General features: G+C 69.0%; 90 protein-coding genes, 1 tRNA gene, 1 rRNA gene and 13 pseudogenes (2 of these 105 cut by a window edge). 76 read left to right on the top strand and 29 right to left on the bottom strand.

The features are described from left to right. The 5 genes from tssM to tssI form a co-directional block, all read right to left on the bottom strand. Positions 1–3,440, bottom strand: the 5' portion of a protein-coding gene (gene tssM / locus QEG98_RS25605; protein WP_316563149.1) for a type VI secretion system membrane subunit TssM. The gene continues 253 nt to the left of window position 1, outside the view; only the first 3,440 of its 3,693 coding nucleotides appear in the window; it begins with the start codon at positions 3,438–3,440; its stop codon lies beyond the left edge, outside the window. After that, on the bottom strand, positions 3,440–4,156 hold the full coding sequence (locus QEG98_RS25600) for a DotU family type IV/VI secretion system protein (protein ID WP_316563148.1): 717 nt from the start codon (positions 4,154–4,156) through the stop codon (positions 3,440–3,442). Before QEG98_RS25600 ends, tssM begins: the two co-directional genes overlap by 1 nt. Before the next feature lie 15 nt (positions 4,157–4,171). Beyond that, a complete protein-coding gene (gene tssK / locus QEG98_RS25595) occupies positions 4,172–5,497 on the bottom strand; it encodes a type VI secretion system baseplate subunit TssK (protein ID WP_244172085.1) in 1,326 nt (441 codons plus the stop codon). Between the two features lie 38 nt (positions 5,498–5,535). Continuing rightward, the gene (tssJ, locus tag QEG98_RS25590; protein ID WP_231405645.1) at positions 5,536–6,075 is read right to left on the bottom strand and encodes a type VI secretion system lipoprotein TssJ; all 540 of its coding nucleotides are present in this window, start codon (positions 6,073–6,075) and stop codon (positions 5,536–5,538) included. 225 nt (positions 6,076–6,300) lie between these two features. Next, entirely contained in the window at positions 6,301–8,547 is a 2,247-nt protein-coding gene (gene tssI / locus QEG98_RS25585) for a type VI secretion system tip protein TssI/VgrG (RefSeq protein ID WP_316563147.1), read from the bottom strand. Between the two features lie 248 nt (positions 8,548–8,795). Here tssI and QEG98_RS25580 point away from each other — a divergent pair, with 248 nt between their 5' ends. The 5 genes from QEG98_RS25580 (at position 8,796) to QEG98_RS25560 (ending at position 18,548) form a co-directional block, all read left to right on the top strand. Beyond that, complete coding sequence (locus QEG98_RS25580) at positions 8,796–10,643, top strand: OmpA family protein (RefSeq protein WP_316563146.1); 1,848 nt, start codon at positions 8,796–8,798, stop codon at positions 10,641–10,643. A gap of 27 nt (positions 10,644–10,670) precedes the next feature. Further along, on the top strand, positions 10,671–11,609 hold the full coding sequence (agmC, locus tag QEG98_RS25575) for an adventurous gliding motility protein AgmC (protein WP_316563145.1): 939 nt from the start codon (positions 10,671–10,673) through the stop codon (positions 11,607–11,609). A 493-nt stretch (positions 11,610–12,102) separates the two neighbouring features. Then, positions 12,103–16,458, top strand: a complete 4,356-nt coding sequence (locus QEG98_RS25570) for an Ig-like domain-containing protein (RefSeq protein WP_316563144.1) — start codon at positions 12,103–12,105, stop codon at positions 16,456–16,458. Positions 16,459–16,581: 123 nt separating this feature from the next. Then, positions 16,582–16,655, top strand: a tRNA-Arg gene (locus QEG98_RS25565). A gap of 666 nt (positions 16,656–17,321) precedes the next feature. Further along, positions 17,322–18,548, top strand: coding sequence for a fibronectin type III domain-containing protein (locus tag QEG98_RS25560; RefSeq protein ID WP_316567965.1), 1,227 nt, complete (start codon positions 17,322–17,324; stop codon positions 18,546–18,548). A gap of 61 nt (positions 18,549–18,609) precedes the next feature. On the opposite strand, the gene QEG98_RS25555 is transcribed toward QEG98_RS25560, so the two are convergent. The 9 genes and pseudogenes from QEG98_RS25555 to QEG98_RS25515 all read right to left on the bottom strand — a co-directional run bounded on the left by QEG98_RS25555 (position 18,610) and on the right by QEG98_RS25515 (position 26,915). Beyond that, a complete protein-coding gene (locus QEG98_RS25555; RefSeq protein WP_316563143.1) occupies positions 18,610–19,893 on the bottom strand; it encodes a hemolysin family protein in 1,284 nt (427 codons plus the stop codon). Positions 19,894–19,971: 78 nt separating this feature from the next. After that, positions 19,972–20,313 carry a response regulator gene (locus QEG98_RS25550; protein ID WP_370527156.1) on the bottom strand — a complete coding sequence of 114 codons (342 nt, stop codon included), beginning with the start codon at positions 20,311–20,313 and terminating at the stop codon, positions 19,972–19,974. A 157-nt stretch (positions 20,314–20,470) separates the two neighbouring features. Continuing rightward, positions 20,471–21,676, bottom strand: a pseudogene (locus QEG98_RS25545) (ceramide glucosyltransferase). 143 nt (positions 21,677–21,819) lie between these two features. Then, positions 21,820–22,506 (bottom strand): phosphate signaling complex protein PhoU, encoded by a 687-nt coding sequence (phoU, locus tag QEG98_RS25540; RefSeq protein ID WP_090495544.1) that lies wholly within the window; start codon positions 22,504–22,506, stop codon positions 21,820–21,822. Positions 22,507–22,531: 25 nt separating this feature from the next. Continuing rightward, positions 22,532–23,275, bottom strand: a complete 744-nt coding sequence (gene pstB, locus QEG98_RS25535; protein WP_222595301.1) for a phosphate ABC transporter ATP-binding protein PstB — start codon at positions 23,273–23,275, stop codon at positions 22,532–22,534. Between the two features lie 46 nt (positions 23,276–23,321). Continuing rightward, the gene (gene pstA, locus QEG98_RS25530; protein WP_316563141.1) at positions 23,322–24,233 is read right to left on the bottom strand and encodes a phosphate ABC transporter permease PstA; all 912 of its coding nucleotides are present in this window, start codon (positions 24,231–24,233) and stop codon (positions 23,322–23,324) included. After that, positions 24,230–25,210, bottom strand: a complete 981-nt coding sequence (pstC, locus tag QEG98_RS25525; protein WP_244172302.1) for a phosphate ABC transporter permease subunit PstC — start codon at positions 25,208–25,210, stop codon at positions 24,230–24,232. The genes pstA and pstC overlap by 4 nt, the downstream gene beginning before the upstream one ends. Before the next feature lie 61 nt (positions 25,211–25,271). After that, a complete protein-coding gene (locus tag QEG98_RS25520) occupies positions 25,272–26,093 on the bottom strand; it encodes a phosphate ABC transporter substrate-binding protein (protein WP_201421307.1) in 822 nt (273 codons plus the stop codon). 132 nt (positions 26,094–26,225) lie between these two features. Beyond that, positions 26,226–26,915 (bottom strand): response regulator, encoded by a 690-nt coding sequence (locus QEG98_RS25515; RefSeq protein WP_316563140.1) that lies wholly within the window; start codon positions 26,913–26,915, stop codon positions 26,226–26,228. A gap of 324 nt (positions 26,916–27,239) precedes the next feature. Here QEG98_RS25515 and QEG98_RS25510 point away from each other — a divergent pair, with 324 nt between their 5' ends. From QEG98_RS25510 to QEG98_RS25480, 7 genes are all read left to right on the top strand, one after another. After that, entirely contained in the window at positions 27,240–27,755 is a 516-nt protein-coding gene (locus QEG98_RS25510) for a hypothetical protein (protein WP_316563139.1), read from the top strand. Further along, positions 27,659–28,759: a sensor histidine kinase gene (locus QEG98_RS25505; protein ID WP_316563138.1), complete on the top strand. Its 1,101-nt coding sequence runs from the start codon at positions 27,659–27,661 to the stop codon at positions 28,757–28,759. The genes QEG98_RS25510 and QEG98_RS25505 overlap by 97 nt, the downstream gene beginning before the upstream one ends. Next, the gene (locus QEG98_RS25500; RefSeq protein WP_316563137.1) at positions 28,756–30,099 is read left to right on the top strand and encodes a sigma-54 dependent transcriptional regulator; all 1,344 of its coding nucleotides are present in this window, start codon (positions 28,756–28,758) and stop codon (positions 30,097–30,099) included. The genes QEG98_RS25505 and QEG98_RS25500 overlap by 4 nt, the downstream gene beginning before the upstream one ends. Positions 30,100–30,304: 205 nt before the next feature. Beyond that, positions 30,305–31,852, top strand: coding sequence for a SulP family inorganic anion transporter (locus tag QEG98_RS25495; protein WP_316563136.1), 1,548 nt, complete (start codon positions 30,305–30,307; stop codon positions 31,850–31,852). Further along, positions 31,849–32,589 carry a carbonic anhydrase gene (locus QEG98_RS25490; RefSeq protein ID WP_316563135.1) on the top strand — a complete coding sequence of 247 codons (741 nt, stop codon included), beginning with the start codon at positions 31,849–31,851 and terminating at the stop codon, positions 32,587–32,589. Before QEG98_RS25495 ends, QEG98_RS25490 begins: the two co-directional genes overlap by 4 nt. Before the next feature lie 96 nt (positions 32,590–32,685). Then, positions 32,686–33,528 carry a sulfite exporter TauE/SafE family protein gene (locus QEG98_RS25485; protein WP_090495534.1) on the top strand — a complete coding sequence of 281 codons (843 nt, stop codon included), beginning with the start codon at positions 32,686–32,688 and terminating at the stop codon, positions 33,526–33,528. After that, on the top strand, positions 33,525–33,977 hold the full coding sequence (locus QEG98_RS25480; protein ID WP_186817933.1) for a DUF1634 domain-containing protein: 453 nt from the start codon (positions 33,525–33,527) through the stop codon (positions 33,975–33,977). Before QEG98_RS25485 ends, QEG98_RS25480 begins: the two co-directional genes overlap by 4 nt. Positions 33,978–33,983: 6 nt before the next feature. On the opposite strand, the gene QEG98_RS25475 is transcribed toward QEG98_RS25480, so the two are convergent. From QEG98_RS25475 to QEG98_RS25450, 6 genes and pseudogenes are all read right to left on the bottom strand, one after another. Continuing rightward, positions 33,984–34,478, bottom strand: a complete 495-nt coding sequence (locus QEG98_RS25475) for a SixA phosphatase family protein (protein ID WP_011554767.1) — start codon at positions 34,476–34,478, stop codon at positions 33,984–33,986. A 59-nt stretch (positions 34,479–34,537) separates the two neighbouring features. Beyond that, on the bottom strand, positions 34,538–35,482 hold the full coding sequence (locus tag QEG98_RS25470) for a metallophosphoesterase family protein (protein WP_140793614.1): 945 nt from the start codon (positions 35,480–35,482) through the stop codon (positions 34,538–34,540). Between the two features lie 12 nt (positions 35,483–35,494). After that, positions 35,495–36,854: pseudogene (locus QEG98_RS25465) on the bottom strand (sensor histidine kinase). Between the two features lie 13 nt (positions 36,855–36,867). Continuing rightward, on the bottom strand, positions 36,868–37,548 hold the full coding sequence (locus QEG98_RS25460; protein ID WP_090495530.1) for a response regulator: 681 nt from the start codon (positions 37,546–37,548) through the stop codon (positions 36,868–36,870). 25 nt (positions 37,549–37,573) lie between these two features. Then, the gene (locus QEG98_RS25455; protein ID WP_011554763.1) at positions 37,574–38,077 is read right to left on the bottom strand and encodes a hypothetical protein; all 504 of its coding nucleotides are present in this window, start codon (positions 38,075–38,077) and stop codon (positions 37,574–37,576) included. Beyond that, positions 38,019–38,450, bottom strand: a complete 432-nt coding sequence (locus tag QEG98_RS25450; RefSeq protein WP_316563133.1) for a hypothetical protein — start codon at positions 38,448–38,450, stop codon at positions 38,019–38,021. The genes QEG98_RS25455 and QEG98_RS25450 overlap by 59 nt, the downstream gene beginning before the upstream one ends. A 720-nt stretch (positions 38,451–39,170) precedes the next feature. Between QEG98_RS25450 and QEG98_RS25445 the strand changes: the two genes are divergently transcribed. Continuing rightward, entirely contained in the window at positions 39,171–39,773 is a 603-nt protein-coding gene (locus QEG98_RS25445) for a YceD family protein (RefSeq protein ID WP_090495527.1), read from the top strand. A gap of 132 nt (positions 39,774–39,905) precedes the next feature. Here QEG98_RS25445 and rpmF read toward each other — a convergent pair whose 3' ends face one another. Beyond that, positions 39,906–40,094 carry a 50S ribosomal protein L32 gene (rpmF, locus tag QEG98_RS25440; RefSeq protein ID WP_090495526.1) on the bottom strand — a complete coding sequence of 63 codons (189 nt, stop codon included), beginning with the start codon at positions 40,092–40,094 and terminating at the stop codon, positions 39,906–39,908. Between the two features lie 440 nt (positions 40,095–40,534). Between rpmF and plsX the strand changes: the two are divergent. The 26 genes and pseudogenes from plsX to QEG98_RS25300 all read left to right on the top strand — a co-directional run bounded on the left by plsX (position 40,535) and on the right by QEG98_RS25300 (position 63,081). Further along, positions 40,535–41,594 (top strand): annotated as a pseudogene (plsX, locus tag QEG98_RS25435) (phosphate acyltransferase PlsX). A 138-nt stretch (positions 41,595–41,732) separates the two neighbouring features. Next, positions 41,733–42,674 (top strand): ACP S-malonyltransferase, encoded by a 942-nt coding sequence (gene fabD / locus QEG98_RS25430; protein WP_090495524.1) that lies wholly within the window; start codon positions 41,733–41,735, stop codon positions 42,672–42,674. Beyond that, positions 42,671–43,420, top strand: coding sequence for a 3-oxoacyl-[acyl-carrier-protein] reductase (gene fabG, locus QEG98_RS25425; RefSeq protein ID WP_011554757.1), 750 nt, complete (start codon positions 42,671–42,673; stop codon positions 43,418–43,420). The genes fabD and fabG overlap by 4 nt, the downstream gene beginning before the upstream one ends. Before the next feature lie 104 nt (positions 43,421–43,524). Continuing rightward, positions 43,525–43,767 carry an acyl carrier protein gene (gene acpP, locus QEG98_RS25420; protein WP_090495523.1) on the top strand — a complete coding sequence of 81 codons (243 nt, stop codon included), beginning with the start codon at positions 43,525–43,527 and terminating at the stop codon, positions 43,765–43,767. An 84-nt stretch (positions 43,768–43,851) separates the two neighbouring features. Next, entirely contained in the window at positions 43,852–45,105 is a 1,254-nt protein-coding gene (gene fabF, locus QEG98_RS25415) for a beta-ketoacyl-ACP synthase II (RefSeq protein WP_316563132.1), read from the top strand. A 20-nt stretch (positions 45,106–45,125) separates the two neighbouring features. Then, on the top strand, positions 45,126–45,569 hold the full coding sequence (gene rpiB / locus QEG98_RS25410) for a ribose 5-phosphate isomerase B (RefSeq protein WP_090495521.1): 444 nt from the start codon (positions 45,126–45,128) through the stop codon (positions 45,567–45,569). A gap of 36 nt (positions 45,570–45,605) precedes the next feature. Next, a pseudogene (gene glyA / locus QEG98_RS25405) lies at positions 45,606–46,861 on the top strand (serine hydroxymethyltransferase). A 21-nt stretch (positions 46,862–46,882) separates the two neighbouring features. Beyond that, a complete protein-coding gene (nrdR, locus tag QEG98_RS25400; RefSeq protein WP_011554752.1) occupies positions 46,883–47,389 on the top strand; it encodes a transcriptional regulator NrdR in 507 nt (168 codons plus the stop codon). Between the two features lie 9 nt (positions 47,390–47,398). After that, positions 47,399–48,561: pseudogene (ribD, locus tag QEG98_RS25395) on the top strand (bifunctional diaminohydroxyphosphoribosylaminopyrimidine deaminase/5-amino-6-(5-phosphoribosylamino)uracil reductase RibD). A 51-nt stretch (positions 48,562–48,612) separates the two neighbouring features. Continuing rightward, complete coding sequence (locus QEG98_RS25390; RefSeq protein WP_316563131.1) at positions 48,613–49,275, top strand: riboflavin synthase; 663 nt, start codon at positions 48,613–48,615, stop codon at positions 49,273–49,275. A gap of 40 nt (positions 49,276–49,315) precedes the next feature. Continuing rightward, positions 49,316–49,819: a 6,7-dimethyl-8-ribityllumazine synthase gene (gene ribH / locus QEG98_RS25385; RefSeq protein WP_020478482.1), complete on the top strand. Its 504-nt coding sequence runs from the start codon at positions 49,316–49,318 to the stop codon at positions 49,817–49,819. Between the two features lie 3 nt (positions 49,820–49,822). Next, positions 49,823–50,245 (top strand): transcription antitermination factor NusB, encoded by a 423-nt coding sequence (gene nusB, locus QEG98_RS25380; protein ID WP_011554748.1) that lies wholly within the window; start codon positions 49,823–49,825, stop codon positions 50,243–50,245. A 30-nt stretch (positions 50,246–50,275) separates the two neighbouring features. Then, the gene (locus QEG98_RS25375) at positions 50,276–50,767 is read left to right on the top strand and encodes a M17 family peptidase N-terminal domain-containing protein (protein WP_090495516.1); all 492 of its coding nucleotides are present in this window, start codon (positions 50,276–50,278) and stop codon (positions 50,765–50,767) included. A 55-nt stretch (positions 50,768–50,822) separates the two neighbouring features. Further along, entirely contained in the window at positions 50,823–51,197 is a 375-nt protein-coding gene (locus QEG98_RS25370) for a response regulator (protein ID WP_011554746.1), read from the top strand. Further along, positions 51,194–53,765 (top strand): annotated as a pseudogene (locus QEG98_RS25365) (chemotaxis protein CheW). Before QEG98_RS25370 ends, QEG98_RS25365 begins: the two are co-directional and overlap by 4 nt. A gap of 43 nt (positions 53,766–53,808) precedes the next feature. Then, positions 53,809–54,375 carry a chemotaxis protein CheW gene (locus tag QEG98_RS25360; RefSeq protein ID WP_090495514.1) on the top strand — a complete coding sequence of 189 codons (567 nt, stop codon included), beginning with the start codon at positions 53,809–53,811 and terminating at the stop codon, positions 54,373–54,375. Continuing rightward, entirely contained in the window at positions 54,372–54,896 is a 525-nt protein-coding gene (locus QEG98_RS25355; RefSeq protein ID WP_090495513.1) for a chemotaxis protein CheW, read from the top strand. Before QEG98_RS25360 ends, QEG98_RS25355 begins: the two co-directional genes overlap by 4 nt. Positions 54,897–54,917: 21 nt before the next feature. Then, positions 54,918–55,295 (top strand): hypothetical protein, encoded by a 378-nt coding sequence (locus tag QEG98_RS25350; RefSeq protein WP_316563130.1) that lies wholly within the window; start codon positions 54,918–54,920, stop codon positions 55,293–55,295. Then, a pseudogene (locus QEG98_RS25340) lies at positions 55,292–57,270 on the top strand (HEAT repeat domain-containing protein). Before QEG98_RS25350 ends, QEG98_RS25340 begins: the two are co-directional and overlap by 4 nt. Before the next feature lie 9 nt (positions 57,271–57,279). Continuing rightward, positions 57,280–58,152, top strand: a complete 873-nt coding sequence (locus QEG98_RS25335; RefSeq protein ID WP_171440873.1) for a CheR family methyltransferase — start codon at positions 57,280–57,282, stop codon at positions 58,150–58,152. Next, positions 58,149–59,183: a chemotaxis response regulator protein-glutamate methylesterase gene (locus QEG98_RS25330; RefSeq protein WP_316563128.1), complete on the top strand. Its 1,035-nt coding sequence runs from the start codon at positions 58,149–58,151 to the stop codon at positions 59,181–59,183. The genes QEG98_RS25335 and QEG98_RS25330 overlap by 4 nt, the downstream gene beginning before the upstream one ends. Before the next feature lie 41 nt (positions 59,184–59,224). Continuing rightward, positions 59,225–59,605 carry a response regulator gene (locus tag QEG98_RS25325; protein ID WP_011554738.1) on the top strand — a complete coding sequence of 127 codons (381 nt, stop codon included), beginning with the start codon at positions 59,225–59,227 and terminating at the stop codon, positions 59,603–59,605. A 16-nt stretch (positions 59,606–59,621) separates the two neighbouring features. After that, the gene (locus tag QEG98_RS25320) at positions 59,622–60,371 is read left to right on the top strand and encodes an ABC transporter ATP-binding protein (RefSeq protein WP_316563127.1); all 750 of its coding nucleotides are present in this window, start codon (positions 59,622–59,624) and stop codon (positions 60,369–60,371) included. Next, entirely contained in the window at positions 60,368–62,098 is a 1,731-nt protein-coding gene (locus QEG98_RS25315) for a putative ABC exporter domain-containing protein (RefSeq protein WP_316563126.1), read from the top strand. The genes QEG98_RS25320 and QEG98_RS25315 overlap by 4 nt, the downstream gene beginning before the upstream one ends. Before the next feature lie 93 nt (positions 62,099–62,191). Beyond that, positions 62,192–62,610, top strand: a pseudogene (locus QEG98_RS42175) (NAD(P)-dependent oxidoreductase); the annotation flags it as partial. 120 nt (positions 62,611–62,730) lie between these two features. After that, a complete protein-coding gene (locus QEG98_RS25300; RefSeq protein ID WP_316567963.1) occupies positions 62,731–63,081 on the top strand; it encodes an NAD-binding protein in 351 nt (116 codons plus the stop codon). A gap of 66 nt (positions 63,082–63,147) precedes the next feature. Here the strand turns inward: QEG98_RS25300 and QEG98_RS25295 are convergent, their stop codons facing one another. Next, positions 63,148–64,491: a RagB/SusD family nutrient uptake outer membrane protein gene (locus QEG98_RS25295; RefSeq protein ID WP_316563124.1), complete on the bottom strand. Its 1,344-nt coding sequence runs from the start codon at positions 64,489–64,491 to the stop codon at positions 63,148–63,150. Positions 64,492–64,494: 3 nt separating this feature from the next. After that, a complete protein-coding gene (locus QEG98_RS25290; RefSeq protein ID WP_316567962.1) occupies positions 64,495–67,365 on the bottom strand; it encodes a SusC/RagA family TonB-linked outer membrane protein in 2,871 nt (956 codons plus the stop codon). Positions 67,366–67,869: 504 nt separating this feature from the next. On the opposite strand from QEG98_RS25290, the gene leuS reads away from it, so the two are divergent. Beyond that, complete coding sequence (gene leuS, locus QEG98_RS25285) at positions 67,870–70,371, top strand: leucine--tRNA ligase (protein ID WP_316567961.1); 2,502 nt, start codon at positions 67,870–67,872, stop codon at positions 70,369–70,371. 224 nt (positions 70,372–70,595) lie between these two features. Beyond that, a complete protein-coding gene (gene lptE, locus QEG98_RS25280) occupies positions 70,596–71,540 on the top strand; it encodes an LPS assembly lipoprotein LptE (protein ID WP_316563123.1) in 945 nt (314 codons plus the stop codon). 72 nt (positions 71,541–71,612) lie between these two features. Here the strand turns inward: lptE and rpsT are convergent, their stop codons facing one another. Together rpsT and mazG are read right to left on the bottom strand one after the other, a co-directional pair. Next, the gene (rpsT, locus tag QEG98_RS25275) at positions 71,613–71,888 is read right to left on the bottom strand and encodes a 30S ribosomal protein S20 (protein WP_090495501.1); all 276 of its coding nucleotides are present in this window, start codon (positions 71,886–71,888) and stop codon (positions 71,613–71,615) included. 140 nt (positions 71,889–72,028) lie between these two features. After that, complete coding sequence (gene mazG, locus QEG98_RS25270) at positions 72,029–73,216, bottom strand: nucleoside triphosphate pyrophosphohydrolase (RefSeq protein ID WP_316563122.1); 1,188 nt, start codon at positions 73,214–73,216, stop codon at positions 72,029–72,031. Positions 73,217–73,392: 176 nt separating this feature from the next. Here mazG and QEG98_RS25265 point away from each other — a divergent pair, with 176 nt between their 5' ends. From QEG98_RS25265 to QEG98_RS25160, 22 genes and pseudogenes are all read left to right on the top strand, one after another. Next, positions 73,393–74,148, top strand: coding sequence for a hypothetical protein (locus QEG98_RS25265; protein WP_316563121.1), 756 nt, complete (start codon positions 73,393–73,395; stop codon positions 74,146–74,148). Beyond that, entirely contained in the window at positions 74,148–75,119 is a 972-nt protein-coding gene (locus tag QEG98_RS25260; protein WP_316563120.1) for a hypothetical protein, read from the top strand. Before QEG98_RS25265 ends, QEG98_RS25260 begins: the two co-directional genes overlap by 1 nt. Beyond that, positions 75,097–75,534: a hypothetical protein gene (locus QEG98_RS25255; RefSeq protein ID WP_316563119.1), complete on the top strand. Its 438-nt coding sequence runs from the start codon at positions 75,097–75,099 to the stop codon at positions 75,532–75,534. The genes QEG98_RS25260 and QEG98_RS25255 overlap by 23 nt, the downstream gene beginning before the upstream one ends. Positions 75,535–75,540: 6 nt before the next feature. Further along, on the top strand, positions 75,541–76,656 hold the full coding sequence (locus QEG98_RS25250; RefSeq protein ID WP_316563118.1) for a DUF4388 domain-containing protein: 1,116 nt from the start codon (positions 75,541–75,543) through the stop codon (positions 76,654–76,656). Positions 76,657–76,743: 87 nt separating this feature from the next. Beyond that, on the top strand, positions 76,744–77,829 hold the full coding sequence (locus QEG98_RS25245; RefSeq protein WP_090495497.1) for a PhoH family protein: 1,086 nt from the start codon (positions 76,744–76,746) through the stop codon (positions 77,827–77,829). A 133-nt stretch (positions 77,830–77,962) separates the two neighbouring features. Further along, positions 77,963–80,520: pseudogene (locus QEG98_RS25240) on the top strand (HD family phosphohydrolase). Then, a pseudogene (gene ybeY / locus QEG98_RS25235) lies at positions 80,459–81,341 on the top strand (rRNA maturation RNase YbeY). Before QEG98_RS25240 ends, ybeY begins: the two co-directional pseudogenes overlap by 62 nt. A 99-nt stretch (positions 81,342–81,440) precedes the next feature. Beyond that, positions 81,441–82,763 carry a DUF4105 domain-containing protein gene (locus tag QEG98_RS25230; RefSeq protein WP_316563117.1) on the top strand — a complete coding sequence of 441 codons (1,323 nt, stop codon included), beginning with the start codon at positions 81,441–81,443 and terminating at the stop codon, positions 82,761–82,763. Between the two features lie 18 nt (positions 82,764–82,781). After that, positions 82,782–83,904, top strand: a protein-coding gene (gene prfB, locus QEG98_RS25225; RefSeq protein ID WP_228558019.1) for a peptide chain release factor 2 whose coding sequence is annotated in 2 segments (ribosomal slippage) — positions 82,782–82,850 and positions 82,852–83,904 — 1,122 coding nt in all. Because the reading frame shifts where the segments join, the coding sequence is not laid out codon by codon here. Between the two features lie 140 nt (positions 83,905–84,044). Further along, positions 84,045–84,671 (top strand): RNA polymerase sigma factor, encoded by a 627-nt coding sequence (locus QEG98_RS25220; protein WP_090495493.1) that lies wholly within the window; start codon positions 84,045–84,047, stop codon positions 84,669–84,671. Positions 84,672–84,709: 38 nt separating this feature from the next. Next, positions 84,710–85,051, top strand: coding sequence for an anti-sigma factor family protein (locus QEG98_RS25215; protein WP_090495551.1), 342 nt, complete (start codon positions 84,710–84,712; stop codon positions 85,049–85,051). A 74-nt stretch (positions 85,052–85,125) separates the two neighbouring features. Beyond that, positions 85,126–86,679, top strand: a complete 1,554-nt coding sequence (gene lysS, locus QEG98_RS25210; RefSeq protein ID WP_316563116.1) for a lysine--tRNA ligase — start codon at positions 85,126–85,128, stop codon at positions 86,677–86,679. Between the two features lie 12 nt (positions 86,680–86,691). Next, positions 86,692–89,061, top strand: a complete 2,370-nt coding sequence (locus tag QEG98_RS25205; protein WP_316563115.1) for an ABC transporter permease — start codon at positions 86,692–86,694, stop codon at positions 89,059–89,061. Positions 89,062–89,063: 2 nt separating this feature from the next. Further along, positions 89,064–89,738, top strand: coding sequence for an ABC transporter ATP-binding protein (locus QEG98_RS25200; protein ID WP_316563114.1), 675 nt, complete (start codon positions 89,064–89,066; stop codon positions 89,736–89,738). A gap of 130 nt (positions 89,739–89,868) precedes the next feature. After that, complete coding sequence (bamA, locus tag QEG98_RS25195; RefSeq protein WP_316567960.1) at positions 89,869–92,271, top strand: outer membrane protein assembly factor BamA; 2,403 nt, start codon at positions 89,869–89,871, stop codon at positions 92,269–92,271. A 107-nt stretch (positions 92,272–92,378) separates the two neighbouring features. Beyond that, positions 92,379–92,933 (top strand): OmpH family outer membrane protein, encoded by a 555-nt coding sequence (locus QEG98_RS25190; protein ID WP_141590916.1) that lies wholly within the window; start codon positions 92,379–92,381, stop codon positions 92,931–92,933. Between the two features lie 31 nt (positions 92,934–92,964). Then, positions 92,965–94,013, top strand: a pseudogene (gene lpxD, locus QEG98_RS25185) (UDP-3-O-(3-hydroxymyristoyl)glucosamine N-acyltransferase). Next, positions 94,013–94,474, top strand: coding sequence for a 3-hydroxyacyl-ACP dehydratase FabZ (gene fabZ / locus QEG98_RS25180; protein ID WP_141619106.1), 462 nt, complete (start codon positions 94,013–94,015; stop codon positions 94,472–94,474). Before lpxD ends, fabZ begins: the two are co-directional and overlap by 1 nt. Positions 94,475–94,503: 29 nt before the next feature. Then, positions 94,504–95,280: an acyl-ACP--UDP-N-acetylglucosamine O-acyltransferase gene (gene lpxA, locus QEG98_RS25175; RefSeq protein WP_316563113.1), complete on the top strand. Its 777-nt coding sequence runs from the start codon at positions 94,504–94,506 to the stop codon at positions 95,278–95,280. Between the two features lie 28 nt (positions 95,281–95,308). Next, positions 95,309–96,115 (top strand): LpxI family protein, encoded by an 807-nt coding sequence (locus QEG98_RS25170; RefSeq protein ID WP_316567959.1) that lies wholly within the window; start codon positions 95,309–95,311, stop codon positions 96,113–96,115. A 245-nt stretch (positions 96,116–96,360) separates the two neighbouring features. Further along, complete coding sequence (locus QEG98_RS25165) at positions 96,361–97,383, top strand: OmpA family protein (protein ID WP_316563112.1); 1,023 nt, start codon at positions 96,361–96,363, stop codon at positions 97,381–97,383. A 29-nt stretch (positions 97,384–97,412) separates the two neighbouring features. Next, positions 97,413–97,880, top strand: coding sequence for a hypothetical protein (locus QEG98_RS25160; protein WP_316563111.1), 468 nt, complete (start codon positions 97,413–97,415; stop codon positions 97,878–97,880). Here the strand turns inward: QEG98_RS25160 and QEG98_RS25155 are convergent. The 3 genes from QEG98_RS25155 to lpxB are packed head-to-tail and all read right to left on the bottom strand — an operon-like array spanning position 97,873 to position 100,385. Then, on the bottom strand, positions 97,873–98,499 hold the full coding sequence (locus QEG98_RS25155) for a MarC family protein (RefSeq protein WP_011554707.1): 627 nt from the start codon (positions 98,497–98,499) through the stop codon (positions 97,873–97,875). The genes QEG98_RS25160 and QEG98_RS25155 overlap by 8 nt on opposite strands. A 12-nt stretch (positions 98,500–98,511) precedes the next feature. Then, on the bottom strand, positions 98,512–99,216 hold the full coding sequence (locus tag QEG98_RS25150; RefSeq protein WP_316563110.1) for a polyprenol monophosphomannose synthase: 705 nt from the start codon (positions 99,214–99,216) through the stop codon (positions 98,512–98,514). Between the two features lie 17 nt (positions 99,217–99,233). Then, positions 99,234–100,385, bottom strand: a complete 1,152-nt coding sequence (gene lpxB, locus QEG98_RS25145) for a lipid-A-disaccharide synthase (RefSeq protein WP_316563109.1) — start codon at positions 100,383–100,385, stop codon at positions 99,234–99,236. 50 nt (positions 100,386–100,435) lie between these two features. Here lpxB and QEG98_RS25140 point away from each other — a divergent pair, with 50 nt between their 5' ends. The 10 genes and pseudogenes from QEG98_RS25140 (at position 100,436) to QEG98_RS42170 (ending at position 111,529) form a co-directional block, all read left to right on the top strand. After that, on the top strand, positions 100,436–102,325 hold the full coding sequence (locus tag QEG98_RS25140; protein WP_316563108.1) for a DUF4388 domain-containing protein: 1,890 nt from the start codon (positions 100,436–100,438) through the stop codon (positions 102,323–102,325). A gap of 2 nt (positions 102,326–102,327) precedes the next feature. Continuing rightward, positions 102,328–104,111 (top strand): annotated as a pseudogene (locus tag QEG98_RS25135) (ABC transporter ATP-binding protein). A 17-nt stretch (positions 104,112–104,128) separates the two neighbouring features. After that, complete coding sequence (locus tag QEG98_RS25130; protein ID WP_316563107.1) at positions 104,129–105,151, top strand: CehA/McbA family metallohydrolase; 1,023 nt, start codon at positions 104,129–104,131, stop codon at positions 105,149–105,151. A gap of 147 nt (positions 105,152–105,298) precedes the next feature. After that, positions 105,299–106,582, top strand: a complete 1,284-nt coding sequence (locus QEG98_RS25125) for a 3-deoxy-D-manno-octulosonic acid transferase (protein ID WP_316563106.1) — start codon at positions 105,299–105,301, stop codon at positions 106,580–106,582. Further along, on the top strand, positions 106,579–107,586 hold the full coding sequence (locus tag QEG98_RS25120; protein WP_316563105.1) for a glycosyltransferase family 4 protein: 1,008 nt from the start codon (positions 106,579–106,581) through the stop codon (positions 107,584–107,586). The genes QEG98_RS25125 and QEG98_RS25120 overlap by 4 nt, the downstream gene beginning before the upstream one ends. Before the next feature lie 4 nt (positions 107,587–107,590). Continuing rightward, positions 107,591–108,617: pseudogene (locus tag QEG98_RS25115) on the top strand (glycosyltransferase). After that, positions 108,614–109,807: a tetraacyldisaccharide 4'-kinase gene (gene lpxK, locus QEG98_RS25110; RefSeq protein ID WP_316563104.1), complete on the top strand. Its 1,194-nt coding sequence runs from the start codon at positions 108,614–108,616 to the stop codon at positions 109,805–109,807. Before QEG98_RS25115 ends, lpxK begins: the two are co-directional and overlap by 4 nt. Before the next feature lie 31 nt (positions 109,808–109,838). After that, positions 109,839–110,852 (top strand): bifunctional ADP-heptose synthase, encoded by a 1,014-nt coding sequence (locus tag QEG98_RS25105; protein ID WP_316563103.1) that lies wholly within the window; start codon positions 109,839–109,841, stop codon positions 110,850–110,852. Next, the gene (locus QEG98_RS25100; protein ID WP_140864353.1) at positions 110,849–111,337 is read left to right on the top strand and encodes an adenylyltransferase/cytidyltransferase family protein; all 489 of its coding nucleotides are present in this window, start codon (positions 110,849–110,851) and stop codon (positions 111,335–111,337) included. The genes QEG98_RS25105 and QEG98_RS25100 overlap by 4 nt, the downstream gene beginning before the upstream one ends. 3 nt (positions 111,338–111,340) lie before the next feature. Then, positions 111,341–111,529 (top strand): Trm112 family protein, encoded by a 189-nt coding sequence (locus QEG98_RS42170; RefSeq protein ID WP_081436799.1) that lies wholly within the window; start codon positions 111,341–111,343, stop codon positions 111,527–111,529. 4 nt (positions 111,530–111,533) lie between these two features. Here QEG98_RS42170 and QEG98_RS25095 read toward each other — a convergent pair whose 3' ends face one another. Further along, positions 111,534–112,628 (bottom strand): glycosyltransferase family 9 protein, encoded by a 1,095-nt coding sequence (locus QEG98_RS25095; protein ID WP_316563102.1) that lies wholly within the window; start codon positions 112,626–112,628, stop codon positions 111,534–111,536. A gap of 84 nt (positions 112,629–112,712) precedes the next feature. Between QEG98_RS25095 and QEG98_RS25090 the strand changes: the two genes are divergently transcribed. The 3 genes from QEG98_RS25090 to QEG98_RS25080 all read left to right on the top strand — a co-directional run. Then, positions 112,713–113,591: a YicC/YloC family endoribonuclease gene (locus tag QEG98_RS25090; protein WP_011554693.1), complete on the top strand. Its 879-nt coding sequence runs from the start codon at positions 112,713–112,715 to the stop codon at positions 113,589–113,591. Next, positions 113,588–114,217, top strand: a complete 630-nt coding sequence (gene gmk / locus QEG98_RS25085) for a guanylate kinase (protein ID WP_011554692.1) — start codon at positions 113,588–113,590, stop codon at positions 114,215–114,217. Before QEG98_RS25090 ends, gmk begins: the two co-directional genes overlap by 4 nt. 878 nt (positions 114,218–115,095) lie before the next feature. Then, a 16S ribosomal RNA gene (locus QEG98_RS25080) occupies positions 115,096–115,343 on the top strand; it runs 1,290 nt beyond the window's last position.

Here is a 115,343-nt window from a genome sequence, read left to right as displayed (position 1 = left end):
TCCAGCAGGCGGAACAGGCCCCAGTCACCCTCGGCCTCCAGCGTCGTCTCCGTGGAGCCGTCCGCGCTCTGCACGGTGATGCGTGCGCCGAGCTTGCCTGCCTGACCGGGCCAGATCATCGGCTTCCACACCGTGTCCGGGCCGTTGCGGTACGTCTCGTCCGTACCGTCGAGCGTCAGGGTGATGGATGAAATCTGCGACGCCATGCCGTCCGCGGAGACGCCCGGGCGCAGGCGCACCTGGAAGCGGACCAGCGGGTCCACCGTGTCGCCGCCGGGGAAGAGCGTGGTGGAGAGCGCGCCCGTCTTCTCGAGGAAGCCGAGCAGGTCAGGCCGGTACATGACGCCGCCCGACGAGGTGAACTCCCACCGGCGTCCGGTGGCCACCACGTCCTCCAGGAGCTGCTCCTTGACGAACTTGCGCACCAGTCCGCCTTCGGGGCGCAGGAACTCCGCGACCTCGGGCAGCGGCGCGTCCGCCTGCGACGCGCGGTCGAACGGGTACTTGCCCTTGAAGGCGCTGCTCCACGCCGTCACCACCTGGTCCTGCCACAGCCTGCTCTTGTTGCAGGCCACGCCCACGAACACCACCGAGCGCATCTCCTGGAACGGCGGCAGCAGCAGCCGCTCGAAGATGGCGACGTTGTCCGTCTGCTTGCGGACCATCATCTCCACGTTGTTGCGGGTGGACTCAATCTTGTCCAGCAGCAGGCCGGACTCGGCCGGCTTGTCCTTCACCGCCAGCAGCGTCGTCTGGACGGTGGCCAGCTGGTCTTCATACGAATCCAGCGCCGTCAGGGACTCCTCGCCGTCCTCCGTCTTGGAGGTCTCCGTGGCGAAGCGGATGAGCGAGGCGAACTCGCGCTCCAGGTCGCGGGCCGTGACTTCCTGGGCGCCGGAAGGTGAGTTGGCGTTCAGCAGCTCGCGCTTCTGCGGCACGTCCTTCCCGGGCTCCGAGCCGAACAACTTTCCCGCCTTGGCCAGGAAGCCCGTGTCGGCCTCCGCCGCCTTGGCGTCGCGCTTGTCGAGCACCACGTTGTACGTGAGCGCGCGGAACAGCCGCCCGTAGGGCTTGGGCTTGCCGCGCGTCAGGTTCGTCAGCAGGCTCTCCATCTGCGTCAGGTTCTCCGGTGCCTGCACGCGGATGGAGCCGAGGAAGTCCTTCCACTCCTGGGTGTAGGCCTCGAAGTAGCGGGTGCGCAGCTCGCGCCGCGAGCTCACCGTGTCCACCTTCTCATCGCGGTCCAGCACCCACGACTGCTGGTCCTGGAAGGCCAGGTCCAGCCGCTCGCGGATGACGTCGTCGTAGGCCTTGCGCGTGAAGGCGCCCCGCACGCGCGAGGTGGCGCTCATCTGCGGCACCGAGCCCACGAGCTGCTCCAGCGTCACGTCCGGGTACGCGCCGCTCATGTTGGCCACCAGCTGCGCCAGCTCCAGCCGCACCAGGGGCACGTTGTTGAGCGAGCGGCGCGCCGACTGCACCACGCCGGTGACGCGGCTGAAGGCGATGCGCTGCTCGCGCGCCGGCTTCTGCTCCTCGGGGAGCATCTGTTCGTTGGCGAGCATCAGCAGGAACGTCTCCGCGTGGTTCGCCACCGCCCGCTCGTCCACCGCGTCGCCCCGCACGCGCTTCCAGTGCTTGACGATTTCGTCCTGGAGCCACTTGCGCTGCAGCTCGTCCAGCTCCGGCTCGCGCGGGTCGCGGGGCGTGGTCACCAGCAGGTACATCTTCAAGTCGTCGAAGTACTGGCGGTACGCGTCGAAGTGCTTGCTGTAGTCCTCGTCGCTGCGCACCGTCAGCAGGTCCGGGTTCCTCCCGAAGCTGTCCAGGCGCTGTTGGATGAGCTCGAACTGCTTGCCGAGCAGCACCCGGCGCAGCGCCGCGTTGTAGAACTGGCGCGCCTGCGGCAGCAGCTTCTGGCCCTGGTAGAGGCCGAAGCGCATGAACACGGGCGCGCTGCCTTCCTCGTACTCCGTCAGCTCCTGGAGCCGGTTGCGCAGCGGAATCAGGTCCTCGACGCGGCGGATGTCGTCACGCGGGTCCAGATTCACACTGGTGATGGCCTCGGTGACGGCCTCCGCCATGTTGCGGTTCTTGAAGAAGGACACCGTGGGCAGCGACAGCAGCAGCACCGTGGCGGCGGAGGCCGCGCTGGCCAACATCATCCGCTGGCGGCGCACCCTCGCTTCCTCCAGCGAGCTGCGCACCGCCACCTGCTGGTCCTGGAACATCACCTTGGTGAAGACGTCCCAGAGGAAGTAGCTGCGGCCGTCCGTGGCGCCATCCGTCTGCGCCCGGCCGTTGGTGCTGCCGAAAATCTCCGCCGCGGACGGGGACACCTTGTCCACCGGGCGCAGCTCCTGCGTGCCACTGTTGAAGTACAGGCCGCGGAAGACGGGCGTGTCCTGGAACACGTTCTCCAGGAAGAGCGGCTGGAGGAACTCCGCCAGGTTCTTCCGGAGCGCGTCGAACTTCTGCGGGAAGCCGTAGATCTTCTCGCGCGTCTCCAGCCGGCGCTCCTGGCCCAGCCGGCGCAGCGAGCGCTGCTCCAGCACGGAGAGCATCTGGTCGAAGCGCTCGCGGAACAGGTCCGTGCTCGCCTCGCGCTGCTGCTCCAGCGGCACGGTGAAGCCCCAGATCTGCCCGCGCTCCACGCGCGACAGGTCGGAGAACATCTCCACGAAGCCGGGCAGCAGGTCGCACTTGGTGATCATCACGTACACCGGCACCAGCATCTTCAGCCGGGTCGTGATTTCATCCAGGCGCTCGCGGATGGTCTGCCCCATCTCCCCCACGGCCTGCGGGTCCGCGTTCAGCAGCTCGCTGACGCTGATGGCCACGATGAGGCCGTTGATGGGACGGCTGGGGCGGTGCTTCGCCACCGTGTCCAGGAAGGCCAGCCACTCCGGCCGGTCCTCCTCGGCGCTGGTGTAGCGGCCGGCCGTGTCCAGCAGCACGGCCTCATTGGTCAGCCACCAGTCGCAGTTGCGCGTGCCGCCCACGCCGCGCACGCCGCCGCGCGCGGAGAGGTAGGGGAACTTCAGCCCGGAGTTGCGCAGCGCGGTGCTCTTGCCTGCGCCCGGAGGACCGACGATGAGGTACCAGGGCAGCACCGCCAGCGCGTCCTTGCCGCCGCGCGCCAGCTTGGAGGCCTTGAGCGCCTCCACCGCCTTGGTGAACTCCGACTGCATGGCCTTGATTTCAGGCTGCAGGTCCGGCCGTACGGTGGTGGCCTGCTCATCCGCCTGCGCCGCCAGCGCGCCCTCCAGCTTCTTGGCGGCGGCGCGCGCGCGGATGCGCTTGACCAGCCACACCACGCCGGCGGCCAGCATGCCCGCGAGCGCGGCGACGATGGCCGCCTGCTGCATGGAGAGCCCCAGGTAGGTCATCAGGGCGAACATCGGCGCGCCGATGCCCAACAGCGGTAACAGGTACGCCATCACTGCGCCCCTCCCGCTGCCTGCGTCTGGCTGGCGCTCGTCGCCGTGTTGCGGGCCGCGTGGACCTCGATGCGGCTTCTCAGCTCACCGACCTTGTCGTTGAGGAAGAACTGCAGCACGCCGTAGAACAGGACGGCCACCGCGAGCGCCCCGGCGGAGATGCTCACCATTGACGCCTTCTTGCGCTTGGAGAGCAGCGATTCGGTGGGCCGGTCCCCGTGCGGCGACAGCACGTCGAAGTCGAAGGGCCGCGCGCGCTCCAGGTCCTTCTGCACCGTGTCGATGAGCGTCATCAGCTCCAGCTCGCCGCCGCGGATGCGGTAGCGGCCCTGGAAGCCGAAGAGCATGCACAGGTAGTAGACCTGCAACACCTCGTGCCGGTGCGGGTCCTTTCGCACGGTGTTGAGGCGCGCGAAGAAGCCGTCGCCGGCGACGTTCTCATTGAAGTAGTGGAGCTGGAGGGGCATCCAGAGCTGTCGGTACTCCTCCGGGCGGCCCAGGACGACCTCGTCGATGAGCGCCACCAGCGCGTAGGCCATGTCCTGGGCATCCTGATGGCTGAAGCCCAGCACGGCGGCGCGGCGCAGCGTCTCGTCCACCACGCCGCGAAGGCGGTGGTGCAGCGTCTCGGGCGGGGGCACCGCCGAGGCTTCGGAGCCGCGCAGCTGGATGGCGGCGTCGAAACAGTCCTTCGTGGCTTCGGTGACTCGGTCCATGGGCGGCTCGGGGCGTCAGCGATTGGCGGTGGGAACCGCGAGCAGTTCCACGGTCGTTCGGCTCGCGTCGAACGGCTGCGGGAGGTAGATGGCGAGGTTGCGGTCCCGCATCACGTTCCTCCAGTAGCCGTCATTCATGGAGAGGCTGAAGTAGACGGTGCCCGGCTGCACGGGGACCTCGGGCGGCGGCCGGTACGTCACCGCCAGCGGCACACCGGGCGCGGCGGCCTGCACCAGCGCGCGGATGTCCTCCCAGGCGGCCACCTTCGACAGCTTGGGGAGCTGCTCGGCCACCACGCGTTCCGGCAGCTCGCTGCGCACCGCGAGGATGAAGTGGCCGCAGCGCTCCAGCCGGTCGTCCTCCAGCCGGCCGCGGAACATGCCGTCTGCGCCCGCCGTCAGGTCCACCGACAGGCACTGCTCCAGCGCCACCGCGCGCATCAGCTCGGAGAGGCGGCGGAACAGCTCCTCGAAGGTGGCGCGCAGGTTGGTGAACTGGAAGGTGGGCAGCGTGGACGGGTCCGCGCTGACGGAGAAGGTGCACAATTGCCCCGCGCACTGCGCCAGCGCCAGGTACAAGTCCCTGGGCCGCAGGTTGCCTGCGTCCAGCGCGTGCTGGAGGAAGGGGATGGTGCCGTTGAGCGCGTTGAGCTCCAGGAAGAGCGTCACGTCGCCCGCGGTGAACTCCAGCGCCGAGGCGTCCCGGTGCCGCCGCCGCGAGGAGAGCTGCCGCTGCTTGGACACCATCAGCCGCAACATCGTCCGCAGCTCGTTCATGACGAACGGGGACGCGTCGATGCGCAGGCACGGCGGGATGAAGGACTCCACCAGCGTCAGGTTGCCGGAGCGGTCGCGGGACAGCTCGCACAGCTTGATGGACTCGAAGTCGTCGCGCGGCTCGGTGCCGAACAGCAGCCGCACGTTGCGCTGACCGAAGGCCACCTGGGAGATGGAGGTGGAGGCCGTCAAATCACTGACGGGGCGGGAGGTGGGCGTGTAGCGCGGGCTGCTGCCCAGCCGCTCCCCGCTGCCGAAGCTCTCCACGCCGCTGCGCTCGCGCGGCACGCCCAGGTACACGTCCAGGGTGCGCTGGGCGGGCGGGAAGTAGCCATCCGCGGGCCGCGCGGGCGGCGCCTCCGCGTCTCCGGACTCGAAGGAGACCGGCAGCCCGTCGGGGAGGATGCCGGTGAAGTGGGTCAGCTGCACCTGGCCGGCGCGCAGCGCCTCCATGTCGAACTCCAGGGCCACCACGCCCCAGGGATACGGTTCGAGCGAGGCCAACCGCTGATCCAGCAGTTGCTCGTGGTAGAGGTCCTGCTGCTGGAGGTGGTGGGGGCTCATGAACATGCCCTCCGACCAAACGACTCGCTGCACGGACTTCATACACCTCTCCGCGGCGACACGCCGTCGCCTGCTTGGGGTTGGAGTCGAGGCTCCGGCGCCTGCGTCATGGGCCGGAACATCAGGTCAATCTGATAGCCTTGCAGCCGGTAGCGGAAGACCTCGTCCCCCGGCTTCGGGTCGCCCTGGTCACCCGCGGGGCGCTCCACGCAGCGCGCTTCCTCCACCACGGGGAGCGCCGCCACCGTCCGCCACGAATAGCCCAGCGGTTGCCGGAAGTGCCCCATGGCCAGGACGAAGCGGGCCTTCGGATCACGCTGCACCCAGCGCTTCACCTGGCGGCCGGGCGGAATCACCAGCTCGGCCACCTGGAGCAGGTCCTCCTTGAGGAACTCCTCCGGCTTGCCCCATAGGTCCTTGAAGCCCGCGCGCTCCAGCCGGACGCTGTCCTTGAGCTGGACGATCTGCACCACGGTGGGCAGCGAGCGTCCGCGCGCGTCGGGATTGAGCTGCTCCGACGCATCCACCACCACCTGGAACGGCGGCGGCGTCTCACACGCCTGGGGCACACGCTTCACGCAGCCCGCGCTCCCGCTCAAGGCGGCCGCGAGCGCGATGACCACACCCCACCGGAGGTTCCGGCCGGCATTCCACACCCGACCGGCGCCTGTGTGTCCTAGCGCCAAGATTCGTATTCCTTGAAAGAACGCACGGGTCCTTACAACTTCCGTGCGAAGCGTAAACTGCCAGACAGGACGGACAGGATTCAAGCCACCCCCCAGATGGCGGTTCTCTGTCTGCTCCTAGTTCTCGGAAATCTTGGAGCCCTTGATGACGACGTCGCCCGTCGCGGTGACCTCGATCTTGGCGCCCTTGATGACCACGTCCCCGTTCTTCTTCACCTGGAGCGTGGCGGAGCCGACCTTGAGGGTGAACTGCTCCTGGGCAACCAGTGAGATTTCCTTGGCGGACAGGGTGTAGGCGTCCTTGGCGGCGTGGTTCACCTTGCCGGCCACGCTGACCAGCATGTCCTTGTCCACCTTGAGCGTGCGGGACTTACCCACCTCTTCGGAGAGGTCCCCGCCCACCTGGAGCGTGCGGGCGCCCTTGACCGTCTCTGACTTCTTGGCGCCGACGACCTCTACCTTGGCGCCGCCCACCTGTTCGGACTTGAGGCCGCCCACCAGCTCGTTGAAGGCCGCGCCCACGGTGACGGCGAGCGCGCCGCCCACGTTGAGCATCTTTCCCAGGGCCACCGTCTCCGCGGAGGCCATGGCCACCGTGAGGGCCTGGTTGCCGCTGACGCTGATGGACTGGTCCCCGGCCACCGCTTCGGTGTGGTTGCCACCCACGGTGGTGGAGCGGTTCTGCGTGACGGCCAGCGTCTGGTTGCCGGTGACGGTGCTGTCGTCGTTCTTCTTCACCAGCAGGGCCTGGTTGCCCTCGATGACGCGGGAGCGGTCCTTGCGCACCAGCAACGTCTCGTTGCCGCGGACCTCCTGCGTCTTGTCGTTCTCCACGACGATGTTGAAGTCCTTCTGCGCGTGCAGATAGACGAGCTCGCTGCCGGCCGCGTCCTCGAAGCGCAGCTCGTTGGAGCCCGCGCCGCCGGGGCTGGAGCTGGAGCGCAGCGTGCTCTGCGTCTTGTTGCCGGGCAGGTCGATGGGCGTCGGATTCGCCCCGTTGTAGACGCTGCCGGTGACGATGGGCCGGTCCGGGTCGCCCTCGAGGAACTCGACGACAACCTCATGGCCGATGCGTGGCAGGTACAGGGCGCCCCAGCCCGGGCCCGCCCAGGCCTGGCTGACGCGGATCCAGCAGGAGCTCTTGTCGTTGTTCTTGCCCTCGCGGTCCCAGTGGAACTGGACCTTGATGCGGCCGTGCTCGTCGGTGTGGATCTCCTCACCGCTGGGGCCCACCACGATGGCCGTCTGCGCGCCCGGAATCACCGGCCGGGGCGTCACGCGCGGTGGGCGGAAGGGCACCTCCGCGGGCTGGCAGAGGAATTCGTTGCGGTAGTCCTCCCGGCTGCGCAGCGAGCCCTGCTCGATGCTCAGCGCTTCCGACTGGTGGCCCAGGTGCCGCACGGAGACGGGCAGGTACTTGCGGTTGGCGGCCTCGTCCGGGTGCTCCGCCAGCTCAAAGGAGTGGCCCACGCAGATTCGGCGGCTGTAGCTGGCGCCCGTCACCGTCTCCGCCCGAGCGCGCAGCTCCTCCAGGCGCACCTTCGCCAGGCTGCGGCCGGGCGCGGGCTCCTCATAGCGGCCGGGGTAGTCGTAGATTTCGAGCGCGGCCTCGCCGTCCTCCGCCTCGGAGCTGGCACCCAGGTCCTGGGCGGGACGCAGGAAGTTGTAGTCGCGCAGGGCCACCGCGCCGGGCTGCACCTCCATGCGGGAGACCAGTTCGTGGACGTACTCCTGCGAGGCGACCATCTGGCTGCGCTCGCGGAAGACAAGCTTGGATTCGCCCTGCATCTCGGGATTGGCGGAGGCGCCGTCGCCAATCACCATCATGTGGGCGTCCTCGCCGTGCTCGAAGAAGTAGAAGATGCCTTCTTCCTCCAGGAGGCGGGACACGAAGTCGAGGTCGGACTCGCGGTACTGCACGCAGTAGTCGCGCTTGGGGTACGTACCGGTGAGCGCAAGCCGGTGTTCCACCTTGGCCTCGTCCAGCACCTTGTGGACGATGTCCGGGACGGTCATCTCCTGGTAGATGCGGCTCTTGCGGCGGTGGCGGAGCGTCCACAGCCGCGGCACCACGGTGGCGCGGTAGCGGCGGCGCTCCGGGCCGTTGCCTTCATCCCACCGTGACATCCGTGACACGATGCCGTGGAAGAAGCGCGCGGTGCCGTCTCCGAGCATGATGGTGAGCCGGGCATCCTGACCCAGCAGCGCCTTCTCATCCACGTCCACGTCCGGCCGGGCGGCGAGCGCCACCTCCACCGCGTAAGGCTGGGACAGCGTCTCCTCGGCTTCAAATCCAAGGACGGCCAGCTCTCCGGCGGTGAAGGAACCTGCCTGGAACTCGAACTCAGCCTGGTTGGCTTTCAAGGCGGCGTTCGCGATCATCCACAGTCCCCCAGCGCAGGGCCTCGTCCATGGGATTTGGCCCGATTGTGGTGCGGCAGCATGCCACGAATTGGCGTACCAGGGGGGCCTGACACGAAATTTTCATTGCGGACGTGCGCTGGCGCTGGGGCCACCCCATTCCAGGTCGGACTTCGGTGTAGAGTGGAAAAGGGGGGCTGGCTTGAAACTGCGGGTCTTCCCGGGGTACCCAGACGGCTTCGGGGAGAACCATGAGAAGAAAAGAGCTCCTGCACCGCGGGCTCGCGCTGGCACTCGCGCTGACGTCGCTGTCCGCGGGGGCGCAGGAAGCACCCGTGTTGCGAGGCTTCGACCTGGAGCGCCTGGAGCTGAATCCCGGCGCGGAGGGTTCGCTCCTCGTCGGCATGGGCGAACTGCTTCCCGTAGGGGCGTTCCGCGCGACGGTGATGATGCACTACGCGCATCAGCCGCTCGTCTACATGGACAACCTCATTCGCGAGCAGCCCGAGGTGGCCATCGTCTCTGGACGCACCACGGCGCATCTGGCCGCCGCGTATGCCCCGTTGGACTGGCTTCAGGTGGGCTTGCAGGTTCCCATGGTGGCTTTCCAGGGCGGTGATGACGTTGGCATGGCGCGTTATGGGATTGCCGTGCCCGCCAGTCAGGCGCTGTCCACGCCGGTGGTGAGCGCGCGCTTCGGCTTGCTGAGGCAGACGGAAGCGGGTGGGGTGGACCTGGCCTTGGATCTGGCGGCGGGGCTGCCGCTGGGCAGCGAGGGGGCCTTTGCCCGCGATGATGGCGGGCTCCGCTTGTCGCCGCGGGTGATGGTGGGACGGCACTTCGGCTTCATCCGCGCGGGCCTGGAGGTTGGCTATCTGCAGCGCCCTCGCGTGCTGCTGACGGACCGCACGGGCGAAACCGAGGATGAGGTGGGCCAGGAACTGCGCCTGGGCGTGGCGTTGGCCACGACGGGAAAGCGGTTGCGCTGGGAGCTCAACGTGCGGGGCATGGTGCCGCTGACGGATCAGCCGACCTCCCTGGAAGTGCTGCCCGGTGCGCGCTACCTGGTGGGCTCGTCGCTGGAGATGTTCGCGCTGGCGGGTGTCGGTGTGGGCGCCGCGCCGGGGACACCGCTGTTCCGGCTGATGGTGGGCGGGGCCTTTGGCAACGTGACGCCGCCGCGTGGCCCGGGCGAGTCTTCCGTCCGCTGTGAGATGGGGCTTCCGCCCGATGCGAAGATTCACGAGTGCCCGGACATGGACGAGGACGGCGATGGCGTGCGCAACGCCGACGACAAGTGCCCGCTCGTTCCAGGAGACGTGGCGCGCCAGGGCTGCTCGGCGCAGGACACGGATGGCGACGGAATCGAAGACATGTTGGACGGCTGCCCGTTGGAGCACGGTCCCGCCGCGCGCCAGGGCTGCCCCATTCCGGACCAGGACGGTGACGAGGTCCCCGACGAAATCGACAGTTGCCCGTCGGACCCGGGGCCCGCGGACAACCGGGGCTGCCCGGTGCGGGACACGGACGGTGACGGCATCGACAACGACAAGGACGAGTGCCCGAACGAGGCCGGTCCCATCGAGCGCAATGGCTGCCCGGAGTCGGACTCGGACAAGGATGGCGTGCCCAACCGCGCGGACAGCTGTGTGAATGAGCCGGGGGACGCCAAGAACCTGGGCTGCCCGCTGCACATCCTGCCGCTGGTGGAGATTCGCCCGGACCGCCTGGTGGTGATGGGCAAGGTCTTCTTCGAGCCGACGCAGGCACGCATCCAGAAGCGCTCCTATGAATTGCTGGATTGGGTGGCGCGCGTCATCCGGGAGCACCCGGAGATTCCGCTCGTCGTGGTGGGCGCGCACACGGACGACCGGGGCTTCCCGGACGACAACCGCCGCCTGTCGCAGGGGCGTGCGGAGGCCGTGCGCCAGTACCTCATCGGCCGGGACATCGCGCCCGAGCGGCTGAAGGCCCTGGGCTACGGCCAGGAGCGCCCCATCGACAGCAACGCGACGTCGAACGGCCGTGAGAACAACCGCCGCGTGGAGTTCCTGCTGGCGGACCCTCAGCAAGACAAGTCCGAGCGCGGTCAGCGCTGACGTGCGCCTCCGCGGAGAACCATCTCGATGAGAACGAATGCTCTGACGAAGGTGCTGATGGTGGCCGTGGGGCTCTGGGCCCTGCCGGCCCTGCCGGGTCCGGATACCTATCTGGTGGGGAATGGCCAGGATGGCGCCCGGAATATCAGCGGCGGGCCGGGTGGCACGGTCATCAACAACTACGCCCAGGTCCTGGCGCCGGTGGCACCGGGTGACATGACCATCAAGACGGCACTGGGGACCGGCACATCCGAGACACCCCCCATCCTCGACTTCAGTGGGCCGAGGGGGGGCACCGACACCGAGGGTGACCTGGTGTTGATCATCCAGACCACTGGGGTGGTGCCAGTGACGGTGCCGGGCAACTCCGGGCCCATCTACCTCGAAGGAGGAGCCGTGGGCCGGTGGGAGCTGGCACGTCTGACAAACGTCATCACGGACGTGGAAGAGGAGGAACTCACCCTGACGCTGGACCGGCCGCTGAAGCACTCCTACGCGGCGGAAGTCACGCAGGTGGTCCGGGTGCCGGAGTTCACGACGCTGACCGTGAGCGCCAACGCGAAGGTGCGCGCCAAGGCCTGGGACCCTGAGCGCCGGACCGGTGGCATCCTGGCTTTCGTGGCGAATGGGGCCGTGACCCTGAACAGTGGCAGTGAACTCAGCGCGGAGGGGGCGGGGTTCCGGGGGGGCAAGTACGAAGCCGACACGGCGCTCAACGGGCAGACCCCGTATGTCGGATGCCCTGTGGGTTCAGATCCCATCGAGACGAAAGCGAGGTCAGGCGAGGGCATCGACGTGACGCACCCCAATGCGCGGGGCGTTGAAAACGTCGCCAATGGCGGCGGTGGTGGCGTCTGTGTCCGAGCAGGTGGCGGCGGCGGCGGGAACGCGGGGGCTGGCGGTTGGGGAGGGAACGCGTCCGACGGAGGACGGCAAGTGGCGAGGGGGCTGGCGGCGCGGCCCTGAGCTTCTCACCGCTGACGCATCTGCTCATGGGCGGAGGAGGCGGGGCGGGGCATGGCCGGAGCGGGTCGGCGGCATCGGACGGAGGTCATGGCGGCGGCATCATCTTTGTTCGCGCCCGCTCCGTGGGGGAACGGGTGGCGCGTTCAACGCATCGGGGCACGTGGGTGGGCGTAACGTAGCGGAAGGCGCGGGTGGGGGCGGGGCGGGTGGCACCATCTATGTCCGGACGGTCGCGCAAGTCGCATGCGGAGCGGCCAACTACCTCAACGCCGGCGGTGGCGCTGGCGGCGACACGAACGACGCCGATTCAGCTTTGCGCGGCCCTGGTGGCGGTGGTGGTGGCGGCAGAGTTCTGGTTCAGGCAACGAGTGCGAATGCGTGCGCGGTGTCGGTCAACGTGGCGAACGGCGTCGCGGGCAGCGCGGTCGATGGTAGCCGCTTTGATGCCACACCCTCGAACAATGCGTTTCCCCATACGGGCATTGCCACGCTCATGCATTCAGCACTGGCTGCACCGGACGAGCCAGAGATTGTTCCCGCCACGAATGTGACGACGAACAATCCTTTGCCCACGCTGACGGGAACGGGCGTGCCAGGGACCGAAGTGGTGATCTACGAGTGGGTTGCTGGGCGAGTGACAGGCCCGGAATATGGCCGTGCCGCCGTCGGTACGACGGCAGGTGCTGCATCGTTCGCTGTGACGCTCAACCGGGCGTTGCGAACCGGCAACACGACGCTGGTGGCCGTCACGGAAGCCCAGGGGATTCAAGGGGAGGAGAGCAACCCGGTCATCTACACTGTTGATACCACCGCGCCTGACACGCATTTCACGCCGAACGGTACTCCCGCGTCTCCATCCCGTTTCTCGACAGTGACGTTCCAGTTCGCGTCGAATGAGACCTCGGGCGTGACCTTCCAGTGCATCCTCCAGGAAGGCACTGTGACCGCACCACCCGCGGTGACTTCACCGGAGTGGCAGGATGGTTCGTGCTCTGCGGCGGGGAGCCATACGACGACCTCCTTGGCGGATGGCGAGTCCTACACGTTCTGGGTTCGGGCAAAGGATGCGGCGCAGAACGTCGATACGACGCCCGCTCGGCATGTCTGGCGGGTCGACCTGTCTCGGCCCAATACGCGGTTTGCTATGGGGGGGACGCCTCGCTCGGACTTCAACGAGGCGGTCGCGCTGTTCCGGTTCGAATCGGACGAGTCCCCCGTCACGTATGAGTGCATCCTGGCTTCACCACAAGAGTTGGAGCGCCCCGCTGAGAGCGACAGCCGGTGGGCACCGTGCAGCAATCCATACTTCACGTCCGCGCGGGGCGATGGCAGCACCAATTCGCTGTGGGTTCGCGCCAAGGACGAAGCGGGCAATGTCGACGACGCGCCTCCGGGACATCCCTGGACGGTGGACCTGACGCGGCCGGACACGCGGCTGACAGGGACGCTGCCGGCGGCGGTGAACAACGCGGACTCGGTGGTCTTCACGTTCCAGTCGGAGCCGGTGGGTGACGCGAGTGACTTCGAGTGCAGCCTGAACGGGGTGGACTTCGATGGTTGTGAGAGCGGGGACTCCTTCCCGACGCCAGGCGACGACGCGGCATTCACATTCCTGGTGCGAGCCCGTGACGCGGCGGGCAACGTGGACCCGACGCCCGCCACTCATTCGTGGTGGAAGGACAAGATTCGCCCCACCACGACGTTGACTGCTTCCGTGGGCACGTTGAGCAACGAGCCTCGAGCGGGCTTCGAGTTCGACTCGAACGAGAATCCTGTGACGTTCCAGTGCGTCCTGGATGAATCGGCGACGACCCAGGCGCCCGCGGAGGGCAGCTCGCAGTGGCAGGACTGCGCGGCGTCCTACCTGACGCGCGTGCTGACCGACGGTACCTATACGCTATGGGCGAGGGCCAAGGATGTGGCGGGGAACGTGGACAACAATCCTCGCCACCACACCTGGACGGTGGACCTGACGCGGCCGGATACGCGGCTGACAGGGACGCTGCCGGCGGCGGTGAACAACGCGGACTCGGTGGTCTTCACGTTCCAGTCGGAGCCGGTGGGTGACGCGAGTGACTTCGAGTGCAGCCTGAACGGGGCGGACTTCGATGGTTGTGAGAGCGGGGACTCCTTCCCGACGCCAGGCGACGACGCGGCATACACGTTCCTGGTGCGGGCCCGTGACGCAGCGGGCAACGTGGACCCGACACCCGCCACTCATTCGTGGTGGAAGGACAAGATTCGCCCCACCACGACGTTGACTGCTTCCGTGGGCACGTTGAGCAACGAGCCTCGAGCGGGCTTCGAGTTCGACTCGAACGAGAGTCCTGTGACGTTCCAGTGCGTCCTGGATGAATCGGCGACGACCCAGGCGCCCGCGGAGGGCAGCTCGCAGTGGCAGGACTGCACGGCGTCCTACCTGACGCGCGTGCTGACCGACGGTACCTATACGCTATGGGCGAGGGCCAAGGATGTGGCGGGCAACGTGGACAACAATCCTCGCCACCACACCTGGACGGTGGACCTGACGCAGCCGGATACGCGGCTGACAGGGACGCTGCCAGCGGCGGTGAACAACGCGGACTCGGTGGTCTTCACGTTCCAGTCGGAGCCGGTGGGTGACGCGAGTGACTTCGAGTGCAGCCTGAACGGGGTGGACTTCGATGGTTGTGAGAGCGGGGACTCCTTCCCGACGCCAGGCGACGACGCGGCATTCACATTCCTGGTGCGAGCCCGTGACGCGGCGGGCAACGTGGACCCGACGCCCGCCACTCATTCGTGGCGGAAGGACAAGATCCGCCCCGATACGATCTTGAACACCACGGTAGGCACGTTGAGCAACGCCCACCAGGCGCTCTTCACCTTCTCTTCTGCTGCGGACGACGTGGTGGGCTACCAGTGTGTCCTGGATTCGTCACCACCCCCTGTTCCCGAGGCGCCTGCGGAGGTGAGCCCACTTTGGGTGGATTGTGCGTACTCCTACCTGACGCCGCCGTTGCAAGACGGTGACTACAGGTTGTGGGTACGTGCGAGAGACGCCGCGGGGAACGTGGACAACGATCCTCGCCACCACGATTGGACGGTGGACCGGACGCCGCCGGAGACGCAGATTGACTCAAAGCCTGCCATCTTGACGAACAAGCTGGTCGCGACGTTCGAGTTCTCTTCGGTGGAGCCCGGCGTCCAATTTGAATGCAGTTATGATGGGAGCGACTACTTCTCGTGTGTCAGTCCTTATGGATTGCCCAATGACCAATACCCGCTCATCAGCGAGGGGGAACATCAGTTTCTCGTCCGGGCCATTGATGCGGCGGGAAATCGTGACTTGATTCCGGCTGCGCACTCGTGGTCCGTCGCGGTGGGGGAAGTCATGACGTTCATCAAGGCTGTCATGTTGGGCGAGTTCACCCAGGAAACGATTGCGCGGTTCCAGTTTTCCTCGAACCTGTCCAACGTCGTCTACACATGTGAGTTGGACGGAGCAGTTGATCAGAATTGCGCTACTTCGGCGAACCCCGAGAGGATGTTTGATAACCTGTCGGAGGGAACGCACACCTTGAGTGTCTTTGCGGCGGAGGGGGAGTTCCGGGACCTGTCGCCCGACTTGTTCACTTGGACCGTCGATTTGACCCCGCCTGTGGTGCCGAACATCACGAGCCCTGCCGCAGATGGCATGTTCATCAAGGAACGCTCTCCCTTCTTCCAGGGATTGGTTCCAAATGATGACTCCCTCAAGGCGGGCACCGTCGACGTTTATCGTGGCACGCAGCTCGTGCACTCGGTGGTCATTGAGGGCGCCGGCTCGGTCTGGAGCTTCACTCACCCGGTGGCCCTGCCTGACGGCGAGCACACGTTGCTTTTCTCTTTCAAGGACCGGGCAGGAAACGTTGGCCCCACGACGAGCCGGTTCTTCATTATCGATGCGATCAAACCGGTGACGACGCTTACCGTGAAGCCCAATGGCTTGACGAATCAGACCCAGGCGACGTTCGAGTTCGCGTCCAATGAGGAGGGGTCGACTTTCGCGTGCAGCCTGAATGGCTCGGACTTCAGTGCCTGCACCTCGCCGTACTCTGTTTCGGTAGGGGATGCGACGCATCTGTTCTCCGTTCGTGCCATCGACCGGGCTGGTAATGTGGCGGACGAGGCCGGCACCCATACCTGGCGCGTGGACACTGTGGAGCCGAGCACCAGCATCGTCGAGAAGCCGGTGGTCGACACCAATGCCCCGCAAGCCGACTTCCGCTTCGAGTCCAACGAAGCGCCCATCTGGTTCGAGTGCAGCCTGGATGGTGCCCCCTTCGCGGACTGCTCCTCGCCGTATCCGGTGAACGAGCTGGCCGAAGGTGAGCACCGCTTGGCGGTCCGGGCCCGCGATGAAGCGACCAACGTGGACACCACACCGGAAGTCTATGTCTGGAGGGTGGACATGACGCCTCCGTTGGCGCCGGAAATCACCGCGCCGGCCCCTGAGGGGGTCGTGGGTTCTCTGACGCCGACCTTCCAGGGCAGCGCAGAGCCGGGGAGTCAGGTGGTGCTCTTCATTGACGGCGTCGAGCGCGGTGTCGCGCCCGTGGAGCCATCCGGGCAGTGGCGTCTGACCCTCACCACGGCCATCAGCGAAGGGCCTCACACGGTCAGCGCGCTGGCGCGCGATGCGGCCCAGAACATGGGCCCCGAGTCGCAGGCGTCCTCGTTCACGGTGGATCCGTCCATCAACATCATCCGTCGGGTGAGCTCGCGAGGCGGCGGATTGAGCTGTGCCGCGGGTGGCGAAGGGCATGTCCCCTTGATGCTCATGGGCTGGGCAGGATGGGGCCTGATGGCCGCCAGGCGGCGGCGCGTGTGAGCAGGCGGGCTTCATCCCACCCCGCTGGGATGAGACGTCTTCTGGCGTCCGTTGTGGGATTGCGTGCTTGCTTCGGCGGTGGACTTCGGCTACTTGTGGCCCCGCTTCAGCCGAAAGGCGGTTGCGCGATTAGCTCAGCTGGATAGAGCGTTGGCCTCCGGAGCCAAAGGCCGCAGGTTCGAATCCTGCATCGCGCACTGGTAGAAGGGCCTGGAATCATTGGGGAATTTCCCCGCTGATTCCGGGCCCTTCGCTTTTCTGGCGGGTGTTCGCCGTAGAGGCGCTCCGCGTCACCTTCTGGACCTGGCTCGACGTGGCATCCGGCTGGGGCAGCCCGTATCGGGGCGCTACCCGAGGCCGAGGCTGGCCACCTCCGAGTGGGGCCCACTTGACGTCAGGCGTGGGCCGCAGGGCGCCCGAACGAGCGATGCTCAGTGGCGACGCCGTGCAGCCCGATGGTGATGGGCGCGGCCAGCAGTCTGTCGGCGCGCCAGTTGCTGCCCGGTACTCTGGAGCCTGGAGAAGAGCATGCGAGCCAACTGCACGGATTCGAGCGTGCTTGGCAGGAGGCGCTGAAGCAATGCCGCCCCTCTTCGTGAGCGGGGCTCTACTCTGACAAGACGGGCTCCATGCCCTCGCTCATGGCTGCAATTGCGCAGGTGCGATGGGCAAAGGCCTCGCTTCAGGACTCTCGTAACGCATGGTCCGAAGAACGGGCAGCGCAGTTCAGGTGGGCGGTTGTCCTGCGCCAGGGCTGTGCGAGCACTTCCTCCTGAAGGGCAGGGTCCATGCAGCCTCTCTTCCCGGAGGCGGGCGTGATGCTGTAGGCCTGCGTTTCCCAGGGATGGGGGAGGACTGTCGTGATGAACGGACGAATCCGGTTTTTGGCCGCGGTGCTGCTGGGGCTGTTTGGCGGGATGGGATGTGGCGGTTCGGATGACCCGCCTCCCCAGGGACCGCAGGTGACAGTCCCTCAGGCGCCGACCCAGGTGGCGGCAGTGGCGGGGGACTCACAGGTCACGGTGACGTGGGCGGCGCCCGCGAACGACGGTGGCAGCGCGATTCTCGAATATGCGGTGCAGGTCTTCTCCGGGGAGACCGAGGTCCGGGTCGTGACCTTGCCGGCGTCCGCGACCCAGGCACTCATCCCTGACCTGACCAACGGCACGGCCTACACGTTCAGCGTGCTCGCGGTGAACGACCGGGGCCGTGGTGCTGCGTCCACGCGCACGGCCCTCGTCACGCCGCACGTGACGCCCGGCGCGGTGAGCAACCTGGTGGCCGTGCCTGGGAACCAGGAGGTCGTGCTGACGTGGGAGGCCGCCGATAGCAAGGGCATGGCCCTGACCGGCTACGTCATCACCGTGCGGGCCGAGGATGCGGGGGCTGAGGCCGAGCCGGTGACCGTCACCGTCACGGAGACGCAGGCCACGTTGGCCTCGTTGTCGAATGGGACGGCGTACACGTTCACTGTCGTCGCCAACAACGGACATGCGAAGGGGGCTGGGATTTCCGTCTCCTCCACACCCTTCACGACGCCAGGGGCTCCCACGCTGACGGCCAATCCGTACACGGAGCGCGTGTTCTTGCGCTGGACCGCCGAGGACACGGGAGGCCGTCCCATCACCGGCTATCTGGTGACGGTGTACCTGAACGACGAGGTCCTGCGGACCGTGGAGACGACCGAATTGACGTTGAACGTGACGGGGTTGCTCAACGCGACGACCTATCACTTCACGGTCGTCGCCCAGAACGAGGCGGGGTGGGGTACCGTCTCAGAGCGCATCGTGAGCATGCCATCCCGACGTCCGTCAGCGCCGCGCAATGTCACCTGCGATACCTCGGACGGGAACATCACCTTCGCCTGGACGCCGCCCGAGTTCGACTATGGGCACCCGGTGGTGGACTACCGTATCGAGACGTTGCTCGGCGGCAATTACACCGCGTGGTTCACCACCGAGCTGCGCTACGTCCTCCCGGAGATTCCTCGCGAAGGGAACCCCATGCGGTTCTATCTCGTCGCCCGGAGTGCGTTTGGGGCTGGAGATTCCGTGGAACTCTACTGCTACTTTGACTCGCTGCGCCCCTGAGGCCGCGCCGTACCTCCCGACGCCTTTGGCCTCCGGAGCCAAAGGCCGGGGGTTCCAGGCTTCACGCCTCCGCCGGCTCCTCGCGCTGCGGCAGGTGGAAGCGCACGGTGTCCACGCGGCGGGGAGAGGACTCCACCACCTCCAGGATGAGTCCTCCCTCCGTCTGGACCTTGGTGCCCGGCTCGGGGATGGCGCCGCCGGACAGGGCGATGCACAGGCCGGCCACCGTGGCGTAGTCCTGGTCCTCGTCCAGGTCCAGGGACAGCTCCCGGTTGACGTCGCGGATGCTCGCGGTGCCGAGCACCAGGGCGGTGTTCGGCCCCTCGCGCTTGACGTACTCCTCCGGCACCTCGGACTCGCTGAGGATGTCGCCCACCAGCTCCTCCACGAGGTCCTCCACGGTGACGAGCCCCACCACACCGCCGCGCTCGTCCACCACCACCGCCAGCTGCATGCGTCGCCGCTGAAGCTCCTTGAGTGCGTCCATCGCCCGCATCGTCTCCACGACGAAGAAGGGCGGACGCATCACGTCCTCCAGGATGATGAGGTTGCCCTCCCAGGCCACCCCCAGCAGGTCCTTGGCGATGACGTAGCCGACGATGTTGTCCAGCGTGCCCTCGTACACCGGCATGCGCGAGTGGCCGCCCTCCAGCAGGACGCGGCGAATCTCCTCCGGACTGGAGTGCCGCCGCAGGGCCACCATCTCGTCCCGGGCCACCGACAGCTCGCCCACCGTCACGTCGCCCATCTCGAAGGCGCGTGATGCAATTTCGCCGGCGTGCGGATCCAACGTGCCCTGCTTCGCCGCCTCCTCCACCAGCTGCTGGAGCTCCTCCGCGGACAGGCGGCCTTCGGTGAAGTTCGTCCGGTCGCCGAACAGGCGCAGCACCACGTTGGAGCTGGCGGTGAGGAACCACACCACCGGCTGCATCAGCCACGCCAGGCCGCGCAGAGGCCGGCCGATGAGCAGCGCATAGCGCTCGCCGGCACGCAGCGCGAGCGACTTGGGCACCAGCTCGCCCAGCACCAGCGAGAGGTAGGAAACGAAGGCCACCACGCCCGCCAGGGCGACTTCGTCCGCTTGCTGCTCGGGCACTCCCAGTCTCGTGAGGAAGTCACCCAGACGCGTGGCGATGCTCGCGCCACCGAACGCGGCCGCCGTGGCGCCGATGACGGTGATGCCAATCTGCACCGTGGCCAGGAAGCGCTCAGGGTTGCCGCGCAGGGCCTCCACTGCTTTCGCGGAGGTGCTGCCTTCTTCAATCAGTTCCCGCAGCCGCGTCCGGCGGACAGAGATGATGGCCAGCTCCGCACCGGCGAAGATGCCGTTGGCCAGGACCAGCAACAGGATGATGAGAAGCTCGGTGACGATAATGGCCCTCCTCTCAGGGGCCCTCTACCCTATACGCCGGAGGCGGGCTGCTCACTCACCAAGTGACTGCAAGAGGAGCGACAATTGGTCGCGGCTCGCACCTTTTGGAAGGTAGTAGTGTGGCCCCGAGAGCAGGGCACTGCCTACATCCTGCGCCGCCGCGGACGTCAGGAAGACGATGCGGGGATGCGGCCCGCGTGGCAGATGCTCCACGACCTCCAGCCCGGACATGCCCGGCATGTTGAGGTCCAGCAGCATCACCCCGTAGCGTCCGCCGCGCCTCAGCGTCTCCAGGGCCTCCTGCCCATCCGAGGCCTCGGTCGTCTCGTAGCCAAGGTCCTCCAGGCTGAGCCGGAGGAACTCCCTCCAGTCCGCGTCGTCATCGACGACCAAGACCCTTCTTGCGCCGTTATCCGTTGCCAGTCGCGCCAATCGTCCTCCCCCGACCTGAGATGAACGCTGCTGAAGGGCGCCATCATTCTCCGCGAGCGGCGACATGGTGCTCGCCGCAGCATGCGGGCAGGCAGGCCCTGGAAGGGCGCGTCGCCGGTCAGCCCGCGAGGATGCGGTCACCCTGGGGCAGCGCGGGCTCGGACGTCAGGCCTGCCGTGCGCACCGGCATCAGCCGGGTGCCCCGGCCCACGCGCAGCCGGGTGCCGCGCCAGTTCACGGTGCGGGAGAAGAGCGCGTAGCTCCAGGCCGCGAAGAGCAGGGTGTCCTTGGCGAAGACGGCGGGCACCGCGTCCCACGACAGGGCCTGCGGCCGCAGGGCGCGCACGGTGGAGAGGTCCACCGCGACCTTGCCCAGGGCCACCCCCAGGCAGAGCGCCGCGGTGTCCGAGGAGGGGCCAGCATCGCGCCCAGCAGGGCCAGCGGCGTGGGGTTCAGCAGGGCCTGGGCGGTACGTGCCCGGAGACACCGCGGTCCGGTGAATCACGCTCCAGCGCAGATAGCGCTGGAAGAAGGACAGGACGCTCTTGCGCAGCGACACGTTGAACACGGGCGTGTGCGCCATCACCACGCGCCGGCCCAGCTTCCGCGTCACCCACTGGCCGATGACGTAGTCCTCCGCCAGCACATCCTTCACGGAGAAGAAGCCCCCCAGCGCGTCCACATCCTCGCGGCGCAGCGCCATGGACTTGCCCACCACGATGTCCCGGCCCGCCAGCCGCTTGGCGGCAATCATCCCCGCCGCCGCGCTGGCACCCAGGTGCAGGTTGTCCAGGAGCGAGCCGAAGGTGCGCTCGCCCATGCCCGCCACTGGGTGGGTGACACAGCCCACCTCCGGGTCCTCGAAGGCCTGGGCAATCTCCTCCAGGTAGCCCGGCGCCACCCGCGTGTTGCTGTCGCTGATGACCAGCACGTCGTAGCGCGCCCGGTCCGCCAGGGTGATGAGCTGGTTCACCTTCGGGTTGCGGCCCGGCTCGCCCTCCTGGACCTCCAGGCGCATGACGTGGGGCCAGCGGGCGACCGCCGCTCGGGCCACGGCGAAGGCCGGGTCCCTGGCGTCCTTGACGCCGAGCACCACCTCGTACGCGCCCGGGTAGTCCAGCCCCGCGAACTGCGCCAGGTTGGCTTCCAGGTCGTCATCCACGCCGCACAGCGGCTTGAGGATGGAGATGCCCGGGCGGGGCGTGCCCGGTTGCGCGGTGGGGGACGGCCCACGCCGGTGGCGCAGCACGAGCGCGAACTGGACGGTGAGGACGAACAATCCGAGGCAGGCGGCAAGCAGCAGGACGGTGGAGGCGAGCAACATTCGCGGGCAATCCCCGGGGCCGGTGCGCCGTCATGGCGCGACCACGGTTGCCACGCTAGAGGCCTTCCACGTCAGCCCCGCGAAGCGCCCGGGGCGGGCCGGGCAATTCGCGGTGACAGGGCGGTGAAGCCCTCGCCCGCGGCTTACTCCGCCAGGTTGCGGCTCTGCGGGTGGCGGATGTCCTTGCCGCGCACCATGTAGACGACCATCTCCGCCACGTTCATCGCGTGGTCGCCGATGCGCTCCAGGTGCTTCGCGATGAACATCAGCGCCGTGGCGCGGCGGATGTTGCGCGAATCCTCCATCATGTAGGCGAGGAGCTCGTTGAAGATTTTGAGGAAGAGGGCATCGAGCAAATCGTCGCCACGGAGCACCTCCTCCGCCTTGGCGACGTCGCTGGAGACGAAGGCGTCCAGCGACATGCGGACCTGCCGCTGGGCCAGCTCCGCCAGCCGTGGCGTGTCCACGTAGGGCGCCAGCGGGGGGGCCTGATTCAGGTCCATGGAGCGCTCGGCGATGTTCACCGCCAGGTCGCCGATGCGCTCCAGGTCGGTGACGATCTTCAGCGCCGTGGTGATGAGGCGCAAGTCGCTGGCGGCGGGCTGGCGCAGCGCCAGAATCTTCCGGCACAGCTCGTCGATGTCCACCTCCAGCCGGTTGACGTCCTTGTCGGCGGCGACGACCTTCTCGGCCAGGGTGCTGTCGCGGTCGGTGAGCGCCTTCATGCTCTGGACGATGAGGTTCTCCACCTTCGCGCCCATCGCGAGCAGCTTCTCCCGCAAATCCCTGAGGTCCGCCTCGAAGGCCTTGTCCGTATGCGTCGACGGCATGTGTCCGGTCCCCTTTTTCTTCCGCTCACCCGAACTTGCCGGTGACGTAGTCCTCGGTGCGCTTCTCTCGCGGGTTGGTGAAGATCTGCTCGGTGGGGCCGCATTCCACCAGCTCGCCCATGTAGAAGAAAGCGGTGCGGTCGCTGACGCGCGCGGCCTGCTGCATGTTGTGGGTGACGATGGCGATGGTGTACGTCGACTTGAGCTCGTGGATGAGCTCCTCGATTTTCGCGGTGGCGATGGGGTCCAGCGCGCTGGCGGGCTCGTCCATCAGCAGCACCTCCGGCTCCACCGCCATCGCCCGGGCGATGCACAGACGCTGCTGCTGGCCGCCGGACAGGCCCAGGGCGCTTTCGTCCAGCCGGTCCTTCACCTCGTCCCAGAGCGCGGCGCCGCGCAGTGACTTCTCCACGCGCGTGGCCAGCTCCGCCTTGTCCTTCATCCCACCCACGCGCAGGCCGTAGGCCACGTTTTCGAAGATGCTCTTGGGGAAGGGGTTGGACTTCTGGAAGACCATGCCCACGCGCCGGCGCAGGTCCACCACGTCCACGCCGCGGTCATGGATGTCCATGCCGTCCAGCAGGATGGTGCCCGAATGCGTGGTCCCGGAGATGAGGTCGTTCATCCGGTTGAGCGAGCGCAGGAAGGTGGACTTCCCGCAGCCGGAGGGGCCGATGAGCGCCGTCACCCGCCGGTCGAGGATGGCCAGGGACACCTTGTGGATGGCCGTCTTGGGGCCGTAGCGCAGGGTGAGCTCCCGCGCTTCCATCTTCGCTCGGGGATTCTGGGGTTGGAGGGACATGGCAGGCGTACCGTCAGTGGGCGCTGGCGGCCTTGCGGCGCGTGCGCGTCCGGATGATGACCGCGACGAGGTTGAGGGCGAAGGTGAGCGCCAGCAGCACCAGCACCGTCGCATACAGCGGACCACTGGCCTCCGTCACGTTCGGTGACTGGGTGGCCATGACATACGTGTGGTAGCCCAGGTGCATGAACTGGGAGTCCAGGTGCGTGGGCAGGTCCGGCAGGAAGTAGGCGGCGCCGGTGAAGAGGATGGGGGCGACTTCGCCCGCGCCGCGAGAGATGGCCAGCACCGCGCCGGTGAGGATGCCGGGCAGGGCGCCGGGCAGCACCACCCGCGCCAGCGTCTGTGACTGGGTGGCGCCCAGGGCCAGGCTGGCGGTGCGCTGCTCCAGCGGCACCGCGCGCAGCGCCTCCTCCGTGGAGACGATGACCACCGGCAGCGTCAGCACCGCCAGCGTCAGCGAGGCCCAGAGGATGCCCGGCTGGGCCCAGTGCATCTCCTCGTAGCCCAGCATCCGGTCCAGGTTGCCGCCGACGAAGAGGATGAAGAAGCCGAGCCCGAAGAGGCCGAAGACGATGGAGGGCACGCCCGCGAGGTTGACCACCGCCACGCGCACCCAGCGGGCGAAGCGTGACTCTGGCGGCGCGTACTCGTGGAGGTACACGGCGGTGAGCACACCCACCGGCATCACCGCCACCGTCATCAGGAGCGTGAGCGCGGCGGTGCCGAAGATGGCGGGGAAGATGCCGCCGCCCATCATGCCGTCGCTGGGGGGCTGGGTGAGGAAGGTCCAGGAGAGGTGACGGGCGCCGTTGCGCGCGACGTCCAGCAGGATGAGGGCCAGCATGCCCACGATGGAGAAGGCCGCGAGGGCCGTCAGTCCGGTGAGGCCCAGCCCCACCGCCCGGCGCGTGGTGTACTTCACGAGGCGCTCCCGGTCAGCCGCTGGAGGACCTTCTTCGTCCACGTGGAGGCGACCATGTTGAGGACGAAGGTGAAGATGAACAGCTCCACGCCGATGAAGAAGAGCAGGGAGTAGTGCGGGCTGCCCACCACCACTTCACCCATCTCCGCCGCGATGGTGGCCGACAGCGAGCGCGCCGAGTCCCCCAGGTTCCAGGACACGATGTCCGCGTTGCCTGATGCCATGAGGACAATCATCGTCTCGCCGATGGCCCGGCCGAAGCCCAGCACGCACGCGGCGAGGATGCCGGGGGCCGCCGCGGGCAGCACCACCTTCCACGCCGTCTCCCAGAGCGTGGCGCCCAGCGCCAGCGAGGCCTCGCGGTAGCTGCGGGGCACCGCGGTGAGCGCGTCCTCGGACACGGTGAAGATGACCGGGACGATGGCCAGCGCCAGCGCCAGCCCCGCAAGCGTGCCGTTGAGCGGCCGGTCCAGGTGGAACAGGTCCTTCACCACGGGGGACAGCACCATCAGCGCGAAGAAGCCCAGCACCACCGAGGGGATGCCGGCCAGCAGTTCGATGATGGGCTTGAGCAGCTCGCGCAGGCGGCGCGGGGCGAACTCCGCGACGAAGAGCGCGCTGAAGACGCCCATGGGCACCGCCACCAGCATGGAGACCAGGGTGATTTTCAGCGTGCCCACGAACAGCGGAATCATGCTGACCTTGGGCGTGTCCGACACGGGCTGCCACCGGAACGGGTAGCGGCCCTCCTGCGGCAGGAACATCTTGGCGAGGCTGGCTTCGTGGCGGGCGTCCGCGTCGGTGAAGAGCGTCAGCGCCTCCTTGGCCACGAAGACGATGATGAGGATGAGCGCGGCGATGCCCGTGAACGCCATCAGGGTGATGAAGCCCGCGACGGCCTTCTCCCGCAGTTGACGCCTCCGCGCCGCCGCGGACAGGCGCGGCGCGGCCACGACCCGCGTGAGACCTTGCTCCATGGTCGCCTGTCTATCCATAGGGATTCAGCGCCTCTTGTGACATTCGTGTGACGCTCCGTGGCTACTTCACGGGGAAGTAGCCGACCTGGGTGACGATGGCCTGACCTTCGGGGGAGAGCGCGAAGTCGATGAAGGCCTTGATGTCGCCGGTCGGCTCGGCGCGCAGGTAGAAGAAGAGGTCGCGCGCCAGCGGGTACTTGCCGCTCTTGATGTTGTCCGCGCTGGGGGCGATCTCCTCGTTGCCCTTCTTCACCTTCAGCTCCTTGATGCCCTCTGCGTATGCGGCGCCGCCGTAGCCCAGGCTGTTCTTCTCCTTGGAGACGGCGTTCACCACCGCGGCGGTGCCGGGCAGTGTCTGGATGGCGGGCGCGAAGTCCTCGCCGTCCAGCACCATGTCCTTCACGAAGACGTAGGTGCCGGAGGAGTTCTCCCGGGAGTACGCGACGATGGGCGCGTCCGCGCCACCCACCTGCTTCCAGGAGGTGATGTCGCCCACGTAGATCTTCATCAGCTGCTCGGTGGTGAGCGCGCTCACGGGGTTGCCCTGGTGGACGTAGAAGGTGACGCCGTCCTTGGCCACCGAGCGCTGCGCGGGCGGCGCCTTGTAGCGCGCGCGGAGCTTGTCGGCCTCCGCCTTCTTCATCTCCCGGCTGGACATGGCGATGTCCGTGGTGCCGTTCTGGAGCGCCGCCAGCCCCACGCCGGAGCCGCCGCCGGTGACCTGGACCTTGATGTTGGGGTTCTTCTTCATGAACGCCTCGGCCCAGCGCTGGCCGAGGATGACCATGGTGTCGGAGCCCTTGATGGTGACGGTGCCCGCCTGGGCAGCGGCGGGGAGCGCCAGGAGGAACACCGCGAGCAGGGGCTTGAGGAGCGATTTCATGGGGGACTTCTCGTGGCTGGAGGATGTGAATTGGAATCTGGACGCGGTGTGAGGCTTGCGCGAAGACGCCGCGCTTCTACGTGACGTGGGTGTCCGTTTCGCGTCCGCCACGTGACATCACCGTCACGTCGCTCAGCCCGCGGCTGGGTCCAGCATCCGGTAGCCGACACCGCGGACCGTCTCCAGCAGCGCGCGCGCCGGGCCCAGCTTGTCGCGCAGGCGCATGACGTGGGTGTCGATGGTGCGCGTCTCCAGGGAGGATGACAGGCCCCACACCTCTTCCAGCAACTGTTCACGTGTCTGCACCCGGCCCAGGCGGGCGAGCAGGTGCTCCAGGAGCCGGAACTCCAGCGCGGTGAGGGCCACCTCGCGCTCCTCCACGAAGAAGCGGTGGGACGCCACGTCCAGGCGAAGGGGCCCCAGCGCCAGCGGCGCCGTGCTCCCAGCCGAGGGCGCGCCGCGGCGGAGGATGGCCTTCAGCCGCAGCACCAGCTCCCGCACGCTGAAGGGCTTCACCACGTAGTCGTCCGCGCCCACCTCGAAGCCGCGGATGCGGTCGGACTCCTCGCCCTTGGCGGTGAGCATGACGATGAGGACGCCCCGGGACTGGGGGCTGGCCCGCAGCTGCCGGCAGACATCGATGCCGGACATGTCCGGTAGCATCAGGTCCAGCAGCACGAGGTCGGGGTTCTGCTCGCGCGCGGCCACCAGCGCTTCTTCGCCAGTATGGGACACGTGCGTGGTGAGGCCGGAACCCCGCAGGTTGAAATCAATGAGCTCCGCGAGGTCGCGTTCGTCGTCGATGATGAGGACATGGGGCATGGCGGGCCACCACTCTGCGCGCCCCCTTTTCCGAACGTGTGACGCATGTGCAACAACTTCGTCATGGGGGGGAACACGCGCGGGAGCGGGCGCCCCGGGGCGATGGCCGGCCCTCCAGCGGGCGGGCCCCCAGCCCGGTGGCCTGATTGCGCGTGAAGGTGCTTCCGCGCCGGGGTAAACCCCAGGGAGCTCTGTCATGACTTCCGCCCACCTGCCGCCGACGCCACCTCCACTCCCGACGCTGACCCCCACGCCGGGCGAGCTGGCCCACGCGCAGCGGCGCGGGGGCGCTCCGCGCTCGTCGGTCTGGGGCTGGTGGGGCTGGTGGCGCTGACGAGCCCCGTGCTGGGCTACGTGGAGGACGTGCGCAACGCGCGCGAGGAGCTGCTGAGCCGGCTGCTCAACCAGGCGCAGGTGCAGTCGGAGGCGCTGGGCGTCCACCTGGGGCTGTTGGAGGCGGAGCTGGCTCGCGTGGCCGGGCACCCCGCGCTGTCTCCCGAGGACGGCGCCTCCCCGGCGGAGCTGGCCCTGCTGGAGAGTGCCTTCTACCATTCGTCCCTCTTCTCGGAGGGCGTGGCCCTGCTGACGCCCGGGGGCGAGCGCGTCTGGAGCGACCCTCCGGACATGCCGCTGGGGCGCTCGCCGCTGACGCAGCGGCCCTGGTTCCGCCGGATGGTGGAGGGCCGCCAGCCGGAAATCGACCTGCTGGAAGGGGAGGGGGGCCCATCGTGGTCGCCGTCCCCATGTTCCAGGACGGCCGCTTCAAGGGCGTGCTGCTGGGAGAGCTCCGCGCCAGCGCGCTGCCCACGCGGCCCACCGCGCAGACGTCACTGGTGCTGATGGATGACCACGGTCAGGTCCTGATGCCGGTGGGGTTCAAGCTGGGCGCCGGGGACATCACGGGGCGGCTGCGCGCGCTGGCGAACATGCCGGGGCCGCTGACGCTGGATGACAAGCACATGATGGGTGCGGGCGCATGGGTGGGGAAGAGCGACCTGCTGTTGGTCGTCCTGGAGGAGGAGACGGCCACCGCGGGCCTCCGGGCGCGCTTCCTGCGGCAACTGGCGTTCCACATCGCCCTGCTGAGCAGCACGCTCATCATCTTCATCCTCCTGCTGCGGCACTCCTACCGGTCGCTGCTGGCGGCCGAGGAGCGGCTGCGACGCCAGGAGACCATGGCCGCGCTGGGGACCGCGGCCTCGCTCATCGCGCATGAGGTGAAGAACGCCCTCAACGGCATCCAGGCCGCGCTGTCCGTGCTCCGGCATACCCCCGCAGGCAGCGAGCTGCCCGTGGGCGCGCTGCGCTCGCAGGTGGAGCGCCTGAGCCATCTGGCGCGCTCGCTGCTGTCCTTCGGGGCGCCTCGTGCCGCGCTGCGCCGCCGCTGCGAGGTGCACCTGCTGGTGAAGGACGCGCTCCAGGGCGTGAAGCTGCTGCCCGAGTCAGAGGCCGTGGCACTGACCACGTCCCTGGAGGAGTCCCTGTGGGTCCAGGGGGATGCCGCGCTGCTGGTGTCCGCCATCGACAACGTGTTGCGCAACGCGGTGGAGGCAGGCGCGGTGGCGAAGGACACAGGGATGCAGTTGGCGCCGTGGGTGAGCGTGCGTCTGACGCGGGAGGAACATGACGCCGTGCTCGTGGTGGAGGACAATGCGGGCGGCGTGGATCCGCGTCTTGAGCCCAGGTTGTGGGAACCTTTCGCCACCGGGCGGGCCAAGGGCGTGGGGCTGGGGCTGCCCATGGCGCGTGCCTCCGTGGAGGCCCATGGTGGCAGTCTGAACTATGTCCGGAGTCCGCTGGGAAGCCGCTTCACACTGCGCCTTCCGTTGGAGGTGGCCCGATGAGCACCTATCTGTTGCTGGTCGATGACGACCGGACCTTCGCCTCGCTGGCGGCCTCCGTGCTGCGACACGAGGGCTTCCGCGTCACGCTGGCGCATTCCCTCCATGACGCGCGTGGGGCCATGTCCCGCGAGGCGCCGGACCTGGTGGTGTTGGACCGGCGCCTGCCGGACGGGGACGGCATCGACTTCCTGCCGGAGCTGCGCGCCCAGCTTCCGGACACGCCCGTGTTGATGGTGACGGCGCACGGCGACATCGCCAGCGCGGTGGAGGCCATCCAGGCGGGCGCGCGCGACTACCTGTCCAAGCCGGTGGAGCTGGATGACCTGGTGCTGCGCGCCCGCCGCGCCGTCGCGGACCTGCAGCTCCAGGAGCGGTTGCGTCTGGCGGAGAGCGAGCTGGGTGGACGGCGGCGCCTGTCGCGTCCGCACTCGCCGAAGATGCTCGCCGCGCTGCAGATGCTGGAGCGCATCGCCAAGGCGCCGCGCAGCCCGGTGTTGCTGCTGGGCGAGACGGGCGTGGGCAAGGAGGTGATTGCGCGCCACCTGCACGCGCTGCAAGGCGGGCAAGGCTCGTTCGTCCACGTCAACTGCGCCGCGCTGCCCGCCACCATGGTGGAAAGCGAACTCTTCGGCCACGAGCGCGGCGCCTTCACCGACGCGCGAACCGCCCGCCGCGGCCTGGTGGAGGTGGCCGCGGGCGGTGTGCTCTTCCTGGACGAGGTGGGCGAGTTGCCGCTGCAGCTCCAGGCGAAGCTGCTCACCTTCCTGGACAAGGGCGCCTTCCGCCGCCTGGGTGGCACCGCCGAGCTGAGCAGCAGCGCGCGCGTGGTGACGGCCACCAACCGCGACCTGACCAAGGAGGTGGCCGAGGGCCGCTTCCGCGAGGACCTCTACTTCCGCCTGAGCGTCTTCCGGGTGGACATTCCGCCGCTGCGCGAGCGCCGCGAGGACCTGTTGCCTTTGGCACAGTCCCTGGTGGCGGAGCTGGGCGCCGAGCTGGGGCGCCGGACCGTGAGCTTCTCCAGCGCCGCGCTCGCCCGGCTGGAGCGCTACCCGTTCCCCGGCAACGTCCGTGAACTGCGCAACGTGCTCGAACGGGCCCTGGTGCTGGAGGCCGGACCCGAACTGGAGCTCGCCTCCCTGGAGCCGCAGGGCACCAGCGGCCCGCCCGATGTGGACCCCGACGCGTTCGTCGTCTCCGGGGCTCCGCGCCCCTTACAGGACGTGGAGCGGTTGTACGTCCGGCACGTCCTCGCCCGCTTGGATGGGCGCCGGATGGAGGCCGCCCGGGTGCTGGGACTCTCCTATCCCACCTTCCTCCGCCGGCTCGAGGAGGAGTAGGCGAGGGCGCTTCAAGATTCTTGAGGCCGGCGGCCTCAAGGATTTTTAAGTCTGGATTCGGGACTTAAAATCGTTTTCATATTCCCGACCGCAATCACCTTGCGTTCCCTCTGAGCCTGTCGAAAGGCGGACGGCACGCTCTTTGCGGAGGGCCTCCACGTGAACCAGCGCACGCGGCAGTCGCGGCGACTTGTGTGGAGGTGTGATGTCGACTTCGAAGAGTCCTGAGGGCGTTGCTTCCCCCTGGAAGGCGCTGGCCACGGACCTGCCTGCTTCCTTGGTGGTGTTCCTGGTGGCGTTGCCGTTGTGTATGGGAATCGCGCTGGCTTCAGGCGCGCCCATCGTCAGCGGGCTCATCGCGGGTGTGATTGGCGGCATCGTGGTGGGGCTCTTTGGCGGCGTGCCCCTCCAGGTGAGCGGTCCCGCGGCCGGCCTCGCGGTCATGGTGTTTGGCTTCATCCAGCAGATGGGCCTGGCGATGACGTGCGCAGCGGTGGCCGTCGCGGGCGTGGTGCAGATGATTCTCGGTGGGTTGAAGGTGGCGCGCGGCGCGCTCGCCATCTCTCCCGCCGTCATCCACGGGATGATGGCCGGCATCGGCATCCTCATCGTCCTGGGGCAGGTCCACATCGTGATGGGTGGCGCGCCGCAGTCGAGCGCGTGGCAGAACGTGAAGGAGCTGCCGGGGCAGATTGCGGACCTTCATGGCGCCGCGACGCTGCTGGGCCTGCTGACCATCGGCTTGATGGTGGCGTGGCAGTTCGTTCCCGGAAAGTTGAAGAAGGTCCCCGGTCCGCTCGTGGCCGTGGTGAGCGCCACCGCGGCGGCGACCTTCATGGGCGCCGACGTGGTCCGGGTGGACCTGCCGGAGAACATCTTCTCCAGCATCCAGCTGCCCACCTTCCCCAAGGGCGACTGGGTCACCTTCGGCACGGCGGTGCTGTCGCTGGCGCTGGTCGCGAGCGCGGAGTCGCTCTTGAGCGCGGTGGCCACGGACAAGATGCACACGGGCCCCCGTGCGAACCTGGACCGCGAGCTCTTCGGCCAGGGCCTGGCGAACACGATTTCGGGTCTGGCGGGCGGCCTGCCCATCACCGGCGTCATCGTCCGCAGCGCCACCAACATCACCGCCGGCGCGAAGACGCGCCTGTCGGGAACGCTGCACGGCGTGTGGCTGCTCCTGTTCATCACGTTGCTCGGCTCGGTGGCGGGGCTCGTTCCCCTCACCGTGCTGGCGGGTCTGCTCGTCTTCGTCGGCGCCAAGCTGGTGAACGTGCACCACATCCGTGAGCTCCAGAAGCGCGGGGAGCTGGCCGTGTACCTGGTGACGGTGGCCGGCGTGGTGGGCGTCAACCTGCTGGCCGGTATCGGCATGGGCCTGGCGTTCGCGGTGCTGCGCCTGCTGTGGCACCTGGGCAGCGTCAAGGTGGACGTGCACCAGCAGGCGCATGCGTCCTATCTGGTTCGAATCTCGGGCGCGCTGACGTTCGTCGGCGTCCCCAAGCTGTCCACCGCGCTGGCGCAGGTTCCGTCGGGCTCCAAGGTGGAGCTGGACCTGGCGGTGCAGACGCTGGACCACTCCGGGCACGAAGCCCTGGAGAGCTGGTGTGACACGCATCGCAAGACGGGTGGCTCGGTGTTCGCCGAGTCGCTCGAAGACGTCTGGAGCCGCAAGGGCACGGTGAAGCCGAGCAGCCCCGTGGCCGTTGGCGGTCCCAATCACAACTCGCTTGTCTCTGGAGGTGCGCAGTGAGGAAGCTCATTCGCGGTCTGTTGGACTTTCAGCTCAACGCCCGTTCTAGCTACCGGGAGAAGTTCGCGTTGCTGGCGCAGGAGCAGAAGCCGGATTGCCTCTTCATCGCCTGCGCGGACAGCCGCGTGGTTCCCAACCTGCTCGTGTCCACGGACCCGGGCGACCTGTTCGTGGTCCGCAACGTCGGCAACATGGTGGCGCCGTCGGATTCGAAGGGGCAGTCCACGGGCGACCAGTCCGAGGCGGCCGCGCTGGAGTTCTCGCTCCGCAACCTGCCGGTGGAGGACATCGTCGTGTGCGGCCACTCGAATTGCGGCGCGATGAAGGCCATCCTCGCTGGCGGCGTGGGTCCTGAGAACCCGAACCTCAAGGGCTGGCTGGAGCACGGCAAGGACGCGCTCCAGCGGATGGATGCGAACCCGACGCTGGGGGAGGGCCGGTCGGATTACGATCGCCTGTCCCAGAACAACGTGCTGGTGCAGATGGAGCACATCTCCACCTATCCGTGGGTGAAGGAGCGTCTCGACGCGGGCACCCTGCGGCTGCACGGCTGGTGGTTCGACATCGCCACCGCGCAGGTCCACGCCTGGCGCCCGTTGCTGGGCCGCTTCATCCCCATGGACGAACTGGTGGGCGAAGCCCTGCTGCGCGAGCTGGGCGCGGACACCCACGCCCCCGGCGCGCTCGCCAACGGCAACGGTGCTCAGCGCATAGCGGTGGTGGCCAGCGCGCAGTAGCCCGGTGGAAGCAGGCAACCAGGGGAGCGGCTCGAATCGAGTCATTCTCCTGGTGGCCAAAGGCCGGTGAGGGGGAGAGGATGGGGCGCAGCTTCGATGACTCCCTTCCTCTTCATGCTCGTCGTCCTGGGGTTTTCCGTGGGTGCGGGACTGCTGGGCTCGCTGCTGGGTATCGGCGGCGGGCTCATCCTGATTCCCGTGCTCACGTTGCTCCTGAAAGTGGACATCCAGTACGCGGTGGGGGCGTCCATCGTCTCCGTCATCGCCACGTCCAGCGGCGCGGCGGCGGCCTACGTGCGCGACCGGATGGCCAACACCCGCGTGGCCATGTTCCTGGAGCTGGCGACCACCGCGGGCGCGCTCAGCGGCGCGTACATGTCCGGGCTGGTGGGTGGGCGCGGCGTGTACCTCGTCTTTGGCGGCGTCATGGCGTGGTCGGCGCTGGTGATGCTGCGGCGGATGCGGGCGAGCGCCGAGGCGCCGGTGCCCGCGAACGCGCTGGCGGACCGGCTGGCCCTGCACGGCAGCTACTGGGATGAGTCGCAGGGCCGTGAGGTGTCCTACCGCGTCACGCGGCCACTGACGGGATTGGGGCTGATGTACGTGGCGGGCACGGTGAGCGGCATGCTGGGCATCGGCTCGGGCGCGCTCAAGGTGCCGGCCATGGACCTGGCCATGCGGCTGCCGCTGAAGGTGTCCACGGCCACCAGCAACTTCATGATTGGCGTGACGGCGGCGGCCAGCGCGGGCGTCTACTTCGCGCGCGGCAACATCGACCCGTTCATCGCGGGGCCGGTGTGCGTGGGCGTCACGCTGGGCGCGTGGCTGGGCTCGCGCCACCTGATGGCCCGGGTGAACAGCACGTGGCTGCGCGCGCTCTTCGTCGGCGTGCTGCTGTGGGTGGCCTTCGAGATGCTGCGCAAGGGGTGGGCGTCATGAGCGAGGCACCGAAGCCGGCGCCGCGAAGCCCTGAGGCCGCCACCGCGGCGGTGCAGGACGGCGAGGACGCTTCGCTGCTCCATCCGGAGCAGCTCATCAGTGACTTGCTGCGGTACGGCGTGGCCGCCAGCCTGGCGTTGGTGACGCTGGGCACCGTGGTGACCTTCTTCCGCCACCCGGACTACCTCGTCTCGTCCGAGGCGTTGCTGCGCCTCACCTCGCCGCACCCGGTGCCGCACACCCTGAGGGACGTCGTGGCGGGGGCGCTGGCTGCCCGGGGCCAGGCGTTCGTCATGGCGGGACTGCTGGTGATGATGGCCGTGCCGGTGATGCGGGTGGCCCTGTCGCTGCTCATCTTCCGCCAGCAGAAGGACCGGCTCTACGTGGGAATCACCGCCACGGTGCTGGCCATGCTCGTCTTGTCCTTCCTGCTGGGCGCGGCGCACTGAGGCGCGTCAGCGCAGGTCGCCGGGGCGCTTCACGGGCTTGCCCGGCGTGGCCCACCACGCGAGCGTGAAGCCGCCGTTCTTCAGGGGATGGAGCGCCAGCGCCGCGCCCTTGCGCAGCTTGTCCGGCAGCTCATGCTCCAGGGCGCGAATGGCCGCGCGCTCCAGCGAGGGGTTGTGGCCCACCAGGGCCCAGCCCGCGCCGCGCTCGCGGCCCAGGTCGACGATGCGCTTGTGCGCGCCGCGCTGGGGCAGCAGGGCGGGGTGGACCTCCACGCCGGACACGCCGAAGGCCTCGGCGAGCAGCTCCGCCGTCTGGACGGCGCGCACCAGCGGACTGGTGATGATGCCGCGCAGTGGCGTGAGGCGTGCCAGCTTGCGTGCGTGGTGGCGGAAGGCCGCGCGGCCTTCCGGGGTGAGGGCGCGCGCCTCATCGCCCAGGACGTGAGAGTCCTCCGCGACGGCGTGGCGGATGAACAGCAGCGGCAGCTCGCGTGCAGACATGGTGAGCGCCGTGAATCACTCCGGGCGTCCCCACGCAAGCAACGGACTGGCGACAACGTCTACCCTTCGAAATCGTTGAGCGCGTCCAGGGGCAGCGGCGCCGCGCCCGTCACGGTTCCGTCCAGGTCCGTGGGCAACGAGGCGGGGTCGACCTCCGGGGAGGGACGACTGTCCATGGGCGTGGCCGCGGCGCGCGAGGCGGCTCCTGGCGGCGGGCGGAGCACCGGGCCCGGCGGTGGCAGGCCGGAGTGGCGCCGCGCGGCCTCCATCAGCGCGTTGTGGTGGCGGTAGCGCGCCTCCACCAGCTTGTGGACCAGGAGCGGTCCGCCGGGGACGCGGCGCGCGGTGAGGGCCTGGGTGGCCTTGCGCACCGGGTAGCGCACCCGGCGAATCTGCACCCGCCACCCCTTGGGCGTGAAGGTGAAGACGCCGTAGGCGGGGCGCAGGTCTCCGTCCCGGGGGATGCCCGCGCTGGCCACGTCCGCGATGAGCATGCGGCCCACGCGGCGGCGGTAGGGGAAGTGCAGGTGCCCGAAGGCGCAGGCCGCCGCGTCCAGGTGGCTGAAGAAGCGGCGCACCGCGACGTCATCCAGCGTGGGGTCCAGCGACTCCTCGAGGTTGCGCGGGTTGGCGTGGCAGACGAAGAGGTCCTGTCCCTTGCGCGGCGTGTAGCGCACGGAAAAGGGCAGGGCGCCCAGCTTCTCCAGCAGCGCGCCGCCCAGCTGGTCCCGCGTCCAGCGCAGCAGCTCCGTCTTCCAATGGTCCTTCTCCCGGTAGGCGCCGCCCAGGTAGTTGCCCGCCAGGTAGCAGTCGGTGTTGCCCATCAGGACGGAGTCACACCGGTCGAAGAGCAGGTCCACCGTCTCCCGGGGATGGGCGCCACGCAGCGCCAGGTCTCCGGCCGCGACGATGTAGTCGGGGGCCACAGAGCGGGCGATGTCCTCGAGGACGGCCTCGCAGGCAGGAAGATTGCCGTGGATGTCCGCGAGGATGGCGACCCGCATGGTCACTCCATCCTACCCTGTCGCCGCGCTCGATGAAGCCGCCAGGGGCAGAAAAATGGTGAAGGTGCTCCCCTCGTTGGGTTCGCTCTCCACCTTGACCTCGCCGTCCATGGCCTGGAGCAGGTGCTTGACGATGGCGAGCCCCAGTCCGGTACCGCCCATGTCCCGGCTGCGGCCCTTGTCCACCCGGTAGAAGCGCTCGAAGATGCGCGACTGGTGCTTGGGCTCGATGCCCACCCCCGTGTCCTTCACCCGCACCACGCAGCGGCCTTGCTCGCACGCACCGTAAACATCCACCCGGCCACCCGCGGGCGTGTACTTCACCGCGTTGTCCAGCAGGTTGAGCAGCACCTGCTCCACGGCCCGGGGGTCCCCCACCGCGAGTAGACCTGGAGGGACGTGGAGTGAAACCGCCTGTCCCTTGCCCTCGGCCTTGGGGCGCACGGTGTCGGCGGCGCGGGCGGCGGCGTCGGCCAGGGTGACGCGGGCGAGCTTCAGGCTCGCCTCGCGCGACTCCAGGCGGGACAGCTCCAGCAGGTCCTCCACCAGTTCGGACAGGCGTTCGGACTGGCGGTGGATGATTTCCACCATCTTCGGCGCCATGACGGGGTCATTGAGGGCGCCGCCCTGGAGCGTTTCCGCGTAGCCGCGGATGGCGGTGATGGGCGTGCGCAGCTCGTGCGACACGTTGGCCACGAAGTCCTTGCGCACCTTCTCCAGCCGGCGCAGCTCGGTGACGTCGTGGAAGACGGCGGCGCTGCCCGGCAAATCCTTGGCCAGCGGCGTCACCCGGATGGAGAGCGTGCGCGGGAAGTGGCCGTCCAGCGTGAGCTCCAGGTGGCTGGAAGCGCTCTCCCGGCAGGCGCGCATCACGGCGTCGTGCAGCGCCTCGTTCCGGATGAGGGCCAGGGGGCGCTGGCCGGTGAGCGGGCTGCTCGTGGACGCCAGCAGGGGGCGGAGCGCGTCGTTGTGGCGCACCACCGTGCCCTCTGCGTCCGTCACCCAGACGCCTTCCGTCATGCCGTCCAGCACGGCGGTGAGGGTGCGCGCTTCCTGGGTGAGCGCCGCGTTGCGCGCGGACAGCTGGGCGTGCAGCGAGTCGATGGCGCCTTCGAGCCCGGCCACCTCGTCCAGCCGCTCGGGGACGCCAGGCGGGGCGGGGGCCGCCCTCGGCGCGCTCCCGGGTGTGGCGGGCCAGCAGGTCGAGCTGCCGCTGCAGCGTTCCGCGGCTCACGCCCAGGGACATGAGGGAGCCGGCGAGCGCGACGAGCGCCGCGGCGAAGACCTCCTTCGGCCCGTCGAGGAGGGCGACGAGCGTCGCGACGACGACGGCGGGCAGCAGGAGCGGAAGGAGTGTGGCGCGCAGGGGCATGGGCGGGGCGGCCTCACGGAGGGCTGAGCTTGTAGCCCACGCCGCGCACCGTCTCGATGATGTCCCCGGCGGGGCCCAGCTTCTCGCGCAGCCGCTTGATGTGCGTGTCCACGGTGCGGGTGTGGATCTCCGCCTGGATGCCCCAGACGTCCGACAGCAGCACCTCGCGCGTCTGCACCCGGTCCGAGCGCTCCAGCAGCGTGCGCAGCAGGCGGAACTCCAGCGCGGTGAGGAGCACTTCCTCGCCCTTCACGCGCACCTGGTGGCGGGTGGTGTCCAGGCTGATGTCGCCGGAGGCGAGCACCGCGGAGGGCCCGTCCTCCGCGTCCGCGCGGCGCAGCACGGCCTTGACGCGCAGGAGGAGCTCGCGGACGGAGAAGGGCTTCACCACATAGTCGTCCGCGCCCAGCTCCAGGCCCTGCACCCGGTCGGACTCCTGGCCCTTCGCGCTGACGATGATGACGGACGCCTTGCGCAGCTCGGTGTCCGTCTTGAGCATGCGCAGCACCTCGCTGCCCGCCACGTCCGGCAGCATCAGGTCCAGCAGCACCAGGTCTGGCGGATGCGCGCGCGCCTTGGCGAGCCCGCTCGCGCCGGTGCTGGCCGTCTCCGTCTCGAAGCCCGCGGCCCGCAGGTTGTAGTCGACGAGACCCGCCAGGTCCTGCTCGTCCTCGATAATCAGGATGCGCGACATGAAGCCCTCTCGAGTCCCTCCGCGCTCAGGGCGCGATGGACGGATTGCAATCTCCACCGGTCAGCGTCAGGGGCGCGGCAATCACCGGGGCGTTGTCGCCCGCGTTGACCTCACGGAGGTAGTTGCACGAACTCCCCAGGAAGCCGGGCGGGGTCCCCGTGGTGATCGCCTCGATGACGAGCGCGTAATCTCGGCCCACCGGCACGTCCACCGCCAGCTCCAGGCTTCCTCCCGACTGGAGGGTCGCCAGGTCCACGGGGAAGCGGAGGGCCCTGCCCTCGCGCCCCTGGGCGTCCTTCAGCACCACCAGGTCGTCACGCCGCACCTGGGTGCCCAGGCACGTGCGCTGAATCTCGGTGCAGCTGCGGCTGGAGCCCCGCGACACCACGGCCACCTGCAGGGCCTGGACGTCGTTGGCCACCGCGCGCTCCATTGTCAGGGCGAGCGGAAAGCGGCCCGCGGGCTCGGCGTCAGGGCCGCACGCGCCAAGGCCGAGCAGCAACAGTGGGGACAGGAGGCGCAGGCTCATGGGGCGGGGGCTCCACGCGGATGGTGATGGGAACGCGGCCCCGCTCTTCGCCGGAGGTCAGCGCCACGATGCCGGCGGTGGCGCCAATGGCCACCGCGCCCACGCCCACCCAGAGCCAGGGGCTCTTGTACCAGGGGCGGGAGGACGGGTCGGCGGCGGCGCCGGCGCGCACGGCCCGGGGCGCCACCTGGAAGATGAGCGGCTGGAAGGAGTCTCCCCGACCCGCGAGCCGGCGCTGCGCCGCGTCCGCGACCTCGAAGTAGTACTCCATCTCGTAGGCCTCGGCCTCGGTGGGCACCTCGTAGGCCGGCAACACCGCGCGGTAGCGCTCGAGGGGGCGGCCGTCGGGGCCTCGCTCACGCGCGAAGTCCACCGAGCTGTAGGCCTCGTCTCCGGCGCGCCGGTAGAAGAGGCGCGCGCGGGCGCCCAGCGCCGGTCCTGGATGGCGGCCTCCACGACGACGGGCTCGCCACCCGGTGGATCGGGGATGGGGTCCACGTCCAGGGTGACTGGGCGGACGCGCCGGCTCTTGATGTCCTCGCGGATGCGCGCGTAGAGGGCGCGCAGCTTGGGCGGGGAGCTGCGGGGGAGCTCGTAGTCCGGCCGGGCCTGGAGCAGCTTCTCGTAGGCGTCGCGCGCCTGGGGCTCGTCCCCCAGGTAGAGGGCCGTGAGGCCCAGCAGGCGGTACATCTCCACCAGCTGATCATCCGTCAGGTCCGGCGCATTGAGGCCTTCCAGGAGGGTGCGACGTGCGTCTTCGAATTCGCCCTGGTCGAACTGTTCGCGGGCCTCGGTGATGGCCGGGCTGGCCGGGCCGAGCTGCGAGAGAACAGGCTCAGGGAAGAGGGGCCGGCTCCAGCCCGGTTGGGCACCCAGGCCCAGCACCAGGATGAGGGCCCACCCGCGCAACCGCCAGCCATGTGCGTGCATCGATTCGAACCTATCAAAACGTTATCGAGAGAATCCACGAAGGCCGGCCCGTCGGGGGTGACGGCGCGGTGACATCTTCGTGGCGGTGTTGCACGAGGGCGTGTTGACGCTGGAGGGGCCACCCTCTATGTTGCGCGCCCCTTTTGGCCTGGAAGTAGCGTAAATGCTCGTAAAGGTTGATCAAATCAAGGACGCAGGGCTGAAGCTCGAGGAGCCCGTCAATCTCGAGCTGCTCGGTGAGACGCTGGGAGGCGCTGCCTCCGGCGAGGATACCGGATTCCGAGCCACGGCCCCGGCGACGTTGAAGGCGTCGCTGCGCAAGCTGAGCGGCGGCGTGCTGCTGGAGGGGCGCTTCACGGTGGACGTCACCAGCCCCTGCAAGCGCTGCCTCGCCGACGTGGCCATGAAGGTCCCCGTGGAGTTCACGCTCAACCTGGTGCCGGAGTCCCTGGCTCGGGGCGACGACTTCAAGGATGACGACGAGAAGGCCATGGAGAAGAAGGAGCGCAGCCAGGGGGAGTCTGGCGGCTCCTTCGAGCTGGACGACGCGGATCAGGAACTCTTCGACGGGAAGACCATCAACCTGGATCCCATCGTCCGGGAGCAGCTCCTGCTGGCCCTGCCGATGAACGCCGTGTGCCGGGACGACTGCAAGGGCCTGTGCTCGCAGTGCGGCGCGAACCGCAACGACGTCGCCTGCACTTGTGACACCCGGCCGGTGGATCCGCGCCTGGCGCCGCTGAAGAACATCAAGCTCAACAACTGAAGTGAGCCTGGAGGGCAGGGCCGCCTCGTGAGAGGGGGCCCTGGAACGACAAGGGCCGCGGCCTCCATTGGATGGAGACGCGGCCCGTCGTGTTTCGCAGCGCCCGGGAAGGGCGCTGTATGCGACTGTGTGTCAGGCCTGGGCCTGAGCCACCACTTCACGGCCCTTGTACTGGCCACAGGACGTGCAGGCGCGGTGAGGCATCACCGGCTCCTTGCAGTTCGGGCACTTGGTCACCTGCACGGCGCTCCGCAGGTTGTTGTTGGCCGCACGGCGGCGGTCACGACGCATCTTCGAAGTACGCTTCTTGGGGACACCCACGGCTCACCTCTATATTCGACGCCGACCCGGAGCGTTCGCGCCGGTCCGGACCGGTTGAGTCCAATGTCTTTCGCGCTGTGCCGGGGTCCCCGGCTCCGTGCGCAACACTCTCTGCTCGAAACCGGTCTGGGGCGGTCGCCGAAGGCTCCCGTACTCCATGTCCGGCTTCGGAAGGCGGCGGACCCTAGCGGCTCCAAGCCCCCGAGTCAATGTGGCAACGCGGGAGGGCCCGTTATCTCCCGGGCACCGTCTATCCCGGACGGTGCCCGGTGACAACGCCCATGGCGCGGGCGCCATTCTTCCGGCCGTGCCCCAGGGCGCATCAGCCAGTCGTTGCCCCCCTGCAGGGTTCCTGCTGTGCTGCGCGCCGCCCGCCCCCGGCGGGTGGGATACCGATACCGACAGCCGCCGGGGCGCCGGCGGGCAAGGAGAGGGTGGGGATGAGGCTGGTGCTGGATGCCATGGGCGGCGATCACGCGCCCGCCGCCCCCGTGGAGGGTGGGGTGCTCTTCGCGCGGGCCCACCCCGGTCACCAGGTGCTCCTGGTGGGAGACGAGGCGAAGGTGGCGCCCCTGCTGGGCAAGCTGCGGCCTCCAACCAACCTCCAGGTCCACCACGCCTCTGAAGTCGTGGAGATGGACGAGCACGCCTCGACCGCCTTCCGCCGCAAGCGGGACTCCTCCCTCCGGGTGGGCTTCGAGCTGGTGCGGGACGGCCAGGCGGAGGCGCTCGTCTCGGCGGGCAACTCCGGCGCCGTCATGGCCGGGGGCCTGCTCACGCTGGGACGGCTGCCGGGTGTGGAGCGTCCCGCCATCGCCGCGCTCTTCCCCGCGCTCAAGGGCGGCGGCCGGTGCCTGCTCCTGGATGCGGGCGCCAACGTGGACTGCAAGCCGTCGCACCTGGCCCAGTTCGCCGTCATGGGAGAGGCCTACGTGCGCGCGCGCATGGGCGTGGCCCGGCCCCGGGTGGCCGTGCTCTCCAATGGAGAGGAGTCCTCCAAAGGGACGCCGCTCACCCGGGAGGTCAGTGGGCTGCTGCGGCGCTCGGATCTGGACTTCGTGGGTTACGTAGAGGGCAAGGACCTCTTCTCCGGCGAGGTGCAGGTGGTGGTGACGGACGGGTTCACCGGAAACGTCGTCCTGAAGACATCCGAGGGCGTGGGCATGGGCGTCATTGGCATGCTGCGTCAGGCCATCGAGCGGCGCGGCGGGCTGGCGGAGAAGGTGGGGGCGATGCTGCTCCAGCCCGCGCTGGCCGGGCTTCGCCGGGTGGTGGACTACGCCGAGTACGGCGGGGCGCCCCTGCTGGGCATCCAGGGGTGGGCATCGTCGCGCATGGGCGCTCCACGCCCCGGGCCCTCTTCAACGCGCTGGGCGCGGCGCTGGCCATGGCGGAGGGGGCGTGCAGGCGGAGTTGACGCGTTGCATCGGGCGCGCGGCGGCGTGGCTTCCGACCCATCCGAAGGGAAAAAGAGCGACAGACGCGGGCGTTTCCGATTAGAGCCTTCGCCCGGAGCGTGCAGGCCGCCTCGGGTTGGTGGCGGGGCGCCTCGCGGAAATTGCTGGCTCAACCTGGTCAGGTACGGCAACAGGGCGTCCAGCCTGCGGCCCCGGCCGCTGAAGAGGAGGCAGAGTCCGCATGTCGAAGGTCGCGTTCGTGTTCCCCGGGCAAGGCAGCCAGGCCGTGGGGATGGGCAAGGACCTGTATGAGAAGTTCCCCGAGGCCCGGGCCGTGTTCGACGCGGTCGACGCCGCCCTGGGGGAGAAGCTCTCCACCCTCTGTTTCGAGGGTCCGGACGAGGCGCTGAAGCTCACGGCCAACACCCAGCCGGCCATCCTCACGGTGTCGCTGGCGGCGCACGCGGTGTTCGCGAAGCGGGGACCGGCGCCGTCCTTCGTGGCGGGGCACTCGCTGGGCGAGTACTCGGCGCTGGTGGCGGCGGGCGCCATGGACCTGGGCGACGCGGTCCGGGCGGTGCGCGCGCGCGGCACCTTCATGCAGGAGGCGGTGCCCGCGGGCGTGGGCGCCATGGCCGCGGTGCTGGGCCTGGTTCCGGAGAAGGTGAAGGCGGCCTGTGACGCGGCGGCCGAGGGGCAGGTGGTGTCGCCGGCGAACTACAACTCGCCCGAGCAGACGGTCATCGCCGGGGACGCGGCGGCCGTGGAGCGCGCCGGGGTGAAGTGCAAGGAGGCCGGCGCCAAGCGCGTGATGCCCCTGCCGGTGTCCGCCCCCTTCCACTGCGCGCTGATGGCGCCGGTGCAGCCCCGGCTGGCGGAGGTGCTGGGCGGCATCCAGGTGTCCGCGCCGTCCGTGCCGGTGGTGACCAACGTGGAGGCCCGTCCCAACGCGGACGCGTCCCGCGTGGTGCCGCTGCTCCTGGAGCAGGTGAGCTCGCCGGTGCGCTGGATTGAGTGCGTGGAGGCGCTGAAGGCCGAAGGCGTCACCCGCATCATCGAGCTGGGGCCGGGCAAGGTGCTGGTGGGCCTGGTCAAGCGCATCACCAAGGACATCGAGCTGTTCAACGTCGAGGACTCCGCGAGCCTGGACAAGGCGCTCGCGGCACTGGGGGTGGCACCATGAGCGGCTTCAAGGACAAGGTCGTGCTCGTGACGGGTGGCTCGCGCGGCATCGGCCGGGCGTGCGCGGTGGCCTTCGCCAAGGCGGGGGCCTCCACCGTGGTCATCAGCTATGCGGGCAACGAGGCGGCGGCCCAGGAGACGGTGGCCCTGCTCCAGGCGGAGGGCGCCAAGGCGGAGGCCATCCGCTTCGACGTGTCCGACAGCGCCGCCTGCGCCAGCGCCGTGGACGGCATCGTCAAGGGCCACGGCCGGCTGGACGTGCTCGTCAACAACGCGGGCGTCGCGGTGGATGGCCTGGTGATGCGGGTGAAGGACGAGGACTGGGACAAGCAACTGGACACCAACCTCAAGGGCGCCTTCTCGCTCATCCGCGCCGTCAGCCGGCCCATGATGAAGCAGAAGGGCGGCGCCATCATCAACATCACCTCCGTGGTGGGGGAGATGGGCAACGGCGGTCAGGCGGCCTACTCGGCGTCCAAGGCGGGGCTCATCGGCCTGACCAAGTCCGTGGCGCGCGAGCTGTCCAGCCGGAACATCCGCGTCAACGCCGTGTCCCCCGGCTTCATCGGGACGGACATGACGCATCAGATCAATGACGAGATGCGCCAGAAGATGCTGGAGGGCATCCCCCTGGGGCGGCTGGGCAATCCGGAGGAGGTCGCCGGTGCCGTGCTCTTCCTGGCGGGGGACGCCGCGTCCTACATCACCGGCGAGGTCCTGAAGGTCAACGGCGGAATGTACATGTAACCCACGGTTGGATTGCCGCCGGGCGTGGGATATACCGCGCCCGCTTTCGACATGGTCCGGGAAGCCAGCCGGGCCACATCTGGTTCCTGGAGGGTTCTACACTTATGTCGACGTCAACCATTGAGGCCAAGGTCAAGTCCATCATCGCCGACCAGCTCGGTGTCGGAGAGGATGAGATCAAGCCGGAGTCCTCCTTCATCGAGGACCTGGGCGCGGACAGCCTCGACATCGTGGAGCTCGTCATGGCGATGGAAGAGGAGTTCGAGGTCGAGATTCCCGACGAAGAGGCGGAGAACATCAAGACCGTCGCCGACGCCACCAACTACATCAACACCCACAAGAAGTAGGTAGCACCACGGCGTGCCGGGGTGCGGGGCGGCGCCGCGTGATGCGCGGCGTCCCCGGTGTCCCAGGCGCCACCGGAGAGGACCGTGTCACAACGTCGAGTCGTCGTCACCGGAACCGGGCTTGTTTCGGCTCTGGGAACCGGAACCGAGAAGAACTGGCAGGCGTTGATCGCCGGCAAGTCGGGTATTGCCCAGGTCACGCGCTTTGACGTTGGCAAAATCGACACGCGCATCGCGGGCGAGGTGAAGGACTTCGAGCCCGAGGCGTTCATCGAAAAGCGCGAAGTGCGCCGGATGGACCTGTATGCGCAGTTCGCATTGGCTGCCGCGCAGATGGCCGTGACGGAGTCGGGCATTCCCATTGGCCCGGATGCGCCGCACGGCTACATGCCGGAGAAGGTCGGCGTCATCGTCGGCTCGGGCATCGGCGGTATCTCTTCGCTGGAAGAGCAGCACCGCAAGGGGTTGGAGAAGGGGTTCGACCGGTTGTCGCCCTTCTTCATCATCCAGATGATCATCAACATGGCGCCCGGCCTCATCTCCATGCGGTACAACTGCAAGGGGCCGAACTGGGCGCCGGTGTCCGCGTGCGCCACCAGTGCCCACGCCATTGGCGAGGCCTGGAAGTCCATCCGCCTGGGTGAGACGGACGCGGTCATCGCCGGCGGCGCCGAGGCGGCCATCACCCCGCTGGGGCTGGGTGGCTTCTCGGTGATGAAGGCGCTGTCCACGCGCAATGATGATCCGGCCGGGGCCAGCCGTCCCTTCGACAAGGACCGTGACGGCTTCGTCATGGGCGAGGGCGCGGGCATCCTGGTGCTGGAGGAGATGGAGGCCGCGAAGAAGCGCGGCGCCAACATCCTGGCGGAGGTGGTGGGGTACGGTGCCAACTCGGACGCGTACCACGTCACCCAGCCGGCGCCGGAAGGCGAGGGCGCGGCGCGCTGCATGCGGCTGGCGCTCCAGTCCGCGGGGATGAACCCGGAGGACGTGGGCTACATCAACGCTCACGGCACCTCGACGCCGTTCAACGACGCGAACGAGACCAAGGCCATCAAGACGGTGTTCGGCGACCACGCGCGGAAGCTCGCCGTGTCGTCGACCAAGTCGATGACGGGCCACATGCTCGGCGCGGCGGGCGGCTTCGAGGGCGTGGTCAGCGCGCTGGCGCTGGCGCGCAACATCCTGCCGCCCACCATCAACCAGACGACGCCTGATCCGGACTGCGACCTGGACTACGTGCCCAACCAGGCGCGTGAGGCCCGGGTGAACGCGGTGATGAGCAACTCGTTTGGCTTCGGCGGCACCAACGCCGTGCTGGTGTTCAAGCGCTTCTAGCCGTCCCAGGAGAAACCCGCGTGAAAGTCATCCTTGCTTCAGACCACGCGGGCCTGGAGCTCCGGCAGGAACTGGTGGCCGCGCTCACCGCGCGGGGCGTGGCCCACGAAGACGTGGGTCCCGTCACGCGGGACTCGGTGGACTATCCGGACTTCGCCGCGCGGGTGTCCCGCGCCGTGGCGTCCGGGGAGGCCACGCTGGGCGTGCTGGTGTGTGGCACCGGCATTGGCATGAGCATCGTCGCCAACAAGCACAAGGGCATCCGGGCGGCCCTGTGCACCACGGAGTTCGAGGCCCGGATGGCCCGGGCCCACAATGACGCCAACGTGCTGTGCCTGGGCCAGCGCGTGGTGGGGGCCGGCGTGGGCCGCGCCATCCTGGAGGCGTTCCTCAGCACTGCTTTCGAAGGCGGCCGCCACGAGCGGCGCGTCCAGATGATTCGCGAGGCCGAGTCCCAGGGCTAACGGCCCCGCCGTACCCGTCGTTCGAGGGAGTCCGCCATGGAGAACATCCGTACGCTGGCCGAAGTGGACCCGGAGATTGCCCGCGTCCTCCGCGAGGAGACCCAGCGCCAGGAGGAAGGGCTGGAGCTCATCGCTTCGGAGAACTTCGTCTCTCCGGCGGTGATGGAGGCGGTGGGCTCGGTGCTCACCAACAAGTACGCGGAAGGCTACCCCGGCAAGCGCTACTACGGCGGCTGCGAGGTGGTGGACGTGGCGGAGAACCTGGCCATCGCCCGCGCCAAGGACCTGTTCGGCGCGGACGCGGTCAACGTGCAGGCGCACTCCGGCAGCCAGGCCAACATGGGCGCCTTCATGGCGCTGATGAAGCCGGGCGACACCATGCTGTCGCTGGACCTCAACTCCGGCGGCCACCTCACCCACGGCGCCACGTTCAACTTCTCCGGCAAGCTCTACAAGGTCGTCCACTATGGCCTGACGCGTGACACGGAGACCATCGACTTCGCGCAGGTGGAGTCGCTGGCCAAGGAGCACAAGCCGAAGGTCATCGTCGTGGGCGCCAGTGCGTACCCGCGCACGCTGGACTTCGCGAAGTTCCGTGAGATCGCCGACGCGGTGGGCGCGGCGATGCTGGTGGACATGGCGCACATCGCCGGCCTGGTGGCCGCGGGCGTGCACCCTCGCCGGTGCCGGTGGCGGACATCGTCACCAGCACCACGCACAAGACGCTGCGCGGTCCGCGTGGTGGCCTGGTGCTGAGCCGCGAGCCCTACGCCAAGGCCATCAACAGCCAGATCTTCCCCGGCATCCAGGGCGGCCCGCTGATGCACGTCATCGCCGGCAAGGCGGTGGCCTTCAAGGAGGCGCTGTCGCCGGAGTTCAAGGCGTACCAGCGGCAGATTGTCGCCAACGCGAAGGCGCTGGCGGAGGCGCTCCAGCGCGCGGGCCTGCGGCTGACGTCCGGTGGCACGGACAACCACCTGATGCTGGTGGACCTGCGCCCCAAGAAGCTCACGGGCAAGGTGGCCGAAGCGGTGCTGGACAAGGCCGGCATCACCGTGAACAAGAACATGATTCCGTTCGACCCGGAGAAGCCGATGACCACGTCCGGCGTCCGGGTGGGCACGCCGGCCATCACCACGCGCGGCATGCGCGAGGCGGAGATGGCGGTGGTGGGGCGGCTCATCGGCGAGGCGCTGGACGCCGCGCAGGACGACGCCGCGCTGTCCCGCATCAAGGGGCAGGTGAAGGAGCTTTCGCAGGGGTTCCCGCTCTACGCCTCGCGGTTGAAGTAGATTCGCGGGCTGTACCCTTCCATGCGCTGCCCCTTCTGTCAGGACGCCGAGAACAAGGTCATCGACTCCCGTGAGTCACACGAGGGCTCCGTCATCCGGCGGCGCCGCGAGTGCCTGACCTGCAAGCGCCGCTTCACCACGTATGAGCGGGTGGAGGAGCTCTACCCGCTCATCGTGAAGAAGGATGGGCGGCGCGAGGCGTTCGACCGGGAGAAGATCGTCAACGGGCTGAAGAAGGCGTGTGAGAAGCGGCCCGTGTCCGCGGATCAGCTCGAGGAGACGGTGGTCGCCATCGAGCGGCAGCTGCAGGGCATGGGCGAGAAGGAAGTGCCCTCGTCCGTCATCGGCGAGGAGATCATGCGCCGGCTGCGGCAGCTGGACGAGGTGGCCTATGTCCGCTTCGCGTCCGTGTACCGCAGCTTCCGCGACATCGCGGAGTTCATGGACGAGCTGAAGGCCCTGCGCGAGGCGGAGGCGCGCGAGCAGCGCCAGGCGCCTCCCTCGGCACCGGTGGACAAGGGCGGTTAGAGAAAGCACATGCGGCTGTTGACACGGGCAAGGTTGGAAGCGACACGGGCGCCCCGGGCGAAGCGAGCAGCGGACTTCGACCGGGCGGTGGCTGAGTTCTTCATGCGCATCGCGCTGGAGGAAGCCGCCAAGGGCCTGGGCCGCACCAGCCCCAACCCCGTCGTGGGCGCGGTGCTGGTGAAGGGCGGGCGCATCATCGCTCGCGGCTACCACAAGAAGGCGGGCAGCGCGCACGCGGAGGTCGTCGCGCTGGAGGCGGCCGGTGCGCGCGCCAAGGGCGCGGACCTCTACACCACCCTGGAGCCGTGCGACCACTACGGGCGTACCCCGCCGTGCAGCATGGCCATCATCGAGGCGGGCGTCCGGCGCGTCATCTGCGCGTCGGCGGACCCCAACCCGAAGGTGAGTGGCAAGGGCGTGGCGCGGATGCGGCGCGCCGGCCTCAAGGTCCTCACGGGCGTGCTCGCGGAGGATGCGGACCGCCTCAACCGGCCCTTCTTCAAGATGATCCGCACGGGCCTGCCCTGGGTGACGCTCAAGGCGGCGGTGACGCTGGATGGGAAGCTGGCCACCGCGACCGGTGACTCGCGCTGGGTGACGGGGCGCCGGCGCGCGCCTGGGTCCACCGGCTGCGGGACTCGGTGGACGTCATCCTGGTGGGGGCCAACACCGTCCGGAAGGACGACCCGAAGCTGACCACGCGGCTGCCCGGAGGTGGTGGGAAGGACCCGCTGCGCGTGGTGGTGGACAGCCACCTGCGCCTTTCCCCGGGCTACACCATCTTCACGCAGCGCAGCCCCGCGCGCACGGTGGTGGCCACGCTGGAGGACCCGGAGGGCCGCAAGGCGCGGCGCTTCCTGGCCCAGGGCGTGGACGTCTGGCAGCTCCGCGAGAAGGCAGGGCAGGTGGACCTCAAGGCCCTGCTGCGGCGGCTGGCGAAGGGCGGCCACAACCACGTCATGGTGGAGGGCGGCGCGGAGATGTACGGCTCCTTCCTGCGTGGGCACCTGGCGGATTCGCTGGCGCTGTTCCTGGCGCCCAAGCTGATTGGCAGCCCGGGCCTGTCGTGGGCCGGCGACCTGGGCGTGAAGGAGATGGCCCAGGCCCTGGCGGTGAAGGACCTCGCCTTTGAACGCCACGGCGACGACATCCTGCTCCAGGCGCTGTTGTAGGACACGAGCGACCGTGGGCGCAGGCGGGGCCGGTCCGTTATAAGCGGCCCCATGTTTACCGGCCTCATTCAGGACCTTGGCAGGGTGGAGCGCGTCATTCCCGGCGGGATGACCGACCTGTGGATTCACACCGCGCTGGGCGCGGCGGCCTTCGAACTGGGCGAGTCGATTGCCGTCAACGGCGCCTGCCTCACGGTGGTGGAGCGCACCGGCGACAGCTTCCGCGTGCAGGCCGCGCCGGAGACGCTGCGCCGGACGACGCTGGGCTCCGTGAAGCCCGGAGACCAGGTGAACCTGGAGCGGGCCCTGGCGCTGGGGGACCGGCTGGGCGGGCACCTGGTCTCTGGCCACGTGGACGCCGTCAGTGAGGTGCTGGAGACGTACCCGGAGGGAGGCTCCTGGGTGATGGGGTTCCGGCTGCCGGAGGAACTGGCGCCGTACTTCATCGAGAAGGGCTCGGTGGCCATCGACGGCATCAGCCTCACCGTCAACACGGTGGAGGCGGACCGGTTCCGGGTGCAGCTCATCCCGGAGACGCAGGAGCGCACCACCTTGAAGGCGCGGGGGGTGGGGTCGAAGGTGAACCTGGAGGCGGACCAGATAGGGAAGTACGTGGCGCGGCTGTTCGCGCTCCAGCGGGGCCAGGGGGTTCCCGGAGGAGGTGGCGGGCTGACGGCGGCGGCCATCGCGGCTGCGGGGTTTGGCACGCCGTAGCAGGCGACGCCGGGCCCCGGGGTGGTGTAGGAAGCGCGGCATGCCTCGCTACTTCGACGGTGACTTTCTACCCCCCAAGGGCCGCTTCGCCATCTGCGTGGCCCGCTTCAACGGCTTCATCACCGAGGAGCTGGCCAAGGGCGCCGTGGACACGCTGGTGCGCCACGGCGTGGCCGACGCGGACATCGACGTGTACCGCTGCCCCGGAACCTATGAGCTGCCCGGTCTGGTCCGGCGCGTGACCGAGACGCGGCAGTACGTGGGCGTCATCACCCTGGGCGCCGTCATCCGGGGCGGGACGCCGCACTTCGACTACGTGGCCGGCGAGTGCGCCAAGGGCATTGGCGCGGTGGCCTTCGAGGCCGCGGCGGCCACCCCGGCCACGACGGTGACTTTTGGCGTGCTGACGACGGACACGGTGGAACAGGCCATCGACCGGGCGGGCGTGAAGGCGGGGAACAAGGGAGCGGAGGCCACACTGGCCTGCATCGAGATGGTCAATCTGTACGCGAAGATGTCGGCGACGGACGGAAGGAAGGCGTAGGTCATGGGCGCGCGAAGAACGGGACGTGAGCGTGCGCTGCAGGCGCTCTACCAGTTGGAGATGGCCACCGCGACGACGGCGGAGGCGCTGGAGTCGGCCTGGTCGGCCGCCGAGGAGAGCAACAAGCGGGACCCGGACGCGGTGAAGTTCGCCCGGGAGCTGGTGGAAGGTGTGCAGTCCCACCGGGACGAAATCGACCAGCTCATTGAGCGCCACAGCCACAACTGGCGCCTGGACCGCATGTCGCGCATCGACCGGAACGTGCTGCGACTGGGCATCTTCGAGCTGAAGTACCGCCCGGACATCCCCCGCAAGGTGTCCATCAACGAGGCGGTGGAGCTGGGCAAGAACTTCGGCAATGAAGAATCGAGCGCGTTCGTCAACGGGCTCCTGGACCGCGTCGCGGTCGCCTTGAACAAGCCGTGAGCCGCTGACGCCAGCCGCGAGGGACGCGCCGTGAGCCAGACGACGACGCACGACATCGGATTGGAGGGCCTGGACACGCTCGGCGGGGTGGACGCGCTCTGCCTCTTCATCGCCGAGGATGACCGGCCCCTGCCGTCCTCCGCGGGCTTCGTGGACTGGCGGCTGTGTGGCTCGCTCTCGCGGGTGCTCAAGGCCGGCTTCTTCACGGGCGCGAAGGATGACTGGCTGCTGCTGCCCTCGGACGGGAAGCTGGCGGTGCCCCGTATCTTCGTCGTGGGGCTGGGCGCGCGTCAGCGACTGGACGCGGGCACGTTGAACGACGCGATGGCTGAAGCGGGACGGGTGCTGTCCAAGGCCCGGGTGGAGTCCGTGGCGCTGGAAGTGCCCGCCGGTGGCCAGGTGGAGGACGCCGCGCGGGCCGCGGCTTTCCAGAAGGGCTTCCTGCCCGCGTTCAAGGGCGAACGGGTGGCCGTCCTGGCGGACAAGGGACTCGTCAAGTCGCTGCCTGCACGCAAGGGCTGACGCTCGGCGGGCGGGCGGGCCTTCTGCTAGCATGTCTCGCCCGGGGCGAGCGCACATGCGTGTCAAGGTGTTGATTGTCGAGGACTCGAAAGCATCGCGCGAGTACATCGCCGCGATGGTCGAGGCCGTGGAGGGCGTCGAGGTGGTGGTGACCTCGAGCGGCTTCGAGGCCCTGAAGCTGCTGCCGCGTCACCGCTTCGAGCTCATCATCACCGACATCAACATGCCTGACATCAACGGGCTGGAGCTCATCAACTTCGTCAAGAAGAACCCCAACTACCGCGAAGTGCCGCTCTTCATCATCACCACGGAGGGGCGCGATCAGGACCGCGAGCGCGGGCTCGCGCTGGGCGCCGCGGAGTATCTGGTCAAGCCCTTCCTCCCCGGGAGCCTCGAAGCGCTCCTGCGGCGCTACCTGAAGCTGCCGTGAGTCCGGGAAGCAAGGCGCTGGCCGAGTTCGTGGCCGAGGCGACGGAGATTCTCGACGCCCTGGCCAGGGACCTGCTCGTGCTCGACGAGCGTCGGGGCTACGAGGCGGACCCGGACCTGGTCAACGGCATCTTCCGCGCGGCGCATTCGCTCAAGGGGTTGTCCGGGTTGTTCGGCCAGGAGCGCATCTCCCGGCTGGCGCATGGGACGGAGGACCTGCTCGACAGGCTTCGGCTGGGGAAGCTGCTGCTGGACGGCGCGGTCCTCGATGCGCTGATTGAAGCGCTGGATGCGTTCCAGGCGCTGCTGGGCGAGGCCGCTCGCGGCGCGGAGAGCGAAAGCCTGTCCGCCCGCGTGGAGGCGATGGCCGCGCGGATGGCGTCGATGGGCGCTCCGGCGGAGGTGGCTGCGGACGACCCGCTGGACCGGTTGGAGCTGGAGGCGCAGGTCCGCTCCGTCTTCACGGAGTACGAGGAACACCGGCTGCGGGAGAGCGTGCGCCGGGGTGTGTCGCTGTGGCGCGTGCGGGCCGCCTTTGATTTGTCCGACTTCGACAAGGGACTGGCGGAGCTCAACGCGAGGCTCAAGCCGCTGGGCGAGGTCATCAGCACGTTGCCGTCCGCGCAGCCGGGTGGCGCGCATGGCATCGCGTTCGACCTGATTTTCGGTGCGCAGGTCGACCGTGTGTCCCTGGAGACGGGACTGAAGGGGACGCCCGCGGAGCTGTCCGCGCTGACGGTGCGCCCGGCCGCGGCGGCTGCGACGAGCGCGCTGCTTCAGGCCGCGCAACCCGCCGCGACGATTCGCGCGTCCGGGGGCGCGAAGTCGGAGACGCGGCCTGGAGACGCGGCGACGCAGGATGGGGACGCAGGCGCTGCTCAGGACGCAGCGGCAGGGGGCGTCGCGGCACCTGATGTGCCCATCCGCGTGACGGATGCGGCCCCAGAGGCGTCGCGGAAGGGCGCAACGCCCTCGCGCGGCTCCCGGGGTACGTCCACGGACGCCAAGGCTTTGCCCGCAGCGGGGCATTCGACGTCGCCCAAGGGCGGCGGCAAGAAGAAGGGGGCGCGCGACGCCCGCCGCGATGCCTCCCGAGGCGCAGCAGCCGCTCCTTCCGCACGTACCGGAAGACACGGAGCCTGGGCCCCTGGAATGGCCCACGTCGGACGCCGACGTGCCTGCCAATGCCGGCGGCTCGTCTTCACCGACTCCCGCGCCCGGCCCCTCCAGCGTGCCCGTCGTCGCCTACCTCCAGGGCGCCGCCAAGGCATCACCCAAGGGGCTCTCGGTGGCCCCAGCGGCACCGGCCGGCGCCCCCGTGAGCACTCCAGCGGCGCTGACGGCGGACACGTCGCTGCGCTCCCTGACGCAGACCGTGCGGGTGGACATCGGTCGCCTGGATGGCCTCATCAACATGGTGGGCGAGCTGCTGCTCATCAAGGCCAACCTCCAGCGGCTCGCGGAGTCCGCGCGGCAGGACGGCGCGGTGGCGCTCTCCAAGCTGTTCGGCCAGGAGCTGGCGCGCGAAACGCGAGGCCTGGAGCGCAAGCTGGAAGCCCTCCAGGAAGGCCTCCTGGAAGCGCGGATGGTCCCCGTGGGCCAGGTGTTCGACAAGCTGGCGCGGTTGGTGCGACGCATCACCCGCGAGGCGGGCAAGGAAATCGAGCTCGCCATCAGCGGCGGCGAGGTGGAGCTGGACAAGCTCATCGTCGAGGAACTCAGCGACCCGCTGATGCACCTCATCCGCAACGCCATCGACCACGGCGTCGAATCCCCCGACGCCCGTCTGGCCGCGGGCAAGCCCCGGCGCGCGGTGGTGGGCCTGCGCGCCGAGCAGAAGGGCAACCACGTCGTCATCGAGGTGAGTGACGACGGCTCCGGTATCGACGAGGTGCGCGTGCGCGAGGTGGCCATCACGCGCGGCCTCATCACCTTCGCGCAGGCCCAGGAGATGAGCCGGAGGGAGCTGCTCAACCTCATCTTCCAGCCCGGCTTCTCCACCGCCCGCAGCGTGTCCGAGCTCTCCGGCCGGGGCGTCGGCCTGGACGTGGTGAAGAACAACCTGGGCAACCTGTCGGGCATCATCGACGTGTGGAGCGAGCGCGGAAAGGGCACCGCCTTCCACCTCACGCTCCCCGTCACGCTGGCCATCATTCGCGCGCTGCTGGTGGGCGTCAGTGGCCGCACCTACGCGGTGCCGCTCAACAGCGTGCTGGAAATCATCTCCGTCCAGCCCAGGGAAATCCGCACCGTGGAGCGGCGCGAGGTCCTGGACCTGCGCGGACAGACGTTGCCCTTCGTGCGGCTGGCTCGCATGTTCGCCTTGCCGGAGCGCCCGGTGAGTCGCCACTTCGTGGTGGTGGTGGGCCTGGCCCAGGAGCGCCTGGGCATCGCCGTGGACGAATTGCACGGTCAGCAGGACATCGTCACCAAGCCCCTGGGGGGCCGGCTCCAGTCCGTCCGGGGCATCTCCGGCGCCACCGAACTGGGCAACCGGCGCACCGTCCTGGTGCTGGACGTGGCGGCGCTCCTGGAAGAGGGCATGGCCGTGGAGCGGCGTCGCGCCTGACCCTCGCTGCGGACGGGCGCGCCGGCTGCTATCCTGCGTCGCTGTGTCCCGGTTCTCGGAACTGCTCGACGACTTCTTCTACCGTCCTGACGAGGACGTCTCCGGGCTCCAGGACTTCGCGGCGGGCAGCGACGGCGTATTGCCCGCGGCCCCCGAAGAGGTGCCCGAGGAGTATCTGGCCTTTCGCCTGGAAGGGGAGTGCTACGCGGTCCCCATCCGGGGGGTGCGTGAAATCTCCAAGGTTCCGCCGCTGACGGAGATTCCCCGCGCCGAGCCTCAACTCCTGGGGGTGATGAACCTGCGCGGTGAGCTGCTGCCCGTGTACGACGTCAAGGTGCGGCTGCGGCTGGCGGAGCGGGCGCCCCTGGTCGCCGGGCCCGACGCGCCGGCGCCGCCCCGGAGCGCTCGCATCCTCGTGCTGCGCACGGAGACGGGGCCCGCGGGGGTGTGGGTGGATGGCGTGGTGGGCGTGGTGAAGCTCAAGCCGTCCATGCTGGAGGCACCACCACCGGGGATGCGCGTGGGTGACAGGGATTGCGTGGTGGGCATGGGCCGGCGTGGCCCCATGCTCTACATCCTCTTGGACGCGGAACAGGCGCTCGCCCCATGAAGGACTCTGTCAACCTGCTGTCACGGCGTCCCCACGCGGTCCCGGATGAAGTGTCCTCGGCCGCGGACACGGTGGTGCAACTCTGTGCCTTCTTCATCGGCGCCGAGGAGTACGTGCTGGACATCATGCGGGTGGAGGAAATCCTCCCGCTCCAGCGCATCACCCCCATCCCCCACGCCCCGGCGTTCGTGGAGGGCGTGCTCCACCTGCGCGGCCTCATCCTGCCGGTGGTGGACCTGCGGTGCCGGCTCCTGGGCACGCCGGGGCCGGAGACGCCGAAGACGCGGCTGCTGGTCTGCAAGCTGGGCACGCGGCGCGTGGCGGTGAAGGTGGACCGGGTGGCGGAGGTGCTGCGCGTGCGGCGCGGCGACATCAAGCCCGCGCCCGCGCTGAGGGTGGCGGGACACACGCCCTTTGTCGTCGGTGTCTGTGGACCACCGGACCGGCTCCGGCTGCTGCTGGACCTCAAGGCATTGCTGCGCGTGGAGTTGGAGCGCGAGTCTTCAAGGAACACAACGTAGGCGCACACATGGGGGATTGAGGTGGGCCATCAAGGACTGGAGCAGCACCGAAGAATCCTCGGCATCCTCTTCATCGTCATCAACGGGCTGTCGGTGCTCATCGCCGTGGGAGTGATGCTGTTCTTCGGGGCGATGGGCGGGATGTTGCCAGGCGCGAAGCCCGAGGAACGGGCGCTGATTGTTGCCATGGGCATGGGCGTGGGCGGGTGCCTGGCGCTGCTGGGGTTTCCGGGTGTCATCACCGGCTTCGGGCTGCTGTATCGCAAAGCGTGGTCGAGGACGCTGACACTGGTGCTGGGCATCCTCGCCATTCCCAATGTTCCCCTGGGCACGGCCCTGGGGGCCTACGCCCTCTGGTTCTACCTCCAACCAGGGTCTGACCAGGTCTTCGACACATGAGCCCCCACTCCGAGTCCCCGGTCGAGGAAGAGGCGCGCTACCTCGCACTCCAGTCGCTGGACCCGTGCACCGCGGGCGTTCTGGAGATTCTCGTCGTCGGCTTGCATGACGAGAGCTGGCGCGTGCGCCACGTCGCGGCAGAGGCCCTCAAGCGGATGCCCGCCTCGAGCGAGCTCGCGGCCCGGCTCATCTCCGTGCTGGGGGAGCGAGGGGAGACGGGGGCTCGGAACGCGGCGGCGGAGGCGCTCGCGGGGTTGGGCAGTGTCGCGTTGGGCCCGTTGGTGGACCTGCTGGCCCATCCGGACCCGGACCAGCGCAAGTTCGCCGCGGACATCCTTGGGCAGTTGGGGCAGCGCGACGCGGAGGGCCCCTGGTGCGTTCGCTGTCGGACGCGGACCTCAACGTGCGTGTTTCCGCGGCGGAGGCGCTGGGGCGCATTGGCGGCGCGCAGGCCGTCACCGCGCTGGAGGCGCTGCTGGCCGAGCCGGAGCCGCTGCTCCGCCTGTCCGCCCTGGAAGGACTGACGCTCCTTCAGCATGCGGCGCCCCTGCCGGTGGTGAAGGCCTTGCTGGAGGACCCTCGGCTTCAGCGGAGCGCCTACCGGATGCTGGGCCTCCTTCCGGAGGCGGACGCGACGGTGCGCATCTGCCAGGGGCTCACGTCGGAGTTGCGCTCGGTGCGAGAGGCGGCGCTGTCCGCGCTGGGGACCCAGGCCGCGCGTGCCGCGGACGCGCGGCGTGGGGCGCTCGAAGCGGTGGTGCGGAAGGCGCTCTTGCCCCTGCCCGGTCTGACGCCGCGACTGACCGAGGCGCTGGCGTCCGAGGACGTCATGGTGTGCGCGGGCTCGTTGGTGGCGGTGGCCTCGCTGGGCGAGGCGTCGCTGGCCGTGCCCGTGGCGGAGTGTGCGCGCGAGGCGCGGCTGCTGCGCGAGGTGCTGCGTACGCTGGGCAGGTTGGGGCCGGACGGCGGGCGCACCTTGCTTCAGCGCCTGCCGGACCTGTCCCTGCCGGCGCGGGCTGCCGCGGCCGAAGCGCTGGTGGACCTGGTCGACGCCTCGGCGGTGGCGCCGCTGTGCGCGTTGCTGGAGTGGGTGGAGGACGAGCTTCGCGCGGTGGTGGTGCGTGCCTTGGGGCGGACAGGCGCGGCCTCGGCGGTGGCGCCGCTCGTCGCCCTGCTGGAAGAGCCATCCCTCGCGGGTGCGGCGACGCGCTCCCTGGCGGGGCTGGCGGAGTCGTGCCGGCCGGCGGTGCTGGAGGCGTTGGAGGACGCGGTGGCGCGCAGGGCCACGCCCGCGGCGGTCGCCGCCCTGGCCCGTGTGGGCGGCGTGCCGGCTCTGCCCACGTTGAAGCGGCTGGCGCGAGACGAGGACCCTCGGTGGCGCGCGGCGGCGGTGGTGGCGGCGTGTGAGCTGGATGGCGACGTCGGCCGGGAGTTGGTGCGCGCGGCGCTCGCGGATGAGTCCGTGCCGGTGCGCATCGCGGGCACGCGGGCCCTGGCGCGACTGGGCGGACCTGACGCGGGCGCGCTGCTGTCACCGGTCCTGAGGGACGAGGACCCCGCTGTGCGGGTGGCCGCGGTGGAGGCGGCGGGGGACTGCGGCGCGTTGGACCGGGTGCCGGACCTGGTGGCCCTGACGCGGGATGCGGATGGCGCGCTGGCGGTGGCCGCGGTGCGGGCCCTGGCGCGGATGGGAGCGGCGGGCCCCGGGGTGTTGCGGGAGGCCGCGGGGCATCCGGACGTGGAGGTGGTGAAGGCGGCGCTGGTGGCGGGAGCGGAGTCGTCGGCCGGGGTGACGATGGCGCTGTCCCTGCTGCGTCATGCGCGCTGGGATGTCCGCGCGGCGGCGGCGCGAGTGCTGGGAGATTCGGCGGGGCCGGAGTGTCTGTCCGCCGCCCGGGAGGCGCTGGAGGCGGAGTCGGACGCCCTGGCGCTGCGAGCCCTCTCCGATGCCGTGGAGCGCCTGCTCCGGCGCTGAGAGGGCTCCATGGCACGCTTCGACGACGGACGTCCGGAGATGTCAGCGGAGGAGTTCCGTCTCCTTCGGGACCACGTGTATTCGCACTGCGGCATCCTGGTGCACGAGGACATGAAGTTCGTGATGGAGCGCCGGCTGTGGCCCCGGCTGGAGTTGCTGGGGCTGCCGGACTACGGCGCGTACCACCGCTACCTGCGCTACGACGCCAACCGGCACGCCGAGCTGGAGGCGGCCGTCGAATCCCTCACCACTCACGAGACGTACTTCTTCCGCGAGCCCACGCAGCTCAAGGCCTTCACGGACGAACTGCTCCCGGTGGTGGCGCAGCGCAACGCGCGGCTGCGGCGCCTGCGGGTGTGGTCCGCGGGGTGCTCGTCCGGGGAGGAGGCCTACACGCTGGCGATGCTCCTCAAGGACAGCCGCCGCTTCGACGACTGGGACGTGGAGGTCCTGGGCACGGACATCTCCCGGCGCGTGTTGGCCATGGCGCGGCGAGCGGAGTACGGGCCTTCCGCGCTGCGTGCCACCTCGCCGGAATTGCTGGAACGCCACTTCGTTTCGCTGGGCAACAGCCGCGTGCGCGTCCGGGACGAAGTGCGCGCCTGGGTGTCCTTTGGCCACCACAACCTGCTGGACGAGGTGGGTAGCCAACTGGTGCCACGCATGGACGTGGTGTTCTGCCGCAACGTGCTCATCTACTTCGACCTGGCGGCACGCCGGAAGTTCCTGCGCATCGTTCGGGACCGGCTGGTGCCAGGGGGGTACCTGCTGCTGGGACACTCAGAGAACCTGCTGAACCTGGGCTCGGACTTCGAGTTCGTTCACCTGCGCGGGGACCTGGTGTACCGGAGGCCGGAGCTGGACGAAGGAGCGCGTCGATGAGCAGCAAGGGCGTCATCTCCGTACTGGTCATCGACGACTCGGCCCACAACCGGCGGACCCTCTCCACGATGTTGGAGTCGGAGCCGGACGTGCGAGTGGTGGACCGCGCGGCGGATGGCGAAGAGGGCTTGAAGAAGGTCGTGGACCTGAAGCCCGACGTGGTGACGCTGGACCTGGAGATGCCGAAGCTCGGCGGGTACACATTCCTCCGCCTGCTGATGCGTACGGCGCCCACGCCCGTCATCGTCATCTCCAGCTATTCGCACCGCTCCGATGTCTTCAAGGCGCTGGAGCTGGGGGCGTTCGACTTCATCGCCAAGCCGCAGCACCCGACGTTCGAGGCCATGGAGGCGCTTCGGGTGGAACTGCTGGAGAAGGTCCGGGCGGCGCGGCACGTGCGCCCCGGTTACCGGCACGCGGCGCCAGGGGCTCGCGCCATGGCGGTGGCGGGCGAGCCGCCGCTGGTGGTGGCCGTGGGCGCCTCCACGGGGGCCCCCGCGGTGCAGCGGGTGCTGGAGGGACTGGCCGTGGAGCCCACGCCGTGCGTGTTGGTCTGCCAGCACATGCCGCCGCAGTTCACCCGCGCCTTCGCGGACCGGTTGGACCGCATCGGCCCCTTCTCGGTGACGGAGGCCCGTGACGGAGACCTGGTCCAGCCCGGGCACGTGTACATCGCTCCAGGCGGGCGGCACATGGTGGTGGCCGAGCGGGGCTCTCGGCTGGAGCTGCACACGCCGCCGTCCACGCCCGTGGACAAGTACGCGCCCAGCGTGGACCGCCTCTTCGTCAGCATGGCGCAGGTGCTCGGCGCCAAGGCCCTGGGGGTGGTGCTCACCGGCATGGGCGCCGACGGCGCGGAGGGCGCGCGCGCGGTGCACCACGCTGGCGGCGAGGTCTGGGCGCAGTCGGAGGAGACCTCGGTGGTGTTCGGCATGCCGGGGGAGGCCATCGCCACCGGGGCGGTGAAGCGGGTGATTCCACTGGGTGACATCGGCCCGGCGCTCGCGGCCCTGGCGCGGCGGCGGCGCTGAAACTCCGGCCCCTGGCGCACGGGTGCTAACGTCCCCGGCCCATGACGCAGCAGATTCGAGCCTTGGTGGTGGATGACTCGCAGGCCATGCGGCGCAGCATCATGTACGCGTTGCAGCGCCTGTCCGGCGTGGTGTGTACCGAGGCCCAGGACGGCGCCGAGGGCTTGAAGAAGCTGACGCAGGGCCGCTTCGACCTGGTGCTCACGGACATCAACATGCCGCTGATGGATGGGCTGAAGCTCATCAGCCACATCCGACAGGCGACCGAGTACCGGAACGTCCCCATCATCGTCGTCACCACGGAGGGGGCGGCGGCGGACCGGGAGCGCGCGATGAAGCTGGGCGCGAGCGCGTACCTGGTGAAACCCGTGCAGGCGAAGGTCGTGCTGGATACCGTTCGGGACCTGCTGAAGCTGGACTGAAGGCGAGCGCGCACGAATGGATTCCGTCCTGCGGGTGGAGGGCCTGGAGAAGGCGTACGGCGAGGTGAAGGCCGTGCAGGGGCTCACCTTCGAGGTGGCGCCCGGCGAGGTGCTCGGGTTGGTGGGGCCCAACGGCGCGGGGAAGACGTCCACGTTGCGGTGCCTGGCGGGCATCCTGCCGCCCAGCTCGGGCCGCATCCTGGTCGCGGGATATGACTTGTCGCGGACGCCGGTGGATGCGAAGCGCGCGCTGGCCTTCCTGCCGGACGAGCCGCGCTTCTTCGAATACCTCACGGTGTGGGAGCACCTGAACTTCACGGCGCGGCTCTACGGCGTGGAGGACTGGGAGGAGCGGGGCCGCGCGCTGCTGGAGGAGATGGAGCTGACGGGCAAGGAGAAGTCCCTGCCGGGCGAGCTGTCGCGAGGCATGAAGCAGAAGCTGTCCATCGCCTGTGGCTTCCTGCATTCGCCAAAGCTCATCCTCCTGGACGAGCCACTCACCGGCCTGGACCCCATCGGCATCCGGCGGATGAAGGCGTCGCTGCGGCGCCGGGCGGAGGAGGGCGCGGCCCTGGTGCTGTCCTCGCATCTGCTGCCGCTGGTGGAGGAGCTGTGCCACCGGCTGCTCGTCATCGCGGGCGGCAAGGCCATGGTGCTGGGCAGCCTGGAAGACATCCGCGCGCGACTGAGTGGCGCGGAAGGGGAGCGCGCCTCGCTGGAAGAGCTCTTCGTCCGAATCACCAGCGCGGGAACGCAGGCGCCGTGAGCTTCCCTCGCGCGGTGGCCTTCCTCTGGGCCGCGACCTGGCGCAATCGCATCCGGCGGCAGTTGGAGCGGCTGCGCAAGCCGCGCTACCTCCTGGGCGTGCTGGTGGGCGTGGCGTATCTCTATTCCGTCTTCTTCCGGCGTTTGGACTTCCGTGGGTCGGTGGGCACGGTGCCCGAAGGTGTGCGGTTGTTCGCCGAGTTGTCGCTGGTCGGCTCCGCGCTGGGGACATTGTTCGCCGCGTGGGCGCTGGGCCGGGACCGGCCGTCGCTGACCTTCTCGGAGACGGAGGTGGTGCAACTCTTCCCCGCGCCCGTCCCTCGCAGGGCCCTGCTGCAATACAAGCTGGTGCGCGGGCTCCTGGGCACGTCGCTGGGCGCGCTGTTCGCCACGCTGTTTCTCGGGAGGACCATCAGCCCGAATCCCGTCCTCTTCTTCGTGGGGGCGTGTCTGGCCCTGGGCACGCTCTATCTGCACTCGACGGCGGCGTCCTTCGTGCGCACGCGGCTGTCGGCATGGGGCCTCTGGGGCCAGGTGGTCCGTTGGGGCGCGGTGGCGGGTGTCCTGGCGCTCGTGGCGCTGGCGGTGTTCACCTCGCTGCGAGAGCATCCGGTGCCCGAGGACCTGTCGTCAGGCCGCGCGCTTCGCGGTTGGTTGCAGGCGCTGATGGCGTCTCCCGGCGTGGCGGCTGTGTTGTGGCCGGGCCGGCTGCTGGTGGCGCCAGCGCTGGCGCAGAGCGTGGACGACTTCCTGTGGGCCCTGCCACCGGCGTTGGCGCTGATGGCGGCGCACTACGGCTGGGTGCTCTGGGCCGAAGTTCCGTTCGAGGAGACGGCGGTGGTGCGCGCGGAGTCCCGCTCACGGGAGCGCATGCTGCGGGCCTCGGGGCGGATGACGCGGGTGGGCTCGCTCACGTTGAGCCGCCCTCCATTCCGGCTGCTGCCTCGAGGCCGACCGGAGGTGGCGCTCATCTGGAAGAACCTGATTGCGCGCAAGCGGATGGGGGGCGGGTTCGCGGTGTTCCTCGCCTTCATCATCCTGGGCGGTGTCATCGCGGCGATGATGGGTGACACGCGTCTGTTCACGGACACGCGGCGGGTGCTCGGGCCGGTGGCGCTGGCGTTGTCGGTGATGCTGACGGTGGTGGGGCCGAGCGCGTTCCGCATGGACCTGCGGATGGACCTGCCCAAGCTGGACCTGCTGCGCGCCATGCCACTGACAGGACGGCAGGTGGTGCGCGCGCAGTTGGCGGCATCCTCACTGGCCCTGGCCTCGTTCCAGCTCGCGCTGTTGGCGGTGGCGCTCGTCCTGGGGCCCGGCGTGGAGGCGTCGCGCCTGGGCGGCTGGTGGTGGCCAGGAGGGCTGGCGCTGGCGTTCCTGCTTCCGGCCGTGTCGCTGTCGGGCCTCTTCGTGCAGAACGCGGCGGTGGTCCTCTTTCCTTCGTGGGTGCCGGCGGACACAGGCGAGCGGGCACGTGGCATCGAGGCGATGGGCCAGCGCCTGCTGGCTGTCGTGGGCACGCTGGTGGTGATGCTGGTGGGGTTGATTCCCGCGGGGCTGGTGGCGCTCGTGGTGGGCCTCCCTGTGTCGACGCTGTTGGGCCCCTGGGCCCTGCCCGTGGCGGGCTTCGTCGCTGCGGGGGTGTTGGTGGGAGAGGTGTGGCTGGGCGTCATGGCGCTGGGCCACGCCTTCGAGCGCCTGGATGTCTCCGAGGACCGGCCAGAATAGGTCGTCCCGTTCGCTCCTGGACGTGCGCGTGCTTTGCGGTGGTGGGGCTCCCGGGCGCGGATTATCCGGGCCGTTTCCGGAGAGGAGACGCGCATGAAGGTGGGATTCATTGGCCTGGGCAACATGGGGCTGCCCATGGCGGGGAGCCTGGCGGCTGCGGGGCACGAGTTGACGGTGTGGAACCGCACCGAGTCCAAGGCCGCGCCGTTGAAGGAGAAGGGGCGCGCGTCGCCCGCAGCCCCGCGGAGGCGGCTCGCGGCGCGGAGGTCGTCTTCAGCATGTTGGCGGACGATGCGGCCGTGACCTCCGCGGTGTTCGGCCAGGACGGCCTCCTGGGGGGACTGGCGCCGGGCGCGGTGCACGTCTCGTCGAGCACGCTCTCCGTGGCACTCTCCGAACGGTTGGCGGAGGCGCATGCGAGCGCCGGCCAGCGGTATCTCTCCGCGCCGGTGTTCGGCCGCCCTACCGCCGCGGCGTCGAAGCAGCTGTGGGTGGTGGCCGCCGGTCCGAAGCAGGACGTGGACCGCTGCCGCCCGCTGCTGGAGGCGCTGGGGCGCGGGCTCACCGTGCTGGGTGACAGAGCCCCGGCGGCCAACGTCGTGAAGTTGTCGGGCAACTTCCTCATCGCGTCGATGATGGAGGCGCTCGCCGAGTCCTTCGCCCTGACGCGCAAGTCCGGCATCGAGCCGAAGGTGTTCCTGGAGGTCTTCCAGTCCGTCTTCGCGCGCTCCCCCATCTTCGAGGGGTACGCGCAGCTCATCGCCGAGGAGAAGTACAGCCCGGCGGGCTTCAAGATGCGGCTGGGCCTCAAGGACGTGGAGCTCGTTTTGAGCGCTGCGCGCACCGCCGAGGTGCCCATGCCCCTGGCCAGCCTCGTGAAGGACCAGTTCCTGGGAGGCGTCGCGCAGGGCCACGGCGACTTGGACTGGTCCGCGCTGGGGGCGCTTGTCGCCGAACGGGCCGGGCTGAAGCAGGGCGGTTGAGCGCCCGCGCTCCAGGTGTGCGCCTGTCTGCCGTGCACCTGGAGCTTCAGGGATTGCGAGCCGCGCTTACTGCCGCGCGTTCATCTCCGACGCGGGGATGGGGAAGCGCTCGTGGGGCGCGAAGTTCGGGTCCAGCACGCGGGGAAGCGTGTCGAGCCGGTTGTAGCGCCGCAGGTCAATCCACCGGTGGCCGCCTTCGAACAGGAGCGAGTACCGCTTCTGCTTCAGCAGCTCGTCCAGGGCATTGTTCTCATCGATGTCCAGGCGCGGGGAGAGCCGGCCGGAGGTCGTGCGGATGAAGTTGAGGTCGTCCACCGCCGGTCCGAGGTTCCGCTCACCGATGTTGGCTTCGGCGCGTAGGAGGATGAGCTCCTCGTTGCGGATGATGGGCACGGGCGAGCTGTTCGTGGGGTAGATGCGGAAGCGCCACTCCGTCGATACCTTCCCGTCCGCCGCGGTCGCGGCCTCGGGCAGGCGCGTGAGCTTCCGGACGACGCGGTCATCCACGGTGCCATTCTCCTGGAACTCCGCGTCGGTGACGGTCGACGGGTGCGCGTAGACGTTGACGCTGATGAGGCCGTTGTCGGTGTCGCCGGAGTTCGTCCCGAAGGAGTGGTAGACGCCCAGGTCCAACGATGCGCTCGGGTTGAGGAAGGACTGGCTCAGGGCGGTGAGCGCCTCGGGGTAGCGCCCCCGGTACACAGCCACCCGCGCGGCGAGCGCGCGGTTGAACTGCCGGAACGTCGTGGGCGTGTTGAATCCGGCGAAGCCCGGGCTGAGCTGGAAGGGGAAGGTCTCACCCCCGTTCTCCAGGTGAGTGGCGCCCTCGTCGAGCAGCGCGGCGATGCGCTCGAACACCGCCTCCTTGCCGACGATGGGGGCCAGTTGGCCGATGGGCAGGTTGACGTCGATGGGCGCCCCGTGGGTGTCCCGCGTGTTGATGACCACGAGGAAGTCCAGGGCCTGCATTGTCTTCGCGAAGCCGCGGATGCCTTCCTTCTCGGCGTCTGGCGTGTTGGGGACCTTGTCCAGGGACTCCAGCAGCGCGTTGGCGTTGCGGATGTTCAGGTAGGGGTTGGTCCAGTGATTGCCGCCGAACGCCGGGGTGCCGGGGTCCATGGTGGGGCCCAGCAGTTCATCGATGGAGCGCGGGTCCGCGGGGTCGATGACGTACACCTCGCGCCCGATGATGCCCAGTTGGGCCACGTAGCCGTTGGGGGCCGCGACGCCCGCACGGTGGCCGACGAGCAGGCCCGTGGCGGCGGTGAGCACCGCGGGGCGCGAGGGCCGCTCGCGGAAGTCATCAAGACTGGGGTTGTTCAGGTCCGGAACGTCCATGCTCCCGCAGCCGCTCAGGCCCAGGACGGTGAAGAGCCCCACGAATGTCTTCTTGGTCAATTGGATGGTCATGGCTCAGAACCCGACGTCGATGGAGGTCCAGAAGCTGCGGCTGGGAGGGAAGGGGGCCACGTCCACATTGCGGGCGACGGCCTGGTTGCCAAAGTTGCTCACCTCGGGATCCAACCCGGAGTAGCCAGTCAAGGTGATGAGGTTGCGCCCGCTCAGGCTGAGCCGGGCGGACTTCACCGCGGGGACCATGGACACCCAGTCCTTGGGCAGTTGGTACATGAAGGTCACCTCACGCAGCTTGAGGAAGCTGGCGTCCTCGAGGTACGCGCTCGCTTGCGTGCGGCGCCGTGCGAGCCGCTCGCGCCCGCCCGTCGTGAAGTCCGGTGACGTCCCTGCGCTGTCGTAGATGTACCGCGTCAGGTTGATGACGTCGCTGCCCTGCTGCCAGTCGAACAAGAAGGACAGGCTGAAGTCCCGGTACTTGAGGTTGTTGGTGAAGGACATGCGGAAGGTGGGCTCGGTGTCACCAATCTTCCGGACAATCGGGCGGCCGTTCTCGTCGACGCCGTCGTTGCCGACAATCTGCGTCGCCGTCGCGCCTTCCTCGATGAGGAAGGCGCCCAGTCCGGTGCCGAACCCGCCGGCGAGGAACGCGGGAACGGGCAGGTCCGTCACCCGGCTGCGGTTGAGGGCGAACGTCGCGCCGCTGGTCCACTCGAAGCCGCCGCGCACGGGCGTTACCTGGACCATGGCCTCGACGCCACGGTTGCGCAGCGAGCCGCCATTGAAGATTTGCGTGGCGAAGCCACTGGACGGGGCCAGGGCGCGCTGCAGCAGCAGGTCGCTGATGTTTCGCTGGTAGAGGGACACCTCGGCGACCACGTCGCCGCCGAACAGGAGGGCGTCCACGCCGGCTTCAATCTCGCGCTGCCGCTCCGGCTTGATGTTCCGGTCACCCGCGATGCCGGTGCCCACCAGGCCGGGGCTGCCGGCGATGTTGCCGGTGGCGCGCAGGCCGTTGAACTTCATGCCGTACAGCGGAAGGTTGCCCGTCTCTCCGTAGGCCGCGCGGACCTTGAACTCGTTCACCTTCGGGTGGAACGAGGGAATCCGGTAGGCGGAGGCCAGCTTCGGGTACAGGAACAGCGCGTTGGGGTTGCCGTTGGCGCTGCTCTGCTCGCCGCGCAGCGCGCCCACCAGCGTCAGGCGCTCGTCCAGCAGGAGGACCTCCTCCTGGACGTAGTAGCCCCGGTCTCTCACCAGCGAGCGGTTCTGCCGCAGGTTGACCACGGTGCCGCTGTCCACGTTCTGCTGGCCGGCGTTCAGGTTCTTGCTGACGATGTAGACGGAATCGATGTTGCGCTCTTCGAACTGGAGACCGCCGGAAGTGGTCGCCACGATGCCGCCCGACGTGGGCTTGTAGGTGTGCACCAGGTTCAGGCCGGAGTTCAGGTTGCGCACCTGGCTGGTGCCGAAGAGGGACGAGCCCGGCAGGCCGTCATCGATGGGCTCGAAGTTGAGCTCGGGCGGGAAGAAGAGCGAGTTCTCCTGCTGGAACCGGTCCACGCCCGCGTTGGCCAGCACGCGCAGGTGGTGGGCCTCCGTCTTCCACAGGTGCCACGTCAGGTCTCCGGACCCGATGAAGCGCCACACGTTTTCGTCGTTCTTCACCAGCGCGGCCGTCTGCAATGGGTTGGCGCGGTTGGAGAGGAAGGGGTTTTGCGGGTACACGCCGTCCGAGTTGGGCTCCAGCGGGAGGAACTCCGGCGCGCGCGGCAGCACCATGTAGTTGCTGATGCTCGCGTTGTCGTTGTTCGTCAGGCCGCGCTGCCCCAGGGAGTGAACCAGGTTGGTGGCGACGTTGACCTCCACCGCGTCACCCAGCTTCTGGCCCAGGTTCAGCCGGAACGACTGCTTCTCGTAGCCGGTGTTCGCGATGATGCCTTCGTCGTTCTTGATCATCGCCGAGGCGAAGTACTTCGTGTTGCCCGTCACGCCGCTGACGCTGGCCAGCGTCTCCGAGGACAGGTCACGGCGGCCGGCCAGGGTGGCCTCGTGGTCGAACCTTCGCCCCTGTTCGTAGTACTGGACCGCGGCCTCGCCGAAGGTGTCGCGCACCTCCTCCACGCTGTTGAAGCGGCGGGTGCCAAGCTTGTTGGCCAGCGTGTACATGCCCAGGCGCTGGGTCACCTCGAACTGCGGCTCGCTGGAGCGGCCCCGCTTGGTGTTGATGATGACCACGCCGTTGGCGGCCTTGGATCCGTAGATGGCGGCGGCGGATGCGCCCTTGAGGACCTCGATGCTCTCGATGTCGTTGGGGTTGATGTCCGCGATGCGGTTGACCTGGTTGTCCTGGGTGGGGTTCGCGTTGGAGCCGGCCACGGACTCGGTGATGGCGAACACACCGGAGGCGATGGCCACGTCGCTGACGAGCACGCCGTCGATGACGTAGAGCGGGGCGGAGGAGCCGTTGATGGTGGACACGCCGCGCAGCCGGAGCTGGAGACCGCCACCGGGCGCGCCGCCGTTGCTCTGGATGTTGGCGCCAGCGACCTTGCCCTGGAGCGCCTGGTCCACCGTCTGGGCGGGGGCGCGGTTGATCTCCTCGGAGTTCACCGAGGCCACCGAGTTGGCCAGGTTCTTACGCGCCACCTCACTGGCGCGCCCCACCACCACCATCTCCTCCGCGAAGATGTTCTCCAGCGCGACCTCCACGGTGCGCTGGTTGGCGCCAATCTGCACCTCCCGCTCGCCGTAGTCCTGACTGGAGAAGAGCAGCGTCACCGCTCGGGTCGGCACGTTGGGCAGGGTGAAGGTGCCGTCCAGCTCCGTCTCCACGCCCTGGGTGGTGCCCTTGATGATGACACGCACCAGGGGCAGCCCCTCGTTGGTGAGCCGGTCCGCGACGCGGCCCTTCACCGTGCGCCCGCTCACCGGCGCGGGCGCGGGGGCCGTGGGCGCCGGCTGCGGCGCAACCCCTGGCGCGGGTGCCGCCGGTGTCTGTGTTTCGGCTGCGGGTGGCGCGATATTTTCGTCCTGCGCCAGCGTTTCCAACGAGAAGAGTGCAAACACGCACCCCGGAATCAACGCCCTTCTCAGCGTCATTCGGTCCTCACTCGCTGCGGATGGACGGCTCCCCCCAAGGCAGGATGCCGGTGAGGCGAATCGTCACTGGCTCAACGATTGGCCGTCAACGGCATATCCTTACTTTTATTGTTAATCTTTGAATTCAGGTTGGCGGGAATGTTTGCCTGCCGCTGGAGCCTGCTGGACTTGCGTCTGTCCTCAGCGAGGCCGCTGCGCGTCTAGGGCCTGCGCCGCAGCCAGGCCCCGGGGCACCCCGTCAGCCGATCCTGGGGCCGCCGTCCGTTCGGGACGGATTTCTCCGGGCGAGACTGTTGCCTGGGGCACGTCCCTCCTCTAAGAGACTCGATGGGTATGGTGATGAACGAGCGTTACGAGCCGCAGGCGATTGAAGGTAAGTGGCAGACCCGTTGGGACGACGCGGGCATCTTCCGGGCAGGCAGCCGCCCCGGTGCACCCAAGAAGTACGTGCTCGAGATGCTGCCGTACCCCAGCGGGAAGATGCACATGGGGCATGTCCGCAACTACCTGCTCGGGGACGTGTACGCGCGTTACTTCCGGATGAAGGGCTTCGACGTGCTGCATCCCATGGGCTGGGATGCGCTCGGTCTGCCGGCCGAGAACGCGGCCATCAAGGACGGCGTGCACCCGGCGGTGCGCACAGCCGAGAACATCGCGTCCTTCAAGAAGGAAATCAAAAGCCTGGGCTACTGCTACGACTGGGAGCGCGAGGTCAACACCAGCGATCCCGAGTACTACCGCTGGAATCAGTGGTTCTTCATCCAGATGCTGGAGCGTGGGCTCGTCTATCGCCGCTTCAGCAAGGTGAACTGGTGTACCGGCTGCCACACCGTCATCGCCAACGAGCAGGTGAAGGACGGCGTCTGCGAGCGCTGTGACTCCCCCGTGGTGGACAAGGAGATGCCCGAGTGGGCGTTCCGCATCACCCGGTTCTCGCAGGAGCTGCTGGACGCGCTGGACACGCTCAAGGAGTGGCCCCACCGCATCACCGCCGCGCAGCGGAACTGGATTGGCCGTTCGGACGGTGCCGAAGCCGACTTCCGCGTGCAGGGGCACGACGCCGCGCTGCGCGTGTTCACCACCCGCATCGACACCCTCTTCGGCTGCACCTACGTGGTGCTGGCGCCGGACCACGAGCTGGTGGCCCAGGTGACAACGCCGGAGCGCCGCGCGGAGGTGGAAGCCTTCGTCAGGCGCATGGCCGCCCAGTCCAAGACGGAGCGCCTGGGCGAGGGCACGGAGAAGGAGGGTGTCTTTACTGGCGCCTACGCGGAGAATCCCTTCACCGGCCAGGCGGTCCCCATCTGGATCGCCAACTTCGTGCTGAGCGACTACGGCACCGGCGCGGTGATGAGCGTGCCCGCGCATGACGAGCGCGACTTCGCCTTCGCGCGCAAGTACAGCCTGCCTGTGAAGGTCGTCATCCAGCCCGCGTCCGGTGACAAGCTCCCGCCGGGTGACGAGCTGGAGGCGGCCTATACGGAGTACGGCGTGCTGGAGGACTCCGGCGCCTACACGGGCCAGACGTCCGAGCAGGCGCGTCAGGCCATGGCCGCGGCGCTGGAGAAGGACGGCAAGGGCAAGGCGACGGTGACGTACCGCCAGAAGGACTGGGGCTTCAGCCGCCAGCGCTACTGGGGCACGCCCATCCCCATCGTCTACTGCGAGAAGTGCGACCCGGACCGTAACGGCATCCCGGTGCCGGTGGCGCAGCTGCCCGTGCGCCTGCCGGAGATCGACACCCAGGCGGTGCTCACCGGCAAGGGTGAGCCGCCGCTGGCGAAGGTGGCCTCGTGGGTGAACACCTCGTGTCCGAAGTGCGGCGGGCCTGCCCGGCGCGAGGCGGAGACGATGGACACCTTCGTTGACTCCTGCTGGTACTTCGCGCGCTACCTGTCCCCGCACTACGACGCGGCACCGTTCGACCCGAAGGAGGCCCAGCGCTTCCTGCCCGTGGACATCTACGTGGGGGGGCCCGAGCACGCGGTGATGCACCTGCTCTATTTCCGCTTCTGGACGCGGGTGATGAAGCTGTTGGGGCTGAGCCCCGTGGATGAGCCCGTCAAGCGCCTCATCACCCAGGGCATCGTCAACGGTCCAGATGGCCGGAAGATGTCCAAGCGCTGGGGCAACGTGGTGGCGCCTGCCTCCATCGTCCAGAAGTACGGCGCGGACACGGCGCGGGCCTACGTGCTGTTCGCGGGCCCGCCGGAGCGGGACTTCGACTGGTCCGACGAGCAGGTGGAGGGCGTGTTCCGCTTCCTCAAGCGCGTCTGGGCGCTGGCCGCCACGCACCAGGCGGCGGCCGCGGGTGCCACCCATGACGGGCCCTACGAGGGCAAGTCGCTGGAGATCCGCCGCGCCGCCCACAAGACGCTGAAGCGGGTGGGGGAGGCCATCGAGCGCCTGTCCTTCAACACGGCCATCGCCGGCATCATGGAGGGCCTCAACGCGCTCTACGCGCAGGGGACGCCTGAAACGGCCGCGGAGAAGGCCGCCATGGCGGAGGCCGTGCGGTTGCTGGCGGCGGTGCTCACGCCGTTCGCGCCGCACATCGCGGACGAAATCGCGGAGGCCTATGGCAGCAAGGACTTCACCGTCGCGCAGTCCTGGCCGGAGTTCGATCCGGCGCTGGTGGTGGACGACGTCATCCCCTACGCCGTGCAGGTGAACGGCAAGCTGCGCGCGGAGATTCGCGTGGCGGCGGACGCGGCGGAGGCGGATGTTCGCGCCGCGGCGGAAGCGGACGAAAAGGTCCAGGCGGCCCTGGCGGGGAAGACGCTGCGCAAGTTCGTCTTCGTCCCCAAGCGCCTCGTGAACTTCGTCGCGACCTGAGCGGGGACCCGGGTGCCGGCCGAGGTCCTCATCATGTGTGGTGCATGTGGGCGGCCCCAACCCGCGGGCCGCCCGCGGTGCATTGCCTGCGAGGCTGTGCTTCCCGAAGCGCCCCTCCCCGGGGGCCGGCACCGGAGGAGCCGTTCTTCGTCGCGGACCTGGGCGGAGGGCGCCTGCTTTCCGGCCAGGGGACGCGGCTCTTCTATCAACCGCACCCGTCGGTCATGGTGCCTCCCGTGGAGTTGGACTCGCTGCGGGAGGCGCGGCTGGAGTCGCGCTACTTCCGGGAGGCGCTGGCGTTGACCGTCTTCGCCTTGCTGGGCTTGTGGGCGCAGCCCGTCGCGCTGAAGGTGCTGGGGTTGGGCATGGCGGCGCTGGGCGGCCTGCTGGCGTTGACGTGCCGTTCACACGGGCTCGTCCTGGTGCCTCGGCAGGGGCGCAGGTGCGCTGGCCCCTGGGGTTGGCGCGGCGGGGCTCTCCCCGGGACACGCGGCTGTTGGCGGCGTGGACGTCGTTGGCGGAGGCCCTGCGGGTGCGCGGCGTGGCTGTCGGCGAGTCGTCACCGCCGCCGCCTCCGCCGACACAAGACGGTGGCCCTCTGTCTTGACGGGCCGATCGGGCCGGGTAGGGTGCCGCGCATGTCGCGACCCTGCGCTGTCGGACCCCGGCGTCTTCGAATTGGCGTGGTGGTGGGAATGTGGGTAGCTGCGGGCTGTGGCTACCGCCTGGCGCCTCGCGGAGACGGACTCCCGGCTGGCGTGACGTCCCTCTGCGCGCCTGTCTTCGTCAACGCCACGCCCGAGCCCACGCTGGAAACGGTCTTCACGCGCTTCCTGCGGCAGGAGCTGATCCGCGTGGGCCGGCTGGGCAGCGCGGAGTCCTGCGACGGGCGCATGGAGGGCACGGTGCTGTCAGTGGCGAACACGCCCACGACCGTCGTGGGCAAGAGCACCAGCCCGGGCTTCTTCTTCCGTGTCTCCGCTCGGGCGCAGATCCGCGTGGTGAAGGACGGACAGGTCCTCAAGCAGACGGAGGTCTTCGGCTCGGAGGACTATGTGCTGGGGAGCGGAGACATCCTGGAGGCGGAGGCGAACCGGCAGGTCGCGCTCGAGCGCCTCGCGGAGGTCTTGATGCGGGATGGGTACGACCGGCTCGCGGGCGCCTGGTGAGGAGGCAAGAGCCTCCTCCCGGCAGCCTGCACGGATGAAGCAGGGCCACGCGAGGTGGCCCCGAGGCTTCGACTAGGCCTGCGCGCGGGCGGCCTTGGTGGCGGCCTTCGCGAGACGCGAGATGCGGCGGGAAGCGGTGCGCTTGTGCAGCACGCCCTTGGTGGCGGCCTTGTTCAGCGCCTTGGCGGCCGACTTGATGGCGTCCGTCATCTTCGCCCCATCCTTGCTGCCGAGCGCCTCGCGGGCGGACTTGACGGCGGTCTTCACCTCACCGCGCACGGTGATGTTGCGCGCACGGCGCTTCAGGGACTGACGGTGACGCTTCTCTGCGGACTTGGTGTTGGCCAAGAGAAATCTCCAGCGGTAATGGCAGGCTAAAAAGAGGGGCCGTCCTTACTGCGACGCCTCGCAGGCGTCAAGGCGGGTGTGGGCCTCCAGCCGGGATTTCCGGGCTCTGGACGCCCCGCCGAGGGCACCTGCGAGGAAAATCACTCTACCGAAGTCGTATATTCCCACACCAGCCCCGCAGGATCTTGAAAGGTGAGCCGGCCGGCCTGGTGCTGGATCAGCCGGCTCCCCGGAATCTCCGCGAGGATGCCGGGGAGCCGCTCCACCGCCGCCGGGGAGGGGGCCGTCAGGGCCAGCCGCAAGCCCGTCGTGGGCGTCCCGGCGGCTTCGAAGGCGATCAGGATGCCCCCGTCCTCATAGAGGGCCTGATCCGCCGGAGCCCGTCGGGTGATCCACCCCAGCCGGGGCGCCAGGGCATCCCAGAAGGCGCGCTGCGCGGGAAGATCCGCCACGCCCAGCCGCAGCGTGGTGACGGGCGCGCGAGGAACCCAGGTTGGAGATGGCAGGGCCTTTTCTCGCGCCTTGGCCTCCTGCCAGTGGCGCTCCATGTGCTCCAGGGTGGCATCCCCCAGGGCGACACCCTCGGCGCGGAGGGCGGACTCGATGTGCTGGAAGCGGGCGGTGAAGCGGCGGATGGCCATCCGCAGCGCGTCCTCGGCGGGGGCTCCGACGAAGCGCGCGAGGTTGGCGAGCGAGAACAGCACGTCCCCCAGCTCGTGCTCGATGGCATCCCGATCATTCGCGGCGATGGCCTCGTCCAGCTCCCCCAGCTCCTCCGTCAGCTTGGCGCGCACGCTTGCGACGTCCGGCCAGTCGAAGCCGATGCGGCTGGCCTTCTCCGTGAGCCGCTCGGCGCGCATCAGCGCCGGGGCGGCGACGGGGACGCCGTCCAGCACCGAGCCCTCCCGGCCCGTCTTGCGCTTCTTCTCCGCGGCCTTCAGCTTGGCCCAGTTGTCCAGGACCTGCTCGGCGCCTTCCATGCGCTGGCCGTCGCCGAAGACATGGGGATGCCGGCTGACCAGCTTGTCACCAATGGCCTTCGCCACGTCGGCCAGGGAGAACTCCCCAAGCTCCGAGGCGAGCTGGGCGTGGAAGACAATCTGGAAAAGCAGGTCTCCCAGCTCTTCGCAGAAGGTCCGCCAGGAGCCGCCGTAGGCGACCCGGTCCATCTCCTCCAGGACCTCGAAGGCCTCTTCCAGGAGGTAGGGCCTCAGCGAGCGCAGGTCCTGTTCGCGATCCCACGGGCAGCCGCCTTCAGCGCGCAGCTTCCGCATGATGTCGACCAGTCGCTCCAGCTCCGCCCCGGGGTTCAGCGTCGTGTCCGCCATGCACGTTCCTGTAGCACGCACGGGTCGGGTGCTGTCCGGCAAACGCGGCAGGTGGGCGGCCGGGCTGGCGTTCGTTTTCGCGGTTGGCCCTGGGTCGCCTACAATCCACCCTCTGGATGATCCGCCTGCCGCTTCTTGCCCTCCTTCTCAGTGGCTTCACGCTTCTGGTGCCCGTCGTGGCGTCCGCGCAGCTGGAAGCCCCCACGCGCCTTCCCGAGGTGGATCCGGGCCCCATGGAGCCCGACCTGCGGGATGAGTCCATGGATCCGGTGGATGACGCCGCCTACGCGGAGGACGTGCCGGAAGAAGACGTCCCCGCCGCGGAGGATGCCTCCTCCGAGGACGCCGACGAAGCGCCCAGGGCGCCCGCGCGCAATGTCAGGGCCGCCGAATCGGCCCCCGCCAATGGCCGGACTCCCGCGGTGGCCAGTCCTCCGCCGGTCGATGAACCCACGGTCATCACCCCCAGGCCGGTGACGCTGAGCCCGGTGCTGGCGCCGCGGGTGACAGATGCGGACCTGGAGGCCCTCTGGAACCGGTGGCGGCAGGCCCGCGCGACGAATGATCGAGACGCCGCAGCGGCGGCCCTCAAGGAACTGCGGACGTTGCGCGTCGAGCTGGCCGCCACGGACCTGGAGCCCCTGAGCGTGGGCTTCCTCCGCGAGGCGGCCGTGCGTCGCCGCGCGGGGGACATGGCCGGCGCGGTGCGGCTGGCGGAGGTGGCGGTCGAGCTGTCGCCGGGGCTGCCCTACGCGCGCTTCGAACTCGCGGAGCTCTACGCCTTGGAGAAGCCGGGCGACGTGTCCCGCACGTTGGGGCAGGTGCGGCAGGCACTGGCGACACTGGCGCAGGATGCCCGCTATCGGCGGCCCGCGTTGGCGGACCTGGGCGCCCTGGTGCTGCTGGCCTGGGGGCCACGGCGGTGCTGCTGATGGGCTTGTTCTTCCTACGGAAGCTCCGTTACGCGCTGCATGACTTCCACCATCTGCTGCCGCGAGTCGTCTCCCGGTGGCAGTCCCTGGTCCTGGGGCTGCTGCTCTTGAGCCTGCCGTGGGTGCTGGGGCTGGGCGTGCTGCCCGCGCTGCTGGTGATGCTGGCCACCGTGTCCCTCTATCTCTCGCGCAAGGAGCGGGTCGTGGCGGCGGTGCTGGTGGCGGGCGTGGGGCTCTTGCCGCTGGCGGCGGGGCAACTCGCGCGCGTCACGGCGTTCGCGGGCACGCCGGCCGAGGACGTGTACCTCCTGGAGCGGGGCGGCCTGTCCGCCGAGGAGGCGCGGGCGCGCGTGCTGGCGCGGATGGCGTCCCGCTCGGCGACGTTCGCGGAGGTGCTGTCGCTGGCGTACTTCGAATCCCGGCGCGGCTTGCTGGAAGAGGCGAGGACGCACTTCAAGGCCGCTTCGGCGCTGAAGAGCTCGGATGCGCGCCTGCTCACGCGCTTCGGCAACACCCTGGTCGCGCTGGGAGACGCGGAGGGTGCGGCGCTGCTCTACGTGCAGGCCTCGCAGTCGGCGCCGGACCGGCGGCTCCACACTACAACCTGGCGCAGGTGGTCCGCCGCAGGGCGAAGACGCTGCCGGACTCGGAGGTCGGCAAGGAATTGGATCGCGCCGCCACGGCCATGGCCTCGGCGCAGGCGCTGGATGGAACGCTGCTGGTCCGGGACCCGCCGCCGGAGGACCGGCTGCTCCTCAACCTGCTGCTGCTGGCCCCGCAGCTGGGGAGTCCGACTGGCTTCCGCTCGCGGATGGCACGGGGGCGGGGCGCGGTGGAGACGCAGGTGTCGCGCTGGCTGCTCCCGGGGCTTCCACCTGGGCCCATGGCCTCCGCGGGGCCGCGGCGCTGGCGGTGCTGCTGGCCCTGTGGGGCTTCTCGGGGGACCGCTTGAAGGCGGCCAAGGTGTGTGAGCGCTGTGGCCGCGCGGTGTGCGTGCGCTGCGACCCGGAGCTGGGCATCGGCAGCAAGCAATGTGGCCAGTGCGTCAACGTCTTCTCCCGCCGGGGGCTGGTGCCGCAGCAACTGAGGGCGCGCAAGCAGCTCCAGGTGGACCGGCATCAGGCCTGGACGGGCCGCGTGGCGTACGCCTTGGGCGCGGTGCTATCCGGCGCCGGTCACGTGGCCTCGGGGGTGCCGGTCCGCGGCGCGCTGTATGCGTTTGGTTTCCTCTTCGCGCTGGCCGCGGTGCTCCTGCACCAGGGCCTGGTGCGAGGGCCCTACGGTGAAGCCCCCCTCTACCTCAAGCTCGCGCCCGCGGCGTTGCTGCTGCTGGGTGTCCACCTGCTGTCGTTGCGCGGTCTGCGCCGACTGCGGCGGGGGGAGTGAACGGCGATGTCCCTGCAAGGCACCCTGAAGGACTTTGGTATTGGCGACATCCTGCAGCTCATCGGGCAGCAGCAGAAGACGGGCACCCTCCACGTCCGCGCCAAGGACCAGGAAGTGCGCATCGGCTTCAACGATGGCCACATCATCAAGGCGGAGAGCGTCACCCGGAAGCGCAAGGAGCTCATCGGCGCCATGCTGGTGCGCTCGGAGCTCATCACCGAGACGCAGCTCGAGGCGGCCCTGGAGACGCAGCGCCGCACGCTCAAGCGGCTGGGGGACGTGCTCGTCTCCAGCCAGGCCCTCACCGCCGAGCGCTTCCAGGCGATGATGCAGCTTCAGGCCACGGAGACCCTCTACCGTCTCTTCACCTGGAAGTCGGGCACCTACGAATTCATCCAGGAGCCGGTGGAGCCGGACGCGGAAGCCATCCATCCGTTGCGCGCCGAGACGGTGCTCATGGAGGGCTTCCGGATGGTGGATGAGTGGCCGGTCATCCGGCAGAAAATCCACCGCGACGACCTGGTCTTCGAGCGCATCAAGGCCCTGCCTCAGCCGCGTGGAGAAGAGGGTGGGGAGCTGGGCGCCATCGGTCCCTCGGAGCGGCGCATCTACGATGAGCTCTCGCCCGGGAGGGATTTGCGCAAGCTGGTGGACATCTCCTGCCTGGGCGAATTCGAGACCTGCAAGGCGCTCTACAACCTGGTGAAGGGCGAGTACGTCCGGCCGATACTCCCGGAGGGCGCCCCGGCCCCCGTTCCTGGGGACCAGCGCCTGCTTGCTCGCGTGGCGGGGCCGCTGGGGCGCCTCGTCGCCACCGTGGGGGTGCTGGCGGCAGTAGTGCTGGTGGTTCCCCGGGCCGTGCGCCCGGACCCCGAAGCGGGCGTTCCCGCGGTATTTGCGGACGCAGCGGCCCAACGTCATGTTTCCCAGGCCCAGCGCGTCCGCATCGAGGCCGCGCTCGAGGTGTTTCGCCTGGAACGCGGTGAACTGCCCGAACGTCTGGATTCTTTGGTGCAGGCTGGACTGTTGAAACCGGGCGAACTGAAATACCCGTGGCGGGAAGAGTACTATTACCGGCGGTTGGCCGCTCGGCAGTTCATTCTCCTGCCACCCTTGCGCTAGCCCTGACACAAAGTCGTCTTTCGCGGCCCTGGGGGCGGCGTTACGTTGGTGTCAGCCGTAGCGACATAGACCGAGGAAGAATCCGCATTGCGAAATCCCGCCACGTTGGAAGCGCCCGAAGTGCTTACCGCCTCCGCCAAGGTGGACGTTCGTGACAACGCGACCGCCCTGGCCCTCTGCGGCAACCAGAACGAAAACCTCAAGTTGATGGAGCGGCGCCTCGGAGTCCGGGTGGGACAACGCGGCACCGAGTTCCATCTCTCCGGCCCGTCCGATGCCGTCGCCTTCTCCGTCCGCCTCCTGGAGAACCTGGAGGAGATGATCCGCGCCGGCCGTCCCGTCTATCGGGAGGACGTGGAGCAGGGCATCAAGGTGCTCGGCCGCGGCGCGGAGTCCCTGCAGGAAGTCATGCTGGGCCCGGTGCTCAAGAGCTCCGGCAACCGGCAGATCTCCCCCAAGAGCATCAACCAGAAGCGCTACGTGGACGCCATCCGCTCCCACGACATCGTCTTCGGCATCGGCCCCGCGGGCACGGGCAAGACGTACCTCGCCATGGCCATGGCGGTCGCCTTCCTCCAGGAGCGCAAGGTCAAGCGCATCATCCTGGCGCGCCCCGCGGTGGAGGCGGGTGAGAAGCTGGGCTTCCTGCCAGGAGACCTGCAGGAGAAGGTGAATCCCTACCTGCGGCCGCTCTACGACGCGCTTCACGACATGATGGCGGCCGAGCGCGCCGCGCACCTGCTGGAGCAGGGCGTGGTGGAAGTGGCCCCGCTGGCCTTCATGCGTGGCCGCACGCTCAACGACGCGTTCGTCATCCTGGACGAAGCCCAGAACACCACCGTGGAACAGATGAAGATGTTCCTCACGCGCCTGGGCTACAACAGCAAGGCCGTCATCACCGGTGACGTGACGCAGGTGGACCTGCCCACGGGGAAGATGTCCGGGTTGAACCATGCGCGCGCGGTGCTGAAGAACATCGACGGCATCCACTTCGCGGAGTTCTCGGAGGTGGACGTCGTTCGCCACCCCCTGGTCCAGGAAGTCATCCGCGCCTACGACCGGGCGGACGTCGCCCAGCGCGAAGCCCAGGCGGCTCGGGAAGCAGCAACCGCTGCCGCCCAGGCCCCCACCGCGGCGCCGGCCACCGCCGCCGAGCCCGTTGCCGTCGAATAACGGTGCCGATACCTACCTGCGCCCACCCGCGCGTACCCTGCCGGGCGGGCGTACTCCATCCCACCCTTGCGAATATTCCCAGGCGCTGCGTCCTTGAAGGATCCGCGACGCCTTATCTAGGGTGAGGACCCCCATGGCCGAACCGGAAACGCAGCCCCCCGGGCGCAGTCCACTGGACGCGCTCGCCGAACGCCTCGGACTGGACAACGGCGTCTGGGGGCGGCGCGCCATCCAGGTCCTTCTCCTGCTCGCCGTCTCCATTGGCGCGGGATTCGTCATCTCACCGGGTCTCTACAGCCAGCAGATTCCGGCGCTGGCGGAGGAGAACCTCGGCAAGCCGTTCCGAGCCAGCTCGCCCGCCGGCTTCAAGGCCGCGCGGGACTACGAGGTCGTCCACCGCGCCATGACGCAGCAGCGGCGCCAGGACGCGCGCGCGGCCGTCAAGCCGGTGTACGACCTGAACCCCGCCGTCCTGGGGCAGCTGCGGTCGACGGTGAGCTCCGCCTTCGCGTCCATGCGGCTGCATCTGGACGAACTCGCGGAGGCGCAGTCCGATTCGGAACCCGAGGAGCGCGAAACGCCCCGCCGGCGCAAGCCCGCCGCGTCCCCGGAGATGCTGGAGCTGGAGCGCAGCACCCGCGAGAAGATGCGGGCGGAGCTCCAGGAGCGCTTCTTCGGCAAGCGCGACGCCGTGCTGGAGGCCGAGGACTTCCAGGCGCTCTATGCCACCCGCTTCTCGCAGGAGGCGGAGACGGCCACGCTGCTGGTGCTGGAGCGGGCGTATCGCTCCGAGCGCGGCGCGGTCCATGTGGCGGGCTCCCGGGAGGAGCTGGCGCGGGAGGCGCATCAGGGCCTCACCGTCCGCGACGTGGTGAACAAGGCCGAGGAGTCCCTGTCGGGGGCTCCACCCAGGTGGTGGACGTCCCCGAGGCGCACCAGGAGATGGAGCGCTTCGCCTCGGTGCCCGGCAACCTGATGCCGGACGCGCCGGGCGTTCAGCGCCGCGCCATCCTCCGGCTGGCCCAGCGGCTGGTTCGGCCGAACCTCACCATCAACATCGCGGAGTCGGACGCGCGCCGGAACCAGGCGGCCCAGGCGGTGAAGGACGCCGTCATCTCCATCAAGAAGGGCCAGCGCGTCATTGGCGACGGTGAGCTGGTCAATGAGTCGCACCTGGTCATCCTGCGCGGCATGCGCGCGGAGACGGACCGGCTGGACCTGGTCCAGCTCCAGGTGGGCGGCACGGGCCTGGTGGGCCTTCTCATCGTCTCGACGTACTTCTTCTGCCGCGCCGCGTTCCGGCGCTTCCGTCCCACGCGCAAGGACGGCGTGCTGTTGGGCCTGCTGCTGCTGGGCCTGTTGGGCCTGCTGCAAATCTGGGTGTCCATCGCGGACGCGGTGCAGGACCGCTACACCGCGCTGCCCATCGAGGCCTTCTATTACGCCTTCCCGGTGGCGGCGGGCGCCATGCTGGTGCGCTTCATCCTCACGCAGGAGCTGGCGCTCTTCTTCGCGCTCGTCTTCGCCTGTCTCACCGGGGTGATGCTGGGCAACTCGCTGGCCTTCGGCGTCTTCACGCTGGTGGGGTCGCTGGTGGCGGCCGACCGCATCGTGAAGGCGAAGGACCGCGTGGGCATCTTCCGCGCGGGTCTGGTGACGGGGGCGGTGAATCTGGTGGCGGTGCTCTTCCTCTTCCTCGTGGAAGGCAAGGGCCTGTCGGCCGATACCCTCATCACCGCGGTGAGCGCCTTCGCGGGCTCCTCGCTGGCGGTGCCGGTGATGGTGATGGCGCTCACGCCGCTTATCGAGGCCACCTTCGGCTACGCGTCGGACATCAAGCTGCTGGAGCTGGCCAACCTGAACCACCCGGCGCTCAAGGAGCTCATCGTCCAGGCGCCCGGCACGTACCACCACTCCATCATCATCGGCTCGCTGGTGGAGAACGCGGCGGAGACGATTGGGGCCAACCCGCTGCTGGCGCGCTCGTGTGCGTACTACCACGACATCGGCAAGGGCCGGAATCCGCTCTACTTCGGGGAGAACCAGAAGGGGGAGAACCGCCATGACGCGCTCGCGCCGGCGATGAGCGCGGTCATCATCAAGCGCCACGTGACGGAGGGCCTGGAGATGGCCCGTCAGTACCGGCTGCCCAAGCTGGTGGCGGATGCGATTCCGCAGCACCACGGCACGCGCACGGTGGGCTACTTCTACCACAAGGCCTTGAAGGAGCAGGAGGGCAAGGAAGGTGCTCCGCCCATCGACGAGAGCATCTACCGCTACCCGGGGCCGAAGCCGCAGTTCCGCGAGGCGGCGCTGGTGATGATCGCCGACGCGGTGGAGGCCTCCACGCGCTCCATGGCGGACCCCACCACGCCCAAGCTCCTCGCGCAGGTGCAGAAGATCATCAACCTCATCTTCTCCGAGGGTCAGCTCGACGAGTGTGACCTGACGCTGAAGGACCTCAACCTCATCTCGCAGTCCTTCCTGCACACGCTCGAGGGCATCTACCACACGCGTCCGGCCTACCCGGCGGGCGCCGTGGGTGGGGGCAAGGCGCCGCCGTTGGTGGTGGCGGGCGCGGTGCATCGGCCCGCGGAAGGCAAGGACAAGGCGCGGACCGCGGGGGCGCATGAGCGCAGCACGAAGGGGCAATGGCGTGAGATTGCGCAAGGGGAAGCTGATTCCCCGTGACGACGGCAAGCGCATCGAGGAGTTCGTGGGCGCGGCCACCACCAGCACGGACTCCGCGTCCGTCGCGCGGATGCTGGCGCCCCCGGGTGGTCCGAGCCCGCGCAGCGCCCGAATTCGACGAGGTCGTCATCGTCCTCACGGGCGAGCTGACCATCGTGGTGGAGGGGCGCCGCGAGCGCATCTCCGCGGGCGAGGTCGGACTGGTGCCGCGCGGCAAGCGCGTGGTGTACCGCAACGACGGCCAGGGGGCGTGTGACTACTGGTCGGTGTGCGCGCCTGCGTTCCGCCCGGAGCTGGCGCACATGGAGACGCCCAAGCCCCGCGTGCAGGAAAACCACGTCACCATCCAGGTGGCGCATGGCCAGGGCCGGGACTTCGCGCGCCTGCTGACCACCTGGGCCAGGGCGTACCTGGTGCAGCTCGAGCTGTCCGGCGTGGAGCTGTCCCTGTCCCTGGTGGACGACCGGGCCATCCGCCGGCTCAACCGCACCTGGCGCCAGAAGGACAAGGCGACGGACGTGCTGAGCTTCCCCGCGGGCGACCTGCCCAAGGGCACACCTGGACCGCGCCCGCTGGGGGACGTGGTCATCTCCCTGGACACGGCGAAGCGGCAGGCCAAGGAGTATGGCCGCACGCTGGAGGCGGAGATGGCGCGCTACCTGGCGCATGGCCTGCTCCACCTGCTGGGGCACGACCACGAGCGCCCCCGGGACGCCAAGCGCATGGCGGCCCTGGAGGAACAGCTCCTGGGCGAGCGGGGCATGGTGGCGGACTCGCTCCAGGTGGATGCCAAGGCCCGCCGCGCTCGCAGCCTCATGTAGGCCCTCCGCCGGCTCCCCGCTGGACAATCCAGTATCCATCCCGTTGAGCCGGGCGGCGTGCGTGATAGGTAGGCGGCCTCCCGCGTGTTGGACCAAGCCATGCTCCGCCCATCACTCATCGCCTCCTGCCTGCTCGGCCTGCTGCTCCTGGCGGCGCCCGCGCGCGCGGCCTCCATGCCGCCGTGGGGTACGGGAGAAAGCCAGGGCGAGGACCTGGCCATCCTCCTGGTGACGTTCAGTCCCGGGGATGACGTGCCGTCCTGGTGGGGCCACGGCTCGCTGGTGGTGGAGGACCGGCGGCGGCAGATGTCGCGCCTCTACAACTACGGCATGTTCTCCTTCGACGAGGCCATGCTCGCGCGCTTCGCCATGGGCCGGCTGGAGTTCTGGGTGGGCCAGTCGTCAGTGGGTGGCACCTTCCGCTACTACCAGGCCGAGGACCGCGACGTCCGCGTGCAGGAGCTCAACCTCACGCCCGAGCAGCGCGTCGTCGTGGCGAAGCGGCTGGCGGAGAACGTGCTGCCGGAGAACCGCGAGTACCTGTACCACCACTACAACGACAACTGCGTCACGCGGCTGCGGGACATGATTGACGTGGCCACGGGCGGCCAGCTCCGCGAGGCGGACCGGGCACCCGGGCGGATGACGCTGCGCGAGCACACCCGTCGCTACACCGCGGTGAACGCGCCCATGAGCGTGCTGCTCGACTTCATGATGAACGACGAGATCGACCGTCCCATCACGAAGTGGGAAGAGGCCTTCCTTCCGGATGAGCTGGAGGCCCAGGTCGCGGCGCTCCAGGTGAAGGGGGCGGACGGGCAGCCGGCGTCGCTCGCGGCGAAGAGCTGGAACTACTACGAATCCTCCACGCGTCGGCGTCCGCCGGCGGAGCCTCCCCCGTGGGGCCCGTGGCTTCTCGCGTTGGGCCTGGCCCTGGGCGGCCTGGCGGTCGGGCTGGCGGTGTGGGAGCGCCAGCGGGGCAGCCGCGTGGCCCGCCTGCTGCTCGGGCTGGAGAACGCCGTGGTGGGGCTGGCGCTCGGGTTGCCGGGCACCGCGCTGTTCATCATGGGGTTGGTGACGGACCACACGGTGACGTACCGCAATGAGAATCTCTTCCTGGCCAACCCGCTGACGCTGCTGGCGCTGCCCTTCGGCGTGGCGCTGACGTGGGGCAGCCAGAAGGCCCGCACGCGCCTGTTCAAGGTGTGGACGCTGCTGGCCGTCCTGGGGGTGCTGGGCGTGGTGCTCAAGGTGTTGCCGCCCTTCGACCAGGACAACTGGCGGCTCATCGCGCTCATCCTGCCCATCTCCCTGGGCATGGCGGGCGCATTCGGTCTGGATCGAGTACTGGCGCGCCTCCCCAGGGCGGACCGCGCGTCAGCCGGACGGCGGGATGCCGTCGCATCGCTGAAGACTCCCTAGAGGATACGGAAAGAAGCCATGGCGAACGATTCGATGGAGAAGATCAACGGCCTCAGGGAGCGTGTGTTGGCGCTCCGGGGGCATCTTTGACCTCGACCGCAAGCGGTCCCGCATCGCGCTGATTGAACGCGACTCCACGCTGCCCACCTTCTGGGACGACAACACCAAGGCGCAGGCGCTCTTGAAGGAGAAGTCCACGCTGGAGGCCAGCGTCGGCGCCTACGACAAGGTGATGCGCGGCCTGGATGACGCGCAGGTGCTCTTCGAGCTGGCCGCCGAGGCCAACGACGAGGCCACCACCCAGGAGGCGGAAGGCTCCCTCACCGGGCTGGAGGGCGATGTCGCCAAGCTGGAGCTGGCGCGCATGCTGTCCGGCGAGCAGGACCGCAGCAGCTGCTTCATGGACATCAACGCCGGCGCCGGTGGCACGGACTCCATGGACTGGGCGGCCATGCTCCTGCGCATGTACACCCGCTACTGCGAGAACAAGGGCTGGAAGGTCGAAATCAACGACGAGGTGCCGGGGGAAGAGGCGGGCTTCAAGAACGTCTCCCTGCGCATCGAAGGCGACTTCGCCTACGGTTACCTGAAGGCGGAGGTGGGCGTGCACCGGCTGGTGCGGATTTCGCCCTTCGACGCCAACGCGCGCCGGCAGACGGCCTTCGCGTCCGTGGACGTCTATCCGGAGGTGGATGACACCATCCAGATCGACATCCCGGAGAAGGACATCGACTTGAAGTTCATCCGCGGCGGCGGCGCGGGCGGCCAGAAGGTGAACAAGACGTCGTCCACCGCGCAGCTGCGCCACCTGCCCACCGGCATCATCATCACCTGCCAGACGGAGCGCTCGCAGTCGGCCAACAAGGACATGGCCTTCAAGATTCTGCGGGGTCGCCTGTACGAACTGGAGATGAAGAAGCGTGAGGCCGCGCGCGACGCCGCCGAGGCGCAGAAGAAGGACATCTCCTTCGGCTCGCAGATCCGCTCCTACGTCATGGCGCCGTACCGCATGGTCAAGGACCTGCGCACCGGCATCGAGACGGGCAATGTGGACGCCGTGCTGGATGGGGACCTGGAGGAGTTCGTCACCGCCCAGCTGCTGGGCGTGAAGAACCCCAACCGCAGCGCGGGCGCGGACTAGGCACCGCGCCTCTCCGTTTCCTCGCCTTCGCCCGGAACCTTTTCCGCGGCCCTGCTGTCGGAGGGCCGCGGGGCAGGGGACCAAGGTAGGCTGAGGGACGGTGGCACCTCCTGCGGAGGGGCTGTCGCGGGAGGACACGGGTGTCATCGGGCGGCGTGCTCGAAATCGGACAGGAAGAGGCCGCCGCGGACGCGTCCGAGTCGCGCCGCCAGGACGCGGCGCTGCTGGCCCGCCTGCGCCGGGGTGAGCCGGACGCCTTCGAGCTGCTGGTGCGCACCCACCAGGACCGGCTCTACGACTTCTGCGTCCGCATGGTGGGAGATCGTGAGGAAGCTCACGACCTGGTGCAGGAAATCTTCGTCAGCGTGCACCAGAACGTCCGCCGCTTCCGCGAGGACTCGAAGCTGTCCACCTGGCTGTTCCGCATCACCCGCAACCACTGCATCAACCGGCTCAAGTACCTGAAGCGCCGGGGCCGGGGCCGCTCCGAAGTGTTCGACGAGGCCGCGGCCCTGCTCTCCGAAGGCGGGGGCACCGCGCCCGGCCCGGATGCGGCCCTGGAATCCGCGCGTGAGCGCGCCCGGGTGCAGTGGGCCATCTCCCAACTGGAGCCGGACGCGCGCATGCTGGTGGCGCTGCGCGACATCGAAGGCCTCAGCTACGACGAAATCATCGACATCACCGAGCTTCCGGAGGGCACGGTGAAGAGCCGGCTCCACCGGGCCCGGGAAAAGCTGGCGGACCTCCTGGGGCGGCTTGAGCCATGAACGGCATTCATCGCAGACTGCGGGACGTGGAACCGCGGATGAACCATCGCGAGGCGAGGGCCCTGTTCCTCGCGCTCGCCGACGACGAGCTTCCCGCCCCCAAGGCGCAGGAGGTTCGCACCCACCTGGACGGCTGCGACGACTGCCGCCAGGGCTGGCAGCGCTATTCCAGCACGGTGCAGCGGCTCCAGCGCGTGGAGCGTGAGAAGGCCCCACCCGCGCTCGCCTCCCTGGTGATGAACCGGGTGCGCCGCAAGCGCCGCTTCGGTCTGCGGGGCCTCCACACCCTGCACATGAACCACCGGCTCCCGGTGGAGGTCCTCATCCCGCTGCTGCTGGCGGCCGCCGTGGCCGCCTTCCTCGTGATGGTCGCTCCCTGAGCGGCCATCCGCTGTGTTGCGTTGCTTCCCGGGGGAGGCTTGGCTACGGTGCCGCGCCTTTGGGAAAGCGCGTCATGGCCGAGACCGAAAACAAGAGCGAGAAGAGTGCGGGCGAGGGCGACCTCGGGACGAAGGAACAGGAAATCTACGACCAGCGGCTGGAGAAAGCCGCGAAGTGGCGCGAGGCCGGCTTCAATCCGTACGGCAACGGCTACCGTCCCCAGCACCAGGCCGCCGAAATCCACGAGAAGCACGCCGCTCAGTCCGCCGAGGAAATCGAGCAGGCCGCGCCTCCGCCCTATGACGTCGCCGGCCGCGTCGTGGCCATGCGCTCCTTCGGCAAGGCCGCCTTCATCAAGCTGCGCGACCGCTCGGGCGAAATCCAGGTCCACATGAAGAAGGACGCCTTGGGGGACTCCTATGAGACCTTCAAGCTCTGTGACTTGGGCGACTTCCTGGCCGCCACCGGTCCGGTGTTCCGTTCGAAGACGGGTGAGCTCACGCTCTCCGCCACGAAGTTCACCCCGCTCACCAAGTCCCTGCGCCCCCTGCCGGAGAAGTGGCACGGCCTGACGGACGTGGAGGTCCGCTACCGTCAGCGGTACCTGGACCTCGTGTCCAACCCGGACGTGAAGCAGACCTTCCTCCGGCGCAACAAGCTCATCCGCTTCATCCGAAACTTCCTCGACACGCGTGACTTCGTCGAGGTCGAAACGCCGATGATGCACCCGCTCGTGTCCGGCGCGGCGGCGCGGCCCTTCACCACGCACCACAACGCGCTCGACATCGACCTGTACATGCGCATCGCCCCGGAGCTGTATCTCAAGCGCCTGGTGGTGGGCGGCCTGGAGCGCGTCTACGAGGTCAACCGCAACTTCCGCAACGAAGGCATCAGCACCCGGCACAACCCCGAGTTCACGATGCTGGAGTTCTATCAGGCGTACGCCACGTACGAGGACCTGATGGACCTCTCCGAGGAGATGATTTCGGAGGCCGCCAAGGCCGTCACCGGCGACACGAAGGTGAAGTACGGCGACCACGTGCTCGACTTCGGCAAGGGTTGGAAGCGCATCTCCATGACGGAGGCCATCCGCGAGGTGGTGAGCGGCCTGTCCGACAAGGACATGGCGGACGCGGACCGGCTGCGCCACGAGCTGCTCAAGACGAGCCACTCGGAGGCCGAGCGGCGGGCCATCGACACCATGAATCACGGTGAGCTGGTGGGCGCGCTCTTCGAGCACCACGTCGAGCACACGCTCATCCATCCCACCTTCATCACCCATTTCCCCACCGCCGTCTCGCCACTGGCCCGGCGTAATGACCAGAACCCGGACGTGACGGACCGCTTCGAGCTGTACGTTGCGGGCCGCGAAATCGCGAACGCCTTCTCCGAGCTGAACGACCCGTTGGACCAGAAGGGTCGCTTCAAGGCTCAGCTGGACGCGAAGCAGCGGGGCCAGCAGGAGACCATGGACTACGACGAGGACTACATCCGGGCCCTCGAGCACGGCATGCCGCCCACCGCCGGTGAAGGCATCGGGATTGATCGGCTCGCCATGCTGTTCACGGATTCGCAGAGCATCCGGGACGTCATCCTGTTTCCCCTCCTCAAGCCACTGGCGAAGTAGCCAGGAGGCCGCGTGCACTCCGCCGAACGGCAGACCGTCCATCGCTGGACCTTCATCTGGATTGGGGCGCTGGTCGCCCTGGTGGGCTTCAGCCTGCTCGGGGTGGCGCTCACGTCCTCTCAAGCCTGGCTGGAGACCAGCTCCTCCCTAGGGCTGTCCCTGCTGGGGTGGGGCGGGCTGGTCCAGGCCCTCAACGCGCTGCTGCTCGTGTCCGAGCAGCCCGTCGCGCCGGTGCCCAACACGGGCCTCCTCGTCGCGGGCTCCGTCGTCTGGCTCGCGGGGTGGGCGCTCATCGCCGCCGGCATCCGCCGCGCGCCGGAGCCCACCGAAGGGCCCAGCCCGGCCGCGGGCGCCACGCTGTACCCGCGCCTGGCGCGCTACCGGGACTTCTACTGGAGCACCCTGGGCGCCTACGGCGGCGGCATGCTGCTGGCGGAGGTGGTCCTCATCCTCCTGCAGACGGTGCTGTCCAGCGGCGTGTCCGCCACGGAGCTGGGCTCGGCGGGGAAGGGCGCCAGCGGCGGTTTGTCGCTGCCGCCCACCGGGGCCTTCGCCATCGCGCTGCTCGCGGGTGGCATGGTGGCCTTCATCTCCGGCTTCATCGGCGCGTCGCGCGCGCAGCGGCTGTCGCTGCCCGAGGCCACCATCGGCGTGCTGTACCTGGGCCTGCCCATCCCCATCGTCCTCACGTTGATGGAGCGGCTGCCCGGGCTGCAGCTCGCGCTGGGCTACCGGCTGCGCGAGGTGACGTACGTCGCGGGGCTGATTGGCCGCCCGGAGCTGGGGTATTGGCTCGTCTTCACCTTCCTGGTGCTGGCGCTGGTGCTGGGCATCAACACCGGCTTCATCGCCGCCGGCAGCGGCCGGGTGGACCTGAAGCTGGGGTTCGAGCTCTTCGTCGCGCGCCGGCACGTGGCGGTGTTCCGGCCGTCGCTGCTGCTGGGGACGCTGGCGGTGCTGATGCTCGGCATCATCCCCCCGCTGCTCATCTACTTCATCATCCGCTCGGCAGAAGCGGCCGTGGAGCGCACCCGCATCCGCGAACTGGGCCTGAAGGACCCGCTGGCGGCCGCCTCCGACCTCAACCGCCTCAAGCTTCGGGAGCAGTCGCCCACCATGATGATGACCGCCCTGTCCGTGGGCGGCGTGGGCGTGGGCGTGATGGCGCTCATCATCGTGTTGTCGGTGATGAGCGGCTTCGAGGCCGACCTGCAGCAGAAGATCCTGGGCACCAACGCGCACGCGGTGGTGTCCAAGTACGCGGGCGACCTGCCCGAGTACGCCAAGGTCATGGAGTCCGTCCGCAAGGTGCCCGGCGTCGTGGGGCAGACGCCCTTCATCATCAACCAGGTGATGATTGCGTCCGAGGGTAACGTGGACGGCGTCATCATCAAGGGCATCGACCCGGGCACGGTGGGCGAGGTGACGGACCTGCCCAAGAACATCCTCGGTGGCGGCTCGCTCGACATCCTCTATACGCCGGAGAAGATCGTCCACCGCGGCCTGCCGGACGAGGAGCCCGCGGAGGAGAGCGGGGTCGAGGAGGACGACATCATCCGCCGCTCCGGGACGCCCAAGAAGGCGCCAGTGCTGCCGGGCATCGTCATTGGCCGTGAGCTGGCGGCCTCGCTGCGCGTGGTGGTGGGAGACCGGGTGAACGTCGTGTCCCCGCTGGGTACCGAGCTGAGCCCCTCCGGCCCGATTCCGAAGAGCCGGGCCTTCCGTGTGGCGGCCATCTTCTACTCGGGCATGTACGAGTACGACTCCAAGTTCGTCTACATCCTGCTCAAGGAGGCCCAGGACTTCTTCGGCGTGAAGGGGGCCACGGGCATCGAACTGAAGGTGGCGGACATCGATGATGCGCGGCGCATCGCCTCGCAGGTGGTGAAGGTGCTGGGCGGCTATCCCTACCGGGCACGCGACTGGGGAGAGATGAACAAGAACCTCTTCTCCGCGCTGCGCCTGGAGAAGCTGGTGATGGGCATCATCCTCTCCATCATCATCATCGTGGCCGCGGGCCTCATCGTCGCCACCGTCATCATGCTGGTGCTGGAGAAGCGGAAGGAGATTTCCGTCCTCAAGGCACTGGGCGTCCCCGATGGCGGCATCGTGAAGATATTCCTCGCGGAGGGCCTGCAGATTGGCGTCGCGGGCGGCTTCCTCGGTCTGATTTCCGGCCTGTCCTGGTGCGTCTTCATCGAGAAGGTCGGCATCAAGCTGGACCCGGACGTCTATTACATCCCGGCGGTGCCGGTGCGCGTCGAGCCGGTGCAGACCGTGCTGGCCGTCGTCATCGCGGTGCTCGTCACCTACCTCGCCTCCATCTACCCGGCCCTCAAGGCCAGCAGTGTGGAGCCGGTGGAAGGCCTCAAGGCGGAGTAGCCATGGCGCTCTTGTCCATCCGCAACGTCTTCAAGAGCTACTTCCTGCACGGCAAGCGCATCGACATCCTTCGAGGCGTGTCGCTGGACATCCAGCGGGGAGAGCTCGTCTCGCTGGTGGGCGCGTCCGGGGCGGGGAAGAGCACCTTCCTGCACGTCCTGGGCACCCTGGATGCCCCGGCCGCCGGCGAGGTGATGTTCGAGGACCGCGCGGTGTTCTCCATGAACGACGCGGAGATCGCCGAGTTCCGGAACCAGACCATCGGCTTCGTCTTCCAGAGCCACTTCCTCTTGCCGGAGTTCACCGCCCTGGAGAACGTCGCCATGCCCGCCCTCATCCGGCGACAGGACCGCACCGCCGCCTACGCCTATGCCCGTGAACTGCTGGAGCGGGTGGGACTGGGACACCGCGTGGACCACCGTCCAGGGGAACTGTCGGGTGGTGAGGCCCAGCGCGTGGCCCTGGCGCGCGCCCTGGTGCTCAAGCCCGCGGTGTTGCTGGCGGACGAGCCCACCGGCAACCTCGACCCGGCGACGGGCGAGGGCATCCACCAGCTCCTTCGGGAGGTCAACCGCGAGCAAGGCATCACCGCCGTGGTCGTCACCCACAACGAGACGCTTGCCCGCTCCATGCCCCGCCGCCTCCGGTTGGCCGGGGGCGAGGTGTCGGAGGCGTGATGTCCTGGCAATTTTGCATTGAGGCCCTGATGGGCCTTCCCGTAGATTGCCCCGCCTTTTCCTGGCCGGTCTCCCCTTGAGGCACCCCGTTCTGTCGCGCAAGTCACTGCTCCCGCTGCTGGCGGTCGCCATGTGGTCCCTCGTGCCCGGCTCCGTGCTGGCGCAAGAGGATGAGGGCGCCGCCGCGCCTTCTGCCGTGCCCGAGGTGACCGCTCCCGCTGCTCCTGCCGACGTGGCCTCCGAGCCCGCGCTCCCCGATGACGCCCCGGTGTCGCCGGAGGATGCCCGCCGGGTGGTGGAGGTCCGCGTCGAAGGCAACCGGCGCGTCGAGGCCGAAGCCATCCGCCGCGCCCTCCGGACCCGTGTGGGCGACGAACTGAGCCCCACGCGCACCGCCCAGGACCTCCGGGCGGTGTGGGCGCTGGGCTACTTCCAGGACGTGGAGCTGCTCGTCCAGCGGCTGGCCCGCGGCGTCGCCTACGTGGTGCGCGTGGAGGAGCGCCCCACCGTCCGGCTCGTTCAGCTCGTAGGCAACGAGGAGCTGAGCAAGGACGACCTGAAGGAGGAGATTGACGTCAAGCCCTCCACCATCCTGGACATGGAGCTGGTGCGCTCCAGCGTGCAGAAGATCCAGGCGAAGTACGTGGAGAAGGGCTACTTCCTCGCCGAGGTCAGCCACCAGCTCAAGCCCGTCGAGGGCGGCGCCAACGTGGATGTGGTGTTCAACATCAACGAGCGCGCCAAGGTGATGGTGAAGCAGATCACCATCCTCGGGGCGGAGAAGCTGTCCGCCGCGGAGCTGAAGGAGACGATGATCACCCGCGAGGGCGGGTTCCTCTCCTTCTTCACCGGTGAGGGCACCTACCGCGAGGAGGCCTTCCAGCGCGACCTTGCCGTCATCCAGATCGCCTACTACGACAAGGGCTTCATCAACGTCCGGGTGGACAAGCCCACCGTCCAGCTCTCCGCCGACAAGCGCTTCATCTTCATCACCCTCCGCGTGACGGAGGGCGAGCCGTACGACATCGGGAAGATCGACTTCTCCGGGGACCTGCTCGACGACGTCACCAAGGAACAGATGGCGTCGATGATGAAGTCCGCCACCGGCGAGCGCTTCAACCGCTCGCAGCTGTCGCAGGACATCCTCTCCGTCTCGGACGTCTACTACGACCGCGGCTACGCCTACGCGAACATCAACCCCATCACCAGCGTCAACGCGGACAGCCGCACGGTGGACCTGACCTTCGACGTGCAGAAGGGGCCCCAGGTCACCATCGAGCGCATCGACGTGGTGGGCAACAGCAAGACGCGTGACAAGGTCATCCGCCGCGAGCTGCGCGTCTACGAAGGGGAGCTCTACAGCGGCACCGGCGTGCGCCGCAGCCGCGAGCGCGTCACCGCGCTGGGCTTCTTCGAGACAGTGGAAATCACCCAGCGCCCCGGCTCGGCGGACGACACCATCGTCCTCCAGGTGGAGGTGAAGGAGAAGGCGACTGGTACGTTCCAGGTCGGCCTGGGCTTCTCCAACGTGGAGAACTTCATCTTCACGGCGCAGATCGCCCAGAACAACTTCCTGGGCTGGGGCCAGAGCGTCTCCGCGTCCGCGCAAATCTCCGGTCTGCGCTCCCTGGTGCAGCTGTCCTTCTACGACCCGTACTTCCTGGACACGCGCTACCTGCTGTCGGCGGAGTTCTTCCGCATCCAGGCGGACTACGAAGGCTTCATCCGCAATTCGACCGGTGGCACGGTGTCCATCGGCTACCAGTTCATCGACGACCTGCTGGGCACCATTGGTTACTCGCGTGAGTGGGTCAACGTGGAGGCCGGGCAGAACCTGGGCGCGGTGCTGCTGGCCAACCAGTTCCTGTCCGGAACGACCAGCGCGGCCCGTCTGTCGCTGTCGTTCGACCGGCGCGACAACCGCCTGTTCCCGTCGCGTGGCTTCATCCACTACGGCTCGGTGGAGCTCGCCCCGGACTTCCTGGGCGGTACGTTCCTCTACAACCGGTACACGGCCTACTCGCGGCTGTACTTCCCCATGCCGCTGGGCTTCGTCTTCAAGACGAACGCCACCATTGGCTACATCCAGCAACTGGACCAGAACAAGCCGCTGCCCATCTCGGAGCTCTACTACGTGGGCGGCATCAACAGCGTCCGCGGGTACTTCCTGCGCAGCATCAGCCCGTCCGTGAAGGTTCCTCGCTCCGGCAGTCCGGACGCGACCATCACGGATTTCCGGGTGGGCGGTAACAAGCAGCTCATCTTCAACTTCGAGCTGGAGTTTCCCATCTTCGAGAAGGCCGGCCTGCGCGGCGTCGTCTTCTACGACGCGGGTAACGCCTTCGCGGCGAATGAGCGCTTCTTCGAGGACCGTCAGGACCGGCTGCCGGCCGGCCTCTTCCATGCCGCCGGCTTTGGATTCCGCTGGTTCTCGCCCATTGGCCCCCTGCGCTTCGAGTGGGGCATCCCGCTCACCAAGCGGCCGGAGGACGACAACATCCTGTTCGAGTTCACTATCGGCAACTTCTTCTGATAAGCCCTTGGCCCGTCGTCCGGCGTCCGCGCCCACGGGCGGAGGGAATTGAAGATGCCCGATAGGCGTACGTCGGAGCTTGTACCCTTCCTGAGGAGTTGCTGAACATGTCGCTTCGCACCACCATCGCGGCCACGGCCGCCGCTCTGTCGCTCGCCCTCCCGGTGGCCGCCTCGGCCGCCGAGCTGAAGGTCGCCTACGTGGACCTCCAGAAAGTCATGCTGGAGGTGGATGACGGAAAGGCCGCCAAGGCCCGTCTCCAGAAGTGGCTCGACGACCGCCAGAAGGAAATCGACAAGGAGCAGAACGCGCTCCGCGCCGAGAAGGAGACGCTCGACAAGCAGGCCAGCGCCATGAGCGCGGAGAGCAAGGCCCAGAAGGAGGCCGAGCTCCAGCGCAAGGTGATGCTGCTCGCCCAGAAGTGGGAGAAGAGCCGCGCCGAGGCCGCCAACAAGGAGCAGCAGGAGATGAAGCCGATCATCGACAAGATCGACTCCATCATCAACACCATCGCCGAGCGCGATGACCTGGGCTTCGTCCTCGAGCGCCGCGACTCCGGCATCGTCTACGCCCGCTCGCAGCACGACATCTCCAACGAAGTCATCCGGGCGTACAACAGCTCGAAGAAGACGGCGGCGAAGGACGCCCCGACGAAGAAGTAGCCGTCACTCCCAACTCGTGCCGACCGCTCCCATGCCCCGCCAGCTCGGGGATCTCGCCGCCCACGTGGGTGGAGAGCTCCTCGGTGACCCCTCACAGCTCATTCACGGACTCAACGGGCTTGAAGAAGCCGGCCCGGGAGACGTGTCTTTCTACGGAAACCCGCGCTACCGGCGCCAGTTCGAGGCCACCCGTGCCTCGGCGGTGCTGGTGGGCGCCGACGTGCCCCCCGCGAGGGCGTGGCGCTCGTCCGGGTGGCCAACCCACATCTGGCGTACGCGAAGCTGCTGCGCCTGTTCCACGCGCCCGAGCGTCCCGCCGCGGGCGTGAGGCCCGGCGCCTGGGTCCATCCCGAGGCCACCGTCCATCCGGAGGCCGTGGTGCTGCCCGGCGCGTCGGTGGACCGGGGCGGACGGGTGGGCGCGCGCACGGTGCTGTACCCGGGCGCCTACGTGGGTGAACAGGCCGAGGTGGGGGAGGACTGCGTCCTGTATCCCAACGTCACGGTGCGCGAGCGCTGCATCGTGGGCGCGCGCGTCATCCTCCACGCCTCCAGCGTGGTGGGCGCGGACGGCTTCGGCTTCGCCTTCAACCCGGAAGGCGAGGCGGGGCCGGAGCACTTCAAGATTCCCCAGGTCGGCATCGTCCGCATCGAGGACGACGTCGAGGTGGGGGCGTGCACCTGCATCGACCGCGCGACGGTGGGCGAGACCGTGGTGGGGCGCGGCGCGAAGCTCGACAACCTGGTGCAGATTGCCCACAACGTGCGAGTGGGTCCGCTGTCCCTCATCTGCGCTCAGGCCGGTGTGTCTGGCTCGGCGGAGGTTGGGACGGGCGTGGTGCTCGCGGGGCAGGTGGGCGTGGTGGGGCACATCCGCGTCGGTGACCTGGCCAAGGTGGGCGCGCAGTCCGGCGTCGCGCACGACGTGCCAGACGGCCAGGTGGTGAGCGGTAGCCCCGCCGTTCCCCACAGAGAGTGGCTGCGGGCAAGCGCCGCGGCGGGCCAGATGGCGGACCTGCTCAAGGAAGTGCGCGCCCTGCGGCGCCGGGTGGAGACGCTGGAGAAGGAAAAGGGGCCGTGATGGACATCGGAGAGATTCTCAATCTGCTGCCGCATCGGTACCCGTTCCTGCTGGTGGACCGGGTGGTGGAGATTGTCCCGGGCCAGAAGCTGACGGCTTACAAGAACGTCACCATCAACGAGCCCTTCTTCAATGGCCACTTCCCCGGTCACCCGGTGATGCCGGGTGTGCTCATCCTGGAGGCGCTGGCGCAGGCGACGGCCATCCTCGCCTACAAGAGCGAGAACATGGATCCGTCGCGCAAGCTCACGTACCTGATGGGCGTGGACGGCGCGCGCTTCCGGAAGCCGGTGTTGCCGGGGGATCGACTCCAGTTGGAGATCGAGGTGGTGCGTCACAAGGGCGCTGTCTGGAAGACGAAGGGCCTGGCGACGGTCGACGGCGCGCGTGTCGCCGAAGGCGAGTTCCTGGCAACCGTCGTGGACAAGGACGCCGACGCGGCTGAGAGCGCGGCATCCTGATTCGCGCCCCGCGAGCACGAGGAGACTTCATGGCTCAGGTTCATCCCACCGCGGTGGTTCATCCCGACGCCCGCCTTCACGAAACCGTCGAGGTCGGCCCCTATTCCATCATCGGTCCCCAGGTGACGATCGGTGCGGGCTCCCGCGTGGGGCCTCACGTCGTCATCGAAGGCCGCACGACGCTGGGCGAGCGCAATCGCATCTTCCAGTTCGCCTCCGTTGGCGCCGACCCGCAAGACCTCAAGTACGCGGGCGAGGACACGGAGCTGGTGCTCGGCGACGACAACCAGATTCGCGAGTTCGTGTCGCTGCACAAGGGGACCGCCGGTGGTGGCGGCGCGACCCGCGTTGGCAGTGGCAACCTCTTCATGGCCAACTGTCACGTCGCGCATGACTGCGTGGTGGGCAATGGCTGCCGCATCGGCAATGGCTCCGCGCTCGCGGGCCACGTGACGATGGAGGACCACGTCATCATCAGCGGCCTTGCGGCGGTGCATCAGTTCACCCGCCTGGGCAGGCACGCCTTCATCTCCGGCGGCGCCATGGTGACCATGGACATCCCGCCGTATGCCACCGCCCAGGGAGACCGGGCGGAGCTGGTGGGCCTCAACACGGTGGGCCTGGAGCGCAGCGGCTTCTCCAAGGAGCAGATCGAGCGGGTGAAGGAAGCGCACCGCATCCTGTTCCGCTCGAAGCTGACGCTCCAGGAGGCCATGGTGCGGCTGCGCGCGGAGCTGGCGGGCCACTCCGAGGTAGACCACCTCATCCAGTTCATCCAGCAGAGCAAGCGCGGCCTCACGCGCTGACGCCGTGAGCGACGGAGGGGCATCGGCGGTGGATCGGATTGGCCTCATCGCGGGCAACGGCCGGCTGCCCTTTCTCTTCGCGCGCGCCGCGAGGAAGAAGGGCCTGGAAGTCGTGGCCGTGGCGCACCGGGGAGAGACGGACCCGGCGTTGGCGTCGGAGGTGGACCTGCTGACGTGGGTGCGTGTCGGTCAGGTGGACCGCATCCAGAAGGCCTTCCGGGAAGCGGGCGTGAAGCAGGCGGTCATGGCGGGCGGCATCGGCCGCGTGCGGGCGCTGGCGGAAGCCCGGCCGGACCTGGGCGCGGTGCGCATCATCTCCCGGCTGCGCAGCTTCCGGGATGACGCGTTGCTGCGCGCGGTGGCCGCGGACTTCGAGTCGCGCGGCGTCACCATCATCGCCCCCACGGACTTCCTGGGGGAGGTGCTGTGCCCGGAGGGCCACCTCGCGGGGCCTCGGCTGCACCCGGCGCAGGAGAAGGACGTGGCCCTGGGCCGCGAAGTCGCCATGCTGCTGGGCCAGGCGGACGTGGGGCAGACAGTGGTGGTGCACAACGGCCACGTCCTGGCGCTGGAGGCGGTGGAGGGCACGGACGAGGCCATTCTCCGGGGCGGCAGGCTGGGTGGCAATGCAGGCGCTGTGGTGGTGAAGCGCTGCAAGCCGCAGCAGGACCTCCGCTTCGACCTGCCGGCCGTGGGCCCTCACACGCTGGAAGTCATGCAGGAGGTGGGCGCGCGTGTGCTGGCGCTCGAGGTGGGGCGCACGGTGCTGCTGGACGCCCCGGCCCTCTTCGCGGGCGCCGAGTCCAGGGGCATCACCATCGTCGGCGTGCCCTGAGCCCCAACGGCGGGTGACGGAGCGGGACCTGCCCGTTCAGGTGTGGGACGGCCTGCGACCAGCAGGGCCTCGTTCCCCTGTCCGGGCTCCCCTGGGACGGGGGGCGATTGAATACCGTTGCACCTCCAACGTCCCCCACGGGGAGCGTTTCCCTGCACGCCACCTCGTCCTACCCTCGCGGAGGATTCGACCCACACCTGCCGCGGATGGTCGCGGCACGTGACGCCAGAGGCCTACACCGCGCCATGAACGCCCGCCTGCTGCTCCTCGCCTTTGTCCTGTCTTCGCCGATGCCGGTGCTCGCGGACGCCGTTCGAGTCTCCCTGGAGGGGCGCGCCGTGCTGGGGGAGAAGCTCCCGGCGCTGCTGGTCCACATCGAGGAGCCCATCGCGGGCTTCGAGGTGAAGCTGAAGCGCAGCGACGGCCAGGACGTGGAGGTGAAGGGAGGCGGGAGTCCGGGCCTCACGCGCCGCATCGAGCTGAATCAGCCGGAAGGCCGCTTCCGCTACGAGGGAGCGCTCACGGTGCGCTTCCCGGATGCGGAATCCGGCGTGATGCCGTTGTCTTTCGACACGGAGCTCTACGGCACGCTGAAGCTGGACGTGCGCAAGGAGGACGTGGACGTGGCTTCGCGCCGGCTGCGCTTCGTCCTGTCCCGGCCCGCGAAGCGCGCGGAGCTGACGGTGTTGATGGACACCGGGAAGAAGGCCTTCGAGGGCGAGGTGCCATTCAAGGGGGAGGCGGGAGGGACGCCCCTGGAGCTGACGTGGCCGGCGGCGGAGGGGCGGGTGATGAAGATCTCCCTCCGTGCGTTCGACACGGCGGAGTTCTACACGGGCGTCGACCTGTATCCGTGGCAGGTGGACATTCCGCACGAGGAGGTGAACTTCGCCTCGGGCCGCGCGGACATTCCGGCGGCGGAGCGGGGCAAGCTGGACAAGAGCCACGCCCTCATCGTGGACGCGCTGACGAAGTACGGTCGCTTCGCGTCGCTGCGGCTCTACGTGATGGGCCACACGGACACCGTGGGGGCCGCGGCGGAGAACCTGGACCTGTCGGTGCGGCGGGCGAAGAGCCTGGCGGCCTATTTCCGGAAGAAGGGCCTGCGGGTGCCCGTGTACTACGAAGGGCTGGGAGAAGAGGCCCCGGCCGTCGCGACGCCCGACGAGACAGCGGAGGCGGGCAACCGCCGCGCGGAATACATCATCGCAGTGGAGGATCCGGTGCTTCAGCACGCGCCTCGCCCTCCGCGGTGGCGGAAGCTGTAGCGCAGTCATCGAGGGAGAGGAAAGGACGCATGGACCGATTCCACCAGAAGGCATGGGCGTTGCTCGGGCTGGGGGTGCTGGGGAGCACGGGATGCGCGCACCAGGCGCGTCTCGCGGAGCGTCAGGGCGTGGAGGCTGAGAAGTGTGAGCTCGTGCACCGGCTGCTGCGGGAGCCGGTGCCGTCCCAGGTCGTCCGCGAAGTCGTCGCGGCCGGTCGCGATGAGCCCGCGCCGGTGGTGGTGTACGTGCGCCGTCCGGAGGAGGCGATGCTGGAGCGCTTCTTCTCCGGTGATGCGCCCAGTTGCGGCGACGCCACCTTCAAGGTGGTGCAGGAGAACGTGCTCGACGCGGTGGTGGTGTACCTGCAGGAGGTCCAGGGCGGCTACGCGTACGACGCGCGCCGCGCCAGCCACGACGAGCTGTCACTGGAGGGAAAGCCGCAGGGCCTGCTGAAGCGCAGGGGCCCGGAATGGGTGGCCATCCCCGGACCTACTTGAACAGCTCCTTGCCGCCGTCCGCGATGAACTGCACCGCGATGGCGGCCAGGATGAGTCCCATCACCCGCTCGACGATGGCCACGCCGGACTGGCGCAGTACGCGCTGGATGAGCCCGGAGGCGCGGAGGATGAAGTAGCTGGCCACGAACGTCAGCACGACGGCGGCCAGCACGGGGATGGCGGAGACGAGCGTGTCGCCCTTGGCCATCAGCACCATGGCGGTGGCGATGGCGCCCGGGCCCGCCAGCAGCGGAATGGCGAGGGGGACGATGGCCACGTCCTCCTTCACCACGCCTTCCTGTTCCTCGGACGGCGTGGTGCGCGTCTCCGCCGGACGGGCGCGAAGCATGTCCAGCGCGGTGATGAGCAGCAGGATGCCGCCGGCCACCCGGAAGGCGCCCAGCGACACGCCGAACACCTTGAAGATGACGCCGCCGAAGAGGGCGAAGAACAGCATCATCCCGCAGGCCACCAGGCAGGCGCGCATGGCGGTGCGGCGCACCTTCTCCTGCGAGTCCCCGGCCGTCATCGCCAGGAACAGCGGGACGACGCCAATGGGGTCCACCACGAAGAAGATGGCCGACAGCGAGACGAGGAACAGTGACGCGTATTCCGGCATGACAGCCTGGACTTACACCGTGAGCCGCAGCTTCCACACCATGGTGAGAGCCTCGGCGAAGATTTTCTTGCTCATCTTGGAGTGACCCACGCGCCGGTCCTCGAAGACGATGGGCACCTCGCGCACGGTGAAGCCCTTGCGCAGCGTGCGGTAGGTCAGCTCGATTTGAAACGCGTAACCGGTGCTCTTCACCGAATCCAGGTCGATGGCCTCCAGCACCCGGCGGTGGAAGCACTTGAAGCCGCCGGTGAGGTCCTGGATGCCCACGCCCAGAATCGACCGTGCGTAGAGGCTGCCACCGCGGCTGATGAGCTGCCGCCCCACGCCCCAGTTCACCGTGCCGCCGCCCGTGACGTAGCGCGAGCCGAGCACCAGGTCCGCGCCGGCCTCGGCCGCATCCAGGATGCCGGGCAGGTAGCGCGGGTCGTGGCTGAAGTCGGCGTCCATCTCCAGGATGTACGTGTACTGCTCGGTCAGGGCCCAACGGAACGCGGCGAGGTAGGCGCGGCCCAGGCCCTCCTTCTTCTCGCGGTGGAGGACGCGTACGCGCGAGTCCCGCGCGGCGAGCCCATCCGCGAGCTGCCCCGTGCCATCGGGCGAATTGTCGTCCACGATGAGGATGTCGACCCGGGGGTCGGCCTCCAGCACCGCCTGGACGATGGCCTCGATGTTTTCCCGCTCGTTGTACGTGGGGATGCAGACCAGGGCTGGGTTCATGGCCCGGCCGACATACCCTAAACGCGGCCCGGGGGCAGCAGCTCCAGTACGGACTCCGCCGCCCGGGTGGCCGCGCCCGTCTCGCCCAGCCGGCCGCGCATCTCCGCCAACCCCTGGAGCATCTCCTCCCGGGGAGCACCGGGTATCCAGACGCGGCGGACCTCCTCGGCGATGCGCTCGGGCGTCATCTCCCCCTGGAGCAGCTCGGGGACGACGCGTCGGCCCGCCAGCAGGTTGATGAGGGACACGAAGGCCACCTTCAACATCAACCGGCCCACCCAGTATGTGATGAGGGACACCCGGTAGACGACCACCAGGGGGCGCTGCATCAGCCCGGCTTCCAGGACGGCGGTACCGGAGGCCACCACCGCGGCGTCACTGGCGCCCACGACCTCGGGTGCCCGGCCCTCCACCAGGATGGGCGTCACGCCACTGCCTTCAAAGCGGGACGTGATCTCCTCCCGGTCGATGGTGGGCGCGAGGGGGACGACGACCTGGAGTCCGGGCCGCTCGGCGGAGAGGCGTTTCGCCGCCTCCACCATGTCGGGAAGTAGACGGCGGATTTCGCCCATCCGGCTGCCGGGCAGCAGTGCGAGCGTGGGGGCGTCCTTCGCCAACCCCAGCCGCTCGCGGAAGGCCGTGGCCGTATCCGGCGAGGGAACCTGCTCCACCACCGGGCTGCCGACGTAGCGGGCGCTGACGCCGGCCTCCCGGTAGAAGTCTTCCTCGAACGGGAGGATGCAGAGCATCCGGTCCACCAACCGTTTGATGGTGTGCACCCGACCCCGGCGCCAGGCCCAGATCATGGGCGACACGTAGTAGGCGACGGGGACCCCCAGCGCCTTGAGCTTCTTGGCCAGGCGCAGGTTGAAGTCAGGGATGTCCACGAGGATGGCGACGTCCGGTTTGCGCTCGGCGGCGGCCTCGGCCAGGCCCTTCAGAATCTGAAGGATGCGGGGAATCCGGGGCAGGACCTCGGTGATGCCCATGACGGACACCTCCCGGGCGTCGAAGAGCAGCTCCACTCCCTGGGCGGCCAGGCGGGCACCGCCCATGCCAAAGAAGGTGAGGTCGGGACGGCGGGCCCGGAGGGCGGCGACGAGCTCGGCGGCGTGGGTATCGCCTGACGCCTCGCCGGCGACGACGAGGATGCGGGGTGGATTCGTCATGTGAGAGTCGCGCATCGTACCTGATGCGGGCGCGGGTGAAGGTGTAGACTGTGGCCCCCTTGAAGACGCTTCTGCTCGCCGAGAGCCATCCCCCCACGCTCGAGCACCTCAAAGGCCTGCTCTCCCAGGCTGGGTACACCGTTCGCGCGGTGAACGATCCGGTGACGGCGCTGGAGCACTTCGCGGCGGACAACCCGGACGTGGTGGTGCTGTCGGTGGACCTTCCGCGCGTGGAAGGCGCACACGTGGTGCATCTCATCCGAGGCCACGGACAGGGCGGCAGGGTGCCCATTGTCGCCATCGACAAGGGCCACCTGGGGCGCGCGCGGGGCGTGAGCTCGGTGCTGGACCTCAAGGTGAACGCCTATGTCTCGGACCCGCTCAAGCCGGGCGAGCTGGTGCCCCGGCTGGAGTCTCTGGTCCGCGCGGCGCAGGCGGTGCAACTCACCGGGCTGGCGGCCACGCTGTCCCGGCCCGCCGTCAATTCAGGCGAGCTGAAGGGCCACCCCCTGCCGGCGCTGTTCCACTCCATCTATCGGCTGCGCCGGGATGGTGTGCTCGTGGTGGCGCACCGGGGCTTGAGCCGGCGCGTATACTTCTTGCGCGGCGGGTCCGTGAGCTATGACTCCACGGCGAAAGCGGACTCGCTGCCGGGCTACCTGCTTACCCGGAACGTGCTCAACCCGCAGCAGGCGCAGCGGGTGACGGAGGCGCTGGACTCCGGTCTGCGCATCGGCGCGGCGCTCGCGGATGCGGGCGTGGAGGCGGCGGGCGAGGAACTGCTGCAGCTCTTGCGCGACTACAACCGGGACGGGGTGGAGCGGGTGCTGGGGATGCGCGAGGGCCGCTACGCCTTCTACGCGGGAGACGAATTCACGTCGGAGGTCGCGTCGGTGGAGGTTCCGCCGCTGGCGCCGGTGCTGGATGGCGCGCGCCGCTGCTTCACCATGAAGGTGATGGCGGCCGCGCTGCGGGCGCACATGGGCGACTACCCGGTGCGCTCACAGGAGTTCGGGCGCGACCTGCAGGCCATGGGGCTGGACACGGACGACCTGAAGATCGCCATGCAGGTGAACGGCCGCATTGCGCTGAAGGACCTGCTGGCGCACGGGCGTGGCGAGCTGCGCATGGCGTACTCGCTGCTGTGGTTCCTGACGCTGACGGGGGTGACGTTCTCCTCGACGCCCGTGGCCACGGGCACGGACGTGCTGTCCGCGGCGGTGCTGCCGGACCGGATCGCGCCGCGCAAGCGCAAGGCCCTGCCGCCCGAGACGGCGGCCTCGCTGCGGGAGGAAGCGCTGCGCATCATCACCCGCAGCTACTTCGGCGGGCTGGGGCTGGACATCGCGGCGGACGCGGAGGCGGTGGAGCGCGCCTATCACGAGACGGCGATGCGCTTTCACCCGGACACCTACGCCGAGTTCGACATCTCCGACCTGAAGGACCTGCTGGAGTCGGTGCAGGACCGGCTGTCCGCGTCGTACCGGGTGCTGAGCGTGGAGGAGAAGCGCAAGGCCTACCTCCAGTACCTCTTCAGCCGGATGGACGTGGGGCGGAACACGGCGGTGGTCGTGGATGCGGAAATCGCGCTGCGCCGGGGCGAGTCCGCCCTGAAGCGCCGCGACTTCCCGCTAGCGGCGAAGGCCTTCGAGGAAGCGGTGTCGCTCAATCCGGACGAGCCGGAGTACTACCCCTTCCTCGCCTGGGCCACGTACCGGATGCCCACGGGGGCGCCGGTGGTGCGGGCGCAGAAGGCGCAGCAGGTGCTGAAGAAGGCGCTGTCGCTGGGCCCGTACGTGGAGCGGTTGCACATCATTTCGGCCATCATCGACATGGACCTGGGAGACGCGCCCTTGGCGCGGAAGAAGCTGCAGCGGGTGCTGGAGTACAACCCGTACTCCCAGCTCGCGAAGGCGGCGTTGCGCAAGGTGGGACGCTAGCGATGCAGACGGTTCTCTGGCGGTTGCTGCGCTATGCGCGCCCGCATTTCGGTGTGCTCCTGCTGGCCTTCGTCGGCATGGCGGCGGTGGGGCTGACGACAGGCGCGTACGCGTATCTCACGGGCCCGGCGCTGCGCTTCCTGCTGTCGGGCGGTGAAGAAGGCTTCGCCAGCGCGCAGCGCGTGCCCTGGCTGGCGGACCTGCCCCGCGAGGCGGCCCTGTGGGGCTTCCCGCTGGTGATGGTCATCGTCGGCGCGGCGAAGGGCGTGGGGTACCTGGCGCAGTTCTACTTCATGGGCCTGTTCGCGCAGCGCGTGGTGAAGGACCTGCGGCGCGACCTGTTCCAGCGCCTCACCGCGCTGTCGCCCGCCCAACTCGCGCGTGAGCGGATGGGCGACCTGCTCAGCCGCTTCTCCTCGGACGTCAGCGCCGTGGAAGCGGCGGCCATGTACACGGTGGGCTCGTACCTGCGCGACAGCCTCCAGGTCATCATCCTGGCGAGCGTGGCGCTGGCGATGAGCCCGATGCTGGGCGGCCTCATGTTGCTGGTGATTCCGCTGGCGGCGCTGCCGGCCTCGAAGCTGACGCGCAAGGTGCTCAAGCGCACGCGGGAAGGTCAGACGCAGCTCGGCAACCTGGCGGGGCAGCTCCACGAAGGGCTGGGCGGTCTGCGCACCATCCAGGCCTTCAACGGGCAGGCGGCGGAGCTGGCTCGCTTCTCCGCCTTCGCGAAGGCGCACGAGAAGGCGGTGGTGAGCGCGGCGTGGGCGCGCGGCGCGGTGCCGGGGCTGATGGAGGTGCTGGCCGCGGCGGCCCTGGCGGGCGCACTGGCGTATGCGGCGAGCGCGCGGCTGATGGAGCCGGAGGCGCTGCTCTCGCTGCTGACGGCGGTCATCCTGGTGTACCAGCCGGTGAAGGACCTGGGCCGGGTGACGCAGTTCGCGGTGCAGGCGGGCGCGGCGGGTGAGCGGCTCTTCGCGCTGCTCGACATGAAGCACCCGGTGGAGGATGCGCCGGACGCGGTGCCCGCGCCGACCCTGTCGCGGAGCATCCAGTTCGAGGGCGTGCGATTCGCCTATGGAGACCGGCCCGCGCTGGACGGCCTGACGCTGGAGCTGAAGGCGGGGCAGGTGACGGCGCTGGTGGGGGCAGCGGCGGAGGCAAGAGCACGGTGACATCGCTGCTGCTGCGCTTCGAGCGGCCACAGAAGGGCCAGCTCCTCCTGGATGGTGTGGACGCGGACCGGTACACGGCCACGAGCGTCCGGGCCCAGTTCGCGCTGGTGACGCAGGAGCCGCTGTTGTTCCACGGCACGGTGCTGGACAACCTGCGCTACGCGAGGCCGGACGCCACGCGGGAAGAGGTGGAGGCCGCGGCGAAGGTGGCGCACGCGGATGGTTTCATCCGGGCGCTGCCCGAAGGCTATGACACGCGCATTGGCGAGCGGGGCGTGTCACTCAGCGGAGGCCAGCGTCAGCGGTTGTGCATCGCCCGCGCGGTGCTGGCGCAGGCCCCCGTGCTGGTGCTGGACGAAGCGACCAGCAGCCTCGACCCGGAGAGCGAGCGCGAAGTGCAGGCGGCGCTGGCGGCGGTCCTTCCGGGCCGCACGGCGCTGGTGATTGCGCACCGGCTGTCCACGGTGGTGAACGCGGACGTCCTCAACGTGATGGAGGCGGGGCGCGTCGTCGAGAGTGGCTCGCACGCGGAGTTGCTCCAGCGAGGCGGGCGGTATGCGGCGCTGTGGAGGATGCAGACGGAGGGCTCCTCGGAGCGAGGCGCGGCGTGAGCGGATTGAGGGTAGCGGTGGGGAAGGGGCTCCGGGCCGTCCTGGGGTTGGTGCTGCTGGTCCTGGCGTACGTGGGCTTCTTCGCGCTCTCGGCGTCCATGGCGCGGTACCCCGTGGTGCTCCCGAAGGACGATGCACCCCGGTGGGCGAGAGGGGCCTTCCACGTCCACACCACGCGTTCGGATGGGCGAGGCACGCCGGAAGCGGTGGCGGCGGCGGCGAAGGCGGCGGGCCTGGACTTCGTGGTGCTCACCGACCACAACGACTTCGCGCTCCGAGCGCCCGCTTACGTCCAGGGCGTGCTGTTGGTGCCCGGCGTGGAGATTTCGACGTCGGACGGGCACCTCGTGGCGTTCGGCATGTCGCGCCCGCTGGAGGGCATGCGCGCGTGGATGCCGCCGGGCGACGCGGTGCGCGCCGTGGCGGCGGCGGGAGGCACGGCGGTGCTGGCCCACCCCGTCCAGAAGCGCAACCCCTGGAAGGACGAGGCGAGCGCGAAGGAGGTCCCCGGCTTCGAGCTGTACTCGGCGGACACCTTCTTCCGGCACGCGGTGAGCAATCCGGTGAGCCGCCTGGTGCCCGCGGTGGGGGCCTCGCTGACCAACCCGATGCATGGCGTGATGTTGCTCGTCGTGCCGGAGCCGGAGCCCACGGCCCGCTTCCTGGAGTTGTCGAGTGAGCGGCCGCGCGTGGCGTTCTGCGCACATGACGCACACGGCCTGCCGCCGTACCGGGCCGTATTCGAATCCCTGGCCATGTACCTGCCACCGGAGCAGGTGCCCTTCCCGTTGCCCCCGGACGCGAAGGAAGCGGCGGAGCAGGTCAGCCGGGCCCTGGGCGGTGGTCAGGCCCTGTGTGCCTTCCGCGCCCTGGGGGAGCCTGGGGGCTTCGCATTGGAGGGCCTGGACGGTGTGCGGCGTGAAGCGCATGTGGGCGACACGCTGAAGGTCCGGCTCCCGGGGCATCCCGACGCGGAGTCGGTGCAGGTGCGGGTGTGGGGAAGCGCCCGGCTGGGGCGGACGGCCGGTCCGTCGAGCTGACCGAGCCGGGGGTGGCGCAGGTGGAAGTGTGGGTGCGGGCGCCCGGGCGCTTCTTCGGGACGGAATGGCGGCCCTGGTTGGTGCCCAGCCCCGTGCGCGTGCTGCCCCCGGGGCCGGGCATCTGATAGACGGCGCGACCAGCCGCCCATGCGCGTCCTCTACGTCCTCGCCACCTACCTGCTCTTCGCAGTCCTGTTCCCGGTGCTCGCACTGCACCGGAAGACGCGCCATGGGCTGATGGAGCGCCTGGGCTTCTATGGCCCGCACAGCCACCTGCCTCCCGGGGACGGGCCCATCCTCTGGCTGCATGGCGCGAGCGCCGGGGACCTGCTGGCCCTCTCGCCGATGTTCGGCCCGCTGCGGGCTCGTTTCCCGGGCTGCCGCCTGTTGCTGTCGACCATGACGGACAGCGGCTACGCGATGGCGAAGGGCCGGCTGGCCAACGACATCGACGGGGTCGTCTACGTTCCCTACGACCTCTGGGGCGCGACGCGGCGAGCGGTCCGGGCCATCCGTCCGGACGTACTGGTGTTGGAGTACACCGAAATCTGGCCCAACCTCATCCGCGCGGCGAAGCGGGGTGGGGCGCGAGTGGTGATGACGAACGGGCGCTTTTCGCCCGCGAACGTCGGGAAGTACCAGACGCTGTTCCGCCTCATCGGCAACCCGCTGCGGGATTTGGACCTCCTCCTCATGCGCGAGGAGGACGAAGCCGTCCGTGCGCGGCAGCTCGGTGCCAGGCCGGACTGGGTGAAGGTGACGGGGAACACGAAGTTCGACGCGCTCGCCGCGGGCCCGGTGCCCGAGGACGAGAACCTTCGCACGGCGCTGGGCCTGACGCCGGGCGAGCGGGTATGGATTGCCGGAAGCACCCATGAGGGCGAGGAAGCCCAGCTCCTGGGGGTGTACGCGCGGCTGCGCGAGCGGTGGCCGGACCTTCGGTTGGTGATTGCCCCCAGGTACGTGGACCGGGCGGCGCGAATCGTGACGCTCGCTCGCGAGGCGGGACTGAGCGTGGGGCTGCGCTCGCAGGGCAATCCGGAGCGAGGGCAGGTCGTGGTGCTGGACACCATCGGCGAGCTGTCGAAGGCCTACCGGCTGGCGACGGTGGTGTTCGTCGGCGGCTCGTTCACGACGCGCGGTGGGCAGAACATCCTGGAGCCCGCGGGGCAGGGGAAGCCGGTGCTCTACGGACCGCACATGGACAACTTCCGGGACAGCGTGGCGTTGCTGACGGGGCAGGGTGGGCTCCAAGTTCAGGACGCCGCGGCCTTGGAGCAGGCGCTCGGGTCGCTGCTCGAGTCACCGGAGCGGCTCGCGAGCCTGGGCGCCCAGGCGCTGGAGACGGTGGGCCGGATTTCGGGCGCCAGTGAAAGGAACGCGGAAGCGATGACGACGTTGTTTCCGCACGGGAGGCCGGACCCGCGATGACGCTCATCGTCCATCCGCATTTCCACCACCGCTACACGGGCGTGACGCGCCACGTGGAGACGGTGGTACCCGCGCTCGTCCGGGATTCAGGTTCGGAGACGCGCGTCATCGGCTCGGGCTTGAGTGAGGGGCTGCCCAGAATCACCTGGCCGGAGCTGCTCCGTCGGCTGCGCCGCGAGCCCGTGGTGTGGCATGCGCACCGGAACAACGAGCTCCTGGTGGGCATGCTGTTGAAGCTGCTGGGCCGAGAGGTCCGCCTCGTCTTCACCCGGCACACCTCGATGGCGCCCAGTGGCTTCACCCGCTTCATCGCGAGGGGTGCGGATGCACTCGTCTCGTTGACGAAGCAGGTCGCGGACGTCATCGCGCTGCCGTCCACGGTCGTCTCTCACGGCATCGACCTGACGCGCTTCCACCCGCCCGAGGACCGGGACGCGGCGTGGCGCAAGCTCGGCCTGGGCGGGCGTTACGGCATCGGCGTCATCGGACGCATCCGGAAGGAGAAGGGGCAGGGGGACTTCGTGCAGGCCATCCGCCCGCTCCTGCCCGCGCACCCCGACTGGCAACCCGTGCTGGTCGGGCTCGCGAAGGGGCCGGACTTGGATTGGTTGAATCAGCAGATGGCGGGCATCGAGGACCGCATCGCGTTGCCCGGCGAGCAGTCCGTCATCGAGCACTGGTATCAGGGGCTGAGCATCCTGGTGCACCCCTCGTATGCGGAGGGCTATTCGCTGGTGCACGTGGAGGCCATGGCCTCGGGCTGCTGCGTGGTGGCCTCGAAGCTGCCGTACCTGGACACGCTCATCGAGCACGGCCGCACGGGCTTCTTCTTCGAACCCGGAGACGTCCAGGGCCTGCGCGAGCTGCTGGACATGCTGATGCGAGAGCCCGAGCGCGCCAGGCAGATAGGCCAGAACGCGGCAGAGGAGGCCCGGCGTCGGTGTGGCGTGGAGCACGAGGCGCGAGCCCTGGCCGACGTGTACCGGGCGACCGTGGAGCGCTGACCGGATGCGAATCCTCCACCTGCTCGCGAGTCCCTTCTACAGCGGCCCGGCCGAGAACGTGGCGCTCCTGGCCCAGGCGCAGCGCGCCGCGGGACACGACGTCACGGTGGCGGTGGACCGCCGGCGCAAGGAGGTGCTGGCCGAGGAGCCCGCGGCCCCGCGCTTCGAGGAGCTCGGTCTTCTGGACGAAGGGGGCTTGGAGCTGTCCGTGAAGTCCCCGCCGTGGCGGATGTGGCGCGACCTGCGCCGCTTGAAGGCGCGGACGGTGGACGTGGTGCACGCGCACTTCAGTCATGACCACCTGCTGGCGGTGGGGACGGCCATCAGGCGCCATCCTGGTGCGCTCGCTGCACGCCCCGCGCTCATTGCGCTCCTCGCTCCCGGCCGCGGACGCCTACACGGTCCCCGCGAGCGCACTGCTGCCCCGCCTGTTGGAGAAGGGCGCGACGGCCCAGGTGCTGCCAGCCCTGGTGGACGCCCGGTTCCAGCCGGCGCCGGACGCGCGGTCGCTGCGAGCAGAACTCGGGCTCGAAGGCACTCCCGTCATCGGAATGGTCTCCACGTTCCAGCCTTCACGCCGTCACGCGGTGGGGGTGGACGCCTTTGCCCTGTATCGGAAGCAGCGGCCCGAGGCGCGTTTGGTGTTCGTGGGGGACGGCGGCCTGCTGGAGCAGACGCGCAGACAGGTCCAGGACCTGGGACTGGCGGATGCCGTGACGTTCGCGGGCTACCAACAGGGGGACGCCTTCGCGCGGTGGCTGCGAGCGCTGGATGAGGTCTGGCTGCTCGGCCTGGGCAATGACTGGAGCGCCCGCGCGGCGGCCCAGGCCCGTGCGTGCGGCGTCCGCGTGGTGGCGGTGGATGAAGGCGCCTTGCCGGACCTGACGGACGTGCGGGTGGAGAGACCGACGCCGGACGCCGTGGTCGCCGCGGCGCTGTCCGACCAGCGGGCGCCCGTGCGGCACCCGACGAACGAGCAGATTGCCGCGGAGGTCCTCGCGCTCTACGCGCGAGCGAGATGCACCCCGTGACGTCCCCGGATGCCCCCACCGCCATCGAGCGGGTGTTCTACCCGCCGTCGCCGGAGCCCTGGGGCCGCCGCGCCCTGCTATCGCCGCTCACGTTGCTGTCGTGGACGTACGCGGCCGCGGTGCATGTACGGGGAGCGCTTTTCGACGCGGGATTACTGCGCGCGGAGCGGGTGGAGGGGCTCAAGGTCATCTCCGTGGGCAACGTCAACGTGGGGGGCACGGGCAAGACGCCCGCGGTGCTCCATCTGGCAGAGCAGTTGGTCCAAGCGGGCCGCAAGGTGGGCATCCTGACGCGCGGTTATGGCCGCGCCTCGCGTGAGCCGCTGACCTTCATCGGGACGGAGCCGCTCCCTTCATCGGAGCTCGCGGGCGATGAGCCGCTCCTGCTGGCGCGTCGCTGTCCCCAGGTCCGGCTCTTCGTGGGCTCGGACCGAGTCGCGAGTGCCTACCGTGCGCGGGACGAGTTCAGCCTGGACACGGTGCTGCTGGACGATGGGTTCCAGCACCGCCGCCTCGCGCGAGACGAGGACTTCGTGGTCGTGGATGAGTCGGTGGGGCTGGGCAACGGCCACATGCTTCCCCGGGGGCCGCTGCGCGAGCCCCCTGCGTCACTCCGCCGCGCGACGCTTTTCTGGCTCAGGGCCCCCGCCACCGCTTCGGATGCTGCTGTGCTCCCGGTCACGATGCCCAAGGACACGCGCACGCCCCCATCCACCACGCACCTGCTGGTGCCGACAGAAGCGCGGTCGGAGCGTTTCTCTGACACGCTCGGCGGGTGGTTGCCCTCGAGCCCGGGGATTCCCAGGGTGAGGACACGCTATCGGCCCACGGCCTGGGTGGACCCGGAGGGCAACCTTCATCCCGTGACGGCGCTCACGGGACAGCCCGTGTTCGCTCTGGCGGGCCTTGCCCGGCCGGGGGGCTTCCTGAAGACCCTGCAGTCGCTCGGGACGGACGTGCGCGACGCAGCGTTGTTTCCGGACCACCATCGCTTCACCGCGGACGAGCTGCGCGACGTCCAGGCGCGAGCGGTGCGGCAGGGAGCTCGGGTGGTAACGACGGAAAAGGACGCAGTGCGTCTGCCCCAGGGCTTCGAGGCCTGGGTGGTCCGCCTGGGGGTCGAGGTTCTGGAAGGCGAATCCCATCTGAGGCGGGCGCTCGGACTGGAGGATGCACCGCGCGGCTTGTGAGGTGGGGTCGCCTGTGGGACAAACCGCCGCCATGGCCGCAGTCTCGCCCGTTCGTTCGATGCCGTCGCTCGCCCGCCTGCCGCACGCGTTTGCCCGCCGCAAGGTGTTGCTGGTGGGCGACCTCGTTGCTGACCACTACATCTATGGACAGACGGACCGGGTGAGCCGGGAGGCGCCCGTGCTCATCGTCCGCTACGAGTCCGCGGAGGTGAAGCTCGGAGGTGGCGCCAACGTGGCGGCCAACGTGCGAGCCTTGTCCGGTCAGGTCTCCGCCGTCGGCGCGCTGGGCCAGGACGAGATGGGCAAGGAGCTGCGCCGCCTCTGTGCCGAATCCGGCATCCAACTGGATGCGGTGAGCGGTCGCGGCATCGAGACGGAGACGAAGACGCGCATCCTGGCCGGTGGGGTGAGCACCACGCGGCAGCAGATGTTGCGGCTGGACCGAGGCCAGCGAGGCGCGCTCCCCCCGAAGATGCGCAAGGCGCTGGCGCGGCAGGTCGAAGCCTCTGCCCAGGACGCGGACGCGGTGGTGGTGTCCGACTACGGCGCGGGTGTGCTGGGGGACGAGGTGCGCGATGTGCTGCGTCGCCTGGCTGCGGACGGCATGCCCGTGTGTGTGGACAGCCGCTATGCCCTGTCATCCTTCTCGGGACTCACGGTCTGCAAGCCCAACGAGCCGGAGCTGGAGGCGCTCGCGGGGCGGCCCGTGCGGACCCAGGAGGACATGCTGGAGGCGGGGCACGCCGCGTTGAAGCGACTGGCGTGCCGCGCGCTCCTAGTGACGCGAGGCCGCCATGGCATGGCGCTCTTCGATGCGGACGGGGGCGTGGACCTCATCCCCGTCCATGGCGCGAAGGCGGCGGTGGATGTGACGGGCGCGGGAGACACGGTGATTGCGACGTTTGCCCTGGCGCTGGCCGCGAAGGCCTCGCTCGGCGATGCGGCGCGGCTGGCGAACGTGGCGGGCTCGTTGGTGGTGCAGAAGCCGGGCACCGCGACGGTGTCCCGCGATGAACTGCTCGAAGAGCTTCGGAGCGCGAGATGAGCACCCTCGAGAAAATCCAATCGCTCGCGAAGGTGGCGGAGGAGCGTGAGCGCTGGCGGGCCGAAGGGCGCACGGTGGCGCTGGCCAATGGCGTCTTCGATCTGCTGCACGTCGGGCACGTTCGGTACCTGGAAGGGGCGCGGGCCCTGGCGGATGTCCTCGTGGTGGCGGTGAACTCGGACGCTTCCACCCGGGCCTACAAGGGCCCCGGCCGGCCCTACATCCCCGAGGGTGAGCGGGCGGAGCTCGTCGCGGCGCTGGCCTGCACGGACCGGGTCATCGTCTTCGACGAGTCCAACGTTCGCGTCATCATCCGGGCGTTGAAGCCGGACGTGCACGTGAAGGGCACGGACTACACCCCGGACAGCATCCCCGAGGCCGACGAGGTTCGCGCCTATGGTGGGCGGACAGCCGTCTCAGGAGACCCGAAGGACCACAGCACCACGGACCTGGCCCGGCGGCTGGGCCGCGAGGGGCCGGGGTAGCCGGTGGCATTCATTGCAGAGGAGGTGTGGGCCGTCCTGGGCTGCCCTCACTGCAAGGCCCCCCTTCAGGCGCAGGAGGCTCAAACCCGGGTCACCTGCGCGCCGTGCCGTCTGAGCTGGCCCGTGGAAGAGGGAATCCCCAGGCTGGCCCCCGAACACGCGGTGGCGGAGCCTCCCGTGTCCGGGACGTGAAGCCTCAGGAGGGGAGGCTCGCCGCGAACGCCCGAACCTCTTCGGCCGCCCGCTCCTCCAACCCCTGACCGCCTGCACCATCGACCAGAGGGGTGAGGTCCACCATGCGGTGGGGGGCGTACGCATGGCCCCAGCGCTCCATGTCCATCCGCAGGAAGAAGGCCAGCGTGGGGGCACCCACCGCGACGGACAGGTGCATGGGCCCCGTGTTGTTGCAGAGGGTGAAGCCGGCCGCGCGCATCAGGGCGGCCAGTTCGTCCAGGTTGCTCGCGGGCGCGAGCTCGGCGCCAGGGGCTGCCTCCACCACCCCTCGTGCCAACGCTTCTTCCCCGGGACCCCAGGTGACGATGGGGGTACGCCCCAGCGCCACCAGTGCCCGAGCCGCGGCGGCGAAGGCCCCGGGTGGAATCCGCCGAGGTCCCAACCGCCCACCGGGGTTGATGACCGCGAAGGGCTTCCCGGCCAGGGCGTCCAGATAGGCGCGGATGGCGGGGCCTACGGAGGGCTCGCGGAAGGACAAACCACGCGCCACTGCGCCGTTCGTGAGCGGGGTCAACAGGTGCGTGCGTTGAACGGCTTCGTTCCGCGTGTCCGTGCGAGCGGGGACGGGCAGGGAGTGCAGGCGGGACACCGGCCAGAGGTCTGGACCGATGACGACGGCCCCGGGGCCCGCGAGCCGGGACACGAGCGCGCTCGTGACGGAGGGCGACTCCCAGTTGGCGCAGTCGACCACGACGTCATACCGGGCACGTCGCAGCGCGGCGATGCCGGGGGCCAGGGGGCCCATCCAGATTCTGCGCCGGTCAAAGGGAATGATGACGTCCGCGTCCGGGTGGCCGTTCAGGACTCGAGCGACCTTCGCGTGCACCAGGACGTGGACCTCGGGCGCGGATGGGAGGTGCGCCTTGAGGGTTCGCATCAACGGCGTGGTGAGGAGCGCCTCGCCCACGCGGTTGTCGGGCCGCACGAGCAGCACCTTGCGAGGACCAGGAAGTGGGGTGCCAGGACGCCGCCGGCGGCCCGGGCGCCACAGCAGGGCGGACGCCACGAGCGCCAGTGCCAGCTTCGCCCATAATTCGAGCCGCTTGTGCCAGGACATCTCGCGGCGGGACCCTACACAGAACTGGGGGCGGTGCAAGCGCGCGGCTTGACCTCGGCCCCGAAAGCCCCTAGCAACCGCCCAATGTTGAAGAGCATGACGGGGTTTGGCGCGGGCCGCGCGCGCGTGGGGGACGAAGAAGTCTCCGTGGAGCTGCGCTCGCTCAACCACAAGTTCTGTGAAGTGAAGGTTCGCCTTCCCCGGGAGCTGTCGTCCCAGGAACCGCTGGTGTCCAAGCAGGTGAAGGACCGGCTTGCCCGAGGCTCGGTGGAGCTGCTGGTGAAGCGGCAGGCCCCCACCGCCTCGGGAACGGTCCCCACCGTGGACCTCGGATTGGCGCGGGAGTACGTGCGCGCGTTCCGGGAGCTGGCCAGCGAGCTGGGTCTGCCGGGAGACGTTGCCTGGTCGCAGGTGGCGAACCAGCCCGGCGTGGTGCGTCTGGAAGAGAAGGGCGTGGAGCTGGACTCCGCCTCCCAGGCGCTCCAGGCGGCGCTGGACCAGGCGCTCACGGCGCTGGAGAAGATGCGCCAGGTCGAGGGCGAGGCCATCTACGCCGACCTGGATGCCCGGGTGAAGCTGCTGGAAGGGTGGAGCAAGGAGGTGGCCCAGCTCGCTCCGAAGGCCGTGCAGGAGTACCAGCAGCGGCTCACCGACCGGATTGCCGAGCTCGCGAGCGGCGTCGCGGTGGACCCGCAGCGGCTGGCCCAGGAAGTGGCGCTCTTCGCCGAGCGCACGGACATCGCCGAGGAGGTTACCCGCCTGGCGAGCCACCTGGAGCAGTTCCGGGCTCTCATGGCCAGCAACGAGCCCGCTGGCCGCCGAATGGATTTCCTCGTGCAGGAGATGCACCGCGAGGTGAACACGACCGGCTCCAAGAGCCAGCACGCCGAGATTTCCGTACGCGTGGTGGCGATGAAGGCCGAGGTCGAGCGCATCCGCGAACAGGTGCAGAACGTCGAATGAACGCGAATACCGTGCTCCCACCTGGCTTGTTGCTCGTGCTCTCCGCTCCTTCCGGGGCGGGGAAGACCACTCTCGCGCACCGGCTCCTCAAGGAGACGCCGGATGCGGTGTTCTCCATCAGCGTCACCACCCGAAGGCCTCGGGGGAAGGAGCGCGAGGGGGTGGACTACAACTTCGTCGACGTCGCGACCTTCCAGTCGAAGATCGAGCGCGGCGAGTTCGTGGAGTGGGCGGAGGTCTATGGCCACTTCTATGGAAGCCCCCAGTCGGTGGTGGATGAGGCGCGCGCCCGCAAGAGCGCTGCCATCTTCGACATCGACGTGCAGGGCGGGCAGGCCATCAAGCGCAAGCACCCGGATGCAGTGACCATCTTCGTGCTGCCACCGTCCATGGAGGAGTTGGAGCGCCGCCTGAGGGATCGTCAGACGGACTCCGATGAGACCATCCGGCGCCGGATGCTGGCGGCTCGCTCTGAGATCGAGCGGGGGATCGCTTCCTACGACTACGTGGTCGTGAATGACGACTTCGAGCGTGCTTTCAGTGACCTGCGCTCGGTGGTGGTGGCGGAACGTTGCCGGCGCGAACGTGTGGACGTGTCGAAGCTGGGCCTGGGAATCGGCGGCTGACCACCGCGGCGGAAGTGCTCAGAATCAAACTTCTTGCGCAGTCCGATCTCTTGGTGGATAAGCGGCCACACCTCGCCGCGTTGCGCGGACGTCACACAGGCGTCCGCTCGGTGGCGGTTACTCACATGTCCCGTCTCCATCGGGAGCGGAATCAGGTGTGTGAGTGTTTGGGTTTTCTGAATGGCATTCAGATAAGGCCGCGGACCTGGTCCGAGTTCCTCGCGAATGAGGATGCTCGCCGGGTCCGGAGCGTTTGAGAAAGCGCGATGGACGGTCGGCCGAAAGGTGCAGTAGGCCAACGGGCGGGTGGTAGGGGAGCGGGCAGGGGTGAGACGCTCCAGTGGTTGACAGGAAGCGCGGCGGTGATAGAAGCCGCGCCCCTCGCAAAGAAGCCCGCGCACTGGCGCGGAAGGTACTTCGAGCGAGTCAGTGCAAAAATATGGAATACGGCGGTCAACGCAGGAGGTTGACAGGAGACGCGGCGGTGGTAGAAGCCGCGCCCCTCCGGAAGAAAACAGCGGAAGCCACTGGGCGGCGCTGAAGATTCCGGAAGCCAGCAGGACGGCGAAAAAAAGCAGCTTGATAAAAGACGCCGAGTTGAAATAGAAGCTGACACCCCGCCGGGCAGAAAAAAGACGGCGAGGCAGCAACGAAGAAGACAGTAGCAGAAAGTCGCTGGCGGGACAAGCGACTCGCTCTTTGAAAACCAAATAGCAAGCCCAAGAAGAAGCTAGATTGCGGAAGCCGCAGTCAATTTCTTAAGACGGTGCCAGCCAGGTCGCGCTGCGAAGCGCAGCCGGCAGCACTGTAACGAATCAGCGAGTTTCAGGTTCCTTAGCCGGGCCTGAGACTGACGCCGGTTCAAATCTTCAAAAATTCAATTGGAGAGTTTGATCCTGGCTCAGAACGAACGCTGGCGGCGTGCCTAACACATGCAAGTCGAGCGCGAATAGGGGCAACCCTTAGTAGAGCGGCGCACGGGTGCGTAACACGTGGATAATCTGCCTGAGTGCTCGGGATAACCAGTCGAAAGATTGGCTAATACCGGATAAGCCCACGGTTTCTTCGGAGACTGAGGGAAAAGGTGGCCTCTGTATACAAGCTATCACATTCAGATGAGTCCGCG

Source organism: Myxococcus sp. MxC21-1 (genome assembly GCF_032612255.1).
Lineage (GTDB): Bacteria > Myxococcota > Myxococcia > Myxococcales > Myxococcaceae > Myxococcus > Myxococcus virescens.
Note: the sequence above shows the minus strand (reverse complement) of the source record. Positions and strands in the feature narration are given on the sequence as shown.

Excerpts from the sequence above, each read along its gene's own strand:
- lpxB (WP_316563109.1), bottom strand. The coding sequence starts at position 100,385 with ATGACGAATCCACCCCGCATCCTCGTCGTCGCCGGCGAGGCGTCAGGC.
- QEG98_RS25500 (WP_316563137.1), top strand. The coding sequence starts at position 28,756 with ATGAGCACCTATCTGTTGCTGGTCGATGACGACCGGACCTTCGCCTCG.
- QEG98_RS25260 (WP_316563120.1), top strand. The coding sequence starts at position 74,148 with ATGGGCTTGTTCTTCCTACGGAAGCTCCGTTACGCGCTGCATGACTTC.
- fabG (WP_011554757.1), top strand. The coding sequence starts at position 42,671 with ATGAGCGGCTTCAAGGACAAGGTCGTGCTCGTGACGGGTGGCTCGCGC.
- gmk (WP_011554692.1), top strand. The coding sequence starts at position 113,588 with ATGAACGCGAATACCGTGCTCCCACCTGGCTTGTTGCTCGTGCTCTCC.
- QEG98_RS25505 (WP_316563138.1), top strand. The coding sequence starts at position 27,659 with ATGTTCCAGGACGGCCGCTTCAAGGGCGTGCTGCTGGGAGAGCTCCGC.
- lpxA (WP_316563113.1), top strand. The coding sequence starts at position 94,504 with ATGGCTCAGGTTCATCCCACCGCGGTGGTTCATCCCGACGCCCGCCTT.
- fabZ (WP_141619106.1), top strand. The coding sequence starts at position 94,013 with ATGGACATCGGAGAGATTCTCAATCTGCTGCCGCATCGGTACCCGTTC.
- QEG98_RS25515 (WP_316563140.1), bottom strand. The coding sequence starts at position 26,915 with ATGCCCCATGTCCTCATCATCGACGACGAACGCGACCTCGCGGAGCTC.
- fabD (WP_090495524.1), top strand. The coding sequence starts at position 41,733 with ATGTCGAAGGTCGCGTTCGTGTTCCCCGGGCAAGGCAGCCAGGCCGTG.
- QEG98_RS25460 (WP_090495530.1), bottom strand. The coding sequence starts at position 37,548 with ATGTCGCGCATCCTGATTATCGAGGACGAGCAGGACCTGGCGGGTCTC.
- QEG98_RS25480 (WP_186817933.1), top strand. The coding sequence starts at position 33,525 with ATGAGCGAGGCACCGAAGCCGGCGCCGCGAAGCCCTGAGGCCGCCACC.
- QEG98_RS25520 (WP_201421307.1), bottom strand. The coding sequence starts at position 26,093 with ATGAAATCGCTCCTCAAGCCCCTGCTCGCGGTGTTCCTCCTGGCGCTC.
- QEG98_RS25455 (WP_011554763.1), bottom strand. The coding sequence starts at position 38,077 with ATGAGCCTGCGCCTCCTGTCCCCACTGTTGCTGCTCGGCCTTGGCGCG.
- QEG98_RS25295 (WP_316563124.1), bottom strand. The coding sequence starts at position 64,491 with ATGACCATCCAATTGACCAAGAAGACATTCGTGGGGCTCTTCACCGTC.
- QEG98_RS25445 (WP_090495527.1), top strand. The coding sequence starts at position 39,171 with ATGCTCGTAAAGGTTGATCAAATCAAGGACGCAGGGCTGAAGCTCGAG.
- QEG98_RS25495 (WP_316563136.1), top strand. The coding sequence starts at position 30,305 with ATGTCGACTTCGAAGAGTCCTGAGGGCGTTGCTTCCCCCTGGAAGGCG.
- lptE (WP_316563123.1), top strand. The coding sequence starts at position 70,596 with ATGGTGCCTCCCGTGGAGTTGGACTCGCTGCGGGAGGCGCGGCTGGAG.
- QEG98_RS25325 (WP_011554738.1), top strand. The coding sequence starts at position 59,225 with ATGACGCAGCAGATTCGAGCCTTGGTGGTGGATGACTCGCAGGCCATG.
- QEG98_RS25335 (WP_171440873.1), top strand. The coding sequence starts at position 57,280 with ATGGCACGCTTCGACGACGGACGTCCGGAGATGTCAGCGGAGGAGTTC.
- QEG98_RS25370 (WP_011554746.1), top strand. The coding sequence starts at position 50,823 with ATGCGTGTCAAGGTGTTGATTGTCGAGGACTCGAAAGCATCGCGCGAG.
- QEG98_RS25190 (WP_141590916.1), top strand. The coding sequence starts at position 92,379 with ATGTCGCTTCGCACCACCATCGCGGCCACGGCCGCCGCTCTGTCGCTC.
- QEG98_RS25580 (WP_316563146.1), top strand. The coding sequence starts at position 8,796 with ATGAGAAGAAAAGAGCTCCTGCACCGCGGGCTCGCGCTGGCACTCGCG.
- QEG98_RS25320 (WP_316563127.1), top strand. The coding sequence starts at position 59,622 with ATGGATTCCGTCCTGCGGGTGGAGGGCCTGGAGAAGGCGTACGGCGAG.
- tssK (WP_244172085.1), bottom strand. The coding sequence starts at position 5,497 with ATGAGCCCCCACCACCTCCAGCAGCAGGACCTCTACCACGAGCAACTG.
- QEG98_RS25250 (WP_316563118.1), top strand. The coding sequence starts at position 75,541 with ATGTCCCTGCAAGGCACCCTGAAGGACTTTGGTATTGGCGACATCCTG.
- pstB (WP_222595301.1), bottom strand. The coding sequence starts at position 23,275 with ATGGAAGCGCGGGAGCTCACCCTGCGCTACGGCCCCAAGACGGCCATC.
- nusB (WP_011554748.1), top strand. The coding sequence starts at position 49,823 with ATGGGCGCGCGAAGAACGGGACGTGAGCGTGCGCTGCAGGCGCTCTAC.
- bamA (WP_316567960.1), top strand. The coding sequence starts at position 89,869 with ATGTGGTCCCTCGTGCCCGGCTCCGTGCTGGCGCAAGAGGATGAGGGC.
- QEG98_RS25485 (WP_090495534.1), top strand. The coding sequence starts at position 32,686 with ATGACTCCCTTCCTCTTCATGCTCGTCGTCCTGGGGTTTTCCGTGGGT.
- QEG98_RS25100 (WP_140864353.1), top strand. The coding sequence starts at position 110,849 with ATGAGCACCCTCGAGAAAATCCAATCGCTCGCGAAGGTGGCGGAGGAG.
- ribH (WP_020478482.1), top strand. The coding sequence starts at position 49,316 with ATGCCTCGCTACTTCGACGGTGACTTTCTACCCCCCAAGGGCCGCTTC.
- QEG98_RS25160 (WP_316563111.1), top strand. The coding sequence starts at position 97,413 with ATGGACCGATTCCACCAGAAGGCATGGGCGTTGCTCGGGCTGGGGGTG.
- pstC (WP_244172302.1), bottom strand. The coding sequence starts at position 25,210 with ATGGAGCAAGGTCTCACGCGGGTCGTGGCCGCGCCGCGCCTGTCCGCG.
- QEG98_RS25470 (WP_140793614.1), bottom strand. The coding sequence starts at position 35,482 with ATGCGGGTCGCCATCCTCGCGGACATCCACGGCAATCTTCCTGCCTGC.
- nrdR (WP_011554752.1), top strand. The coding sequence starts at position 46,883 with ATGCGCTGCCCCTTCTGTCAGGACGCCGAGAACAAGGTCATCGACTCC.
- agmC (WP_316563145.1), top strand. The coding sequence starts at position 10,671 with ATGAGAACGAATGCTCTGACGAAGGTGCTGATGGTGGCCGTGGGGCTC.
- QEG98_RS25155 (WP_011554707.1), bottom strand. The coding sequence starts at position 98,499 with ATGCCGGAATACGCGTCACTGTTCCTCGTCTCGCTGTCGGCCATCTTC.
- QEG98_RS25125 (WP_316563106.1), top strand. The coding sequence starts at position 105,299 with ATGCGCGTCCTCTACGTCCTCGCCACCTACCTGCTCTTCGCAGTCCTG.
- QEG98_RS25475 (WP_011554767.1), bottom strand. The coding sequence starts at position 34,478 with ATGTCTGCACGCGAGCTGCCGCTGCTGTTCATCCGCCACGCCGTCGCG.
- QEG98_RS25570 (WP_316563144.1), top strand. The coding sequence starts at position 12,103 with ATGCATTCAGCACTGGCTGCACCGGACGAGCCAGAGATTGTTCCCGCC.
- QEG98_RS25120 (WP_316563105.1), top strand. The coding sequence starts at position 106,579 with ATGACGCTCATCGTCCATCCGCATTTCCACCACCGCTACACGGGCGTG.
- QEG98_RS25200 (WP_316563114.1), top strand. The coding sequence starts at position 89,064 with ATGGCGCTCTTGTCCATCCGCAACGTCTTCAAGAGCTACTTCCTGCAC.
- leuS (WP_316567961.1), top strand. The coding sequence starts at position 67,870 with ATGGTGATGAACGAGCGTTACGAGCCGCAGGCGATTGAAGGTAAGTGG.
- QEG98_RS25330 (WP_316563128.1), top strand. The coding sequence starts at position 58,149 with ATGAGCAGCAAGGGCGTCATCTCCGTACTGGTCATCGACGACTCGGCC.
- QEG98_RS25105 (WP_316563103.1), top strand. The coding sequence starts at position 109,839 with ATGGCCGCAGTCTCGCCCGTTCGTTCGATGCCGTCGCTCGCCCGCCTG.
- QEG98_RS25355 (WP_090495513.1), top strand. The coding sequence starts at position 54,372 with ATGAAGGACTCTGTCAACCTGCTGTCACGGCGTCCCCACGCGGTCCCG.
- acpP (WP_090495523.1), top strand. The coding sequence starts at position 43,525 with ATGTCGACGTCAACCATTGAGGCCAAGGTCAAGTCCATCATCGCCGAC.
- QEG98_RS25230 (WP_316563117.1), top strand. The coding sequence starts at position 81,441 with ATGCTCCGCCCATCACTCATCGCCTCCTGCCTGCTCGGCCTGCTGCTC.
- QEG98_RS25215 (WP_090495551.1), top strand. The coding sequence starts at position 84,710 with ATGAACCATCGCGAGGCGAGGGCCCTGTTCCTCGCGCTCGCCGACGAC.
- QEG98_RS25390 (WP_316563131.1), top strand. The coding sequence starts at position 48,613 with ATGTTTACCGGCCTCATTCAGGACCTTGGCAGGGTGGAGCGCGTCATT.
- phoU (WP_090495544.1), bottom strand. The coding sequence starts at position 22,506 with ATGCCGTCGACGCATACGGACAAGGCCTTCGAGGCGGACCTCAGGGAT.
- QEG98_RS25165 (WP_316563112.1), top strand. The coding sequence starts at position 96,361 with ATGAACGCCCGCCTGCTGCTCCTCGCCTTTGTCCTGTCTTCGCCGATG.
- QEG98_RS25300 (WP_316567963.1), top strand. The coding sequence starts at position 62,731 with ATGATGGAGGCGCTCGCCGAGTCCTTCGCCCTGACGCGCAAGTCCGGC.
- QEG98_RS25560 (WP_316567965.1), top strand. The coding sequence starts at position 17,322 with ATGAACGGACGAATCCGGTTTTTGGCCGCGGTGCTGCTGGGGCTGTTT.
- QEG98_RS25095 (WP_316563102.1), bottom strand. The coding sequence starts at position 112,628 with ATGTCCTGGCACAAGCGGCTCGAATTATGGGCGAAGCTGGCACTGGCG.
- mazG (WP_316563122.1), bottom strand. The coding sequence starts at position 73,216 with ATGGCGGACACGACGCTGAACCCCGGGGCGGAGCTGGAGCGACTGGTC.
- QEG98_RS25600 (WP_316563148.1), bottom strand. The coding sequence starts at position 4,156 with ATGGACCGAGTCACCGAAGCCACGAAGGACTGTTTCGACGCCGCCATC.
- lysS (WP_316563116.1), top strand. The coding sequence starts at position 85,126 with ATGGCCGAGACCGAAAACAAGAGCGAGAAGAGTGCGGGCGAGGGCGAC.
- QEG98_RS25150 (WP_316563110.1), bottom strand. The coding sequence starts at position 99,216 with ATGAACCCAGCCCTGGTCTGCATCCCCACGTACAACGAGCGGGAAAAC.
- QEG98_RS25090 (WP_011554693.1), top strand. The coding sequence starts at position 112,713 with ATGTTGAAGAGCATGACGGGGTTTGGCGCGGGCCGCGCGCGCGTGGGG.